This is a genomic window from Streptomyces sp. NPDC020958 (assembly GCF_055562175.1).
Genome location: NZ_JBVHFU010000009.1, coordinates 173,015 through 286,937 on the forward strand (window position 1 = coordinate 173,015; position 113,923 = coordinate 286,937).

General features: G+C 71.9%; 101 protein-coding genes, 3 tRNA genes and 2 pseudogenes (2 of these 106 cut by a window edge). 58 read left to right on the plus strand and 48 right to left on the minus strand.

Annotated features, from left to right (window positions below; translation table 11 throughout):
- The 3 genes in view from ACZ3KP_RS25350 to ACZ3KP_RS25360 are tightly spaced (at most 20 nt apart) and all read left to right on the plus strand, a layout consistent with a single transcriptional unit that may run on beyond the window.
- Positions 1-33, plus strand: partial view of a histidine triad nucleotide-binding protein gene (locus tag ACZ3KP_RS25350; protein ID WP_467501847.1) — the 3' portion only. 321 nt of this gene lie to the left of the window's left edge; the window shows 33 of its 354 coding nt (coding positions 322-354); its start codon lies beyond the left edge, outside the window; it ends in the stop codon at positions 31-33.
- Between the two features lie 6 nt (positions 34-39).
- Entirely contained in the window at positions 40-945 is a 906-nt protein-coding gene (locus ACZ3KP_RS25355) for a ribonuclease Z (protein ID WP_467501848.1), read from the plus strand.
- Positions 946-965: 20 nt separating this feature from the next.
- Positions 966-1,970 carry an adenosine deaminase gene (locus tag ACZ3KP_RS25360; RefSeq protein ID WP_467501849.1) on the plus strand — a complete coding sequence of 335 codons (1,005 nt, stop codon included), beginning with the start codon at positions 966-968 and terminating at the stop codon, positions 1,968-1,970.
- Here ACZ3KP_RS25360 and ACZ3KP_RS25365 read toward each other — a convergent pair.
- Positions 1,967-3,157: an MFS transporter gene (locus ACZ3KP_RS25365; protein WP_467501850.1), complete on the minus strand. Its 1,191-nt coding sequence runs from the start codon at positions 3,155-3,157 to the stop codon at positions 1,967-1,969. The genes ACZ3KP_RS25360 and ACZ3KP_RS25365 overlap by 4 nt on opposite strands.
- Positions 3,158-3,418: 261 nt before the next feature.
- Complete coding sequence (locus ACZ3KP_RS25370) at positions 3,419-4,195, minus strand: IclR family transcriptional regulator (protein ID WP_467501851.1); 777 nt, start codon at positions 4,193-4,195, stop codon at positions 3,419-3,421.
- A 107-nt stretch (positions 4,196-4,302) separates the two neighbouring features.
- Between ACZ3KP_RS25370 and ACZ3KP_RS25375 the strand changes: the two genes are divergently transcribed.
- From ACZ3KP_RS25375 to ACZ3KP_RS25385, 3 genes are all read left to right on the plus strand, one after another.
- Positions 4,303-5,244 carry a 5-dehydro-4-deoxyglucarate dehydratase gene (locus ACZ3KP_RS25375; protein ID WP_467501852.1) on the plus strand — a complete coding sequence of 314 codons (942 nt, stop codon included), beginning with the start codon at positions 4,303-4,305 and terminating at the stop codon, positions 5,242-5,244.
- Positions 5,241-6,530, plus strand: a complete 1,290-nt coding sequence (locus tag ACZ3KP_RS25380; protein ID WP_467501853.1) for a glucarate dehydratase family protein — start codon at positions 5,241-5,243, stop codon at positions 6,528-6,530. Before ACZ3KP_RS25375 ends, ACZ3KP_RS25380 begins: the two co-directional genes overlap by 4 nt.
- Positions 6,531-6,637: 107 nt before the next feature.
- Positions 6,638-7,813, plus strand: a complete 1,176-nt coding sequence (locus ACZ3KP_RS25385; protein WP_467501854.1) for a carbohydrate kinase family protein — start codon at positions 6,638-6,640, stop codon at positions 7,811-7,813.
- 74 nt (positions 7,814-7,887) lie between these two features.
- Here the strand turns inward: ACZ3KP_RS25385 and ACZ3KP_RS25390 are convergent, their stop codons facing one another.
- Entirely contained in the window at positions 7,888-8,577 is a 690-nt protein-coding gene (locus ACZ3KP_RS25390; protein WP_467501855.1) for an FAD binding domain-containing protein, read from the minus strand.
- A gap of 206 nt (positions 8,578-8,783) precedes the next feature.
- Between ACZ3KP_RS25390 and ACZ3KP_RS25395 the strand changes: the two genes are divergently transcribed.
- From ACZ3KP_RS25395 to ACZ3KP_RS25430, 8 genes are all read left to right on the plus strand, one after another.
- Positions 8,784-9,851, plus strand: a complete 1,068-nt coding sequence (locus ACZ3KP_RS25395) for a PhoH family protein (protein ID WP_467501856.1) — start codon at positions 8,784-8,786, stop codon at positions 9,849-9,851.
- 14 nt (positions 9,852-9,865) lie between these two features.
- Positions 9,866-10,363: an rRNA maturation RNase YbeY gene (gene ybeY, locus ACZ3KP_RS25400; protein WP_132886709.1), complete on the plus strand. Its 498-nt coding sequence runs from the start codon at positions 9,866-9,868 to the stop codon at positions 10,361-10,363.
- 22 nt (positions 10,364-10,385) lie between these two features.
- A complete protein-coding gene (locus ACZ3KP_RS25405) occupies positions 10,386-11,690 on the plus strand; it encodes a hemolysin family protein (RefSeq protein ID WP_467501857.1) in 1,305 nt (434 codons plus the stop codon).
- Positions 11,687-12,046, plus strand: a complete 360-nt coding sequence (locus ACZ3KP_RS25410) for an MmcQ/YjbR family DNA-binding protein (RefSeq protein WP_132886707.1) — start codon at positions 11,687-11,689, stop codon at positions 12,044-12,046. Before ACZ3KP_RS25405 ends, ACZ3KP_RS25410 begins: the two co-directional genes overlap by 4 nt.
- Before the next feature lie 65 nt (positions 12,047-12,111).
- The gene (locus ACZ3KP_RS25415) at positions 12,112-12,462 is read left to right on the plus strand and encodes a cytidine deaminase (protein ID WP_358972959.1); all 351 of its coding nucleotides are present in this window, start codon (positions 12,112-12,114) and stop codon (positions 12,460-12,462) included.
- Between the two features lie 353 nt (positions 12,463-12,815).
- A complete protein-coding gene (locus tag ACZ3KP_RS25420) occupies positions 12,816-13,283 on the plus strand; it encodes a hypothetical protein (RefSeq protein WP_132886705.1) in 468 nt (155 codons plus the stop codon).
- Positions 13,284-13,437: 154 nt separating this feature from the next.
- The gene (locus ACZ3KP_RS25425) at positions 13,438-14,772 is read left to right on the plus strand and encodes a beta-xylosidase (RefSeq protein WP_358972962.1); all 1,335 of its coding nucleotides are present in this window, start codon (positions 13,438-13,440) and stop codon (positions 14,770-14,772) included.
- A gap of 98 nt (positions 14,773-14,870) precedes the next feature.
- A complete protein-coding gene (locus ACZ3KP_RS25430) occupies positions 14,871-15,941 on the plus strand; it encodes a DUF7507 domain-containing protein (protein WP_467501858.1) in 1,071 nt (356 codons plus the stop codon).
- On the opposite strand, the gene ACZ3KP_RS25435 is transcribed toward ACZ3KP_RS25430, so the two are convergent.
- Together ACZ3KP_RS25435 and ACZ3KP_RS25440 are read right to left on the minus strand one after the other, a co-directional pair.
- Entirely contained in the window at positions 15,835-16,173 is a 339-nt protein-coding gene (locus ACZ3KP_RS25435; protein ID WP_046729838.1) for a P-II family nitrogen regulator, read from the minus strand. The genes ACZ3KP_RS25430 and ACZ3KP_RS25435 overlap by 107 nt on opposite strands.
- Positions 16,170-17,480, minus strand: coding sequence for an ammonium transporter (locus ACZ3KP_RS25440; protein ID WP_467502028.1), 1,311 nt, complete (start codon positions 17,478-17,480; stop codon positions 16,170-16,172). The genes ACZ3KP_RS25435 and ACZ3KP_RS25440 overlap by 4 nt, the downstream gene beginning before the upstream one ends.
- Before the next feature lie 143 nt (positions 17,481-17,623).
- On the opposite strand from ACZ3KP_RS25440, the gene era reads away from it, so the two are divergent.
- Positions 17,624-18,592, plus strand: coding sequence for a GTPase Era (gene era, locus ACZ3KP_RS25445; protein WP_358972968.1), 969 nt, complete (start codon positions 17,624-17,626; stop codon positions 18,590-18,592).
- A gap of 720 nt (positions 18,593-19,312) precedes the next feature.
- Here era and ACZ3KP_RS25450 read toward each other — a convergent pair.
- Positions 19,313-19,948: pseudogene (locus tag ACZ3KP_RS25450) on the minus strand (putative T7SS-secreted protein); the annotation flags it as partial.
- An 85-nt stretch (positions 19,949-20,033) separates the two neighbouring features.
- Positions 20,034-20,882, minus strand: a complete 849-nt coding sequence (locus ACZ3KP_RS25455) for a helix-turn-helix transcriptional regulator (protein ID WP_358972977.1) — start codon at positions 20,880-20,882, stop codon at positions 20,034-20,036.
- Between the two features lie 124 nt (positions 20,883-21,006).
- Here ACZ3KP_RS25455 and ACZ3KP_RS25460 point away from each other — a divergent pair, with 124 nt between their 5' ends.
- On the plus strand, positions 21,007-21,864 hold the full coding sequence (locus ACZ3KP_RS25460) for an NAD-dependent epimerase/dehydratase family protein (RefSeq protein WP_467501861.1): 858 nt from the start codon (positions 21,007-21,009) through the stop codon (positions 21,862-21,864).
- Positions 21,865-21,887: 23 nt separating this feature from the next.
- Here the strand turns inward: ACZ3KP_RS25460 and ACZ3KP_RS25465 are convergent, their stop codons facing one another.
- From ACZ3KP_RS25465 to ACZ3KP_RS25480, 4 genes are all read right to left on the minus strand, one after another.
- Entirely contained in the window at positions 21,888-23,153 is a 1,266-nt protein-coding gene (locus ACZ3KP_RS25465) for an MFS transporter (RefSeq protein WP_467501863.1), read from the minus strand.
- Entirely contained in the window at positions 23,150-24,484 is a 1,335-nt protein-coding gene (locus ACZ3KP_RS25470) for a GH1 family beta-glucosidase (RefSeq protein WP_467501864.1), read from the minus strand. Before ACZ3KP_RS25470 ends, ACZ3KP_RS25465 begins: the two co-directional genes overlap by 4 nt.
- A gap of 106 nt (positions 24,485-24,590) precedes the next feature.
- A complete protein-coding gene (locus ACZ3KP_RS25475; protein ID WP_467501866.1) occupies positions 24,591-24,857 on the minus strand; it encodes a protealysin inhibitor emfourin in 267 nt (88 codons plus the stop codon).
- A 21-nt stretch (positions 24,858-24,878) separates the two neighbouring features.
- A complete protein-coding gene (locus tag ACZ3KP_RS25480; protein ID WP_467501868.1) occupies positions 24,879-25,946 on the minus strand; it encodes a M4 family metallopeptidase in 1,068 nt (355 codons plus the stop codon).
- Between the two features lie 350 nt (positions 25,947-26,296).
- On the opposite strand from ACZ3KP_RS25480, the gene leuA reads away from it, so the two are divergent.
- The 14 genes from leuA to ACZ3KP_RS25550 all read left to right on the plus strand — a co-directional run bounded on the left by leuA (position 26,297) and on the right by ACZ3KP_RS25550 (position 41,160).
- The gene (gene leuA, locus ACZ3KP_RS25485; protein ID WP_132886696.1) at positions 26,297-28,018 is read left to right on the plus strand and encodes a 2-isopropylmalate synthase; all 1,722 of its coding nucleotides are present in this window, start codon (positions 26,297-26,299) and stop codon (positions 28,016-28,018) included.
- 184 nt (positions 28,019-28,202) lie between these two features.
- Entirely contained in the window at positions 28,203-28,898 is a 696-nt protein-coding gene (locus ACZ3KP_RS25490) for a TerB family tellurite resistance protein (RefSeq protein ID WP_358971156.1), read from the plus strand.
- Positions 28,899-28,988: 90 nt separating this feature from the next.
- The gene (locus tag ACZ3KP_RS25495; RefSeq protein ID WP_467501870.1) at positions 28,989-30,185 is read left to right on the plus strand and encodes a sialidase family protein; all 1,197 of its coding nucleotides are present in this window, start codon (positions 28,989-28,991) and stop codon (positions 30,183-30,185) included.
- A 276-nt stretch (positions 30,186-30,461) separates the two neighbouring features.
- Complete coding sequence (locus ACZ3KP_RS25500) at positions 30,462-30,995, plus strand: SigE family RNA polymerase sigma factor (protein WP_467501872.1); 534 nt, start codon at positions 30,462-30,464, stop codon at positions 30,993-30,995.
- The gene (locus ACZ3KP_RS25505) at positions 30,992-31,954 is read left to right on the plus strand and encodes a hypothetical protein (protein WP_467501874.1); all 963 of its coding nucleotides are present in this window, start codon (positions 30,992-30,994) and stop codon (positions 31,952-31,954) included. Before ACZ3KP_RS25500 ends, ACZ3KP_RS25505 begins: the two co-directional genes overlap by 4 nt.
- A 143-nt stretch (positions 31,955-32,097) precedes the next feature.
- Entirely contained in the window at positions 32,098-33,711 is a 1,614-nt protein-coding gene (locus ACZ3KP_RS25510; RefSeq protein ID WP_467501876.1) for an ABC transporter substrate-binding protein, read from the plus strand.
- A 4-nt stretch (positions 33,712-33,715) separates the two neighbouring features.
- Positions 33,716-34,675, plus strand: a complete 960-nt coding sequence (locus tag ACZ3KP_RS25515) for an ABC transporter permease (protein ID WP_467501878.1) — start codon at positions 33,716-33,718, stop codon at positions 34,673-34,675.
- A complete protein-coding gene (locus tag ACZ3KP_RS25520; RefSeq protein ID WP_467501880.1) occupies positions 34,672-36,645 on the plus strand; it encodes a dipeptide/oligopeptide/nickel ABC transporter permease/ATP-binding protein in 1,974 nt (657 codons plus the stop codon). Before ACZ3KP_RS25515 ends, ACZ3KP_RS25520 begins: the two co-directional genes overlap by 4 nt.
- On the plus strand, positions 36,642-37,652 hold the full coding sequence (locus ACZ3KP_RS25525) for an ABC transporter ATP-binding protein (RefSeq protein WP_358971143.1): 1,011 nt from the start codon (positions 36,642-36,644) through the stop codon (positions 37,650-37,652). Before ACZ3KP_RS25520 ends, ACZ3KP_RS25525 begins: the two co-directional genes overlap by 4 nt.
- Complete coding sequence (locus ACZ3KP_RS25530; protein ID WP_467501882.1) at positions 37,649-38,575, plus strand: dihydrodipicolinate synthase family protein; 927 nt, start codon at positions 37,649-37,651, stop codon at positions 38,573-38,575. Before ACZ3KP_RS25525 ends, ACZ3KP_RS25530 begins: the two co-directional genes overlap by 4 nt.
- A 67-nt stretch (positions 38,576-38,642) precedes the next feature.
- The gene (locus tag ACZ3KP_RS25535) at positions 38,643-38,909 is read left to right on the plus strand and encodes a hypothetical protein (RefSeq protein WP_467501884.1); all 267 of its coding nucleotides are present in this window, start codon (positions 38,643-38,645) and stop codon (positions 38,907-38,909) included.
- A gap of 49 nt (positions 38,910-38,958) precedes the next feature.
- Positions 38,959-39,708, plus strand: coding sequence for a DNA repair protein RecO (gene recO, locus ACZ3KP_RS25540; RefSeq protein ID WP_467501886.1), 750 nt, complete (start codon positions 38,959-38,961; stop codon positions 39,706-39,708).
- A 17-nt stretch (positions 39,709-39,725) separates the two neighbouring features.
- Positions 39,726-40,565 (plus strand): isoprenyl transferase, encoded by an 840-nt coding sequence (locus tag ACZ3KP_RS25545; protein WP_467501888.1) that lies wholly within the window; start codon positions 39,726-39,728, stop codon positions 40,563-40,565.
- A 52-nt stretch (positions 40,566-40,617) separates the two neighbouring features.
- A complete protein-coding gene (locus tag ACZ3KP_RS25550; protein WP_467501890.1) occupies positions 40,618-41,160 on the plus strand; it encodes a YcxB family protein in 543 nt (180 codons plus the stop codon).
- A gap of 1 nt (position 41,161) precedes the next feature.
- Here ACZ3KP_RS25550 and ACZ3KP_RS25555 read toward each other — a convergent pair whose 3' ends face one another.
- The 4 genes from ACZ3KP_RS25555 to ACZ3KP_RS25570 all read right to left on the minus strand — a co-directional run bounded on the left by ACZ3KP_RS25555 (position 41,162) and on the right by ACZ3KP_RS25570 (position 44,280).
- Entirely contained in the window at positions 41,162-41,584 is a 423-nt protein-coding gene (locus ACZ3KP_RS25555) for a Fur family transcriptional regulator (RefSeq protein WP_467501891.1), read from the minus strand.
- Between the two features lie 61 nt (positions 41,585-41,645).
- Positions 41,646-42,548 carry a metal ABC transporter permease gene (locus ACZ3KP_RS25560; RefSeq protein ID WP_467501893.1) on the minus strand — a complete coding sequence of 301 codons (903 nt, stop codon included), beginning with the start codon at positions 42,546-42,548 and terminating at the stop codon, positions 41,646-41,648.
- A complete protein-coding gene (locus ACZ3KP_RS25565) occupies positions 42,548-43,312 on the minus strand; it encodes a metal ABC transporter ATP-binding protein (RefSeq protein ID WP_467501895.1) in 765 nt (254 codons plus the stop codon). The genes ACZ3KP_RS25560 and ACZ3KP_RS25565 overlap by 1 nt, the downstream gene beginning before the upstream one ends.
- An 11-nt stretch (positions 43,313-43,323) precedes the next feature.
- Positions 43,324-44,280: a metal ABC transporter substrate-binding protein gene (locus ACZ3KP_RS25570; RefSeq protein ID WP_467501897.1), complete on the minus strand. Its 957-nt coding sequence runs from the start codon at positions 44,278-44,280 to the stop codon at positions 43,324-43,326.
- 162 nt (positions 44,281-44,442) lie between these two features.
- Between ACZ3KP_RS25570 and ACZ3KP_RS25575 the strand changes: the two genes are divergently transcribed.
- The 3 genes from ACZ3KP_RS25575 to ACZ3KP_RS25585 all read left to right on the plus strand — a co-directional run bounded on the left by ACZ3KP_RS25575 (position 44,443) and on the right by ACZ3KP_RS25585 (position 47,627).
- A complete protein-coding gene (locus tag ACZ3KP_RS25575) occupies positions 44,443-45,825 on the plus strand; it encodes a glycine--tRNA ligase (protein WP_467501899.1) in 1,383 nt (460 codons plus the stop codon).
- A 141-nt stretch (positions 45,826-45,966) separates the two neighbouring features.
- Positions 45,967-46,989: an aldo/keto reductase gene (locus ACZ3KP_RS25580; RefSeq protein ID WP_358971117.1), complete on the plus strand. Its 1,023-nt coding sequence runs from the start codon at positions 45,967-45,969 to the stop codon at positions 46,987-46,989.
- A gap of 47 nt (positions 46,990-47,036) precedes the next feature.
- Positions 47,037-47,627, plus strand: coding sequence for a TetR family transcriptional regulator (locus ACZ3KP_RS25585; RefSeq protein WP_467501902.1), 591 nt, complete (start codon positions 47,037-47,039; stop codon positions 47,625-47,627).
- On the opposite strand, the gene ACZ3KP_RS25590 is transcribed toward ACZ3KP_RS25585, so the two are convergent.
- The 3 genes from ACZ3KP_RS25590 to ACZ3KP_RS25600 all read right to left on the minus strand — a co-directional run bounded on the left by ACZ3KP_RS25590 (position 47,620) and on the right by ACZ3KP_RS25600 (position 49,635).
- A complete protein-coding gene (locus ACZ3KP_RS25590; protein WP_467501904.1) occupies positions 47,620-48,024 on the minus strand; it encodes a hypothetical protein in 405 nt (134 codons plus the stop codon). The genes ACZ3KP_RS25585 and ACZ3KP_RS25590 overlap by 8 nt on opposite strands.
- A gap of 188 nt (positions 48,025-48,212) precedes the next feature.
- On the minus strand, positions 48,213-49,361 hold the full coding sequence (locus ACZ3KP_RS25595; RefSeq protein ID WP_467501906.1) for a serine hydrolase domain-containing protein: 1,149 nt from the start codon (positions 49,359-49,361) through the stop codon (positions 48,213-48,215).
- 55 nt (positions 49,362-49,416) lie between these two features.
- Positions 49,417-49,635, minus strand: coding sequence for a hypothetical protein (locus ACZ3KP_RS25600; protein WP_467501908.1), 219 nt, complete (start codon positions 49,633-49,635; stop codon positions 49,417-49,419).
- A gap of 247 nt (positions 49,636-49,882) precedes the next feature.
- Between ACZ3KP_RS25600 and ACZ3KP_RS25605 the strand changes: the two genes are divergently transcribed.
- Both ACZ3KP_RS25605 and ACZ3KP_RS25610 read left to right on the plus strand, forming a co-directional pair.
- On the plus strand, positions 49,883-52,150 hold the full coding sequence (locus ACZ3KP_RS25605; protein ID WP_467501910.1) for a SpoIIE family protein phosphatase: 2,268 nt from the start codon (positions 49,883-49,885) through the stop codon (positions 52,148-52,150).
- Positions 52,151-52,254: 104 nt separating this feature from the next.
- Positions 52,255-52,599, plus strand: a complete 345-nt coding sequence (locus ACZ3KP_RS25610; RefSeq protein ID WP_467501912.1) for an SCO4225 family membrane protein — start codon at positions 52,255-52,257, stop codon at positions 52,597-52,599.
- Between the two features lie 51 nt (positions 52,600-52,650).
- Here the strand turns inward: ACZ3KP_RS25610 and ACZ3KP_RS25615 are convergent, their stop codons facing one another.
- Complete coding sequence (locus ACZ3KP_RS25615; RefSeq protein ID WP_467501914.1) at positions 52,651-54,102, minus strand: MFS transporter; 1,452 nt, start codon at positions 54,100-54,102, stop codon at positions 52,651-52,653.
- Positions 54,103-54,199: 97 nt separating this feature from the next.
- On the opposite strand from ACZ3KP_RS25615, the gene dusB reads away from it, so the two are divergent.
- The gene (gene dusB, locus ACZ3KP_RS25620; RefSeq protein ID WP_358971097.1) at positions 54,200-55,342 is read left to right on the plus strand and encodes a tRNA dihydrouridine synthase DusB; all 1,143 of its coding nucleotides are present in this window, start codon (positions 54,200-54,202) and stop codon (positions 55,340-55,342) included.
- A 4-nt stretch (positions 55,343-55,346) separates the two neighbouring features.
- Here dusB and ACZ3KP_RS25625 read toward each other — a convergent pair whose 3' ends face one another.
- The 3 genes from ACZ3KP_RS25625 to ACZ3KP_RS25635 form a co-directional block, all read right to left on the minus strand.
- On the minus strand, positions 55,347-57,122 hold the full coding sequence (locus tag ACZ3KP_RS25625; protein ID WP_467502029.1) for a sulfatase-like hydrolase/transferase: 1,776 nt from the start codon (positions 57,120-57,122) through the stop codon (positions 55,347-55,349).
- Positions 57,123-57,741: 619 nt separating this feature from the next.
- Positions 57,742-59,679, minus strand: a complete 1,938-nt coding sequence (locus ACZ3KP_RS25630; protein ID WP_467501917.1) for an amylo-alpha-1,6-glucosidase — start codon at positions 59,677-59,679, stop codon at positions 57,742-57,744.
- 74 nt (positions 59,680-59,753) lie between these two features.
- Positions 59,754-61,166, minus strand: a complete 1,413-nt coding sequence (locus ACZ3KP_RS25635; RefSeq protein WP_467501919.1) for an MGH1-like glycoside hydrolase domain-containing protein — start codon at positions 61,164-61,166, stop codon at positions 59,754-59,756.
- A gap of 120 nt (positions 61,167-61,286) precedes the next feature.
- Between ACZ3KP_RS25635 and ACZ3KP_RS25640 the strand changes: the two genes are divergently transcribed.
- The 3 genes from ACZ3KP_RS25640 to ACZ3KP_RS25650 all read left to right on the plus strand — a co-directional run bounded on the left by ACZ3KP_RS25640 (position 61,287) and on the right by ACZ3KP_RS25650 (position 66,392).
- Positions 61,287-62,507, plus strand: coding sequence for an ROK family transcriptional regulator (locus tag ACZ3KP_RS25640; RefSeq protein WP_467501921.1), 1,221 nt, complete (start codon positions 61,287-61,289; stop codon positions 62,505-62,507).
- 421 nt (positions 62,508-62,928) lie between these two features.
- Complete coding sequence (ppdK, locus tag ACZ3KP_RS25645) at positions 62,929-65,649, plus strand: pyruvate, phosphate dikinase (protein WP_467501923.1); 2,721 nt, start codon at positions 62,929-62,931, stop codon at positions 65,647-65,649.
- Between the two features lie 299 nt (positions 65,650-65,948).
- Complete coding sequence (locus ACZ3KP_RS25650) at positions 65,949-66,392, plus strand: transposase (RefSeq protein ID WP_467501924.1); 444 nt, start codon at positions 65,949-65,951, stop codon at positions 66,390-66,392.
- A 34-nt stretch (positions 66,393-66,426) separates the two neighbouring features.
- Here ACZ3KP_RS25650 and ACZ3KP_RS25655 read toward each other — a convergent pair whose 3' ends face one another.
- Complete coding sequence (locus ACZ3KP_RS25655; protein WP_467501926.1) at positions 66,427-67,158, minus strand: SDR family oxidoreductase; 732 nt, start codon at positions 67,156-67,158, stop codon at positions 66,427-66,429.
- 70 nt (positions 67,159-67,228) lie between these two features.
- On the opposite strand from ACZ3KP_RS25655, the gene ACZ3KP_RS25660 reads away from it, so the two are divergent.
- The gene (locus ACZ3KP_RS25660) at positions 67,229-68,086 is read left to right on the plus strand and encodes a LysR family transcriptional regulator (RefSeq protein ID WP_467501928.1); all 858 of its coding nucleotides are present in this window, start codon (positions 67,229-67,231) and stop codon (positions 68,084-68,086) included.
- Between the two features lie 261 nt (positions 68,087-68,347).
- On the opposite strand, the gene ACZ3KP_RS25665 is transcribed toward ACZ3KP_RS25660, so the two are convergent.
- From ACZ3KP_RS25665 to ACZ3KP_RS25705, 9 genes and pseudogenes are all read right to left on the minus strand, one after another.
- Positions 68,348-68,890, minus strand: a complete 543-nt coding sequence (locus tag ACZ3KP_RS25665) for a rhomboid family intramembrane serine protease (RefSeq protein ID WP_467501930.1) — start codon at positions 68,888-68,890, stop codon at positions 68,348-68,350.
- Between the two features lie 127 nt (positions 68,891-69,017).
- On the minus strand, positions 69,018-69,950 hold the full coding sequence (locus tag ACZ3KP_RS25670) for an aminoglycoside phosphotransferase family protein (protein WP_467501932.1): 933 nt from the start codon (positions 69,948-69,950) through the stop codon (positions 69,018-69,020).
- Between the two features lie 39 nt (positions 69,951-69,989).
- A pseudogene (locus ACZ3KP_RS25675) lies at positions 69,990-70,409 on the minus strand (SDR family oxidoreductase); the annotation flags it as partial.
- A 124-nt stretch (positions 70,410-70,533) separates the two neighbouring features.
- Positions 70,534-70,887 (minus strand): nitrite reductase small subunit NirD, encoded by a 354-nt coding sequence (gene nirD, locus ACZ3KP_RS25680; protein ID WP_467501934.1) that lies wholly within the window; start codon positions 70,885-70,887, stop codon positions 70,534-70,536.
- Entirely contained in the window at positions 70,884-73,490 is a 2,607-nt protein-coding gene (gene nirB / locus ACZ3KP_RS25685) for a nitrite reductase large subunit NirB (protein ID WP_467501936.1), read from the minus strand. The genes nirD and nirB overlap by 4 nt, the downstream gene beginning before the upstream one ends.
- A gap of 430 nt (positions 73,491-73,920) precedes the next feature.
- Positions 73,921-74,544, minus strand: coding sequence for a class F sortase (locus ACZ3KP_RS25690; protein WP_467501938.1), 624 nt, complete (start codon positions 74,542-74,544; stop codon positions 73,921-73,923).
- A 122-nt stretch (positions 74,545-74,666) separates the two neighbouring features.
- A complete protein-coding gene (locus ACZ3KP_RS25695) occupies positions 74,667-75,194 on the minus strand; it encodes a hypothetical protein (protein WP_467501940.1) in 528 nt (175 codons plus the stop codon).
- A gap of 420 nt (positions 75,195-75,614) precedes the next feature.
- On the minus strand, positions 75,615-76,280 hold the full coding sequence (locus ACZ3KP_RS25700) for a YceI family protein (RefSeq protein WP_467501942.1): 666 nt from the start codon (positions 76,278-76,280) through the stop codon (positions 75,615-75,617).
- Positions 76,281-76,551: 271 nt separating this feature from the next.
- Positions 76,552-78,195 (minus strand): M4 family metallopeptidase, encoded by a 1,644-nt coding sequence (locus ACZ3KP_RS25705; protein ID WP_467501944.1) that lies wholly within the window; start codon positions 78,193-78,195, stop codon positions 76,552-76,554.
- A gap of 136 nt (positions 78,196-78,331) precedes the next feature.
- Between ACZ3KP_RS25705 and ACZ3KP_RS25710 the strand changes: the two genes are divergently transcribed.
- Complete coding sequence (locus ACZ3KP_RS25710; protein WP_467501946.1) at positions 78,332-78,784, plus strand: gamma-glutamylcyclotransferase family protein; 453 nt, start codon at positions 78,332-78,334, stop codon at positions 78,782-78,784.
- A gap of 16 nt (positions 78,785-78,800) precedes the next feature.
- Here ACZ3KP_RS25710 and ACZ3KP_RS25715 read toward each other — a convergent pair whose 3' ends face one another.
- Positions 78,801-79,478: a SanA/YdcF family protein gene (locus tag ACZ3KP_RS25715; protein ID WP_467501948.1), complete on the minus strand. Its 678-nt coding sequence runs from the start codon at positions 79,476-79,478 to the stop codon at positions 78,801-78,803.
- 170 nt (positions 79,479-79,648) lie between these two features.
- On the opposite strand from ACZ3KP_RS25715, the gene ACZ3KP_RS25720 reads away from it, so the two are divergent.
- The 5 genes from ACZ3KP_RS25720 to ACZ3KP_RS25740 all read left to right on the plus strand — a co-directional run bounded on the left by ACZ3KP_RS25720 (position 79,649) and on the right by ACZ3KP_RS25740 (position 86,714).
- A complete protein-coding gene (locus ACZ3KP_RS25720) occupies positions 79,649-80,383 on the plus strand; it encodes a sirohydrochlorin chelatase (RefSeq protein ID WP_467501949.1) in 735 nt (244 codons plus the stop codon).
- Positions 80,384-80,619: 236 nt separating this feature from the next.
- Complete coding sequence (locus ACZ3KP_RS25725; protein ID WP_467501951.1) at positions 80,620-81,900, plus strand: deoxyguanosinetriphosphate triphosphohydrolase; 1,281 nt, start codon at positions 80,620-80,622, stop codon at positions 81,898-81,900.
- A gap of 159 nt (positions 81,901-82,059) precedes the next feature.
- Positions 82,060-83,322: an NAD(P)/FAD-dependent oxidoreductase gene (locus ACZ3KP_RS25730; protein ID WP_467501952.1), complete on the plus strand. Its 1,263-nt coding sequence runs from the start codon at positions 82,060-82,062 to the stop codon at positions 83,320-83,322.
- A 75-nt stretch (positions 83,323-83,397) separates the two neighbouring features.
- Positions 83,398-85,305: a DNA primase gene (gene dnaG, locus ACZ3KP_RS25735; RefSeq protein WP_467501953.1), complete on the plus strand. Its 1,908-nt coding sequence runs from the start codon at positions 83,398-83,400 to the stop codon at positions 85,303-85,305.
- Between the two features lie 104 nt (positions 85,306-85,409).
- Positions 85,410-86,714, plus strand: a complete 1,305-nt coding sequence (locus ACZ3KP_RS25740; protein ID WP_360565359.1) for an RNA polymerase sigma factor — start codon at positions 85,410-85,412, stop codon at positions 86,712-86,714.
- A 123-nt stretch (positions 86,715-86,837) separates the two neighbouring features.
- On the opposite strand, the gene ACZ3KP_RS25745 is transcribed toward ACZ3KP_RS25740, so the two are convergent.
- From ACZ3KP_RS25745 to ACZ3KP_RS25760, 4 genes are all read right to left on the minus strand, one after another.
- The gene (locus ACZ3KP_RS25745) at positions 86,838-88,766 is read right to left on the minus strand and encodes an ABC transporter ATP-binding protein (protein WP_467501955.1); all 1,929 of its coding nucleotides are present in this window, start codon (positions 88,764-88,766) and stop codon (positions 86,838-86,840) included.
- Positions 88,766-90,499 (minus strand): ABC transporter ATP-binding protein, encoded by a 1,734-nt coding sequence (locus ACZ3KP_RS25750; RefSeq protein ID WP_360565361.1) that lies wholly within the window; start codon positions 90,497-90,499, stop codon positions 88,766-88,768. Before ACZ3KP_RS25750 ends, ACZ3KP_RS25745 begins: the two co-directional genes overlap by 1 nt.
- A 165-nt stretch (positions 90,500-90,664) precedes the next feature.
- Positions 90,665-92,119, minus strand: a complete 1,455-nt coding sequence (locus ACZ3KP_RS25755; protein WP_360565363.1) for a xylulokinase — start codon at positions 92,117-92,119, stop codon at positions 90,665-90,667.
- Positions 92,120-92,270: 151 nt separating this feature from the next.
- Positions 92,271-92,573 (minus strand): YtxH domain-containing protein, encoded by a 303-nt coding sequence (locus ACZ3KP_RS25760; protein WP_358971037.1) that lies wholly within the window; start codon positions 92,571-92,573, stop codon positions 92,271-92,273.
- 132 nt (positions 92,574-92,705) lie between these two features.
- Here ACZ3KP_RS25760 and ACZ3KP_RS25765 point away from each other — a divergent pair.
- The 3 genes from ACZ3KP_RS25765 to ACZ3KP_RS25775 all read left to right on the plus strand — a co-directional run bounded on the left by ACZ3KP_RS25765 (position 92,706) and on the right by ACZ3KP_RS25775 (position 93,108).
- A tRNA-Asn gene (locus ACZ3KP_RS25765) sits at positions 92,706-92,778 on the plus strand.
- Between the two features lie 5 nt (positions 92,779-92,783).
- Positions 92,784-92,856, plus strand: a tRNA-Asn gene (locus ACZ3KP_RS25770).
- Positions 92,857-93,034: 178 nt separating this feature from the next.
- A tRNA-Ile gene (locus ACZ3KP_RS25775) sits at positions 93,035-93,108 on the plus strand.
- 571 nt (positions 93,109-93,679) lie between these two features.
- Here the strand turns inward: ACZ3KP_RS25775 and ACZ3KP_RS25780 are convergent.
- Complete coding sequence (locus ACZ3KP_RS25780; protein ID WP_467501958.1) at positions 93,680-93,931, minus strand: MmyB family transcriptional regulator; 252 nt, start codon at positions 93,929-93,931, stop codon at positions 93,680-93,682.
- 244 nt (positions 93,932-94,175) lie between these two features.
- Here ACZ3KP_RS25780 and ACZ3KP_RS25785 point away from each other — a divergent pair, with 244 nt between their 5' ends.
- Complete coding sequence (locus tag ACZ3KP_RS25785; protein WP_467502030.1) at positions 94,176-94,520, plus strand: zinc-binding dehydrogenase; 345 nt, start codon at positions 94,176-94,178, stop codon at positions 94,518-94,520.
- 4 nt (positions 94,521-94,524) lie between these two features.
- Here ACZ3KP_RS25785 and ACZ3KP_RS25790 read toward each other — a convergent pair whose 3' ends face one another.
- Positions 94,525-95,022: a MarR family winged helix-turn-helix transcriptional regulator gene (locus tag ACZ3KP_RS25790; protein WP_467501960.1), complete on the minus strand. Its 498-nt coding sequence runs from the start codon at positions 95,020-95,022 to the stop codon at positions 94,525-94,527.
- A 96-nt stretch (positions 95,023-95,118) separates the two neighbouring features.
- Here ACZ3KP_RS25790 and ACZ3KP_RS25795 point away from each other — a divergent pair, with 96 nt between their 5' ends.
- Positions 95,119-96,084: a quinone oxidoreductase family protein gene (locus ACZ3KP_RS25795; protein WP_467501962.1), complete on the plus strand. Its 966-nt coding sequence runs from the start codon at positions 95,119-95,121 to the stop codon at positions 96,082-96,084.
- 56 nt (positions 96,085-96,140) lie between these two features.
- On the plus strand, positions 96,141-96,464 hold the full coding sequence (locus ACZ3KP_RS25800) for an FAD-dependent monooxygenase (RefSeq protein ID WP_467501964.1): 324 nt from the start codon (positions 96,141-96,143) through the stop codon (positions 96,462-96,464).
- Between the two features lie 174 nt (positions 96,465-96,638).
- Here the strand turns inward: ACZ3KP_RS25800 and ACZ3KP_RS25805 are convergent, their stop codons facing one another.
- Positions 96,639-97,550, minus strand: a complete 912-nt coding sequence (locus ACZ3KP_RS25805) for a LysR family transcriptional regulator (RefSeq protein ID WP_467501966.1) — start codon at positions 97,548-97,550, stop codon at positions 96,639-96,641.
- Between the two features lie 217 nt (positions 97,551-97,767).
- Here ACZ3KP_RS25805 and ACZ3KP_RS25810 point away from each other — a divergent pair, with 217 nt between their 5' ends.
- From ACZ3KP_RS25810 to ACZ3KP_RS25820, 3 genes are all read left to right on the plus strand, one after another.
- Positions 97,768-98,502, plus strand: a complete 735-nt coding sequence (locus ACZ3KP_RS25810; protein WP_467501968.1) for an SDR family NAD(P)-dependent oxidoreductase — start codon at positions 97,768-97,770, stop codon at positions 98,500-98,502.
- A gap of 225 nt (positions 98,503-98,727) precedes the next feature.
- Positions 98,728-99,351, plus strand: a complete 624-nt coding sequence (locus ACZ3KP_RS25815; RefSeq protein ID WP_467501970.1) for an NADPH-dependent F420 reductase — start codon at positions 98,728-98,730, stop codon at positions 99,349-99,351.
- Between the two features lie 96 nt (positions 99,352-99,447).
- Positions 99,448-100,383 (plus strand): SDR family oxidoreductase, encoded by a 936-nt coding sequence (locus ACZ3KP_RS25820; protein ID WP_467501972.1) that lies wholly within the window; start codon positions 99,448-99,450, stop codon positions 100,381-100,383.
- 226 nt (positions 100,384-100,609) lie between these two features.
- Here the strand turns inward: ACZ3KP_RS25820 and ACZ3KP_RS25825 are convergent, their stop codons facing one another.
- The 3 genes from ACZ3KP_RS25825 to ACZ3KP_RS25835 form a co-directional block, all read right to left on the minus strand.
- Complete coding sequence (locus tag ACZ3KP_RS25825; RefSeq protein ID WP_467501974.1) at positions 100,610-101,902, minus strand: MFS transporter; 1,293 nt, start codon at positions 101,900-101,902, stop codon at positions 100,610-100,612.
- A 249-nt stretch (positions 101,903-102,151) separates the two neighbouring features.
- Positions 102,152-102,562 carry a (R)-mandelonitrile lyase gene (locus ACZ3KP_RS25830; RefSeq protein ID WP_358971008.1) on the minus strand — a complete coding sequence of 137 codons (411 nt, stop codon included), beginning with the start codon at positions 102,560-102,562 and terminating at the stop codon, positions 102,152-102,154.
- Positions 102,563-102,591: 29 nt separating this feature from the next.
- Entirely contained in the window at positions 102,592-103,608 is a 1,017-nt protein-coding gene (locus tag ACZ3KP_RS25835; RefSeq protein ID WP_467501977.1) for a zinc-dependent alcohol dehydrogenase family protein, read from the minus strand.
- Between the two features lie 210 nt (positions 103,609-103,818).
- Here ACZ3KP_RS25835 and ACZ3KP_RS25840 point away from each other — a divergent pair, with 210 nt between their 5' ends.
- Complete coding sequence (locus ACZ3KP_RS25840; protein ID WP_467501979.1) at positions 103,819-104,688, plus strand: helix-turn-helix transcriptional regulator; 870 nt, start codon at positions 103,819-103,821, stop codon at positions 104,686-104,688.
- Here the strand turns inward: ACZ3KP_RS25840 and ACZ3KP_RS25845 are convergent.
- On the minus strand, positions 104,601-105,743 hold the full coding sequence (locus ACZ3KP_RS25845; protein WP_467501981.1) for a DMT family transporter: 1,143 nt from the start codon (positions 105,741-105,743) through the stop codon (positions 104,601-104,603). The two genes, ACZ3KP_RS25840 and ACZ3KP_RS25845, sit on opposite strands and share 88 nt — an antisense overlap.
- 129 nt (positions 105,744-105,872) lie before the next feature.
- Between ACZ3KP_RS25845 and ACZ3KP_RS25850 the strand changes: the two genes are divergently transcribed.
- Positions 105,873-106,793 (plus strand): LysR family transcriptional regulator, encoded by a 921-nt coding sequence (locus ACZ3KP_RS25850; protein WP_467501983.1) that lies wholly within the window; start codon positions 105,873-105,875, stop codon positions 106,791-106,793.
- A 73-nt stretch (positions 106,794-106,866) separates the two neighbouring features.
- Here ACZ3KP_RS25850 and ACZ3KP_RS25855 read toward each other — a convergent pair whose 3' ends face one another.
- Positions 106,867-107,553 carry a response regulator gene (locus ACZ3KP_RS25855; protein WP_467501985.1) on the minus strand — a complete coding sequence of 229 codons (687 nt, stop codon included), beginning with the start codon at positions 107,551-107,553 and terminating at the stop codon, positions 106,867-106,869.
- Entirely contained in the window at positions 107,550-108,821 is a 1,272-nt protein-coding gene (locus ACZ3KP_RS25860) for a sensor histidine kinase (RefSeq protein ID WP_467501987.1), read from the minus strand. Before ACZ3KP_RS25860 ends, ACZ3KP_RS25855 begins: the two co-directional genes overlap by 4 nt.
- 132 nt (positions 108,822-108,953) lie before the next feature.
- Between ACZ3KP_RS25860 and ACZ3KP_RS25865 the strand changes: the two genes are divergently transcribed.
- A complete protein-coding gene (locus ACZ3KP_RS25865) occupies positions 108,954-109,520 on the plus strand; it encodes a class I SAM-dependent methyltransferase (RefSeq protein ID WP_467501989.1) in 567 nt (188 codons plus the stop codon).
- A gap of 86 nt (positions 109,521-109,606) precedes the next feature.
- Here the strand turns inward: ACZ3KP_RS25865 and ACZ3KP_RS25870 are convergent, their stop codons facing one another.
- Both ACZ3KP_RS25870 and ACZ3KP_RS25875 read right to left on the minus strand, forming a co-directional pair.
- Positions 109,607-110,275 carry a hypothetical protein gene (locus tag ACZ3KP_RS25870; protein ID WP_467501991.1) on the minus strand — a complete coding sequence of 223 codons (669 nt, stop codon included), beginning with the start codon at positions 110,273-110,275 and terminating at the stop codon, positions 109,607-109,609.
- A 31-nt stretch (positions 110,276-110,306) separates the two neighbouring features.
- Positions 110,307-113,923 carry the 3' portion of an RHS repeat domain-containing protein gene (locus tag ACZ3KP_RS25875; RefSeq protein ID WP_467501993.1) on the minus strand. Its footprint extends 2,941 nt past the window's final position, so 3,617 of the gene's 6,558 nt are visible here — the last part of the coding sequence; the start codon falls outside the window, past its right edge — the gene reads right to left on this strand; the stop codon is at positions 110,307-110,309.

Here is a 113,923-nt window from a genome sequence, read left to right on the forward strand (position 1 = left end):
GGCGGCCGCGGCCTGCAGTGGCCGCCCGGATAGGTCACCGTGTCCGTACGTGAACTGGTGGTCCTCGGAACGGCCAGTCAGGTGCCCACCCGGCACCGCAACCACAACGGCTACCTGCTGCGCTGGGACGGCGAGGGCATCCTCTTCGACCCCGGCGAGGGCACCCAGCGGCAGATGCTGCGCGCCGGGGTCGCCGCCCACGACCTGAACCGGATCTGCGTCACCCACTTCCACGGCGACCACTGCCTCGGCCTCGCCGGGGTCGTCCAGCGCATCAACCTCGACCGGGTCCCACACCCGGTCACCGCCCACTACCCGCGCTCCGGGCAGCGTTTCTTCGACCGCCTCCGCTACGCCACCGCCTACCGGGAGACCGTCGGTGTCACCGAGGTCCCGGTCGACGCGGACGGCGACCTCGCGGTCACCCGGTCGTACCGGCTCGAGGCCCGCCGGCTCTCCCACCCCGTCGAGTCCTACGGCTACCGGCTGACCGAGCCCGACGGCCTGCGGATGCTGCCCGAACGGCTCGCCGCGCACGGCGTCACCGGCCCCGACGTGGGCCGGCTCCAGCGCGAGGGCGTCCTCGGGGACGTCACGATCGACCAGGTCAGCGAGGTGCGGCGGGGCCAGCGGTTCGCGTTCGTCATGGACACCCGGCTCTGCGAGGGCGTGCACGCCCTCGCCGAGGGCTGCGACCTGCTCGTCATCGAGTCGACCTTCCTCGACGGGGACGCCGAACTCGCCGCGGAACACGGCCACCTGACGGCCGGACAGGCGGCGGCCGTCGCCCGCGACGCGGGCGTACGTCACCTGGTCCTGACCCACTTCAGTCAGCGCTACGCCGACCCCGAGGAGTTCGGACGGCAGGCACGGGCCGCCGGCTACGACGGCGAGCTGACCGTCGCCCACGACCTGCTCCGAGTGCCGGTCCCGAAGCGCAGGTGAAACCGCCGTACGATGCTTTGATGCCCCTCCCGAAAGCAGAACTGCACCTCCACATCGAAGGCACCCTGGAGCCCGAGCTGGCGTTCATGCTGGCCGCGCGCAACGGCGTCGAGCTGCCGTACCCGGACACCGAAGCGCTGCGCAAGGCGTACCAGTTCGAGGACCTGCAGTCCTTCCTGAACCTGTACTACGAGCTGATGGCCGTCCTGCGTACCGAGCAGGACTTCGACGACCTCGCCGACGCGTACCTCTCGCGGGCCGCCGCGCAGGGCGTGCGGCACGCGGAGATCTTCTTCGATCCGCAGGCGCACCTCGCGCGCGGGGTGTCCATGAACACGGTCGTGGAGGGCCTGTGGCGGGCGCTCGGCCGGAGCGTCCACAGCCACGGCATCTCCACCCGCCTCATCATGTGCTTCCTGCGCGACGACACCGCAGAGTCGGCGATGGCGACGCTGGAGGCCGCGAAGCCGTACCTGGACCGGATCACCGGGGTCGGGCTGGACTCCGCCGAGGTCGGGCACCCGCCGGTCAAGTTCCGCGAGGTGTACGAGGCGGCCGCCGAACTCGGGCTGCGGCGGGTGGCCCACGCCGGTGAGGAGGGACCGCCCGAGTACATCACCCAGGCGCTGGACCTGCTCGGCGTGGAGCGCGTCGACCACGGGCTGCGCTGCATGGAGGACCCTCGGCTGGTGGAGCGGCTGGTGCGGGAGCGGATCCCGCTGACGCTGTGCCCGCTGTCGAACGTCCGGCTGCGCGCGGTCGACCAGCTCGCCGACCATCCGCTTCCGGCCATGATCGAGTCCGGGCTGCTGTGCACGGTCAACTCCGACGACCCGGCGTACTTCGGCGGGTACGTCGCCGACAACTACCACGCCGTGCGCGACACCCTGGGCCTGTCCCGGGAGCAGATGCGGGAACTGGCCCGCAACTCCTTCCTCGCGTCCTTCCTGGACGACGACGAGGAACTGCGGGCCCGCTACCTCGCCGAGGTGGAGGCCTACGAGTTCGGTGCCGGTCCGGCCTAGGCCGCCACGTCCAGCCGTACCGTCGTCTCGTCGACGTCGGTGAGCGCCGGGCCGGTCGCGACGGTGGTGGTCCGGCGGCGCAGCGCCACCGTCGTCAGCGGTACCGCGACCGCGAGCAGGCCGACCGCCAGGACCGTCCCCATCGCCGGGAAACCCGCCCGGGCCGCCAGCAGGCTGCCGGTCATCGGGCCGACGGCCGTGCCCAGCGACGACGCCGACCCGACCAGCACCGCCCAGCGGCCCCGCGGGTCCAGGGCGGCGGCCAGGCCGATGACGTACGACAGGACGACCGGGTAGAGCAGGTTCCAGGCGATCTCGCCGGACGCGAACGTCGTCAGGTCGGTGGCGGACGCGCTGAGCGCGATACAGCCCGCGATCAGCACCGTGCCGAGCCCGATCGGCAGGGCCTGGCCGAGCCGCGGGCCGAGGGCGCCCGCGCCGACCACACCCAGCAGGCCGAAGCCGAGCGCCACGGCGAACACCGCGCCGACGGTCGCCTCGCTCAGGTGGGCCTGGGTCAGGCCGATCCGGCCGCTCACCCCCCACAGCGAGTTCTGCGCGGCGGACCAGCAGGGCATCGCGGCGGCCAGCAGCAGGCCGGAGCGCAGGTGGGGCAGGCGCGGGCCGGCGGTGACGGCGACGGCCTTGGCGGTACGGGGGGTCAGCCGTGCGGTGAGGGGCCAGACCGCGAGCGCGGTGAGCGCGATCGCGGCGAGGGGCTGCGCGTGGCCCGGGCCGAGGTGCGGGACCGTCAGGTAGACGGCGCCGGCGAGGGCGGACACGGCGAGCAGGCCGAGGGTGGTGACGCGGTGCGGGTCCTTCTGGGCGGCGATTCCGGTGGCCGCGACCGCGGTGACCGTACCGGAGCCGAAGCCGCCGACGACCGCGCCGGCCACGACCGCCGGGAGAAGGGTGGTGAGGGCCGCGCCGCCGTAGCCGAGGACGGCGAGGAGCAGGCCGACGCGGGCGAGCGTGCGGGGGCCGAAGCGGTCCACGCGGGAGGCGAGCAGGAAGCCGGCCGCCGCGGAACTCAGCAGCAGGGCGCTGCCGATGGCGCCGGCCTCGGTGGGGGTGAGGGGGAGCCCGGAGTCGAGTCTGCCGACGGTGGTCGGCAGGAGGTACGGGGCGAGGTACCCGGCCGTGAACAGGGCGACGAGGGGCCAGGGGGTGGTGCGGGGGGCGGACACGGGCGTTCCCAGGCATGCGAAAGGAGCGGTTCAGAAAGGGGGTTGGGCGCAGGCCGTCGAGGGACAGGAACGCGCGGGCAATTTGTATCAAGCGCGGGGGGATCGAAGAAGCGCGGGGGGTGTGATGTGGGTCATGTTCGGTTTCGGAGGCGGGGCGGGGGGTAGAAGCGCCGCGCGCCGTGGGGGAGCGGCGCGTTGGCGGGTGCTGCCCGGTGGTGGTCGCTCGCGCAGTTCCTCGCGCCCCTGACGGGGCGCTTTTTGCTAGCGCCAGTCGACTGTGCCGCCTGGTGTCGCCGATTCGATTCTCGTCCGGGTCTCCCGCATCACCTCGACGATGCGGGCCTCGTGTTCCGGTGTCAGGCGGGCCACCGGCACCGAGCAGCTGATGGCGTCCTGGGCCGGGGTGTCGTAGCGGAGGGCGAAGCCGAAGCCGGTGATGCCGAGGACGCCCTCCTCGCGGTCGGTCGACCAGCCGCGGGCGCGGACCTGGGCCAGGTCGGCGGCGAGGTCGGCGCGGGTCGTCCGGGTGTGGGCGGTCAGGGGCTCGTACGGCCCCTCGGGCAGCTCGCCGTCGGGGCGTTCCGCGAGGAGGGCCTTGCCCAGGGCGCCCGCGTGGGCCGGGAGGCGGCGGCCCACCCTGCTGATCGTGCGCAGGTATTCGTGGGACTCCCGGGTCGCCAGGTAGACCACGTTCGGGCCGTCCAGGCGGCCCAGGTGGATCGTCTCGCCGAGTGCGTCGGACGCCTCGTCGAGGTAGGGGCGCACGAGACGGACGCGCGGGTCGGAGTCCAGGTAGCTGGTGCCGGTCAGCAGGGTCCGGATGCCGATGCCGTAGAGGGAGCCGGTGGCGTCGGTGCGGACCCAGCCGCGGGCGATCAGGGTCTGCAGCAGGGCGTACATCGAGCTGCGCGGGACGCCGAGTTCGTCCGCGAGTTCCTGGAGGCGGGCCGGGCGGTCGGCGCGGGCCGCGAGGAGTTCCAGCAGCTCCACCGTGCGCGCCGCGGACTTCACCTCGCGGACGCCTGCTGTCTCGGACATGTGCAGATCGTACGGGGCGGGAGCCGGGGCGCCGTTGACGAGGAGTGTTCGCATACCTAGTCTTTGTCTTCATACGTAGATGACATCCAGGTGGGGAGACGGGTTCGATGGGCGGACAGCCGGAGAGCGCGGTGCGCAGGCTGCGGGACGGGATGGCGGACGGGGTGCTGTCGTTCCCGCTCACCTCCTTCCACCCCGACGGGTCACTCGACGTCGAGGGGTTCAGGACGTACGTCGCCGGTCAGCTGGCCGCCGGGCCCGGGGCCCTCTTCCCGGCCTGCGGCACCGGGGAGTTCTTCTCGCTGGCCGAGGACGAGTACCGGCAGGTCGTGACCGTGGCGGTCGAGGAGGCCGGCGGACGGGTGCCGGTGGTCGCGGGCGTGGGGTACGGCTGGGCGCAGGCCGCCCGGTTCGCGCGCGTCGCCGAGGAGGCGGGCGCCGACGCCCTGCTCGTGCTGCCGCACTACCTCGTCGCGGCCCCGCAGGACGGACTGGTCGCGCAGCTGGAGCAGCTCGCGGCCCGCACCTCGCTGCCGCTCATCGCCTACCAGCGCGGCCAGGTCACCTACACGGCCGCCTCGTTGACGCGGATCGCCCGGATCCCCGGCGTCGTCGGGCTCAAGGACGGGCACAGCGACCTCGACCGGCTGCAGCGGCTCACCCTCGCCGCCCCCGACGGCTTCCTGTTCTTCAACGGCGCCGCCACCGCCGAGATCCAGGCCCGCGCCTACGCCACCGTCGGCGTCCCCGCCTACTCCTCCGCGGTGCACGCCTTCGCCCCGGAGATCGCCGACGCGTTCTTCGCCGCCCTGCGCGGCGGCGACCACGACGCGGTCGACAAGCTGCTGCGCGACTTCTACGTGCCGCTCGTCGAACTCCGCGACCGCGTCCCCGGGTACGCCGTGTCCCTCGTCAAGGCGGCGGCCCGGCTGCGCGGCCGCCCCGTGGGACCGGTACGCGCCCCGCTCACCGACCCCTCGCCCGCCGACCTCGCCGACCTGCGGACCCTGCTCGCCGCCGGACTCGACCTCGTAGGAGCGTCCCTGTGAACCTCACGATCACCGACGTCCGCCTGACGCCGATCCTGGTCGCCGACCCGCCGCTGCTGAACACGCAGGGCGTCCACCAGCCGTACACGCCCCGCCTGATCGTGGAGGTGGAGACCGCCGACGGGATGGTCGGCGTCGGCGAGACCTACGGCGACACCAAGTACCTCGACCTGGCCCGGCCGTTCGCCGAGCGGCTGCGCGGGCGCCAGGTCAGTGACCTGAACGGGCTGTTCACCCTCGCCGACGAGGTCGCCGTGGACGCGGCCCGGATCTCCGCCCAGGTCGACGTCGGCGGGCTGCGCGGCGTGCAGACCGCCGACAAGCTGCGGCTGTCCGTGGTCTCCGGCTTCGAGGTGGCCTGCCTGGACGCCCTCGGCAAGGCGCTCGGACTGCCCGTGCACGCGCTGCTCGGCGGCAAGGTGCGCGACTCGGTCGAGTACAGCGCGTACCTGTTCTACAAGTGGGCCGCGCATCCCGAGGGGGTGCCCGCCGAGACCGACGACTGGGGCGCCGCGCTCGACCCGGCCGGGGTGGTGGCACAGGCCCGCCGCTTCACCGAGCGCCACGGCTTCACCTCCTTCAAGCTCAAGGGCGGGGTCTTCCCGCCCGACGAGGAGATCGCGGCCGTACGGGCGCTCGCCGAGGCGTTCCCCGGCCACCCGCTGCGCCTCGACCCCAACGGCGCCTGGTCGGTGGAGACCTCGCTGAAGGTCGCGAAGGAACTCGGCGACGTCCTCGAGTACCTGGAGGACCCGGCGCTCGGCACCCCGGCGATGGCCGAGGTGGCCGCGGGCACGGACATCCCGCTCGCCACCAACATGTGCGTGACCACGTTCGGTGAGATCCAGGAGGCGTTCACCAGGGGCGCCGTCCAGGTCGTCCTCTCCGACCACCACTACTGGGGCGGGCTGCGCAACACCCAGCACCTCGCCGCCGTCTGCCGGACCTTCGGCGTCGGCGTCTCCATGCACTCCAACACCCACCTCGGGATCAGCCTCGCCGCCATGACCCACGTGGCCGCGACCGTCCCCGACCTCCACCACGCCTGCGACTCCCACTACCCGTGGCAGACCGAGGACGTCCTCACCGAACGGCTCACCTTCGACGCCGGCCGGGTCACCGTCCCCGACGCGCCCGGCCTGGGCGTCGAACTCGACCACGCGGAGGTACGACGGCTGCACCGGCGCTGGCTCGACGACGACGGGGCGCTGCGCGACCGCGACGACGCGGCGGCGATGCGGGTGGCCGAACCGGGGTGGACGACACCGGCCGTGCCCCGCTGGTAGCGGCACGGGCCGCGGTGCCCGATCGGGCGGTCCTACGACGCAAGCGGCCGCCGCTCCCCCGACATGGTGCACACTGGCCGGATCCGCACCACGTCAGGGAGCGCACCGTGACCGCGTCCAACGCGTTCGCCGGAGAGGAACCGGAGTACCTCGACGACGACAGGGGAGCAACGACACCGCACTGCGCCGCGCAGGTCGACCCGCTGGCCGGGCTGCGTGCGCCGGGCGATCCGCCCTGGGACGTCTACCTCACCGGCACCGTCTTCCTCGACATCATCTTCACCGGCCTCGGCTCCGCCCCCGTCCGGGGCACCGAGTCCTGGGCCCGGGGCATGGGCTCCAGCCCCGGCGGCATCGCCAACATGGCCACCGCCCTCGCCCGCCTCGGCCTGAAGACCTCCCTCGCGGCGGCCTTCGGCGACGACCACTACGGCGAGTACTGCTGGGACACGCTCGCGCGGGGTGAGGGCATCGACCTCTCCCCGTCCCGCACCGTGCCCGGCTGGCACTCGCCGGTGACCGTCTCCATGGCGTACGAGGGGGAGCGGACCATGGTCTCGCACGGGCACGAACCGCCCGCCGACACCCTGTTCCGCCAGCAGAACGCGCCCGGCCACCCCGCACACGCGCGCGCCGCCGTGGCCTCCCTCACGCCCGGCACACGCAACCCGTGGATCGCCCGCGCCGCCGCCGAGGGCACCCTGATCTTCGGGGACGTCGGCTGGGACGACACCGGGGCCTGGGACCTGGCGAACCTCGCCGACCTGGAGTACTGCGAGGCGTTCCTGCCGAACGCGGAAGAAGCCATGCGGTACACCGGCGCCGACTGCCCGCGCGCCGCCGCGCACGCCCTCGCCGAGCACGTGCCGCTCGCGGTCGTCACCCTCGGCGGGGACGGCGCCTACGCGGTCGACGGGCGTACCGGTGAGTCCGCCGAGGTCCCCGCGATCGCCGTGGAGGCCCTCGACCCGACGGGCGCGGGCGACGTCTTCGTCGCCGGTTTCGTCACCGGCACGCTCGCGAACTGGCCCCTCGCGGACCGCCTGGCCTTCGCGGGGCTCACGGCCGCGCTGTCCGTCCAGGAGTTCGGCGGCTCCCTGTCGGCGCCGGGCTGGTCGGAGATCGGGGCGTGGTGGCGCGAGGTCCAGTCGGTGGAGGGCCAGGATCCGGCGGCGCTGCGACGCTACGCGTTCCTGGAGGGCCTGGTACCGGACGAGGACCAGGTGAGGCCCTGGCCCCTGCGCAGAGCGGTACCGACGATCGGCTTCGGCAGGACGGGGTGAGCGGGGACTGGGGGAGGAACTGCGCGAGCGACCCCCACCGGCCCGCAGCCGAGTGACGACCGCACCGCCCCCACCTACACCCCCGTCACCCTTGCAACCTGCTCCCGCACCAGTCCCCGTACCCCCTCCGACACCCCCGACAGCTCCCCGGCGAACAGTTCCTCCACCCCGCCCCCGTCGGCCCCCGCGCTCCCCCCGCTCACCGCGTACCCCTCCCGCACCGCCACCCGCAGCACACCCTCCGCGTCCACCGCCACCGCCACGATGCTCGGCACCTCACCCCCCGCCGGATCCGGCACCTTCGCGTACACCCCCGCCACCGGCTCCCGCCAGCGCAGCGCCAGCAGCACCGGCGACTTCGCCGCCACCTCCGCCGGCTCCACCTCGAACACCCCGTCCGCGGTGAGCACGTCGGCCCGCGCGTCCAGCACCATCGCCGCCGGCAGCAGGTCCCGCAGGCTGGACCCGGCGATGTTCCCGCCCACCGTCGCCGCCCGGCGCACCGCCCCCGTGCCGACACCCTTCGCCGCCAGCCGCAGCACCTCCGGCACCCGGTCGTCCACCTGGCCCAGCAGCACCGCGCCGCCCAGCACCCCGTCCCCGACCGCCGTCGCCTCCGGCACCTTCCGCAGGGACACCGCCCGGGCCGGGAAGCCGTCCCGTAGCCACGTGGCCCACACGAGGGTCGCACCGCCGACCGGTATCGCCCCCTCCGCCAGGCACTCCCGGGCCTCGGACACCGACGTGGGCAGACGCAGCTGCACGGCTCCCTGCTTTCTGAAGGACGACCGTTCGGATTCTGCCCTGGCCCGTCGGAGCGCATGCAGGGCTCACCGCGGCAACGGGGGCGCCCTTCCCGGTGAAAAGGCCTACGGCGTTGTCGGTCCCGCGTCGTAGGCTTGATACCGCGAGGCCGCCCTCAGCTACGCGGCCGTGATGAGGAGGAACCGCAGGCCTTAAGCGCCGGCCCATGACTCAGACACCCACAGCTCACACTCCCGCGCAGCAGCAGGCCCGAGCTCAGTTCGAGGTTCCCGCCCAGCACCCCATGGTCACCGTGCTGGGATCCGGCGACTCCCTGCTGCGCGTGATCGAGACGGCCTTCCCGGCGGCCGACATACACGTCCGGGGCAACGAGATCAGCGCGGTCGGCGAGGCGCACGAAGTCGCCCTCGTCCAGCGCCTGTTCGACGAGATGATGCTGGTGCTCCGCACCGGGCAGCCGATGACGGAGGACGCAGTGGAACGCTCGATCGCCATGCTGCGGGCGAGTGAGAACGGGGAGGGCGCGGAGGAGACCCCCGCCCAGGTTCTGACCCAGAACATCCTGTCCTCGCGCGGTCGCACCATCCGCCCCAAGACCCTCAACCAGAAGCGGTACGTCGACGCGATCGACAAGCACACGATCGTCTTCGGCATCGGCCCCGCCGGTACCGGCAAGACGTACCTGGCCATGGCGAAGGCGGTGCAGGCCCTGCAGTCCAAGCAGGTCAACCGCATCATCCTGACCCGGCCCGCGGTGGAGGCGGGGGAGCGGCTCGGCTTCCTGCCGGGCACGCTCTACGAGAAGATCGACCCGTACCTGCGCCCGCTGTACGACGCGCTGCACGACATGCTCGACCCGGACTCGATCCCGCGCCTGATGGCGGCCGGGACCATCGAGGTGGCGCCGCTCGCCTACATGCGCGGCCGCACCCTCAACGACGCCTTCATCATTCTCGACGAGGCCCAGAACACCTCGCCCGAGCAGATGAAGATGTTCCTGACCCGCCTCGGCTTCGACTCGAAGATCGTGATCACGGGTGACGTCACCCAGGTCGACCTGCCGAACGGCACCAAGTCGGGTCTGCGCCAGGTCCAGGACATCCTGGAGGGGCTGGACGACGTGCACTTCTCCCGCCTCACGTCCCACGATGTCGTCCGGCACAAGCTGGTGGGCCGTATCGTCGACGCGTACGAGAAGTACGACAGCAAGCACGGCACGGAGAACGGCGCGCACCCGGGCGGCCGCTCGAAGTCCGGGCACAAGGGGAAGTAGACAAGCACCGCGCCATGTCGATCGACGTCAACAACGAATCCGGAACCGAGGTCGACGAGCAGGCGATCCTCGACATCGCCCGCTACGCACTCGCACGGATGCGCATCCACCCGCTCTCCGAGCTCTCGGTGATCGTCGTGGACGCCGACGCCATGGAGCAGCTGCACATCCAGTGGATGGACCTGCCGGGTCCGACCGACGTGATGTCGTTCCCGATGGACGAGCTGCGGCCGCCGTCGAAGGACGACGACGAGCCGCCGCAGGGGTTGCTCGGCGACATCGTGCTCTGCCCGGAGGTCGCCGCCAAGCAGGGGGCCGAGGCCGAGACGCAGCACTCCATGGACGAGGAGCTGCAGCTGCTCACCGTCCACGGGGTGCTGCACCTGCTGGGCTACGACCACGAGGAGCCCGACGAGAAGGCCGAGATGTTCGGTCTGCAGGCGGCCATCGTGGACGGCTGGCGCGCGGAGCAGGGCCTGACCGGCCCGTCCCCGGCGCCGACCGTCTCCTGACCGGGGGCCGGGTCGTATCCGTATGAGTCCGCAGATCGTCCTCGGAGCGATCGCGCTGGTCGTCGTCGCGTGGCTGGCCGCCTGCGCGGAGGCCGGCATCGCCCGCGTCTCCAGCTTCCGCGCCGAGGAGGCGGTGAAGTCCGGGCGGCGCGGCAGCGCCAGGCTCGCCCAGGTCGCCGCCGACCCCACCCGCTACCTCAACGTGGCCCTGCTGGTCCGGGTCGCCTGCGAGATGGCGGCGGCGGCCCTGGTCACCTACGCCTGCCTCCAGGAGATCCCGGCCACCTGGCAGGCGCTGCTCGCCGCGATCGGCGTGATGGTCCTGGTGTCGTACGTCGCCGTCGGCGTCTCGCCACGCACCATCGGCCGCCAGCACCCGCTGAACACGGCCACGGCCGCCGCGTACGTGCTGCTGCCGCTGGCCAGGATCATGGGCCCGATCCCGTATCTCCTCATCCTCCTCGGCAACGCGCTCACCCCCGGCAAGGGGTTCCGGCGCGGCCCGTTCGCCTCCGAGGCCGAACTGCGGGCGCTGGTCGACCTCGCCGAGAAGGAGTCGCTGATCGAGGACGAGGAGCGCCGGATGGTGCACTCGGTCTTCGAACTGGGCGACACCCTGGTGCGGGAGGTCATGGTGCCGCGCACCGACCTCGTCGTCATCGAGCGGTACAAGACCATCCGGCAGGCCCTCACCCTCGCCCTCAGGTCCGGCTTCTCGCGGATCCCCGTCACCGGGGAGAGCGAGGACGACATCGTCGGGATGGTGTACCTGAAGGACCTGGTCCGCAAGACGCACATCAGCCGGGACGCCGAGTCCGACCTGGTCTCCACCGCCATGCGGCCCGCGTTCTTCGTGCCCGACACCAAGAACGCCGGCGACCTGCTGCGCGAGATGCAGAAGGAACGCAACCACGTCGCCGTCGTCATCGACGAGTACGGCGGCACGGCCGGGATCGTCACCATCGAGGACATCCTGGAGGAGATCGTCGGCGAGATCACCGACGAGTACGACCGTGAGCTCCCGCCCGTCACCGACCTCGGCGACGACCGGTACCGGGTCACCGCCCGCCTCGACATCACCGACCTCGGTGAGCTGTACGGCCTCGACGAGTACGACGACGAGGACGTGGAGACCGTCGGCGGGCTGCTCGCCAAGGCGCTCGGCCGGGTGCCCATCGCCGGTGCCTCCGCCCTGGTCGAACTCCCCGACGGACGCAAGCTGGCGCTGACCGCCGAGTCGGCCGCCGGCCGCCGGAACAAGATCGTGACGGTGCTGGTGGAGCCGGTGCCGGCGGCCGACGACCCGGAGGGGGACGCGGTCGGGTGACCCCGGACCAGCTGCGCGCCCACTGCCTGTCCTTCAACGCGGCCGAGGAGGACTTCCCCTTCAACCCGGACATCTCCGTGTTCAAGGTGCTCGGCAAGATGTTCGCGCTGAGCTGGATCGACGCGAAGCCCCTCAAGGTCAACCTCAAGTGCGACCCCGAGGACGCGGTACGGCTGCGCGCCGACCACGCGGGGCTGATCACCCCCGGCTACCACATGAACAAACGGCACTGGAACACCGTGACCGTGGACGGCGGGCTTCCCGACCGGCTGGTGAGGGAGCTGATCGAGGACTCGTACGACCTCGTCGTGGCCGGCCTGCCGAGGGCCGAGCGGCTGCGTCTCGACCGGCCGTGAGACCGGGTCCGGTCCGGGGCGGTCCGGGTTGACCGGGTCAAGCGTGGGGTTCGTATGCTCGGGGCATGACCGACAGCAACGCGCTTGACCCCGAGGACCGCAAGATCGTCACCCTGGCCCGCTCGGCCCGGGCCCGCAACGGGGTGCCCGAGGGGGCGGCGGTACGGGACTCCACGGGCCGTACGTATGTGGCGGGGACCGTGGAACTGCCCTCGCTGAAGCTGAGCGCGCTGCGGACGGCGGTGGCGATGGCGGTGGCGTCGGGGGCGGAGTCGCTGGAGGCGGCGGCGGTCGTCTCGGGGGGCGAGGAGGTCGACGCGGAGGACCTCGCGGCGGTGCGGGATCTCGGGGGGCCGGGGACGCCGGTGCTGCTGGCGGGGGCCGACGGGGAGGTTCGGCTGACTGTCCCCGCCTAGTTTCTGACTCCGTCGGGGAAGGGGCGGGGCTTCGCTGACTCGGGTGGGATCCGGGTGCGCGCTCAGCCCCCACCCACCCACCCGCGGCCGCGCCACCACCGCAACCGCCTTCCTTCGCGCGGCGCCCCGGCGCCCTTCAGTCACTCCCTGCGAAAAGGTCGGCCGGAATTCAACCTTGTCGGTCTCCGGGTCCGGGGCATCAATGGGGACCGTACGTTCCGACGGACCGTCAGATCCGGGCGGGGCGTCGGACAGGACCTCCCGCGGTGTGCCCGCATCCACCCGAATCGGGGGCGTCACCATCCCCACATGGCATTCCCATGCACCGTGCAACGGGAAGGGAGCACTGCCCCATGAAGCGAATCACCACAGGTGCGGCACTCGCGGCGGGAGCACTCGCCGCCACGGCACTGGCGTTCGCGCCCTCGGCCGCCGCCGTCACCCCGACCACCGCCACCGTAACCGCCAGCTGCGGCATCTTCGGCGGCGGCACGGCCACCCTCACCGCGACCCAGACCGGCACCGCGGCCACCCTCACGCTCACCTCCAGCGCGATCACCACCCCGCTCGCCCTGTCGGCGAACTCCATCGCCTCCACGCTCACGATGTCCAACTCCACCGGCGCCAACCGGGTCTTCAGCGGCACCGTGAACCCGGCCATGGCCGCCGGCTCCCCGGTCACCGTCGGCCCGCTGCCGGGCACCGTGGCCCCCGGTGACAGCCTGGACTTCCACGGCGGCTCGCTGAAGATGGTCATCTTCGGCATCACCGTCACCTGTACGTCGAGCGCGGCCCAGTCACCCGGGCCGTTCGTCTTCTGAGCCCGCTGACGGGTTCGTTCCGGATGCCGCAGAAGCTGATGAACCGTCAGGTTTCTGCGGCATCTCCATTGACTTCTCACGCGCCCTCCACATCAATGGCCCCCTGTCGGCGCAGAGGAGCCGCTGCGCCCGCAACCCTCAGGAGGGGGCAAAGATGGGTTCACCCCCAGGATCACGAAGATCCCGACGGTGGCGCTGGATCTCACTGTTCGGGGCGACCGCGCTCGCGGTCACCGCGGGCGGCGCGCTCGCCTGCCCGGCCGGTGCCGCCGGGACGAACGTCGACTTCGCCACGCACTGCATCCCGCCCGCCGTCGCGGGCCTCCCGCCGATCGACGGCACCACCACCGCCAACGTCTCGGTGGACAACACCGCCCCGAAGGTCGGCGACACGGTCACCGTGACCTACACCGTGGTCACGCCCGCCGCCAACAACCCCACCGCCCTCGCCCTGCCGGCCGACATCATGACGCCGACCGGGAAGGTGACCCTGGGCGGCGCGCAGACGGGTGACGTGACGGTGACCGGGCCGAAGAAGAACGACCCGGTGCCCGGCTACGGGACCTTCCCGTCGTTCTCGATGACCGGCACGTTCACCGTGACCTCGCCAGGCGCCATCACGCTCTCGCCCGGCGACTACAACATCCACACCAGCTACATCCTGGAGCTGGACACCCCCTGCACGGTCACCAACCCGCCGGCCCCGGTGTCCCAGACGGTCACGGCGACCTCCTCCACCCCGGTCAACAACCGTGCCATCAGCCTCGGTTCGGCCTCCGGGAACCCCGGTGACAGCGTGACCGTCAGCGGGCAGAACTTCACCCCGGGCGCCACCGTGACGCTCGCCGGGCGGTCCGGCGCCGGCCAGACCGCGGACAAGGCGACCGCCACCGCGGGCAGCGACGGCAGCTTCAGCGCTCCCCTCGTCGTCAACGACAAGACGACGACCGGGATCGTGGCGTACGAGGGCAGCGCGTGGAGCGACGCCCTGGGGGCCGGACCGGCCGCCTACGTCGTGAAGGACACCACCCCCGTGCCGCCCGGCAGCCAGAAACTGACCACCACCGTCAAGGCGGGGACGCTCTCCATGTCCCAGGCCGGGGACTCCGTCGCGCTGTCGGCGGTCGACTTCGGTCAGGGCGGGGCGTCCACGGGCGCGCTCCAGACCGTCACCGTCAAGGACTTCCGCGGCGGACCGGCCGGCTGGTCGCTCACCGGCAAGGTCACCGACTTCACCGGGCCCGGCGCCAAGATCGACGCGGGGAGACTCAGCTGGACGCCCGCCTGCGCGACCAAGGCGGGCAGCCCCAGCACCTGCGCGGCCGGTTCGGCGGGCACCGTCGGCAGTTCCGGAGCGACCCTCGCGTCGACCCCGGACGGCACGCTCACCGGCGGACAGTTCACGGTCGACGCCGGACTCTCCCTGGACGTACCGGCGTTCACGCCTCCGGGGTCCTACTCCGGAGTCCTCACCCTGACGCTCACCTGAGCCGACTCCACCCCGTGGTGGCCGGACGCGCACCCGGCCGGCCGCCACCCGACCGCGCACAGCCGTCGTCGACCGCTTCCGACCGGGGGTCCGCACCCATGCGTCGTCGCGCCCAGCCGTACGTCCTCCTCCTGAGCCTGCTCCTCGGCGTCCTGTGCACGGCGCCTGACGCGCGCGCCGCCGACAACGGCAGCTGGTCCGTCTACCCGGTCGCCTCCAAGATCGCCGCGCGACCCTACTTCTACCTCTCCCTCGATCCGGGGCAGACCCTCACCGACAAGGTGGCCGTCGCCAACAAGACCGGCAGGGCGCTGACCTTCCGGCTGTACGCGGCCGACGCCTACAACACCGCCCGCGACGGTGGCTTCGCCGTCCGGACGGTGACCGAGAGGATGCGGGGGGTGGGGGCCTGGGCGAAGCTCTCCAAGGCCCGGGTCACCGTGCCCCCGCACCGGACGGTGACGGTCCCCTTCACGCTGCGGGTGCCGCAGGGGGCCGAACCCGGCGACCACCCGGGGGCGATCGTGGCCCTGGACGAGCACGTCGACCCCGGCGCGGGCGCCCTGGCGCTCGGCGTGCAGCGGGCCGTCGGCGCCCGGGTCTACCTGCGGGTGAGCGGCCCGACGCTGCCCGCCGTCGCCGTCGAGAACCTGCACATCAGCCATCACCAGCCGCTCGTCCCCGGCCTCGGCGACAGCACCGCCACCATCACCTACACCCTGCACAACACCGGGAACGTCACCCTGAACCCGAAGGTCCGGCTGCGCGCGCGGGGACTGTTCGGCCGTACGCTGCTCAGCCGCACCCTCACCGGGATCCCCTCCGAACTGCTGCCGGGGGAACAGGTGCGGCTCACCGCCCACTGGCGGGACGCGCCCCAGCTCGACCGGGGCGACGTGACGCTGACGGCCAGCGCGACCGGCACCAGTGAGTCGGCGAGCGCCTCGTTCCTCGCCCTGCCGTGGCTGGTGCTGGCGCTGGTCTTCGTCGCCGGGGCGGCGGGCGGGGCGCTGTTCGCCCGGCTGCGCCGGGGCCGCGGCCTGCCGTCGCCCGCCCGGTACCTCAGAGCGCGTCGGGGCCGCGTTCGCCCGTCCGCACCCGCACGACCGTCTCCACCGGCAGCGCCCACACCTTCCCGTCCCCGATCTTCCCCGTCTGCGCGGCCCTGACGACCGCCTCGATGACCGGCTCGGCGTCGGCGTCCTCGACGACCACCTCGATACGGACCTTGGGCACCAGGTCGACCCGGTACTCGGCGCCGCGGTACACCTCGGTGTGGCCGCGCTGCCGGCCGTACCCGCTGGCCTCGGTCACGGTCAGGCCGTGCACCCCGAGCTCCTGGAGCGCGGTCTTCACCGCGTCGAGGCGGTAGGGCTTGACGATCGCGGTGATGAGCTTCATGGCTGGGTCTTGACCTTCTGGGCGGCGGGGAGGACGGAGTGCGCGACCGGGGCGCCATGGCCCAGGACCCCGTGATCGTAAGCCGTCTCGGCGTGCACCGTAAGGTCGAGGCCGGTGTGCTCCTGCTCCTCGCTGGCCCGGAAGCCCATCGCCCTGTCGAGCAGCTTGCCGATGCCGTACGTCAGGGTGAAGGCGTACGCCGCGACGGCCGCGACCGCCACCGCCTGCCTGCCGAGCTGGGCGAGGCCGCCGCCGTACAGGAGGCCCTCGGCGTCGCCGGTCATGGCCTTCTCGGCGAACAGGCCGATGAGCAGGGTGCCGATGACTCCGCCGACCAGGTGCACGCCGACCACGTCGAGCGAGTCGTCGTAGTCCAGCTTGAACTTCCAGGAGACGGCGTACGAGCAGACCACGCCCGCGGCGAGGCCGACGACGAGCGCGCCGAGCAGGGAGACCGAACCGCAGGACGGGGTGATCGCGACCAGGCCGGCGACCGCGCCGGAGGCGGCACCCAGGGTGGTGGGGTGGCCGTCGCGCTTCTGCTCGACGAAGAGCCAGCCCAGCAGGCCCGTGCAGCCGGCCGCCATGGTGTTGAGGAAGACGGCGGCGGCGAGACCGTTGGCGCCGAGCGCGCTGCCCGCGTTGAAGCCGAACCAGCCGAACCAGAGCAGACCGGCGCCCAGGATCACCATCGGCAGGTTGTGCGGGCGCATCGCGTCCTTCTTGAACCCGAGCCGCGGGCCGAGGACCAGGCACAGCGCGAGCCCGGAGGCGCCCGAGGTGATCTCGACGGGCAGCCCGCCGGCGAAGTCCAGGGCGCTCAGGCTGTGCAGGATCCAGCCGCCCGGACCCCACACCCAGTGCGCGACCGGAACGTATACGAGCACCGTCCACACCGGCACGAACACCAGCCACGCCCCGAACTTCGCCCGGTCCGCGACCGCGCCGCTGACCAGCGCGGCCGTGACGATGGCGAAGGTGAGCTGGAAGGTCGCGAAGAGCAGGGTGGGGACGGTGCCCTGGACGCTGCCCGGCCCGACACCGCTCATGCCCGCGTGCTCCAGGCCGCCGACCAGACCCGCCCAGGCGTCGTCCCCGAACGCCAGCGAGTAGCCGCCCGCCAGCCACACCACCGTGACCAGCGCGATCGACACGAAGCTCATCATCAGCATGTTGAGGACGCTCTTGGTGCGGACCATGCCGCCGTAGAACAGGGCCAGGCCCGGGGTCATCAGCAGGACCAGGGCGGTGGCGGCGAGCAGCCAGGCGGTGTCACCGGTGTCGGCATGCGCGGCGGCGAGGTACACGGGCGTCTCCAACGTCGTGGGGGCTCGTCAGAGGGTCACCGGTTCCCGTTTCTGGTCGCGTACGGCTGTGTTTCCGTGACGTTTCGTTGCGCCCGAGTTACCGAAAACTCACCGGTGCGGTGGGAGGTCGTGGATCAGGGAGAATGGGGGGCATGAGCGTTCGCAGCCAGTCAACCGAGCCGTCGGAATCGTCGGAGGCCGTCCACCGGGCGGGCTTCGCCTGTTTCGTCGGGCGCCCCAACGCGGGCAAGTCCACCCTCACGAACGCTCTGGTCGGGCAGAAGGTGGCGATCACCGCGAACCAGCCGCAGACCACGCGGCACACGGTACGGGGGATCGTGCACCGGGAGGACGCCCAGCTGATCCTCGTGGACACCCCGGGCCTGCACAAGCCGCGCACGCTGCTCGGCGAGCGGCTGAACGACGTGGTCCGCACCACCTGGGCCGAGGTCGACGTGATCGGCTTCTGCCTGCCGGCGAACGAGAAGATCGGCCCCGGTGACCGGTTCATCGCGAAGGAGCTGGCGGGGATCAGGAAGACCCCCAAGGTCGCCGTCGTCACCAAGACCGACCTGGTCGACTCCAAGACCCTCGCCGAGCAGCTGATCGCGATCGACCAGCTCGGCAGGGAGCTGGGCTTCGAGTGGGCGGAGATCGTCCCGGTGTCGGCGGTCGGCGACAAGCAGGTGGGGCTGTTGGCCGACCTGCTCGTGCCGCTGCTCCCCGAGGGGCCCGCCCTCTACCCCGAGGGCGACCTCACCGACGAACCGGAACAGGTGATGATCGCGGAGCTGATCCGCGAGGCCGCCCTCGAAGGCGTCCGCGACGAACTCCCGCACTCCATCGCCGTCGTCGTCGAGGAGATGCTCCCGCGCGAGGACCGCCCCGCCGACAAGCCCCTGCTGGACATCCACGCCAACCTGTTCATCGAGCGCCCCAGCCAGAAGGGCATCATCATCGGCCCCAAGGGCAAGCGCCTGAAGGAGGTCGGCATCAAGAGCCGCAAGCAGATCGAGGCCCTGCTCGGCACGCCGGTCTTCCTCGACCTCCACGTGAAGGTCGCCAAGGACTGGCAGCGCGACCCCAAGCAGCTGCGGCGCCTGGGGTTCTGAGGGCGGCTGCGACCGGGAGGTCCGCAGTCCGGGCGTTCACGACTCCCAGAACCGGGCGCCGACCCGGATGCGGATCTGCCGGTCACGGTCCACATGCATGGCGACGGTCCCCGCCACGCTCTCCCCGACCTCGGGGAGCGGCACGGGCGGGGCCTCCGGGTCGTTGATGGTGCCGTCGGGGTTGTACGACAGCAGGTCGCCAGGTGTCCGGCCGGCGGGACAGCCGGGTCCGCTGCCGGGAGACGACCCGGCCCAGCGCGTCGTGCCCGTACCGGTACCGGCCGGGGCGAGGTCCGTCTCGGCCGGGTACCTGTGGCCGGTGGCGACGTCGACGGGGTCACCGCACCCCTTGACCTTGCTCTTCGGCCGGTTGAAGGCGCCCTGGGCACCGTCCTCCAGCATGCCCCGGGCGTTCTTCCCGAGCCCGCGGACGGCGAGGCTCATGGCCTTCATGCCGCCGGGTATGCAGTCCATGGCCGCGAACGCCACGTCCCACAGGGACGCCTGGCCCTTTGAGTATTTGTAGAGCGTGTCCGCGAGCACCACGAGCGCGGCGACGAGGACGATGGCGCCGAGGGTGGGCCCGCCGATGATCATCGCGATGATCCCGACGACCGCCACGACCACCTTGCAGACGGTGACGATGGTGTCCCAGTTGTCCTCGAACCAGTGCCCGACGTCCTGCCACCAGTGCCGGTTCGGGATCCCCGCGTCGGACGCCTCGTCGATCTTCCGCTTCGCCTCACCCGCCGCGTCGTCCCGCATCTTCCGCGCGTCCTCGGCCATCTTCTTCGCGGCGTCGAGGGCACTCTGCGCGGAGGTGACGTCCGACTGGGTTTTGCCGTGCGCCGACTTGGCGCTCCGCACGTCCCGGATCGCGGCCCGTACCTTGCCCTCGTCGGGCTTGTCGGCGTCCGACGTGCTGCCGGTGGGGTCGTCCTTGTACTTGTCCGCTTCCTTCGTCGCCCGGCTGACCCACGAATCGACGCAGGACAGACGGGACTTGGCGGAGGACAGGTCCGACTGCGCCTCCTTCGCCTTGGCGAGAGCCTTGTCCGCCAGGGCCTGCGCCCGCTCCAGCTTCGGCCAGTAGTCCGCGAGCGCGTCCCCGCACAGCTCATAGGACTTCTTCAGGTTCTTCAGGTTCTTCGGAACGTCCTTGAACTGCTCCTTGAACACCTCCGCCGACCTCCCGGCCCACTGCAAGAGGGTTTCCTCGCCAGCCGTGCCCTTGACCAGGCGCAGGGCGTCGGAGACGTCGTCCGCGAAGGTGTGCAGCTGCTGGGCGAGGGTACGCACACGCTGCGGATCACCCGGGGTGGGGTCCCTGCCGAGGTCGAGCGGATGCCAGTCCACCGGGCGGTACCCCGCCGTGATCCCGCAACCCCCGTCGCCGTACTTCGCTCACCGTTTCTGTGCTCGGGCAAAGGTACCCGGCGGGTCAGGTGTGGCTCGGGGTCATGTCCTGTAGGCCCAGCACGCGGAGCAGTTGCAGGCGTTCGTGCGACTCGGTGCCCGGGCGGGCCGTGTGGATGACGAGTTGCTGGTGGGTGTCGGCGTTGAGGAGGACCTCGCAGTCCAGTTCCAGGAGGCCGACGGTGGGGTGCAGGAAGCGTTTCGTGGCCGCGCGGCGTACCGCCACCTCGTGTGCGGCCCAGAGCCGGGCGAACTCTTCGCTGCCGGCGCGGAGTTCGGCGACCAGGGCGGCGGGGGCCGGGTCGGTGGGGCGGGCCGCGGCCACCGCGCGGAGGTTCGCCACCTGTTCGCGGGCCCGGGCCGGGCGGTCCTCCGGCGGGAAGAGGTCGCGGGCGGCCGGGTCCAGGAAGTAGCGGCGGAGCAGGTTGCGTTCACGTGGCGGCCGGGCCAGGACGTCGCCGCTCAGCGCTCGCGACAGCGCGTTCTGGGCCAGGACCTCGCCGCAGTCGGTCGCCACCAGCGCCGGGGTGTCGTGCAGCCGGTCCAGGACCAGGAGGAGGCCGGGGCCGACGTGGGTGCTCGCCGCCGTCCGGCGCGGGGGCTCCTCGCCGGCCAGGTGGAACAGGTGGTCCCGTTCGTCCTCGGTCAGGCGCAGCGCGCGGGCCAGCGCCGTCAGCATCTGGCGGGACGGCCGCGGGCCCCGGGACTGTTCGAGGCGGGCGTAGTAGTCGGCCGACATACCGGCCAGCGAGGCCACCTCCTCGCGGCGCAGCCCGGGGGTGCGCCGCCGGGCGCCGGGTGCGAGGCCCACGTCGGAGGGGTCCAGGCGGGTGCGGGCGCGGCGCAGGAAGTCGGCGAGTTCGGGGCGGTTCACCCCTCCAGGGTGGCCCGGGGCGTCCGGGTTATCCAGGGACCGTCGATCCCCTGATCGGGAGGTCTCTCCCGGTCGTCGCCGGCGCGGCGCAGGGTGGTGGCACCCCAGAACGAAGGAGAAGGCCATGATCACTCTCGTCACCGGTGCCACCGGACAGGTCGGGCGGCGGCTCGTGCCCCGGTTGCTGGGACAGCGGCAGCCGGGCGAGCAGGTGCGGGTGCTCGTCCGGGACGCGGCCCGCGGGGAGCCGTTCGCGCGGCTGGGCGCCGAGGTCGCCGCCGGGGACCTGCGGGACGCGGAGGCGCTGGGGAAGGCGGTGGCCGGGGCCGATGCCGTCGTGAACGTGGCGGCCGCCTTCCGGGGCGTTCCGGACGAGGAGGCCTGGGCGGTCAACCGGGACGCGGCCGTGGCGCTCGGACGGGCCGCCCTGGCCGCCGGGGTACGGCGGTTCGTGCAGGTCAGCACCGGGAACGTGTACGGGACCGGGCGCGGCCGCCCGCTGACCGAGGACGACGAGAGCCGGCCCGGCGGTGAGATGTGGGGCGCCTATGCCGAGTCCAAGATCAGCGCCGAGCGGGAACTGCTCGCGCTCGACGGGGAGATGGAGGTACGCGTCGGACGGCTGCCCTTCGTCTACGGCGAAGGCGATCCCCACCTCGCGAACGTCATGCACTGGGCCGCGCGCTGGGCCCCCGCGCAGCGGCTTCAGATGGCTCACCACGCGGATGTCGCGCAGGGCCTGCTGCGGCTGCTGTACGCGCCCGCGGTGAACGGCCCGGTGTACAACATCGCCGACGACGCCCCGGTCACGACCGTGGAACTGCACCGGCTCAACGGCGTCGAGGTGCCCGCAGGCCTGTACGGCCGCACCGACCCCGACCCCTGGTTCGGGATCATGTCGAACCAGCGGATCCGCCGGGACCTCGGCTTCCGGCCGATCTATCCCAGTGTCTGGACCGCCCGGGACGCCGGGGCCCTGTAGGACCCGCGACCTCGAAGATCAAGCTAGTCCACTCCCCGTATCCGCCCCACCAGCGCCGCTCCCGCCAGGCCGATCGCCGCCGACACCAGGTACAGCATCCGGTAGCCGCCCAGGTACGTCACGATCGGTGCGGCGAGGACGGGTGCCGCCACCTGGGGCAGGGCGTTGGCGACGTTGATGACGCCGAGGTCCTTGCCCCGGTCCAGGGCCTTCGGCAGGACGTCCGTCATCAGCGCGAAGTCCACCGAGGTGAACACCCCGAAGCCGACGCCGAGCAGGGCCGCCGCGACGATCGCGCCCGGCCAGGTCTCCCACACCGCCAGCAGCGCGGTCGCCGCCGCCATCAGCATCCCGGACCAGACGACGAACGGCTTGCGCCGCCCCACCCGGTCCGACCAGACCCCGCCGACCACCACCGTCGCCATCAGCGTCAGCCCGTTCACCGCCGTCAGGACCAGCACGCCCTGCTCGGGGTCGTGGTACCGGAGCCGGTCCCGCAGGTAGTACAGGAGGTACAGCAGCACCAGCGCGTTGCTCAGGTTGATCAGGAACCGGGTCAGCCACGCCCACCCCAGGTCCGGATGGCGGCGCGGACTGAGCCAGAACCCCGCCAGGAAGCCCCGCCAGGACCAGGGCGGCCGGTCCGCGGGCCGCAGCCGCAGATCCGGGTGGCGCAGCACGTACGGCAGGATGCCCACCGCCGTGAACACCGCGCACGCCGCATAGCCCGCCCCGACGCCCCCGGCGGCCGTCGCGAGCCCGGTGCCGCCGACCACGCCGAGGATCTGCGCGGCCCCCAGCCAGCCGCCCACCGAGCCCCGCTGGAGCCGCGGCACCCGGTCCGGCACCGCGGCCGTCACCGCCGCGAACGACGCGTTCAGCGTCAGCTGGACCAGGCACCAGCCCAGCGTCATCGTCGCCATGCCGCCGGCGCCCGCGAGGAGCAGCAGGGACAGCGCCCCGCCCGCCGTACCGGCGACGATCCACGGCGTACGGCGGCCCCACCGGGACGTCGTACGGTCCGACAGCGCCCCGAACAAGGGGTTCGCCAGCAGGGAGACCAGGGCGCCGGCGCCCGTCACCCACGCCAGCATCGTCTCCTTGGACATCCCGGAGCCGGGCGCGAAGTCCTTCGCCTGGGAGGCCAGCAGGATCTGCAGGGGGCCGTACCAGCCCACCCAGATCGCCCCGTTGGCGAGGCACAGCGCCCAGATCCAGCCCCGGCCGACCCGGCCGGACGGCTCCGCCAGGGCGGCGGATTCCCCGGCCGGGTCGTGGGTCGTCGTCATCTCTGCGCCCGCAGTGCGTCCCGGAACCAGCCGTACGACGCCTTCGGTGTCCGCTTCTGGGTCGTGTAGTCGACGTGGACCAGGCCGAAGCGGCGCTCGTACCCCTCCGCCCACTCGAAGTTGTCGAGCAGCGACCAGACGAAGTAGCCGCGCACGTCCACCCCGGCCTCGACGGCCCGGTGCAGTGCGCGGATGTGCCCGTCGAGGTAGGCGATGCGGTCGCGGTCGTCGAGGCCCTCGTACGAGCAGCCGTTCTCGGTGATGACGACCGGCGGGAGCCGGTCGCCGTAGCGGTCGCGGAAGCCGGTGAGGAGTTCGGTGAGGCCCTCCGGGACCACCGGCCAGCCGAAGTCCGTCACCGGTACGCCCTCGATGTCCTGCACGGAGAAGGGGAGTTCGGCGGGGAGGGTGAGACCGCCGAACTCGGTCTCGGTGCCCTGCGGGGCGCCCACCTTCGTGGGGGCGTAGTAGTTGACGCCGTACCAGTCGAGCGGTTCGGCGATCACCTTCAGGTCGGCCGCGACGTCGCCGGGCATCAGGTCGCCCATGCCGTCGGGGTACTCGCCGAGCAGGACCGGCTCGGCGAACAGGCGGTTGAGGAGGAGGTCGTAGAAGGCGGCCGCCTCCAGGTCCGGCTGTTCCTGCGAGGCCGGCCAGGTCGGGCCGTGCGAGTTGGCGATGCCGATGTCGCCCGCGCCGGCCGCGCGCAGCGCCCGCACGGCCAGGCCGTGGGCGAGGAGCTGGTGGTGGGCGGCCGGGAGCGCGTCGAACATCAGCTGTTTGCCGGGGGCGTGGGCGCCGAGCGCGTGGCCGAACAGGGTGTGCTCGGCGGGTTCGTTGAGGGTGATCCACTTGTGCACCCGGTCACCCAGCCGGTCCGCGACCGTCGCGACGTGGTCGGCGAAGCGGGCGGCGGTGTCCCGTTCCAGCCAGCCGCCCTTCTCCTGGAGAGCGGTCGGCAGGTCCCAGTGGAAGAGGGTGGGGACCGGCCGTACGCCCGCCGCGCACAGTGCGTCGACGAGCCGGTCGTAGAAGTCGAGTCCGCCCGTCGAGCGCGCCCTAGGCCAGGAGACCGAGAAGCGGTACGCGTCCACCCCGAGGCCGGCCAGCAGTGCCACGTCCTCGGGGTACCGGTGCAGGTGGTCGCAGGCCACCGCCGCCGTCGAGCCGTCCTTGACGCGGCCCGGTTCCGCCTCGAAGACGTCCCACACGGACTGCTCGCGTTCGTCGGCCGCGCCCTCGATCTGGTGGGCCGAGGTCGACACACCCCAGAGGAAGCCGTCGGGGAAACGGGGGAGAGGGGGGTGCGGACGGGCCGCTTCATTCGCCATGGCGGGGATCATCCTTACCCCCGGTAACATAAGTCAACGCCCTGGCGGGAACCGGCCGCACCGGACCGGCGGCACCAGGGCGTGACCTACCCGTCGGTGGACCTGCTCACGCGCCTTCCTTCAACACCCTTGAGATCAGTTCGCGTTGCCCGTCCGTCAGCGTCGGGTCGGCCGCGAACACGGTCCGTCCGTCCACCGTGATCTCGTACGAGAACCCGTCCGGCACCCCCGGCGGCGGCGTGCCCCGGCCGGCCGCGAGCGCCTGCTCGGCCAGGGCCTGCCACTCCTGGGCGTCGGGCCGGCCGGAGGTCTCCACCTCGGCCCGGCGCTCGATACCCGCGAACCCACCCGTACGCCTCACCTGAATACGCATGGGTCCCTGTGTAGTACGGATTCAGGCGGTCGGCACCCCCACCTGTGCCCAGGCGCCGAGCACCGCCTTGGTCTCCGCGCCCTCCTGGTAGCGGGCCTTGGCGGCGGCCACGGTGAGTTTCGCGAAGTCCGCGAAGTCGGCGTCCGCGGCGAGCGCGCCACCGGTGAGGACGTCGTACCAGATCTGCCCGGCCTTCTCCCACGCGTTGCCGCCGAGGGCGGTGGCGAGCAGGTAGAAGGCGTGGTTGGGGATGCCCGAGTTGATGTGCACGCCGCCGTTGTCCCGGCTGGTGCGCACGTAGTGCTGCATGGTCGCCGGCTGCGGGTCCTTGCCGAGGCGCGGGTCGTCGTACGCGGTGCCCGGGGCCTTCATCGAGCGCAGCGCCACCCCGTGCACGCCGGGCGCGAGCAGGCCCTCGCCGATCAGCCAGTCCGCCTGGTCGGCGGTCTGGCCGAGGGAGTACTGCTTGATGAGCGAGCCGAAGACGTCGGAGACCGACTCGTTGAGCGCGCCGGACTGGCCGTAGTACTCCAGGTTGGCGGTGTACTGGGTGACGCCGTGCGTGAGCTCGTGGCCGATGACGTCGACCGAGCTGGTGAAGTCGGTGAAGATCTGGCCGTCGCCGTCGCCGAACACCATCTGCTCGCCGTTCCAGAAGGCGTTGTCGTAGTCGACGTCGTAGTGGACGCTCGCGTTCAGCGGTAGGCCGTCGCCGTCGATGGAGTTGCGCTCGTACGCCTTCAGGTACAGCTCGAAGGTGGCGCCGAGGCCCGCGTAGGCGCGGTTGACGGTGGCGTCCTGGCCGGGGTCGGAGCCCTCCGCGCGGACCTCGGTGCCGGGCAGGTCGGTGCGGTGCCCGGCGTCGTAGATCGTGCGGTGGGGCTGCGCCGTCGCGGGCGCCGGGGTGAGCGCGACCGCGGTGGTGCGGACGGCGGTCACGCGGCGGCGGGTGCGCTGGGCGGAGTCGTGCTGCAGGGTGCGCAGCGCGGGGTCGGCGAGCGCCGGGTCCTCGTGGGTGGCGAGGTGGTCGAGGATGTGCGGCGGCACGATCGTGCAGAAGACGGGCCTGTAGCCCCCGTTGGTCGTCATGCTCGGCACGATGGCACCGCGTTAGCTCTGTGTCACTAGGTGCAACCATGATTGGTGAAATATGCGGATGGTTTCGCCGTGGGGTGGTTGCGCTGTGTTATGTGCCGCAGGTCGCGGGTGGCTGGTCGCGCAGTTCCCCGCGCCCCTTTCAGGGGCGCTGCAGTCCCGCATGCTGATACGGAACCGCTTCGTCATGAGGGCTCGGTTAGAGTGGTCCGCATCATGCGTTTCGGGCTGCTTCTTCTTAGCTGCCGCGGCGAGGGCCTGTAGTCCAGGTCGACTCCCTCCCCGCGGAGCTTCGTGTTGCGTCGTCGGCCGTCCATCCGGACACCCACCAGGAGCCCCGCATCATGGCGAACCGCCAGCAGCCCACCACCATGCCGATCCACAAGTACGGCCGTTATGAGCAGGTCGACATCCCGGACCGCACCTGGCCCCAGCAGCGGATCACCGAAGCCCCCCGCTGGCTCTCCACGGACCTGCGCGACGGCAACCAGGCCCTGATCGACCCCATGTCGCCCGAGCGCAAGCGCCGGATGTTCGACCAGCTGGTCAAGATGGGCTACAAGGAGATCGAGGTCGGTTTCCCCGCCTCCGGTCAGACCGACTTCGACTTCGTGCGCTCGATCATCGAGGAAGAGGGCGCGATCCCGGACGACGTCACCATCTCCGTCCTGACCCAGGCCCGTGAGGACCTGATCGAGCGGACCGTGGAGTCGCTGAAGGGCGCCAAGCGGGCCACCGTGCACCTGTACAACGCCACCGCGCCGGTCTTCCGCCGGGTGGTGTTCCGCGGCTCCAGGGACGACATCAAGCAGATCGCGGTCGACGGCACCCGCCTGGTGATGGAGTACGCCGAGAAGCTGCTGGGCCCGGAGACCGAGTTCGGCTACCAGTACAGCCCGGAGATCTTCACCGACACCGAGCTGGACTTCGCGCTGGAGGTCTGCGAGGCCGTCATGGACGTCTGGCAGCCCGGCCCGGGCCGCGAGATCATCCTGAACCTGCCGGCCACCGTGGAGCGCTCGACGCCGTCCACGCACGCCGACCGCTTCGAGTGGATGGGCCGCAACCTGTCCCGCCGCGAGCACGTCTGCCTGTCGATCCACCCGCACAACGACCGCGGTACGGCCGTCGCCGCCGCCGAGCTGGCGCTGATGGCCGGCGCCGACCGTGTCGAGGGCTGCCTGTTCGGGCAGGGCGAGCGCACCGGCAACGTCGACCTGGTCACCCTGGGCATGAACCTGTTCTCGCAGGGCGTCGACCCGCAGATCGACTTCTCCGACATCGACGAGATCCGTCGCGTGTGGGAGTACTGCAACCAGATGGAGGTCCACCCGCGCCACCCGTACGTGGGCGACCTGGTCTACACGTCCTTCTCCGGCTCCCACCAGGACGCCATCAAGAAGGGCTTCGACGCGATGGAGGCCGAGGCGGCCGCCAAGGGCGTCACCGTCGACGACATCGAGTGGGCGGTGCCCTACCTGCCGATCGACCCGAAGGACGTCGGCCGTTCCTACGAGGCGGTCATCCGGGTCAACTCGCAGTCCGGCAAGGGCGGTATCGCGTACGTCCTGAAGAACGACCACAAGCTGGACCTGCCGCGCCGGATGCAGATCGAGTTCTCGAAGATCATCCAGGCCAAGACGGACGCCGAGGGCGGCGAGGTCACCGGCTCCGACATCTGGGCGGTCTTCCAGGACGAGTACCTGCCCAACCCGGAGAACCCCTGGGGCCGCATCCAGGTGAGGACGGGCCAGTCGACCACCGACACGGACGGGGTGGACACCCTGACCGTGGAGGCCACCGTCGACGGCGAGGACACCGTCCTGACCGGCTCCGGCAACGGGCCGATCTCCGCGTTCTTCGACGCGCTGCAGAGCCTGGGCATCGACGTACGCCTGCTGGACTACCAGGAGCACACGATGAGCGAGGGAGCCTCCGCGCAGGCCGCCTCCTACATCGAATGCGCGATCGACGGCAAGATCCTGTGGGGAATCGGCATCGACGCGAACACGACGCGTGCGTCGCTGAAGGCGGTCGTGTCCGCCGTCAACCGCGCGACGCGATAACCCCTCTGACCGGCGGTTTACGGGTCCTGATCACCGCATACGGTGATCAGGACCCGCTGTTTCTCGGCCATCCGGCCATGAAGATCACGGAAAGGTCTCGTACGCGGTACTGACTCCGGCTCCTCCCTGTGGCTAACATCACGCCAGCGGTGGCGATGTTGCCACGGCGTTACGGAGGTGCGACGTGCTGCCAGTACGGGGACGAGACGGCCGGGACGTCAGGCCTGCCCGCATCCTGGGCACCCGCACCGCGTGGACACCCGTCGGCGACGGCGAGTTCTTCTGCCCGGGCTGCGGAGGCGACCGCAACTACCAGCGGCTCACCGGGCGCCGCCGCTTCACCCTGCTCGGCGTGCCCGTGCTGCCCCGCGGCACCGCCGGGCCGGTCGTGGAGTGCGCCGCCTGCCGCCACCACTACGGCACCGACGTCCTCGACCACCCCACCACCTGCCGCTTCTCGGCGATGCTGCGCGACGCCGTGCACACCGTCGCGCTCGCCGTCCTCGCCGCGGGCGGCACCTGCTCCCGTACGTCCCTGGAGGCAGCGGCGGTCGCGGTGCGCGCGGCCGGGTTCGAGGACGCCACCGAGGACCAGCTCGGCGCCCTGGTGGACGCCCTCGCGGCCGACACCGGCCGGGTCTTCGAGCAGCCGGGCGGTGCGGGCCTCGCCATAGAGCTGCACGAGGCCCTCGACCCGCTCGCCCCCCACCTCGCCCCGGCGGGACGGGAGTCCCTGCTTCTGCAGGGCGCCCGGATCGCCCTCGCCGACGGCCCCTACACCCACCGCGAGCGCGAGGTCCTCGGCACGGTCGGCGCGGCCCTGACCATCTGCGCCGACGACGTGACCCGGCTGCTGGCCGCCGCCCGCACCCCCTCCTGAACCGGGCGGGGAACTGACGGGGTACCAAACCGGGTGACCCTTTTGGCCGTTGTGGGGTGCGGTGTCGGCATACGGGGGGAACATGTAAGGGTGACCCAAGAGTCTCCTGTGCTCCGCGTCAGCCGCATCGTCCTGGCCGGCTCCCTGCTCCTCGGGGCGTTCACGGTCGAGCCCAGGGCCTGGGCGGCCACCTGCGAGTCCTCCGTGCCCTACGTCTCCGGCAAGGGCGGCTACGCCCAGTACCGCATTCCGGCCGTCGTCCGCACCTGGCACGGCACCCTGCTCGCCTTCGCCGAGGGCCGGCACTCCACCACCGGCGACAGCGGTGACATCGATGTCGTCCTCAGACGCTCCACCGACGGCGGCTGCACCTGGGACCCGCTGCGGGTGGTGGCCGACGGCAAGGGGAACACCCGCGGCAACCCCGCACCCGTCGTCGACCCGGCGAGCGGCGACGTGGTCCTGGTGACCTCGTACAACGACGGCTCGGTGAGCGAGGACCAGATCATGCGCGGCCAGGTCGGCAAGGAGCAGAGCCGCCGGGTGTTCGTGCAGCGCAGCCGCGACGACGGCCGTCACTTCACCAGGCCGCACGAGATCACCGCCCAGGTGAAACCGGCCGGCTGGCGCTGGTACGCGACCGGTCCCGGCCATGCCGTCGCCATCGCCCGGGGACCGCACCGGGGCCGCCTGGTCGTCGCCGCCGACCACTCCGCCGCCCCGCGCGCCGGCTCCCCGGACACCGGCCGGGAGTCCAAGTACTACGGCGGCCACGCGATCTACAGCGACGACCACGGCCGCAGCTGGCGCCTGGGCTTCGTCGACGACTCCTACACCGGCCACGACAACGCCAACGAGACCACCGCCGCCGAACTGCCCGACGGCCGCCTCTACTTCAACGCCCGCGACCAGAACGGCTCCAGCCCCGGCAACCGGCTCGACGCCTGGTCCAGCGACGGGGCCGAGACCCTGGACGCCCGGTTCACGGTGCAGCCCACCCTCCGGGAGGTCCCCGTGGTCGAGGGTTCGGTCCTGCAACTGCCGGGCGCCGAAGCGCCGTTGCTCTTCTCGGCGCCGTCGGTCCCGACGGCCCGCAAGGCCATGGCCCTGTGGGCCAGCACGGACGAGGGCATCACCTTCGAGAGACTCACCACCCTCTCCGGCCTGAAGGCGGCCTACTCGGACCTGGTGCAGGTGGCCAAGGGCACGGTGGGGGTGCTGTACGAGACGGGCACGAGAACGGCGTACGACACCATCGAGTTCCGCCGGCTCAAGAGCCCCGGGTAGCCCCGGCGGCCGGTGCCGCCCGTCCGGCGCCGACCGCCCAGGCGGCTCGGGCGGCGGAACGGCCGGACAGCGCCCGGCCCGGTGCCGGCACGCCGCTCGTCGGCCTGCTCGCCGCCGACGGCGGCGGCCGGGTCACTCCGGGCGGTCCGCGACATCGACACGCTCCGCCCGCGAAAACGCCCCCGCACCCGGCTGATCCCGCCCGGACCGCCCCGCCCCGCCCGCCGGGCAACCGAACGGGGGCGTCCGGTGGTCTGGAGGGCGAGGGGGTGGCCGATGCAGGCCGAACTAGAGGCCCAGTTCCAGGAATTCGTCAGAGCGAGATGGACCCATCTGGTCCGGACCGCCTATCTGCTCACCGGCGATCCGCACCACGCGGAGGACCTCACGCAGACCGCGCTGGCGAAGGCGTACCGGTCGTGGCGCCGCGTCTCGGGGACCGACCGCCCGGAGGCGTACGTCCGCCGCATGCTGGTCAGCTGCAACAGCGACAGGTTCCGCAAGCGCCGGGTCACCGAGTCGCTGACCGCCGCGCCACCGGAGCGCGTGCAGTACGACGACGCCGTGGCCCGCGCCGACGAACGCGGCACACTGCTCGCCGCGCTGGCCCAACTGCCGCCCAAGCAGCGGGCCGTGGTCGTGCTGCGGTACTGGGAGGATCTGTCCGAGGCGGAGGTCGCCGACGTGCTCGGCTGCTCCCCGGGCACCGTCAAGAGCCAGGCGTCCAAGGGCCTGGCCAAGTTGCGTACGATTCCGGGGCTCGCGCAGGCCATGAGCCACGCGGCGCCCGCGCAGGGAGGCACCAGGTGAGCGAACAGACGCAGGGCGGGGGAACGGAGCCGGACTTCGAGGAGCGGCTCCGGGCGCTGCTGGCGGGGGACGCGGCGCAGGTGCGGCCGTCGCCGGTGCCGTACCCGGAGATCCGCCGGCGGGGTCTGGTGGAGCGGCGCCGCCGCATGGGCGTGACCGGGGCGGCGCTGGCGGCGCTGGCGGCGGTCCCGGTCGGCGCCTACGCGCTGGGCGGCGGCTCCACCGTGACGAGCCCGGCCGGTCCCGGTCCCACCGCCCTCGCCAGCGCCCACCCCGCCCCGACCGGCCCGGCCACCCCGACGCCCTCGGCGCCGACGGCCACCCCGACGGCCCCGGGCCGCCCGGCGTCCGCGGCGCACCAGCTGCTGGACGGGATCACCTTCGAGCAGGCGGCCGCCGACCTCGGCAAGTGCCTCGACTACGACAAGGCGCACCGCACGCCCAAGAACCCGACCTACACCGACCTCGGCAGGCCCGCCGACTACCGGATCATCCTGGCGATGCGCGCCACCGGCGACTCCAACACCCCCGGCGACGGCTACTTCGTGGTCGCGGTGCGTCAGAAGCCGGTGCCGGCCCGGCTCATCTGCACCGTCAAGGACGGCGCGGCCTCCGGCCTGAACACCAGCATCGGCGACCCCTTCGGCGACGCGAAGACGCCCGTGGTCCCGGACATCAACAGCGGCAAGCTGTACCAGCAGTCGGTCATCGACAAGGGCAACTGGAAACTGCCCTTCCGCTGGGGGATCATCGGCGGCCTCCGCGCCCCGGTGACCCGGATGACCGTCTCCTACGGCGACGCCGCGGGCCAGGTGGTCCTCGACCACGGCTGGTTCGTCGCCACCGGCACCCTGCACCAGCAGGTCACCAGGGCTCCGCACCTCAAGGGCTACGACGCCGCCGGCAAGCTCGTCTACGACTCCGACCAGGACGCCTCCTACGAGAAGACGCTGCCCTAGGGGAGCCCTACGGGGCGCCATTGGTCCCACCTCTGATGGTTTACGCCATTCGCGCGCCTTGCCTTGACCGCCCCTGAACCCCCTCTTATGGTCGCGCTAACCCAGGACGTCCGACGTCTCCTTCCCCCCACGCCGGAGGCACCGTGCGCGATCAGGCGACCCACGCCCGCAGGACGTTCCTTCGACACGCGGGCGCCCTGGGCGCCGCCGCCTCGCTGACCTCCCTGACCTCACTGACGGCCTGCGGGCCCGAGTCCACCATCGACCTCGGCGGCGCCGGCTCCGACCGCACCCTGACCGCCGTGATCGGCTACGGCAACGACGGCAGCTGGGACCCCACCCAGACCGCGTCCGCGTTCGCGATGGCCGCCAACAACCACCTCTACGAGGGCCTCGCCGACACCGACCCGATCACCCGCGCCCCCTACCCGGCGCTGGCGACCCGGCTGCCGACCGACCCGGACGCCACCACCTGGCGGTTCACCCTGCGCCGGGGGGCCACCTTCCACGACGGGAGACCGGTCACCGCCGACGACGTCGTCTTCGTCTTCGACCGGATCCTCGACCCGGGCACCCCGACCCTCGTGCACGGCTTCTTCGCGAGCTGGCTGCAAGAGGCCCGCAGGGTCGACACCCGCACCGTCGACCTGGTGCTCCGCTTCCCCTTCCCGGACGGCGTCGCCCGCCTCACCCTCGCCAAGATCATGCCGAAGCACGTGTTCGCCCGGCCCGGCGCCTGGGACGACGCGATCAGGGGACTGGCGGTGGGCTCGGGACCGTACCGGCAGACCGGCCACCACCCGAAGTCGAACACCACCTTCGCCGCGTACGACCGCTACAACGGCCCCCGCAGGCCCGCCTTCCGGCGCATGAACTGGCTGACGATCGTCGATGCCGCCTCCCGCGTCGCCAGGATCTCCGGGGTGGACGCGGGCGCCCAGATCTCCGACAACATCCCCTACGCCAACATCCCCCGCCTCGAACAGGGCGGCCTCGCGGTCGGCGGCGCCGCCGGCATGAACAACCTGTTCCTGATGTTCAACACCCGGCACCCGCCCTTCGACGACGTCCGGGTCCGCCAGGCCCTGCACTACGCCATCGACAAGCGGGAGATCGTCGAGGTCGCCCTCAAGGGCCGCGGAAAACCCGCGAGTTCCTTCCTGAACGAGGCCAACCCCACCTACCGCAGGGCGCGGACGGTCTACGACCACGACCCCGGGAAGGCGAAGGCGCTCCTCGGGGCCGCCGGAGTCAGCGGGCTGCGCGTCGACCTCCTCGCCGTCAACGTGAGCTGGATCGTCGACTGCCTGCCCACCATCAAGTCGTCCTGGGACGCGATCGGCGTCGCCACGACCCTGTCCCCGCAGGAGACCACGGCCGTGTTCACCAAACTGGACCAGAAACAGGACTACCAGGTCGTCGCCGCCGTCTCGAACCCCAACCAGTTCGGCCTCGACGCCGACCTGATCATGCACTACAACTACGGCCCCGGGAACCTCTGGACGGGCTACGCCCGCTGGGCCGGGCACCCGGTCGCGAAGCGGCTCTTCAAGGACATGGACGCGGCCACCCGCGAGGCGGACCCCGGGAAGAAGAAGGCGATGATCCAGGACTACCTCGACGTCGTCGCCGAACAGGCCGTCATCTACCCGGTCGTCCACAACGAGCTGATCACCGCCTGGGACCCGCACCGGCTCACCGGCATAAGGGCCCAGCCCTACCCCGGCATCAACGTCCTCACCGCCGCGTGGGCCTGACGGCATGAGTGCCGTCCTGCGCATCCTGCTGCGCCGCGTCGCCCTGCTGGTGCCGCTGCTGCTCGGCATCGCCCTGTTCGTGTTCCTGGTGATGCGCTTCTCCGACGTCGACCCGGCGTCCGCGTTCTTCCAGGGCGCCAACCCCACCCCGCGGCAACTCCACGACTTCCGGGAGCGAAACGGCCTGCTCGATCCGCTCCCGCTGCGCTACGCCCACTTCGTCCGCGACCTGCTCCACGGCGACCTCGGCACCAGCGCCCTGACCCGCACCCCGGTCCTCGACCAGGTCCTCACCGCGCTCCCGCTCACCCTCCAGCTGACCTTCCTGGGCCTGTCCATCGCCGTCGTCCTGGCCCTGGCCGGCGGGATCACCGCGGCCGTCTTCCGCGACCGCCCGCCGGACCAGGTCATCCGGGTGCTCTCCCTGATCGGTGTCGCCGCCCCCGCCTTCTGGCTGGCCCTGCTGATGATCCAGTACCTCGCCGTCGACCACGGCTGGTTCCCGACCGGCGGCTACATCAACCCCGAGGACTCCGTGACCGGCTGGCTGCGGACCATGGCCCTGCCCGCCCTCGCGCTCTCCCTGCCGGTCGCCGCCCAGCTCACCCGGATCGTCCGCACCTCGGTCGTCGAGGAACTCGACAAGGACTACGTCCGCACCGCCGTCGGCAATGGCCTGCCGCCCCATGTCGTCGTCGGCCGCAACGTGCTGCGCAACGCCCTGGTCAACCCGCTGACCGTGCTCGGCCTGCGGGTCGGCTACCTGCTCGGCGGCGCGGTCGTCATCGAGACCGTCTTCGCGTTGCCCGGCATGGGCAAGCTGCTGATCGACGCCGTCCAGAACGGCGACCCCGCCGTCGTCCAGGGCGTCGTCCTCACCACCGCCACCGGCTTCGTCGTCGTCAACCTCGTCATCGACATCCTCTACCTCCTGGTCAACCCGCGCCTGAGGGAGACGACATGACGACGTTCACCCGCGCGGGCCGCACCACCGCCCTCGCCCGCCCCGGCGCACGGCTGCGCGGACTGCCGCGGCCGTCGAAGGCGGCCCTCGCCTTCCTCGCGGTGATCGTCCTGGTGGCGCTGTGCGCCCCCCTGCTCGCCCCCGACGACCCCCTCGCCCAGCAGGCCCCCGTGGACGGCACCGGGCACCCCTCCGCCGGCCACTGGATGGGCCAGGACAGTCTCGGCCGGGACATCCTCAGCCGGCTGATGTACGGCGCCCGCTGGTCCCTCGCCATCGGCCTCGGCGCGACCGGCCTCGCGCTGCTCGCCGGGGCGCTCCTCGGGGCCCTGGCCGCCACCTCCCGCAAGGCCGTCGACGAGACGCTGATGCGCTGCCTGGACGTGGTGATGGCCTTCCCGGGCATCGCCCTCGCCGCGGTCCTGGTCGCCGTCTTCGGCGGTGGCAGCACCGTCCTGATCTGCGCGATCGCCTTCCTCTTCACCCCGCCGGTGGCCCGCGTCGTACGGGCGAACGTCCTCGACCAGTACGGCGAGGACTACGTCACCGCGGAACGGGTGATCGGCGCCCGCACCCCGCACATCGTCGTCCGCCACGTGGCGGTCAACTGCCTCGCCCCCGTCCTCGTCTTCTGCACGGTCCAGGTCGCCGAGGCCATCGTCTTCGAGGCGTCCCTGTCCTTCGTCGGCGCGGGCGTACGGCCCCCCGACCCGTCCTGGGGCAGCGTCATCGCGGACGGCAAGAACATGGTCCTGACCGGCGGCTGGTGGGCGACCCTCTTCCCCGGCCTGCTGATCCTCCTCACGGTCCTCTCCCTGAACGTCCTCTCCGAGGGCGTCTCGGACGCCTGGGCGTCCCCGGCGGGCCGAGAGGTGGAGCCGACGGAGCCTGTGGAGGTACTCGAGCCGGGGGAGGCCCCGGAACTGCCCTCCCTGACCGAGGCGGCCGACCGGCTACGACGGCGTGCCCGGCCCCTGCCCTCCCGGGAGGGACCGCCGGTCCTGTCCGTGGAGAACCTCACGATCGCCTTCCCGGACCGCCACCGGGGCACGAACATCGTGAACGGCATCAGCTTCGACGTCCACCCGGGCGAAGTCCTCGGCCTGGTGGGCGAATCGGGCTGCGGCAAGTCCCTGACAGCTCTGACCGTCATGGGCCTGCAACCGAAGACGGCACGGATCAGCGGACAGATCCGGTTCGCCCCTTCAGGGCCCCCCGGGAACCCGCACCCGCCCGTCGACCTCACCACCCCCCGCCCCCGCCTCCTCGGCCACGAACTGGCGATGGTCCACCAGGACGCCCTCTCCGCCCTGAACCCCTCCATGACCGTCAACGCCCAGCTCAGGCAACTCACCCGGCGCGGCGGCCACCGCACCCCCACCGAACTCCTCACCCTCGTCGGCCTCGACCCCACCCGCACCCTCCGCAGCCGCCCCCACGAACTCTCCGGCGGCCAGCGCCAGCGCGTCCTCATCGCCATGGCCCTGTCCCGCGACCCCCGCCTGATCATCGCCGACGAACCGACCACCGCCCTCGACGTCACCGTCCAGGCCCAGGTGATGGAACTCCTCCTGCGCCTGCGCGAGGAACTCGGCTTCGCGCTGATCCTGGTCTCCCACGACCTCGCCCTCGTCGCGGACGTCACCGACCGTGTGGTGGTGATGTACGGCGGCCAGATCGTGGAGACCGGCGTCACGGCGGAACTCGTGGGCTCCCCGGCCCACCACTACACCCGCGGCCTGCTCGGCAGCGTCCTCTCCCTGGAGTCCGGCGCCGACCGGCTCAGCCAGATCAGGGGCGTGGTCCCGGCGCCCGCCGACTTCCCGGCGGGCTGCCGCTTCAGCGACCGCTGCCCCGCGGCGGACGAGCGCTGCCGCACGACACCCCCGGCGCCGGCCGGCACCCCCGCCCACACCGCGGCCTGCCACCACCCGGCCGTCGACCCGGCAGGCACGGAGGTGGCGACATGAGCGCGGTGGAGCTGTCCGGTGTCCACGTGGTGCACCGGGCCCGCGGCGGCGGCCTGTTCGGCCGCGACCGGGTGTACGCGCTGACCGGCGCCGACCTCAGCGTGGCGGCGGGCGAGACGGTCGGGGTGGTCGGCGAGTCGGGGTGCGGGAAGTCGACCCTGGCGAAGGTGCTGGTGGGCATCCAGCGGCCGACCGCCGGCACGGTCACCTTCCAGGGCCGCGACCTGTGGTCGATGCCGGCGGCCGAACGTCGGACGACCGTCGGCGCGGGCACCGGCCTGGTCCTCCAGGACCCCTCGACCGCCCTGAACCGCCGGCTGTCCGTCGGCCGTGTCCTGCGTGACCCGCTGGACGTGCACCGGCGTGGCACCAGGGCCGAACGGGAGGACCGGGTACGGGAGCTGATGAGCCTGGTCGGGTTGCCGGGGGCCCTCGCCGACGCGCTGCCCGGCCAGCTCTCCGGCGGTCAGCGCCAGCGCGTCGCGATCGCCCGCGCGCTCGCCCTCGACCCGGCGCTGGTGGTGGCGGACGAGCCGACCAGCGCCCTGGACGTCTCGGTCCGCGCGCAGATCCTCAACCTCCTCCTCGACCTGCGCGAACGCCTCGGGCTCGCGCTGGTCCTCGTCTCCCACGACATCCAGACGGTACGGCGGATGAGTGACCGGGTGATCACCATGTACCTGGGCCGGATCGTCGAGGAGACCCCGGCCGCCGACGTCACCGGGGGCGCCCGCCACCCGTACACCCGGGCCCTGTTCTCGGCCGCCCCCGGCCTGCTCGACCCCGTCGACCCGATCCCGCTCACCGGCCCGGTGCCCTCGGCGACCCGGCCGCCGTCCGGGTGCCCGTTCCGTACCCGCTGCTGGCGGGCGGACGACGCGTGTGCCGTCCGCATGCCTGATTTCGCGGCCGCGTCACGGCCCGGTCACCGCTACCGCTGTCATCACCCTGTCCATCCTGGGGAGGAGGACCAGCCGAGCCGCCGTCTGCCCAGGGAGCCCCGATGACCCTGCCCACCCCGCTCACCGGAGTCGTACCGCCCCTCTGCACGCCCCTGACCCCGGACCGCGAGGTGGACGTCCGCTCCCTGGACCGGCTCGTCGACCGGCTGACGCAGGCCGGCGTGGACGGCCTGTTCGTCCTCGGCTCGACCTCCGAGGCGGCCTACCTGACGGACCGGCAGCGCAGGCTGGTCACGGAGACGGTGGTCTCCCGGGCGGGCGGGCGGCTGCCGGTGCTGGCGGGCGTGATCGACATGACGACGCCCCGGGTGCTGGACCACGTGGCGTCCGTCACCTCCGCCGGTGCGGACGCGGTCGTCGTCACCGCCCCCTTCTACACCCGCACCCACCCTGCCGAGATCGCACGCCACCTCCGCCTGGTCGCCGAGCGCTCACCCGTCCCCGTGATCGCCTACGACATCCCGTCCGCCGTCCACACCAAGCTCCCCGCCGACCTCGTCCTCGAACTGGCCGCCGAGGGGGTGCTGGCCGGTCTGAAGGACTCCAGCGGGGACCTGGCGGGCCTGCGCGAGGTCGTCGTCGGCAGCCGCGGCCTGCCCGGTTTCGGCGCGCTGACGGGCTCCGAGGTGACCGTCGACTCGGCGCTCGCCCTGGGTGCCGACGGGGTGGTGCCGGGGCTCGGCAACGTCGACCCCGACGGGTACGTCCGGCTGTACCGGCTGTGCCGGGCGGGTGACTGGGAGCGGGCCCGGGCGGAGCAGGAGCGGCTGTGCGGCCTCTACCGGATGACCGGCGTCGGCGACCCGGGCCGGATGGGCGCGAGCTCGGCCGCGCTGGGGGCGTTCAAGGCGGCGCTGCACCTGCGCGGGGTGATCGACTGCCCGGCCACGGCGGAACCCCAGGTGCCGCTGTCGGAGGCGGAGACGGAGTGCGTGGCGAAGTTCCTCGCGGGGGCGGGGCTGCTGTAGGCCGCCCGGGGACCGGCCGCGGGGGACAGACTCCTGCCGAGTCTAGGCACGCAGCGCCACCTCGGTGATGCGAAGCGTGAAATCGGCAGGGGCGGGGGAGCCAGGTGAGGTGAACGCGAAGAACCTCCCCATCGGCTCCTGCGCCGTCGACACCCGTACCGGACGGCTGGGCATCGTCATGGGGCACGAGGGCCCCTACGTGCAGTTGCGGCCGTACGGGGGAGGACGTGAGTGGGACGCCCGCCCGGACGCCGTGCGCCTCGCCACCCAGACGGAACGGCTCAGCGCGGCCACCGCCCACGCCAACGCCCGCAGCCGCGGGGAAGTCCCTTGAAGGTCCCGCCGCGCACCGGCCGCCCGCCGCGGCAGGGCAGAATGGGCCCATGAGCCTGTTCCGCGACGACGGCATCGTGCTGCGCACCCAGAAGCTGGGTGAGGCGGACCGGATCATCACCTTGCTCACCCGTGGGCACGGGCGGGTGCGGGCCGTCGCCCGCGGGGTGCGGCGGACCAAGTCCAAGTTCGGGGCCCGGCTGGAGCCGTTCTCCCATGTCGACGTGCAGTTCTTCGCCCGGGGGAGCGAGCTGGTCGGCCGCGGACTGCCGCTGTGCACGCAGAGCGAGACCATCGCGCCGTACGGCGGCGGGATCGTCACCGACTACGCGCGGTACACCGCCGGGACGGCCATGCTGGAGACCGCCGAGCGGTTCACCGACCACGAGGGCGAGCCGGCCGTGCAGCAGTACCTGCTGCTGGTGGGGGCGCTCAGGACCCTCGCCCGCGGCGAGCACGCCCCCCACCTCGTCCTCGACGCCTTCCTGCTGCGCTCCCTCGCCGTCAACGGCTACGCGCCCAGCTTCGAGGCCTGTGCCAGGTGCGGCATGCCCGGCCCCAACCGGTTCTTCTCGGTCGCCTCCGGCGGCAGCGTCTGCGTGGACTGCCGGGTGCCCGGCAGCGTCGTACCCTCGCCGGGGACCCTGGTGCTCCTCGGGGCGCTCCTTACGGGAGACTGGGAGACGGCGGACGCGGCCGAGGCACGGTACGTCCGGGAGGGCAGCGGCCTCGTGTCCGCGTATCTGCACTGGCATCTGGAGCGCGGGCTGCGCTCGCTCAGGTATGTAGAGAAGAGCTAGAGGGAGACGAGAAGCACATGGTCGTACGCGGGATCCTGGGAAGCCGGCGCCGCGAGTACAGCGCGCCGGAGCCGCACCCCTCCGGTGCCCGCCCGCCGAAGCTCCCGGGCGAGCTGGTCCCGGGCCATGTGGCCATCGTCATGGACGGCAACGGCCGCTGGGCGAAGGAGCGCGGGCTGCCGCGCACCGAGGGCCACAAGGTCGGCGCCGAGCAGGTCCTCGACGTGCTCCAGGGCGCGATCGAGATCGGCGTGCGCAACATCTCCCTGTACGCCTTCTCCACCGAGAACTGGAAGCGTTCGCCCGACGAGGTCCGCTTCCTGATGAACTTCAACCGCGACTTCATCCGCAAGTCCCGTGACCAGCTCGACGCACTGGGCGTCCGGGTGCGCTGGGCGGGCCGGATGCCCCGGCTGTGGAAGTCGGTCGCCAAGGAGTTGCAGGTCGCCCAGGAGCAGACCAAGGACAACGACCTGCTCACCCTGTACTTCTGCATGAACTACGGCGGCCGTGCCGAGATCACCGACGCGGTGCAGTCGATCGCCGAGGAGGTGAAGGCGGGCCGCCTCGACCCGGCGAAGATCACCGAGAAGACCCTGCAGAAACACATGTACTACGGGGACATGCCCGACGTGGACATGTTCCTGCGGCCCAGCGGCGAGCAGCGCACCTCCAACTACCTGATCTGGCAGAGCGCCTACGCCGAGATGGTCTTCCAGGACGTCCTGTGGCCCGACTTCGACCGCCGCGACCTGTGGCGGGCGTGCGTCGAGTACGCCTCCCGCGACCGGCGGTTCGGCGGCGCGATCCCCAACGAGGAACTGCTGGCCATGAAGGGCGACCAGCAGGCCGACTGACGGCCGTCAGCAGTTCACGCACAGCACGACCTGCGCAGGTACGATCCGCCCCATGGTCATGGACATGGGGCGGGACGCCGAACAGGGCGTGGTGGAGCTGGTCTACCAACCGGCGACGGAGGACTTCACGGGGGCGCTGCGGGAACGCGAGCGGCTGCGGGGGCGGCGCTGGGCGCGACCGCGGCGCTGGGGCTTCGTCGTCGTGGCGCTCGCCTTTGTGCTGAACGCCTCGCTCTCCCTGGCGGGGCGCGACAAGCCCAACTGGTTCCTGCTGGTCCTGATGCCCTTGGCCGCGATCCTGGTGTTCTTCACACCCCGGCTGCAGGCCCGCGCGTTCCAGAAGCTCGGCGCCCGCAACGGCACGTTTCGCGCGACCGTGACGGACGCCGGCCTGACGCTGGCCAACGACAACAGCACGACGTCGCTCAACTGGTCGGCGCAGCCCCGCTACCGGGAGACCAAGGACGCCTTCTTCACCTACAGCGACGACAAGAACGTCTCCTGCTTCACCGTGCTGCCCAAGCGCGGTCTCCAGGACCCCGCCGACGCCGACCGGCTGCGCGCGATCTTCGACCGGCACCTCACGCGCGTGTAGCTCAGCAGCTCTCCGCGGCCCCCGCGCAGTCCGCGCAGGTGCCGAAGATCTCCACGGTGTGGGCCACGTTCACGTACCCGTGTTCTGCGGCGACCGCCTCCGCCCACTTCTCGACGGCCGGCCCCTCCACCTCCACCGCCTTGCCGCAGGCTCTGCACACGAGGTGGTGGTGGTGCTCGCCGGTGGAGCAGCGCCGGTACACCGACTCGCCCTCGGACGTGCGCAGCACGTCCACCTCACCGGCGTCGGCGAGGGACTGCAGCGTGCGGTACACCGTGGTGAGGCCCACCGAGTCGCCCTTGTGCTTGAGCATGTCGTGCAGTTCCTGCGCGCTGCGGAACTCCTCGACCTCGTTCAGGGCCGCCGCCACGGCTGCCCGCTGACGGGTCGAGCGGCCCTTCACGGGCTGTCCAGCGGTCGTCACCGGTTGCCTCCTCGCCTCTTCGCCTCTGCCGGGCCATTGTGCCAGCCCGGCCCGGGGCCGTTCAGACGCCGACCTCGTCGGCGGCCTCCCGTCCGGCCGGGATCGCGCACTCCGCCGGGTCCCCGGCGGGGTGGCGCGCGGCGGCCGCGCGGGCGCGTCGGCGGGCCAGCGGGGCGGCCAGCACGCTCAGCGCGAAGAACGCGGCGATGGTCAGCAGCACGATCGTCGCGCCCGGCGGGACGTACTGGTAGTACGAGGTGATCGTGCCCCCGACCGACACCGTCACACCGATCGCCACGGCGATCGCGAAGGTGGCCGCGAAGCTCCGGCTCACCTGCTGGGCGGCGGCCACCGGTACGACCATCAGCGCCGACACCAGCAGCAGCCCCACCACGCGCATCGCGACCGTCACCGTGACCGCCGCCGTGATCGCCGTCAGCAGGTTCAGCGCCCGCACCGGCAGGCCGGTGACCCGCGCGAACTCCTCGTCCTGACTGACCGCGAACAGCTGCCTGCGCAGGCCGAGGGTGACGGCCAGGACGAACGCGGCCAGCAGGCAGATCGCGGTCACGTCCGACTGCGACACCGTGGACAGCGAGCCGAAGAGGTACGACATCAGGTTGGCGTTGGAGCCGCCCGGTGCGAGGTTGATCAGCATGACACCGCCGGCCATGCCGCCGTAGAAGAGCATCGCGAGGGCGATGTCACCGCGGGTGCGGCCGTACCAGCGGATCAGTTCCATCAGGACCGCGCCGAGGACGGAGACGGCCGTCGCCATCCACACGGGGGAGGTGGAGAGCAGGAAGCCGAGGCCGACGCCGGTCATCGCGACATGGCCGATGCCGTCGCCCATCAGGGCCTGGCGGCGCTGGACGAGGTAGATGCCGACGGCGGGGGCGGTGACGCCGACCAGGACGGCGGCGAGCAGGGCCCGCTGCATGAAGGCGTAGTTCAGGAAGTCCATCAGCTCAGCAGTCCTGTGCGCAGGGGTGTGTGCTCGTCGTGGGGGTGGACGTGGTCGTGGCCCGGGAGCGCGTGCTGGCCGACGGCGCGCGGGGGCGGCCCGTCGTGCAGGACGCAGCCGTCGCGGAGCACCACCGCGCGGTCGATCAGCGGCTCCAGCGGGCCCAGTTCGTGCAGGACGAGGAGGACCGTGGCGCCCTGCTCGACCTGTGCGCGCAGGGTCCGCGCGAGGATCTCCTGGCTGGCCAGGTCGACGCCCGCCATCGGCTCGTCCATGATCAGCAGTTCGGGTTCGGCGACCAGCGCGCGGGCGATCAGCACCCGCTGGTGCTGGCCGCCGGAGAGCGCCTCGACGTTGTCCTTGGCCCGGTCGGCCATCCCGACCAGGGCGAGGGCGTCCCGTACGGCCTCCTGGTCGGCCCTGCGGAAGAGGCCGAAGCGGGTGCGGGAGAGCCGGCCGGCGGAGACCACCTCGGTGACGGTGGCGGGGACGCCGCCCGCCGCGGTGGTGCGCTGCGGGACGTACCCCACCCGCGACCACTGGCGGAAGGTACGGCGGGGGGTGCCGAACAGCTCGATGTCGCCGCCGGTCACCGGCACCTGGCCGATGACGGTGCGGATCGCCGTCGACTTGCCGGAGCCGTTCGCGCCGAGCAGCGCGACCACCTCGCCGCGGTGCACGGTGAGGTCGATGCCGCGCAGCACGGGGCGTGAACCCAGCTCGGCGGTCACCCCGCGCAGGGATATGACGGGCTCGCCGGTCATCTCGTCTCCCGTCACTTGGTGCCCAGCGCCTGCTGGAGCGCCTTGAGGTTGGCTTCCTGGACGGCGAAGTAGTCCTTGCCGCGGGACTTGCCGGTGATGCCCTCGATCGGGTCGAGGACGTCCGTCTTCAGTCCGGCGTCGGAGGCGATGGTCTTCGCGGTCTTGTCGCTGACGAGCGTCTCGTAGAACACGGTGGTGACGCCGTCGGCCTTGGCCATGGTCTCCAGGTCCTTGACCCGGGCGGCGCTCGGCTCGGACTCGGGGTCGAGGCCGTTGACGGCCTCCTCGGTCAGGCCGTAGCGCTCGGCGAGGTAGCCGAAGGCCGCGTGGGTGGTGACGAAGACCTTGGACCTCGTGTGCGCGAGGCCCTTCTCGAACTGGGTGTTCAGGTCGTCCAGCTGCTTGACCAGGGCCGCGGTGTTCTTCCGGTAGTCGGCCGCGTGGTCCGGGTCGGCCTTCTCGAAGGCCTTGCCGACGCCCTCGGCGACCTGGGCGTAGCGCACCGGGTCCAGCCAGATGTGCGGGTCGAGGCCGGCCGGCTCCTCGTTCTTCGAGGTGTCGTGCGAGGCTGCGTGCCCGCCGACCTCGTTGCCGTGCTTCTCCAGGGTGGTCAGGGAGGCGGCGTCGATCTTCGTCTTGACGGACGACTGGGCGACGGCGCTGTCGACGGAGGGCTGGAGGTTCTTGAGGTAGAGGACCGCGTCGGACTTCTCGATCCCGACGATCTGCTTGGCGCTGATCTCCAGGTCGTGGGGTTCCTGGCCGGGCGTGGTGAGGCTGGTGACGTGGACGTGGCTGCCGCCGATCCGGTCGGCGAGGAAGGCCATCGGATAGAACGACGCGACGACGTCGAACTTGCCGGTCCCGGCCGCCGTGGCGGCGCCGCCGCACGCGGTGAGGGTGGCCAGGCCGAGTGCGGTGACGGTGGTCGCGGCGGCCGTGGGTATGAGGCCTCGTCGTACGTTCATGAGAGTCATTTTCAACAAACATGGAAACCGTTGTCAACAAGCCTCGGTGAGAGGCCGGTAAGGGGATCCGATTTGGTTGAGGGGGAGCCCCCGCCGGTACGCTGAAGCATTCGCTGTGAAGCGTCTCGCTTCGTCGCCCGTCGTCGTAATGAAGAGAGCACCGTGGCCGCCGACAAGATCGACACCATCGTCAGCCTGAGCAAGCGCCGAGGCTTCGTATTCCCGTGCAGTGAGATCTACGGCGGTCAGCGCGCCGCCTGGGACTACGGGCCGCTGGGTGTCGAGCTCAAGGAGAACCTGAAGCGCCAGTGGTGGCGCTACATGGTGACGTCCCGCGAGGACGTGGTCGGCATTGACTCGTCCGTCATCCTGGCCCCCGAGGTCTGGGTCGCCTCCGGTCACGTCGCCACCTTCACGGACCCGCTGACCGAGTGCACCGCGTGCCACAAGCGGTTCCGCGCGGACCACCTGGAGGAGGCCTACGAGGCCAAGCACGGCCGCCTGCCGGAGAACGGCCTGGCGGACGTGAACTGCCCGAACTGCGGCAACAAGGGCCAGTTCACCGAGCCCAAGCAGTTCTCGGGTCTGCTCTCCACCCACCTCGGCCCGACCCAGGACAGCGGCTCCGTCGCCTACCTGCGCCCCGAGACCGCGCAGGGCATCTTCACCAACTTCGCCCAGGTGCAGACCACTTCGCGCCGCAAGCCGCCGTTCGGCATCGCGCAGATGGGCAAGTCCTTCCGCAACGAGATCACGCCCGGCAACTTCATCTTCCGGACCCGCGAGTTCGAGCAGATGGAGATGGAGTTCTTCGTCAAGCCGGGCGAGGACGAGAAGTGGCAGGAGTACTGGATGGAGCAGCGCTGGAACTGGTACACCGGCCTGGGCCTGCGCGAGGAGAACATGCGGTGGTACGAGCACCCGAAGGAGAAGCTCTCCCACTACTCCAAGCGCACCGCTGACATCGAGTACCGCTTCCAGTTCGGCGGCAACGAGTGGGGCGAGCTGGAGGGTGTCGCCAACCGCACCGACTACGACCTCGGCGCCCACTCCAAGGCCTCCGGCCAGGACCTCTCCTACTTCGACCAGGAGGCCGGCGAGCGCTGGACGCCGTACGTCATCGAGCCCGCGGCCGGTGTCGGCCGCGCGATGCTGGCGTTCCTGCTCGACGCGTACGTCGAGGACGAGGCGCCGAACGCCAAGGGCAAGCTGGAGAAGCGCACGGTGCTGCGCCTGGACCACCGCCTGGCTCCGGTGAAGGTCGCCGTCCTCCCGCTGTCCCGCAACCCGGAGCTCTCGCCCAAGGCCAAGGGGCTCGCCCAGGCGCTGCGGCAGAACTGGAACATCGAGTTCGACGACGCGGGTGCCATCGGCCGCCGCTACCGCCGCCAGGACGAGATCGGCACGCCGTACTGCGTCACCGTCGACTTCGACACGCTCGAGGACAACGCGGTGACCGTGCGCGAGCGCGACACGATGAAGCAGGAGCGGGTGTCCCTGGACCGGATCGAGGGCTACCTCGCGGGTCGCCTCGTCGGCTGCTAGGCGCCTGACCGGCTGATCGCGCGGTTCCCCGCACCCCTTCCGGGGTGCGGGGAACCGCTTTTTTGCGGGCTCGGGGACTCCACGCGGACCTATGGAATGACAGATATTGAAATCTGTCAGCTGTCATGCCAGAGTGGAGCCATGACGACGCACACCCGCACCCTCGGAACCACCGGCCCGCAGGTCTCCGCCCTCGGCCTCGGCTGCATGGGCATGTCCGCGCTGTACGGCGAGGCCGACCGGGCCGAGTCCATCGCGACCGTCCACGCCGCCCTCGAAGCCGGCGTGACCCTGCTCGACACCGGCGACTTCTACGCCATGGGCCACAACGAGATGCTCATCGGCGAGGCCCTGCGCACCGCCCCCGCCGCCCGCCGCGAACAGGCTCTGCTCAGCGTGAAGTTCGGCGCGCTGCGCGGCCCGGAGGGCAGCTGGCTCGGATACGACGGCCGGCCGGCCGCGGTCAAGAACTTCGCCGCCTACTCCCTCCAGCGCCTCGGCGTCGACCACATCGACGTCTACCGGATCGCCCGCGTCGACCCGAACGTCCCCATCGAGGAGACCGTCGGCGCGATCAGCGAACTGGTCGACGCCGGGTACGTCCGGCACATCGGCCTCAGCGAGGCCAGCGCCGAGAACATCCGGCGGGCCGCCGCCACCGCGCCGATCTCCGACCTCCAGGTCGAGTACGCGATCATCACCCGGGACATCGAGCGGGAGATCCTGCCGACCACCCGGGAACTGGGCATCGGCATCACCGCGTACGGCGTGCTCTCCCGGGGTCTGATCTCCGGCCACTTCACCCGCGACCGGCAGCTCGGCGCCCAGGACTTCCGGGCCCACTCGCCCCGCTTCCAGGGCGACAACCTCCGGCACAACCTCGACCTGGTCGAGGCGCTGCGCAAGATCGCCGACCAGAAGGGGGTGACCGTGGCCCAGATCGCCATCGCCTGGGTGCTCTCCCGGGGCGCCGGGCACGGCGACGACATCGTGCCCCTCGTCGGCGCCCGCACCCGCGAGCGGCTCTCCGAGTCGCTGGGCGCGCTCGACGTCACCCTGGACGCGGCCGACCTGGCGGCGATCGAGGAGGCCGTACCGGCGGACGCGGCGGCCGGCACCCGCTACCCGGCCGTGCAGATGGCCACCCTCGGCACCGAGCAGTGATCACGGCCCCCAACAGCCGGTACGACCGTCCGGGTACCGTCTAGGTCATGGCAGCCACGTCCCCGCCCCCGGTCCTCACCGCCGAACGCATCCTCGAGGCGACCGAGGAGGTGCTGCGCCGGCACGGCCCGGCCAAGGCCACCGTGGTCGACGTGGCCCGCGCGCTCGGCGTCAGCCACGGGAGCGTCTACCGGCACTTCCGGACCAAGGCGGCGCTGCGCGCGGCGGTGACCAAGCGGTGGCTGGACCGCACCTCGGCGGCGCTGTCCGGCATCCTGGCCGAGGACCGGGCCCCCGAGGACCGGCTGCGCGCCTGGCTGCGGGCGCTGTTCGAGGCCAAGCGGCGCAAGGCGAGCGACGACCCCGAGCTGTTCGCCACCTACATGGTGCTGGTCGAGGAGAGCGGCCCGGCGGTCGCCGAGCACATCGCCGACCTGACCGGCCAGCTGACCCGGATCATCGCGGACGGGACCGGGTCGGGCACCTTCACGGTGCCCGACCCGGCCGCCGCGGCCCGCGCGGTCTTCCAGGCCACCGGCCGCTTCCACGACCCGGGCTACGCCCGCGAGTGGGAGCGGCCGGAGGCCGACGGGGACTTCGCGGCGCTGGTGGAGCTGCTGGTGCGCGGCCTCAGGTGACGTTGACCGTCACGGTGGGGGAGTACACCTTCTTGCCGACCGCGGCGACCCGCAGGTGCTGGGTCCCCTTCGTCTTGAACGACGTGGTCAGCGAGTAGGAACTGCCGTTCTTGATCTTCGTGTTCACCTTGAGCGGGACCCACTTGCCGCTCTTCTCGTGCTGGAGCACCAGCGGCGCGCCCACCTTCAGACCTGACGTACGGCCGGTGAAGGTGACGGACTCACCCGTGGCGACCGAGGACTTGGTGGCCTTGATCGAGATCGAGGCCATCGTGGACGGCGAAGGGCTCGCCTTGGTCTCCGCGGCGAGGGCGCCGGCGCCGCCGGCCGACAGCAGGGCCAGCGAGAGGGCGCCCGCGGCGAGGGCACGGGTCATCTGACGCTGAGTGGTGTGCATGGAGTGCTCCTGTCGAGTGACGAGGGGACGCCTCCAGGCTCGGCCGGGTCGCCCGCGACGGCGACCCGAGCGCCTCCGCGAAGCAGCGCGGGCAAGGGTCGCGGTTCGGTAAAGGCCACAGGTGAAAGGGGTCCTCCCGGCCGTCCGACGCGTGCGCCCCGTGTCACCCGAATGCCGTAACGGCGGCCCTATGCCGTGACCCTCCAGAAGTCCCGCATCAGCGGGGTCGGCGTCGGGCTCGTCATGGCCGTCTGCGTCATCAGGACCGTGACCGTACCGGTGGCCGGGACGACGTGCGCGGTGGTGCCGGTGCCGCCGACCCAGCCGTAGCGGCCCGGCACCGACCAGGGATCCGCCGGGGTGACGTCGACCTGGCCGCCGTACCCCCAGCCCTGGCCCTCCAGGAAGAGGGCGGCGGCGTCGCGCTGGGCCGCCGTGAGGTGGTCGGTGGTCATCCGGCTGACCGAGGTGGGGGAGAGCAGCGAGCGGCCGTCGGCGGTGGCGCCCGCGTTCAGCAGCAGCCGCCCGAAGGCCAGCCAGTCGTCCGCCGTGGAGACCAGGCCGCCGCCGCCCGACAGGAACCGCGGGAGACCGTCGAAGCGGCCGTCCGGGGTGTCCACGAGGCGCAGGGCACCGTCCTCGGCGCGGTGGTAGGCCCAGGTGAAGCGGTGCCGCTTCGACGCCGGCACCTCGAACGCGGTGTCCCGCATGCCCAGCGGTTCGAAGAGCCGTTCCGCCAGGAAGTCGGCGAGCGACCGGCCCGACGCCCGGGCGACCAGGACGCCCTGGAGGTCGGACGAGGTGCCGTACAGCCAGGCCTCGCCCGGCTGGTGCAGCATCGGCACCTCGGCGAGCGCCCGCAGCCAGGTGTCCGGGTCCGGCCACCGTCCGAAGGGGAGGTCGTAGCGCTGCACCGCGGTCAGGGGCCGGACGGCGGGCAGCGAGAAGTCGTCGGGCATGCCCCAGCCGGTCCGGAAGCTCAGCAGGTCCTCGACGGTGATCGCGCGGGCGGCCGGCACCACGTCGTCGACGGGCCCGGCGGGCGTCCGCACCACCACCGGCTTCGCCAGTTCGGGCAGCCACCGCTCCACCGGGTCGCCGAGTCCGACCAGGCCCTTGTCCACCAGCATCAGCACCGCCGCGGCGGTGATCGGCTTGGTGATCGACGCGATGCGGAAGATCGCGTCCCGTTCCATCGGGGCGGAGCCCTCGGCGTCCATGGACCCGACGGCCACCGCCTCGACGTCGTCGCCGCGGGCGACGAGCCCTACGGCTCCGGTGACGGTCCCGTCGGCGGCGTGGCGGCGCAGGGTGGTGTGCAGCGGGGTCGGGGTCATCGGTCGTCCTTCCGGTGGGCGCGGTCACGGGTACGACTGCGGCACCGGCGAGAACTCATCGGGAGGGCTCGGCCCCCGCCGGGTCCACGGTGGCCTGGTGGGCCTCGGCCAGGTGCTCCTCGGCCTTCAGCCAGGGCAGGAACTGCGCGCGCCGGCGCCAGCCGCAGGTGCCGCACTGGATCGTGCGCTGCACACCCGTGCGCCGCACCCGGACCACGTGCTCGCGGCCGTGCTGGTCCCAGCGTCTGACCTTGCTCTCGTCGATCGGCGACATGACGCGAGTGTGCAGCAGGACCAACATCAACGGGGGAATCTGCACCGGGTTTTACCGGGGACACCGGGGGTGTTCACGTGAACTGGGCGGGCGTACGGTGGGTGTTCCCGGGGTCACCCTCCGGTCGTGCCCCCAACCACCGGATCACGCGCTGGACTTGGTGTACCGGCGGAAACCCTGGACACGGCATTGACCCTGGCTCAAGATGAAAGCGACCTTGTGAAGCGGCCACCGGCACGGAGAGGCGATGCTGCCGGATCCTCAACGTTTCCTGGCCGTTGCCGGCCGCCGGATCGCGCGCGCCGAGGGCGCCGCCCAGGCCGTCCGTGAGCTGTGCCGGTCGGTCGTCCCCGACCTGGCGGACGGCGCGTTCGTCTACCTGGAGGACGGCCCGCAGGACCGGTCCGAGCCGCTGCGGCTGCTGCTGGACCAGGCGCCCGCCGAACTCGCGGGCGTCATGGGCGGGGTGCCCCCGGACACCGCGTCGGTGGCGTCCGACGGAGTGCTGGCCGGAATGCTGCGCTGCGGCCGGGCGCGCGCCGGCGACCCGGCCGTCGGCGACACCGCCGACGCGCTGCGCGAGCTGCTGGGGACGGCACCCCGGCTGCCGCAGGGCAACCGGGTCCTGCTCGCCCCGCTGCGCGCACCCGACGCCGTGGTGGGCGTGGCGGTGCTCCTACGGCGCCCGGACCGGGAGGACTTCGTGGAGGACGACATCGCCCTGGCCGACGCGCTGGCGGCGCAGACCGCGCTCGGGGTGCGGGAGGCCACCGTGATCCCGCAGGTGCGGCCCACCACCGCGCTGAAGGCGCCGGACGAGGACCGCCTCCGCTACGTCGGCGCGGCCACCCGGCGGATCGCCCGCGGCTTCGACACCGACGAGATCGTGCTCGGCCTGTGCCGGGCCGCCGTACCCACGTACTCCGACGCGGCCCTCGTCTACCTGCGCGACCCGCTCCCGGTCGGCGACGAACGCCCCGCCGGCCCCGCCGTGCTCCGGCTGCGCCGCACCGACCGGATCAAGGGCCCCGGCGCCGAGGGCCTGGTCTGGCCGGTCGAGACCGTGGGCGACGAGCAGGACGACCTGGACGCCTCCGACTGGAGCGAGGTGGTGCCCGGCGGTGCCCTCGCCGAAGTGCTGCGCGGAGTCCGGCCGGTGTTCGCCGACAACGCGCCGACCCGTGCCGCGCTCAGCGAACTCGTCGGTGAGGACAGCGCGTTGAACGGCTGGGTCGGTTCGCACGCGATCCTCGCCCCGCTGCGCGGCCGCCGCCGGGTCACCGGCGCCGTGGTCTTCCTGCGCCGCCCGGAACGCCCGGCGTTCGAACCCGCCGACCTGCTGGTCGCCGCCCAGCTGGCCACCCACACCGCGCTCGGCGTCGACAAGGCCGTGCTGTACAGCCGGGAGGCGTTCATCGCCGACCGGCTGCAGCGCGCCATGCTCCCGCACAGCCTGCCCCGGCCCACCGGCGTCCGGCTCGCGGTCCGCTACCTCCCCGCCGCCGAGACCGCACGCGTCGGCGGCGACTGGTACGACGCGATCCCGCTGCCCGGCAGCCGGGTGGCGCTGGTCGTCGGCGACGTCATGGGGCACTCGATGACCTCGGCCGCCGTCATGGGCCAGCTGCGCACCACCGCGCTCACCCTGGCGGGGCTCGACCTGCCCCCGCAGGAGGTCCTGCACCACCTCGACGAACAGGCCCAGCGCCTCGGCACCGACCGCATGGCGACCTGCCTCTACGTCGTCTACGACCCGGTCTCGCACCGCATGACGGTCGCCAACGCCGGCCACCCGCCGCCCATCCTGCTGCACCCCGGCGGCAAGACCGAGGTCCTCGCGGTGCCGCCGGGCGCCCCGATCGGCGTCGGCGGCATCGACTTCGAGGCGGTCGAGCTGGAGGCGCCCGCCGGCGCCACCCTGCTCCTGTACACCGACGGTCTGGTGGAGTCCCGGCTGCGCGACGTGTGGACCGGCATCGAGCAGCTGCGCGAGAAGCTGGCCGCCACCGCCCAGCTGACCGGCCCGGACCGGCCGCCGCCCCTGGAGGCGCTCTGCGACGAGGTGCTCGACATGCTCGGCCCGGGCGACCGGGACGACGACATCGCCCTGCTCGCCGCCCGCTTCGACGGCATCGCGCCCAGCGACGTGGCCTACTGGACCCTGGACCCGGAGAACTCGGCCCCCGGCCGGGCCCGCCGGCTCACCCGGCAGGCGCTGGCCGCGTGGGACCTGGAGGAGCTCAGCGACACCGCCGAGCTGCTGGTCAGTGAGATCGTCACCAACGCCGTACGACACGCCACCCGGCCGATCGGCCTGCGGCTGCTGCGCACCGAGGTGCTGCGCTGCGAGGTCGGCGACGACGTGCCGCAGCTGCCCCGGCTGCGCCGGGCCACGCCCGACGAGGAGCACGGACGCGGCCTGTACCTGGTGAACCGGCTGGCCAGACGCTGGGGCACGACCCGGCTGGGCACCGGCAAGAACGTGTGGTTCGAACTGGGCGGACCCGCGAACTGACCACAGGGCCCCCCGGTTGAGTACGGGTACTCAGGACAGGGCACAGCCGTTCGAACCACCATGCAGACAGGGGACGGAACACCACGACCACAGGGGGACGACCGATGGGACCTGGCCTTGTCCGCACGCTCGTACGGCTGACGCTCGGCAACCGGGTGTCGGTGGCCTACCTGGCCCTGGTCGCGTTCGTCATCGCCAAGGCCGCGCTGGACCCCGTGGCCGCCCAGGACACGGACCCCGCCTCGGCCTGGCTCTGGCCGCCCCTGGTCACCTTCCCCGCGTTCCTGCTCGTCGGGGCGCTGGGCCGGGCCGCCTGGGACCCGGCGGAGATGCCGGACTGGTTCTTCGTCGCCATGGTCGTGGTGTCCGCCCTGCTCCAGGCCCTGGCCCTGGGCGCCCTCCACCAGCTGGTCCGGACCCGCCACCAGCGCATGACCAGCTCCTGCTGACGGTCGTGCCACGCCCACGAGGGCGCGGCCGGCACAGGACAGGGGCTGGGGCTAGACCCGGTCCCCGGCGCCCACGACCTGGCGGATCTCCGCCGACTCCAGGCGCTGCGCGGTGCGCTCGGCCGTGCCGCGGGCCCAGCGGCCGTTGGTCAGCGCCCCCAGGGCCAGGACCGCGACGCCGCAGGCGGCGAGGATCCACCAGCCCGGCCGGGCGGCGGTCACGAAGGACCGGTGGTACGACGCCGAGCCGATCCCCGACGCCAGCACCGCGCCGACGACCGCCACGCCCAGGGTCTGGCCCAGCTGCCTGCTGGTGGAGGCGATCGCCGCCGCCACCCCCGCCTGCGACCTCGGCATCCCGGAGACCGCGGTGTTGGTGATCGGGGCGTTCACGAAGCCGAAGCCGATGCCGAACAGGACATAGCCGACGAAGAGGGTGGTGTTCGAGGTCTCCGCCTCGAAGGCCGCGAACAGCACCGCGCTCGCCGTCATCGCCACCCCGGCGATCACCAGCGGCAGACGCGGCCCGCGGCTGCCCACCAGGCGTCCCGCCAGCGGCGCGCACAGGAACATCGGCACCGCCATCGGCAGCATCCACAGGCCCGCGTGCAGGGCGTCGAGACCGCGCACGTTCTGCAGGTACAGCGTGGACAGGAACAGGAAGCCGCCGAGCGAGGCGAACGCGCTGATCGCGATCACCGTGGCGCCGCTGAACGGCACCGAACGGAAGAAGCGCAGGTCGATGAGGGGCTGGTCACGCCTCGGCTCGTACCAGAGCAGTCCGAGCAGGGCGGCCAGGGCCACCACGGCGAACGGGACCACCGTGGCCGCGCTCGCCGTCGGCGCCTCGATGATCGAGTACGTCAGCGAACCGAACAGCGCGATGACCAGCACCTGGCCGACCGGGTCGGGACGACGGGCCTTCGGCGCCCGGGACTCCGGTACGAAGCGCAGGGTCAGCAGCAGCGCCGCCAGGCCCACCGGGAGGTTGACCCAGAAGATCGCCCGCCAGCCGACCGACTCCACCAGCAGGCCGCCGACCAGCGGTCCCGCGGCCATGGATATGCCGACCACCGCACCCCACACGCCGATCGCCCGGGCCCGTTCACGCGGGTCGGTGAAGGTGTTGGTGATGATCGACATGGCGACCGGGTTCAGCATCGAGCCACCCACCGCCTGCACCATGCGGAACGCGATCAGCGACTCCAGGTTCGGCGCGAGCGAGCACAGCAGCGAGCCGAGGGAGAAGACCACGAGTCCGGTCATGAAGACCTTCTTGCGGCCGACCCGGTCGCCGGTGGAACCGGCGAGCATCAGCAGCGAGGCCAGTACCAGGGTGTACGCGTCGATCGTCCACTGAAGTCCGGCCGTGGAGGCGTGCAGCTCGCGCTGCATGGACGGCAGGCCGACGTTGAGAGCGGTGGTGTCGAGACTCACGATCAGCAGGCTCATGCAGCAGATCGCGAGCACGAGCATCCGGCGGCGGGGGCTCAGCTCGGGCATGACGTCATCCTACGCCGGTTTCGATAGTGCGTCTAACTAATGACCGCTACATGATCGTGGCGTCCGGGCACCGTGCGCCGTGCGCGACAATGGGGGAATGCCCGAGCCCACGTCGCCCCTGCAGATCGGCCCCCACACGGTTCAGCCGCCGGTCGTCCTGGCCCCCATGGCCGGGATCACCAACGCCCCCTTCCGCACCCTGTGCCGAGAGTTCAGCGGGGGCAAGGGGCTGTTCGTCAGCGAGATGATCACGACCCGGGCCCTGGTCGAGCGCAACGAGAAGACCATGCAGCTGATCCGCTTCGACGCGACCGAGAAGCCGCGCTCGATCCAGCTGTACGGCGTCGACCCGGCCACCGTCGGCAAGGCCGTCCGCATGATCGCGGAGGAGGACCTGGCCGACCACATCGACCTGAACTTCGGCTGCCCGGTCCCGAAGGTGACGCGCAAGGGCGGCGGCTCGGCCCTGCCCTACAAGCGCAACCTGCTCCGCGCGATCCTCCGCGAGGCGGTGAGCGGCGCCGGGGACCTCCCCGTCACGATGAAGATGCGCAAGGGCATCGACGACGACCACATCACCTACCTCGACGCCGGCCGGATCGCCGTCGAGGAGGGCGTCACCTCGATCGCCCTGCACGGCCGCACCGCCGCCCAGCACTACGGCGGCACCGCCGACTGGGAGGCCATCGCCCGCCTCAAGGAGCACGTCCCGGAGATCCCGGTGCTCGGCAACGGCGACATCTGGTCGGCCGGGGACGCCCTGCGGATGGTGCGGGAGACCGGCTGCGACGGGGTCGTGGTCGGGCGCGGGTGCCTGGGCAGGCCGTGGCTGTTCGCGGACCTGGTGGCGGCGTTCGAGGGGCGGCACGAGGACATCGCCCGGCCGTCCCTGCGGCAGGTCGCCGACGTCATGGTCCGGCACGCCCGGCTGCTCGGCGAGTGGCTCGGCGACGAGTCCAAGGGCGTGGTCGACTTCCGCAAGCACGTCGCCTGGTACCTGAAGGGCTTCGCGGTCGGCAGCGAGATGCGCAGGCGTCTCGCCGTCACCTCGTCCCTGGCGGAACTCCGCGCGGGCCTCGACGAACTGGACCTGGACCAGCCCTGGCCCGCGGGCGCCGACGGTCCCCGCGGCCGTACGTCCGGCAACAACCGGGTGGTGCTGCCGGACGGCTGGCTGAAGGACCCCTACGACTGCGCGGGCATCACCGAGGACGCGGAACTGGACACCTCGGGAGGCTGAGCGCTCAGTTCGTCTTCGGGTGCGGAGTGGAGCCGAACGCGGTCAGGAACCTGTCGCGGAACGCGCTCATCTTCCACACCGGGGCGTCGTGCGCCGGGCGCAGACCGTCGGTCCAGTTCCAGGAGCCGATCGCGTCGAGGACCTTCGGGTCCTTGGCGACGATGGAGATCGGCACGTCACGGCTGGCGTGGTTGCCGCTGACCCGGGCGATCGGCTGGTGGTCGCCGAGGAAGACCAGGACCGTGTCGTCGTTGCCGTAGCGCTGCAGCCACTGGGTGAGCGCGGTCACCGAGTACTGGACCGACTTGCCGTACTCCTGGCGGGACCTGGTGGTGTCGGCGATGACGTCGGACGCCTTGTTGCCGGCCTTCTGGATGGCGTCGAAGACCGAGCCGTCGCCCAGCTCGTCCCACGGCACCATCTTCGGGATCGGTGCCCACGGCTGGTGGCTGGAGGTCAGGATCAGCAGCGACATCCGGGACTTGCCGTCGGCCGGCTTCCTGCTGTGCACCCGGTCCTGGAACTGCTGGAGCGCGTACTGGTCGGGCATCGTCGACCAGCTGAACTTCGGCCCCTTGTAGCCGAGCTGGAAGGCGTTGTAGACCTTGTCGAGGCCGTAGAAGCTCTGCTCCGGCCAGCCCTTCTGGATACCCGGCATCACACCGACGGTGTCGAAGTCACCGGTCTTCTTGAACGCCTTGGTCAGGCTCAGGTGGTCGCTGGCCATGACGGTCCGGTACCGCTGCTGGTTGCTGACCCACAGCCCCGACATGGTGGTGGAGTGTCCCAGCCAGCTGCTGCCGCCGTACGTCGCCGACGTCAGCCAGCCGCTCTTCGCGGCGTAACCGGCCTTCTTCAGCATCGCCGTCTGCGCGTCCAGCGTCCTGTCGACACCGGGTGCCTCGATCGGGTCCTCGATGGCGCTGCGCCCGTAGCTCTCGATGAACGTGAAGACCACGTCCTTGCCGCGCAGCGCCGGCACGAGCTGGTCGCCCGGGGTGTTCCCGAAGGCGTCCACCTTGGCGACCTTGCGGAACTCGGCCTCGTCCTTCAACGTCAGCTGCACGGTGCGCACCTGCGTCTTCAGCACCGCGGTCGCCTTCTGCGCGGCGAGCGGCGCGCCGGCGACCGACAGGCCGAGCGCGTTGCAGGTGATCCACACCGTGCCGACGATCAGGGTTCCCCGGGTGGCCTTCGTCCGGACCCGGGCGAGCTGGTCGGAGACCCGTACGGTGGCCAGCGCGACGATCCCGATCAGCAGGAAGACCAGCAGCACCGCGCCGACGGTGATCGCCAGCTCGACGGTGCCGCCGAGGGTGTCCTGCAGGTAGCCACGGGCGTCGGGCAGCAGTGACCAGTCCAGGATGATGTTGAAGGGACGGCCCAGGTAGTCGACGAACCCCATGTTGAAGAAGTCCACGATGGTCAGCGCGCCGACCACCGCCCCGGCGACCGAGGCGAGCACCCGCCGGTAGCGCCGCGGCAGAGCCAGCAGCACCACCGCGCCCATGACCGCCTCGGCCGGGATCCGCACGAACGTGACCGGCTTCAGGCCGCTGAGCGTGTTGGGCATCAGCAGGCAGACGTAGACGAGGAGGGCGGAGAGCACGGTGAGGGTGACGGAGAGCACCCGTGCGGCGGAGGGATGCTCCGTGCGCCACCGCTGCCACAACCGAGGCCGCCGAACCGGGGCACCGACCCCGCCCCCGCCTTCGGCACGCGCCTCGGCGGCGGCTTGCGCAGCGCCCTCGGCCGAGGCTTCGGCAGCGGCCCCGGCCACGTCACCGGTTTCAGAGGCGGAATCGGGGGCGAGCTCGGGGGCCTCCTTGGGCCCGGCGGCGGTGCCCTTGGAGGCTTCGAGCGTCGGCTCGGCAACGACTTCGTCACGTACCCCGGGGGCGTGCTCGGGTGCGGCCCCGCCGTCGGCCTCGGGGGCGGGCTCGGCAGTGGTCTCGGGCCTGGCCCCCCTTCCGGCTTCGGGCTCGGCTTCGCCGTTGGTGCCGGGGGCGGGAGTCGCGTGGTCCGTGGGCGCGTCCTCGCCCACGGACTCGAGCTCGCCCGTGGTCGCCGCTTCGTGCGCGGCCTCCGTGTCCCCGGTGCTCGTGGTGCGCCCGGAGGCGGTGGTGCCGGTGGCCTTCGGGGTCTCCTCGGCCTGCTCGGCCTGCTCGGCCTCGACCTCAGCCCCGGGCTCCCCGGCCGTACTTGATGACTGGCGTGTGCTCGTGTGCTGAGGCAACCCGGAGGTCCTTCCGTGTGCGACCCGTGAGACGGAGAGGGCGGGTCGACGCCGGGGAGGCCTGGACCCGCCGACTTTCCGTACGGCTCGCGGAAGACCCCGGTTCAGGACCTTCGGCAAACACCGGGCAAACGCATACCGACCAACGCCCGCACGGGGCGTCCTACGCACCCCCCACCGCGGTCAACAGCGCCAGCGGAGCCGCCGCCGACCGCGACTCCCGCGCGCACGCGTGCGGATAGGGCACCGGCTCCGGATGCGTCTGACGCCCGTACCCGGCCAGCACCTCCGGCAGCCGGTGCCCGCCCGCGGTCGCCGCGTCCACCAGCCCGTGCGCCACGGTACGGGCCTCGTCGTGCAGCCCGTACCGCGCCAGCCCCAGCGCGATCAGGGCGTTGTCGTGCGGCCACACCGACCCCCGGTGGTACGACAACGGGTGGTAGGCCGGCTGCCCCGCGGCCAGCGTCCGCACCCCCCACCCGGAGAAGAAGTCCGGCTCCAGCAACCGCCGCCCGACCTGCTCCCCGTACTCCTTGTCGAGCAGCCCCGACCACAGCAGATGCCCCGCGTCCGAGGCGAGCGCGTCGACCTGCCGCCCCTCCCCGTCCAGCGCGAGCGCGGGAAACCCGGCCTCCCGCATCCAGAAGTCCCGCTGGAACCGGTCCCGCAGGTCACCGGCCGCCTGTTCGAGGAGCGCCGCGTACGTCTCGTCGGCCCACACGGTCCGCGCCACCCACGCCGTCCGCCGCAACGCGTCGTACGCGTACCCCTGCGCGCCCGCCGCCATCACGGTCCCCACCGGCCGGCTGCCGTCGGCGGAGCAGATCGCGCCGGGGGAGTCCTTCCAGTTCTGGTTGGCGAGCCCGCCCTTGTCCGCGCGGTAGACGAGGTAGCCGCGCGAGGTCAGCCCGCCGTGGTCGAGCATCCAGCCGACGGCCGCGCGCGCGTGGCGCTCCAGCCGCCGGGCGGTCGCGAGGTCCCCGGTGCGCTCCACGTACGCGCCGAGCAGGATCAGGAAGAGCGGGGTCGCGTCGACGGACCCGTAGTACCGCCCGTACGGCACCTGCCCGAAGTGGGCCAGCTCCCCGTGCCGTACCTCGTGGACGATCTTCCCGGGCTGGGCCACGGAGTGCGCGCCGGTCTCGGTCGCCTGGGTGGCGGCGAGCGCCGGGAGGGTGGCGGCGGCCAGCTGCGGGCGGTAGGGGAGGGCGAAGAGGGAGGTGAGCAGGGCGTCGCGGCCGAGCAGGGTGAGGAACCAGGGGGCGCCCGCGGCGGGGACCCGGAGCTGCTCCCCGTCCGGCCCGGTGGCCGGCACCTGGAGCGTGGCGAGGTCGGCGAGGCCGCGGGCACAGGCCGCCGCCAACTCCGGCCAGCCGGTCGGGAAGGCCACGCCCTCCACGAACTCACCCTCTTCGGCGAGGAGTTGCTCGTTGAGCGCGGCCGGGTCACGCGGTACGCGCAGCGCCCGCCGGTCGCCGTGCGGGCGCCCGATCACCCGGACGACCAGCTCGGTCGTGCCGTACGGCGCCAGCTCCAGCGTCCACACCATCCGCCGGGCTCCGGTGCCGGTCTCCTCCACGGCGTCCGGCGCCGGGTCGGCCGTGATCGTCGTACAGGACCGCCATTCGCCCCGCCGGTAGCCGAACTCCAGTCCGTCCTCGAGGATCTGACGGGAGCGCACCGCACCGGACTTGGTGTAGGTGCGGTGGTCGGCGCGGAGTTCGAACTGGTCGGTGAAGTCGGCGTCGGCGGTGATCGCGAGCCGGATCGTGGTGGGCACGGCGCGGTTGCTGGTGACCCGCAGCGACTCGACGAACGCGCCGTCCCCGACCGCCTGTTCCCGGAACAGCGTGTGCGCGGGCGGTTCCTGGCGGCCGCCGCGCGGCACCAGCACACAGTGCGCGCCGTCCCCGTCGGCGACCGGGGTGAGCACCTCGGGCAGCGCCCCGTCGGCCGTCAGCTGCCAGCGGCTGAGGTGCCGGGCGTCCCGTACGAACAACCCGTCCGGGGAGCCGCCGCCCCGGACGCCGCTGATGTCGCCGTGGTCGTCCACGGCGGCGAAGGTCTCGCCGTGCACGAGCAGGTGATGCCGGTCCGTCATCCCCGGTCCCCTCCTTTGTCACCCAGGTCGAACGTGCCACCCACGACGAAGACACGTCGTTTTGTCAGGTCTTGTCAATTTTTAGAAGGTGTTGACTGTTTCAGGTGTTTCGAGTGTTTCGTGCTGTGGTGCAGGTCGAGGGCGAGCGCCGCCGTCCAGCTGAAGCCGGTCGCGCCGCACGCCTCGCCGGTGCCCGGGTCGACGTACTCGGCGAACCCGCTCGCGCCGGCGGTCCCCACGAGTGCCTCGGCGAGCGCGTCCGCCCGCTCCCGCTCGCCGTGTTCGCGCAGCCCCCGCTCCAGTAGCCAGCCGGTGTTGAACCAGGCGGGCCCGCGCCAGTAGCGGTGCGGGTCGAAGGCCTCGCCGAGCAGGTCGTAACTGGGCACCAGGTGGGTGGCGGTGCCGAAGTGCGGGCCGGTCAGGGTCCGCACCAGCGCGGCGGCGATCTCGGCCGGCAGTTCGGGCAGGAGCAGCGGGACCAGCCCGGAGACCGAGCGCTCGGGGATCAGGCCGCCGTCGCCCCGCAGGTCCCGGCAGAGGAAGATCTCCCGCTCCGGGTCCCACAGCCGGTCCACCAGGGCCGCCGTCAGCCGCTCCGCCCGCGCGTGCCGTGCCGTGCCGGTCGCCCCCAGCTCCCGCGCGATCCGGGCGAGGGCGTGCTCGGAGGCGACGAGCAGCGCGTTGAACGCGGGGTCCTCGACGGCGAACTCCCGCCCGTGGTCCGCGTACCCGGCGTCCCGGTAGTCGGCCGCGAGCCGCACGTACCGCCCGTAGTCCAGGTCCGTCGGCCGGTCCTCGGGGGCGCCGTGGTCCAGGTCGGCCCGGCGGAAGGAGCGCGCCGGGGCCGGGGCGACGCGGGCGAGGGGGGCGTCCCAGCAGGGGCTGTTGTCCATCCCCTGCTCCCAGGGGTGGACGACCGAGGCCAGCCCGCCGCCGCCCAGGTCCCGCCGGTGCAGCAGATAGCGGTGCCAGGCGGCGAGCCGCGGGTAGACGCCGGCCAGGAAGCCGCGCGCCCGGGACAGGCCCGGGTCGGCCAGGTGCACCAGCCAGGCGGCCAGCGCGTGCACCGGTGGCTGCACGATCCCGGAGGTCTGTACGGTGCGCGGGGCGCCCGCGGCGCGGCCCGCGGACGAGGAGCGCCAGAAGTCGGGGCTCGGGAAGTACGCGTCGAGGGGTACGGAGGGGTTGAACACGATGTGTGGGATCCGCCCGTCGGCCCACTGGGCGGCCAGCAGCGTCTCCAGCTCGGTCTGCGCGCGCAGCGGCGACAGGTGCCGCAGCCCGATCGCGACGAACGCCGAGTCCCATGACCACTGGTGCGGATACAGCCGCCGGGAGGGCACGGTCGAGGTGCCGGTCCAGTTCGCGTCGAGCACGCGCGCGGCCGTGACGTGCAGGGACGTCGGGCCGTTCGGCAGCGTGGACGGTGGATCGTATGCGATCTCGTGATCAGGCGCATGGGCGGTGAGCTGGGCAGTGCGATCCACTCGGGACTCCCCGAAGACGTCCGGCCGACCGGGTTTGGCTGTGGCTACCGTAGGGTTACGTCTATTTAACACGCAAAACTCAATATGTAATGCAAGCTTGAGAAACACAAGGGGGTGCGCATGACCGGACGTCCGGGGAGAACCGGCAGGGGCGGCGGGCAGGCGAACGCGGGCGAACTGCTCGAACTGGTGCGCAGTGGACGGGCCGTGACGCGCGGTGCGCTCCAGCAGGCGACCGGACTCTCCCGTGCGACCGTCGGCCAGCGCCTGGACCGGCTGTTCCGCGCGGGCTGGCTGCGCGAGGGCGCCGGCGGCCCGGTGGACTCGCCGCTCGGCGGACGCCCCTCCATCACCCTCGAGTTCGACGACTCCCACGCGGTGGTGCTCGCCGCCGACCTGGAGACCCGCCACGCCCGGGCCGCCGTGCTGTCGCTGAGCGGCGAGCTCCTCGCGGAGCACTCCGGCACCCTGGTCATCCAGGAGGGGCCGGAGGCGGTGCTGCCCGAACTCGGCCGCTGGTTCGCCGAGTTGCTGACGAAGACCGGCCACCGCGCCGAGGAGGTCTGCGGGATCGGCCTCGCGGTACCGGGCCCCGTCGACATGGACACCGGCCGGGTCGTGCAGCCCCCGATCATGCCGGGCTGGGACGGCTACGACATACGGGGACGGCTGGCCAGGGCGTTCACGGAGCACACCGGGGCGCCCGCGGTCCCGGTCGTGGTGGACAACGACGCGAACCTGATGGCCTACGGCGAGCAGCGCACCGGACACCCCGACTGCTCGGCGTTCGTCCTGGTGAAGGTCTCGACCGGCATCGGCGCCGGGGTCGTGGTCGACGGCGCCGTCTTCCGGGGCGTCGACGGCGGCGCCGGGGACATCGGCCACATCCGGGTGGGCACCGAGGCGCAGTGCCGCTGCGGTTCGTACGGCTGCCTCGCCGCCGTCGCCAGTGGCGGCGCGGTGGCCCGGCGGCTGGCGGAGGCGGGGGTGCCGGCGGCCTCGGGCTCGGACGTGCGCGATCTGCTCGCGGCGGGCCATCCGCAGGCGGCGGCGCTGGCGCGGGAGGCCGGCCGCCAGGTCGGGGACGTGCTGGCGACGGTCGTCACCCTGCTCAACCCCGGGGTGCTGATGATCGCCGGGGACCTGGCGGGCACCCCCTTCCTCACCGGTGTGCGAGAGCTGCTGTACCAGCGGGCGCTGCCCCGCTCCACCGCCCACCTGGACGTCGTCACCTCGCGACTGGAGGAGCGGGCGGCGCTGGTCGGCGCCGGGCTGATGGTCGTGGCACAGCTGTACGCGCCGGAACGGGTGGAGGAACGGCTGCTGGCGCTGGGCGTGTGACCGGTGCGTGTGACCGGTGCGTTTCCGTCCCGTGCCGATGTCCGCATGGTGAACCCGGGCGGCTTGTGGCAGCGTGATTCTCGCCACCCTTGATAAGGGCTGCGCTCAGATGAGCGGATCATGGGCGACTGCACTTCTCCAAAGGGTGGCACTGGGTGCCACCCTTTGATCGTTCATCGATCGAAATCAGACGTGCGGGATGGCCGCTCAGATGAGCGAAATAGTGCGGCGATGAGGGATGATGTGTTCAAGAAGTGAAAACACGATCGGACTACGGCTTGCCAAGCTTTGACTTTCAATCCACTGGCGGACGACCGGTTACGGGCGCATGACACGCAAGTAGACGTACCCAGACGCCTTCGATCTGGGTATGTTCCTCGCCGTCAGGGCAGCCACCGCGTCCTCGAGGGAGTCGAGACCCGTGTCGGAAAACAAAGAACCCCACGTAGCGAAGTTCGTCTACGACTTCACCGAGGGAAACAAGGACCTCAAGGACCTCCTCGGTGGCAAGGGCGCGAACCTCGCCGAGATGACGAATCTGGGACTCCCCGTTCCCCCCGGCTTCACCATCACGACGGAGGCCTGCAAGGTCTACCTCGAGAGCGGCGCGGAGCCCGCGGCACTGCGTGACGAGGTGAGTGCGCACCTCGATGCCCTCGAAGGCCGGATGGGCAAGAAGCTCGGCCAGGCCGACAACCCCCTGCTGGTCTCGGTCCGCTCCGGCGCCAAGTTCTCCATGCCCGGCATGATGGACACGGTCCTGAACATCGGCCTCTCCGACAAGTCGGTCCAGGGTCTGGCCAAGCAGGCCGGCGACGACCGCTTCGCCTGGGACTCCTACCGCCGCCTCATCCAGATGTTCGGCAAGACGGTCCTCGGCGTCGACGGCGAGCTGTTCGAGGAAGCCCTCGACGAGGCCAAGGACGCCAAGAAGGTCACCGTCGACACGGACCTGGAGGCGGCCGACCTCAAGAAGCTGGTCACCCGGTTCAAGAAGATCGTCAAGGCCGAGGCCGGCCGGGACTTCCCGCAGGACCCGCGCGAGCAGATGGACCTCGCCATCAAGGCGGTCTTCGAGTCCTGGAACACCGACCGTGCCAAGCTCTACCGCCGCCAGGAACGCATCCCCGGCGACCTCGGCACCGCCGTCAACGTCTGCTCGATGGTCTTCGGCAACCTGGGCCCCGACTCCGGCACCGGCGTCGCCTTCACCCGCGACCCCGCCTCGGGGCACCAGGGCGTCTACGGCGACTACCTCCAGAACGCCCAGGGTGAGGACGTCGTCGCGGGCATCCGCAACACGGTCCCGCTCGCGGAGCTGGAGCAGATCGACAAGAAGTCGTACGACCAGCTGATGCAGATCATGGAGACGCTGGAGAACCACTACAAGGACCTCTGCGACATCGAGTTCACCATCGAGCGCGGTCAGCTGTGGATGCTCCAGACCCGGGTCGGCAAGCGCACCGCGGGCGCGGCCTTCCGGATCGCCACCCAGTTGGTCGACCAGGGCCTGATCGACGAGACCGAGGCCCTCCAGCGCGTCACCGGCGCCCAGCTCGCCCAGCTGATGTTCCCGCGCTTCGACGAGCAGGCGAAGGCCCAGCAGGTCGGCCGGGGCATCGCCGCCTCGCCGGGCGCGGCGGTCGGCAAGGCGGTCTTCGACTCGTACACCGCGGTGAAGTGGTCCCGCTCGGGCGAGAAGGTCATCCTGGTCCGCCGCGAGACCAACCCCGACGACCTCGACGGCATGATCGCGGCGGAGGGCATCCTCACCTCCCGGGGCGGCAAGACCTCCCACGCGGCCGTGGTCGCCCGCGGCATGGGCAAGACCTGTGTGTGCGGCGCGGAGGACCTCGAGGTCGACACCAAGCGCCGCCGGATGACGGTCCCGGGCGGCCAGGTGGTCGAGGAGGGCGACGTCATCTCCATCGACGGCTCCTCCGGCAAGGTCTACCTGGGCGAGGTGCCCGTCGTGCCCTCCCCGGTCGTCGAGTACTTCGAGGGCCGGATGCACGCGGGCGCCCAGGACGCCGACGAACTCGTCGAGGCCGTCCACCGCATCATGGCCTTCGCCGACCGCAAGCGCCGGCTGCGGGTGCGTGCCAACGCCGACAACGCCGAGGACGCGCTGCGCGCCCGCCGCTTCGGCGCCCAGGGCATCGGCCTGTGCCGCACCGAGCACATGTTCCTCGGCGACCGCCGTGAGCTCGTGGAACGCCTGATCCTGGCGGACACCCAGGAGGACCGCGAGGAGGCGTTGAACGCCCTCCTGCCGCTCCAGAAGAAGGACTTCGTCGAACTCTTCTCGGCGATGGACGGCCTCCCGGTGACGGTCCGCCTTCTCGACCCGCCGCTGCACGAGTTCCTCCCCGACATCACGGAACTCTCGGTCCGCGTGGCCCTCGCGGAGTCCCGCCAGGAACCCCACGAGAACGAACTGCGCCTCCTCCAGGCCGTCCACCGCCTGCACGAGCAGAACCCGATGCTGGGCCTGCGCGGCGTCCGCCTCGGCCTGGTCATCCCCGGCCTGTTCACCATGCAGGTCCGCGCCATCGCCGAGGCCGCCGCCGAACGCAAGAACGCCAAGGGCGACCCCCGTGCGGAGATCATGATCCCGCTGGTCGGCACGGTCCAGGAACTGGAGATCGTCCGCGAGGAGGCCGACCAGGTCATCGCGGAGGTCGAGGCGGCGACCGGCACCAGCCTGAAGCTGTCCATCGGCACGATGATCGAGCTGCCGCGGGCGGCCCTGACGGCCGGTCAGATCGCCGAGGCGGCGCAGTTCTTCTCCTTCGGCACCAACGACCTGACGCAGACGGTCTGGGGCTTCAGCCGCGACGACGTGGAGGCCTCCTTCTTCACCGCGTACCTGGAGAAGGGCATCTTCGGGGTGTCCCCCTTCGAGACGATCGACCGGGACGGCGTGGGCTCCCTGGTCGCGGCGGCGGCCAAGGCCGGCCGCGCCACCCGCCCCGACCTCAAGCTGGGCGTCTGCGGCGAGCACGGCGGCGACCCGGAGTCCGTCCACTTCTTCCACGAGGTGGGCCTCGACTACGTCTCCTGCTCCCCGTTCCGCATCCCGGTGGCCCGCCTGGAGGCGGGCCGGGCGGCGACCCAGTCGGAGGGCAGCGACCACCGCTGAGGCCGCCCGGCCTCCCAGGACCCCGGGTCCGCCGTCCGTCCCCGACCCTCAAGACCGATGGACGGCGGCCCCGGCACACAAAAGAGGGGCGGCACCCTGTGCGGGGGTGCCGCCCCTCGGTGCATCATCTGCTCTGGGCGGGGGCGGCTTGGAGGCCAGGACAACGGGCGGGTGGCCTGGCCCGGATCCTTGGGTCGGGTAACTGATCTTCCGTTCGTTGCGTGGCAGGCTGCTTCCACGTTGTGATGGTGGGGGTGGTCGTGGGACGTCGTCCGGGGGTGTTCGTCCGGCCGGTATGCATGCAAGATGTACTACCGCATCCGGCCCCGCAGACGTGGTGCGCGTTCCTGTCCCTGCTCAAGTCCCTGCGCATCCGCCGGCCCGGCGAGAAGCTCCACGTCGTCCTGGACGACTTCTCCGCTCACAAGCACCCGAACGTCCGCGCGTGGGCCGCGGCGAACGACAGCGAGCCGGTCTTCCTGCCGACCTACGGATCGTGGCTGAACTGGATCGAGTCCGAGTTCGCCGCCTTGTGCTACTTCGCCCTCAACGGCACCGACCACCGCAGACCAGCTTCGCCCCCGACTCACGGTCCGCACCTGGACCGAGTACCCGGCCAAGGTTGCCTGCCGGTCCGCTACCCTTCCGTCGGCTGTCGCCGGGGCGGTCCGGCGGGTAACCCGGGCGCTGCGGCCCGTCGGGCGCCGGCGCGGTCTCCGGCTCGCCCATCCCGTCCGGGCTGACCCCGCCCCGTCCCTCGGTTCCCTGACAGGCAGCTCACCAGGGGACCGGGCCGTGCTCGTCGAAGAAGCCGCCGGTCGGCCCGTCATCGGGCAGCGTGGCGAGCCGGACGATCACGGCCGCGCCGTCGGCCGCGGTGCGGGTGAGGCCGGGGAATGCGGTGGTGAGGTCGGTCGCACACGGCCCCGGATCGGCGGCGTTGACCAGGATGTTGCGGCTGCGCAGTTCCTTGGCGTACTGCACGGTCAGCGAGTTGAGTGCGGTCTTGGACGGGACGTACGCGGCCAACGGGGGCCGGGTTGTGAAGTAGTCCTCGGGATCGGTCATCCGGGCGATGGAGCCCAGTCCACTGCTGACATTGACGATCCGGGCGGCGGGGGAGCGCGCGAGCAGCGGCAGCATCGTGGTGGTCACGGTGATCACGCCGAACACGTTGGTCTCGAACACCTCGCGTACAACGGGCAGTTCGACACTGCCAGGGCTCTGGGCGGCGAGGTCGCCGGCGATGCCGGCGTTGTTGACCAGGATGTCCAGCCGGCCGAAGCGCTCCTCGATCCAGCGGGCGGCGGACAGGACGCCGGCGCGGTCCGTGACGTCCAGGGTGACCGGGTACACCCGCGGACCCAGGGCGGCTGCGGCTGCCGCACCGCGGCGCGGGTCGCGCGAGGCCAGCAGGACGTTCGCGCCGAGCGAGGCGAGCCGGGCTGCGACCTCGCGCCCGATGCCCTTGTTGGCACCGGTGACCAGGGCAGTCGTGGTTTCTGTCATGCGTTCAGCCCACCACGGGGGCGGCCGGGAGTTCCAACACCGATCAGGTGCGCAGCGATACCGTGCGGGTATGGAAAGACTGGAGGTCCGCGAGCTCGTCTACTTCACCGCTGTCGCCGAGGAACTGCACTTCGGCCGGGCGGCCGCCCGGCTGGGGATGACCCAACCGCCGCTCTCCCGCGCCATTCAGCAGCTCGAACGACGGCTGGGCGTGGCCCTGTTGGAACGTGGCAGTCGCCGGGTCGCACTGACCGAGGCGGGGGCCGTCCTGCTCCGCGAGAGCCGTACGGTGCTCGACGCCGCGTCGGCCGCGGCGTGCCGTACCCGGCGGGCCGGCCGAGCGGAACCGCGTCTGGTCCTGGTCATCAAGCCGGGCGGCGACGGTGGCCTGCTGCCCGCGATCCTCGACGCCTATCAGACTGAGCCGGGTGCGCTGCCGGTCGAGCTGGTGTGCAGCTTCGGCGAGCGTGAGATCCTCCTGCGGGAGGGCCGTGCCGACGCCGCCCTGCTTCACCGCCCCCACCACGACCTCACCGGCCTGGACACCCAGGACCTCCTGACCGAGACTCAACTTCTCGTGATGCCGAGTTCGCATCGCCTCGCGGGCCGTACCCGGGTCTGCCTGAACGACCTCGCCGGGGAGCCCCTGCCGCGCTGGCCGGGCGCATCTGAGGGTGACTCACCCGGACCCGAGATCCACGACCTTGCGCAGCTTCTCCACCTCATCGCCTTGCGCCGCATGGTCGCCGTCCTCCCCTCCTCCATCCGCGACCAGCTCCGCGACGACCTGGTCGCTGTCCCAGTCGACGATGCCGAGCCCACCACGCTCGCCCTCGCCTGGCCCGAGCACGCCACCTCCCCAGCCCTGGCCGCCTTCGTCCGCACGGCCGCCGCAGTGGCGGGCAAGGCGACGGGCCACGGCGGGTAGAGCGGAGAGACACGGGGGTGGGAGGTGCCCCGCCCATGCTCGCAGGCCTGCGAACACTCCAGGACGCCCTCACGGCCACCGTCGGGATCACACCTGGAGGCAGAATGACGGGTACCGGACGGCGAACCCATTACTCGGTCGACAATCCGAGCCAAGCCACTGGACCGTGTGATGGGCCGGACATGCGGAAAGGCCATTGGCATCCAGGCCAGCAGGTCGAGGGTGATCGGCATTGCCCGGGGGGCCACCCGAAGTCCTTCCTCAGACGTGCACTGTCCCCAGTAGTGCACGGGTCTCGGCGACCACCCGCGCGTTGAACGCCGGGTCGTGCACCTGTGCGGAACCCCGCGTGTCGATGAGGTGCCGGTCGAAGAGTCCGCGGACGACGACGTAGCCGAAGTACCCGAAGATCAGACCGCTGGCACCGACCGTCGCCACGTCGCCCCGCTCGAAGAACCACACCACGGCGCCGCTGCTGACGGCGATCAGCAGGGTCAGCCCGAGGAACCGCAGCACGCCCCGGTAGGCGGCGAGGAAGCCGAAGACGAACAACGGGCCGGAGTTGCTCTCGATGTGCGCCCAGCTCCAGTGCAGCAGTGGCGCGACCAGGATGTCGGGCAGCGTGCCGAGGTCGCCGGAGACCACCGCGTAGTCCCTGGAGAGGGCGTAGTGGTCGGCGAAGTTGGCCAGTTGCACCAGCCAGACGACCACGAGCAGCCCGAACATCACGAAGAACGCCTTCCGCGCCTCCGCGACCATCTGCTCGGGACTGTCCGACGCCCCCACGGCATCCACCGCACTCACGGCAGGCCCCCCTCCGACGGATTCCACGTCCCCACCACGGCGCACTCTACGACAGGCCGCCACACCGTCACCCCGGCCCGCGCTCCTCCGCCCACGGCTCCGCGGGCACCACCGGGCGGGCGGGGGCTCAGTCGGTCAGGGACGTGGCCAGTTCGTCGGTGAAGCGGGTGATGTGGGTCAGGTGTGGGCCGTCGCGGGCGATGCGGAAGCCGTGGCGGCGGGCCCAGAAGGCGGCCTGTACGGCGTGCACCTGGGCCCAGCGGCGGACCCGTTCGCGGTCGAGTTCGGCTGCTTCGGCGAAGACGTCGAGCAGGCGGTGGGCGGCCTTGCGCAGGTCGTCGGTCCGCATGAGGTTCAGGGCGCGGGACTTCAGGAGTGTGCCGGCGTCGTACGCGGGGTCTCCGGCCCAGCCCTTCGGGTCGACCGCCAGCCAGGGTTCGCGGTCCCCCCGCAGGATGTTGCGTGCGTGCAGGTCGCCGTGGACGAGGGTGTCCGGCTGGGCGCGGCCCAGTTCGCGGGTCGTGGCGACGGCCGCGTCCAGCACCCGCGGCGGCAGCGCGTGCGCCAGCTCGGCGGCGTCCCGCCGCAACTCCGTCTCCCAGTCCCCGGCCCGGTCCCGCAGACGGGGCAGCCCCGCCGGTGCCGGGACGGCCAGGCGGTGGTTGAGACGGCCCGCGATCGCCACCACCGTCTCGTCGTCGGACTCCAGCGCCGCCAGCGTCGTCATGTGGGCCCGCTCCAGCAGGAGGGCGAAGCGGGCGTCGTCCCGTCCGTGCAGGAGGACCGCTCCCCGCCCCCGCCAGGCCTCGAAGGCGTCCGGTTCGTGGACGTTGCCGGGATGCGGGAACGACACCTTCAGGACGCACGGCCTGCCGGCCGTCCGCTGCCGGACCGGGACGACCACCCCGACGCCCCCGTGCGTCACCTCGCCGTCCGGCGCGCAGTCCCAGCGCTCCAGCAGGTCGGCGACGATCGAGGGGAGCTCCGCGATCCACGCCGCCCCGCGATCGCCCTCGCGGCCGACCGTGTCACGTACCAGCCCCTCCGGAACACCGATCATCCCCGCACCCTACGCGCCGCCCGCCCGGCCCGTACGGCCCTACAGCGAGGCGCCGCTGTCCACCACCAGGTCCGTCCCCACCATGGACGCGGCGTCGTCCGAGGCCAGGTACAGCACGGCCGCCGCGATCTCCGCCGTCGCCGAGACCCGGCCCGGCGGGAGGGTCGCCCCTGCCCGCTCGGCGCGGTCCGCGTCCGTCTCGCCCGCACGCAGCGACATGGAGGTGGCCGTCGCCCCGGGGCTGACGACGTTGACACGGACCCCGTCCTTGATGTGGTCCAGCGCCGCACCCCGGCTCAGTGCCGTCACCGCCGCCTTCGTCGCCGCGTACGCGGCGGCCCCGGCGGACGTGGTGTGGACGCCGAAGTTGGAGGAGACGGTGACGATCGCACCGCCCGTCGGCTGGGTCCGCATCCGGCGGATCTCCGCCTGCAACGCCAGGTGCACCCCTGTCACGTGGGTCCTGGCGCCAGAGCCCAGGTTCATCGAGAACGATCGGTCAACAAAGCGATCGCTGAGGTCGGGTCGCTCAGGGCCTGGCCCCACCGGCTGTGGTGGCACCCGGCCGTGCCCGCACCGGCTCCTACCCGGCGGCCCGCACCTCGTACGCCGTCACCCGGACCGCCTCGTCGTCCAGGCACTCGCCGGTCGCCAGGTCGAAGCGCTGCTTCAGCAGCGGTGAGGCGACGAACGGGCGGCCCTGGTGGGTGCCGGTCAGGCCGCGGGAGAGGACCGCCGCGCCACCGAAGGGGTCGCGGTTGTCGATGGCGTACAGGCGGTCCGTGCGGTCGCGGAAGACGGCGACCTGGCGGCCGTCCGGCAGCAGCGCGGCCACCCCCCGGCCGGGGGTCAGCAGGCTCAGGTCGCAGACCGTGAACCAGCTGTCGGCCAGCTGGAGCTGCACCTTCAGATCGGTGGTCTCGGGGGCCAGGGTCATCGCTGGGCGCTTCCTTCCAGTACGTCTGCGGCGGGGCGCATGCCGATGGACAGCAGCGGCAGGTCGGGCTTGATCTGGTCGCGCTCGGGCACGAAGCCCACGACCGGGTCGGGGGTGTCGGGGGCGTTGACGAAGGACACGAAACGGGCGAGCTTCTCGGGGTCGTCGATGGTCGCCGCCCACTCGTCGGCGTAGTGGGCGACATGTGCCGCCATCAGGGACTCCAGCTCCGCGCAGATGCCGAGGGAGTCCTCGACGACGACGTCACGGACGTGGTCCAGGCCGCCCGGGATCCGCTCCAGCCAGGTCGACGTGCGCTCCAGCCGGTCCGCCGTGCGGATGTAGAACATCAGGAACCGGTCGATCAGGCGGACCAGTTCGGCGTCGGACAGGTCCTGTGCGAGCAGGTCCGCGTGGCGCGGCGTGGCACCGCCGTTGCCGCCGACGTAGAGGTTCCAGCCGCTCGCGGTGGCGATGACGCCGAAGTCCTTCGACTGGGCCTCCGCGCACTCCCGGGCGCAGCCGGACACCGCCGACTTGAGCTTGTGCGGGGACCGGAGCCCGCGGTAGCGCAGCTCCAGGTCGATCGCCATCCGGACCGAGTCCTGGACGCCGTACCGGCACCAGGTCGAGCCCACGCAGGACTTCACCGTGCGCAGCGCCTTGCCGTAGGCGTGGCCGGACTCGAAACCGGCGTCCACCAGCCGCATCCAGATCAGCGGGAGCTGCTCGACGCGCGCCCCGAACATGTCGATGCGCTGACCACCGGTGATCTTCGTGTACAGGCCGAAGTCGCGGGCGATCTCACCGATCGTGATCAGGCCCTCGGGAGTGATCTCACCGCCGGGGATGCGCGGTACGACCGAGTACGAGCCGTTCTTCTGGAGGTTGGCGAGGAAGTGGTCGTTGCTGTCCTGGAGGGCCGCCTGTTCGCCGTCCAGGACGTACCCGCTCGCGCCGATCGTCGGGGCGAGGGACGCGATGATCGAGCCGACGGCGGGCTTGCAGGTCTCGCAGCCGTCGCCGCCCCGGGCCGCCTCGCGGCCGTAGCGGTCGAGCAGGTCCTGGTAGCTGGTGACGCGCAACGCGAGGACGATCTCGTACAGCTCCTCGCGGGTCTGCGCGAAGCAGCCGCACAGGCCCTTGTCGACCTCGACGCCGGACGCCTCCAGCTCCGCGGTCACCAGCTGTCCGAGGACCTTGACGCAACTGCCGCACGTCGTACCGGCCTTGGTGCACTTCTTCACCTCGGGCACGGTGGTGCAGCTGTGCTCGGTGACGGCCTCGCGGACGGTGCCCTTGCGGACGTTGTTGCAGGAGCAGATGATCGCCTCGTCCGGCAGCGCGGCCGGGCCGAGCGGGACGGCCTCCCCGGCACCGGCCGGCAGCACCAGCGACTCGGGCGCGACCGGCGGCACCGAACCGGTGAACGCCTTCAGCGTCCCGTACGCCTCCGCGTCGCCGACCAGGATGCCGCCGAGGAGGGTGCCGTCCCGGCCGATGACCAGCTTCTTGTACAGGCCCGCACGGGCGTCGGAGTAGACGACGTCGAGGCAGTCGTCGCCGGTGCCGTGCGCGTCGCCGAAGGAGGCCACGTCCACGCCGAGCAGCTTCAGCTTGGTCGACAGGTCGGCGCCGGTGAAGGCGGCCTCGTCGGAGGCGATGGTCGCCGCGGCCGTCTCGGCCTGCTCGTACCCCGGCGCCACCAGGCCGTACACCCGGCCGTCCGCCGCCAGGGCGCACTCGCCGATCGCGAACACGTGCGGGTCCGTGACCGTACGGCACTGCTCGTCGACCGTGATGCCGCCGCGCTCGCCGACCGACAGGCCGCAGTCCCGGGCGAGTTGGTCGCGGGGGCGGACGCCGGCGCTGAACACCACGAGGTCGGTGGCGAGTTCGGAGCCGTCGGACAGCTTCATGCCGGTCACGGCGCCCGCGTCGTCGACGACGATCTCCTGCGTGCCCACGCCGGTGTGGACGGTCAGGCCCATCTCCTCGATGGTGCGCAGCAGCGCCGCACCACCGCCCTCGTCCACCTGCACGGGCATCAGCCGCGGTGCGAACTCCACGATGTGGGAGGTGAGTCCGAGCCCCTTGAGCGCGCCCGCGGCCTCCAGCCCGAGCAGACCGCCGCCGACCACGGCGCCCGTCGAGGCGTTCTTCGCGTACTCCTCGATCGCGAGCAGGTCCTCGATCGTGCGGTACACGAAGCAGCCGGTCGCCTCCTGGTGCGGGACCGGCGGCACGAACGGGTACGAGCCGGTGGCCAGGACGAGCGTGTCGTACCCGAACACCGCGCCGGACCTGGCCGTCACCGTCCGCGCCGCGCGGTCGACGTGCTGCGCCGGGTCGCCGACGTACAGCTCGATGCCGTGGTCGGCGATGAACCCCATGTCCGTCAGGGAGAGGTCGTCGGGGCTCCGGCCCGAGAAGTACGAGGTGAGGGCGACGCGGTCGTAGGCGGGACGCGGCTCCTCGCAGAGCACGACCACGCGGTGCGTGGCGGTCAGACCGCGCGCCGCCAGCGCTTCGAGGAAGCGCTGGCCGACCATGCCGTGGCCGACGAGCACGATCGTGGGGGTGGCCCCGGGGGCGGTGGTCATCAGGAGCCTCCATCGTGGGTGAGCAGGTGGAGCGGGGGGACGCCACCGGCGAAGGGCGCGGCGGACGTCACGGACCTGGCGAACGTCACGGGGCCGGTGGATGTCATGGGTCCGGTGGACGTCCCGGGCGCCGTGGGTGTCTCCGGTGGCGCCGGCATCGGCGGCACGGGCCTCGCCGGTCGCACCGGTGGCACCGATGTCACCGGTGGCACCGGCGTGCCGGACTCCCCGAGTCGCCGGACGGGGCGGACGCCCGCGAGGCCGACGCCGGTCACCACCACACGCGTATTCGGGGTCATGTCCAGGAGCGTGCGCGGCGGACGTTACCCGGCCGCATCACCCCTGTTTCCCGCGCGGAACGCTGCCCTCTTCCCGGCCGGGGGAGGGGTGTGAGGGGTCCGGGGAGCGGGCGCGGCGGGCGGCCCGGTGGTCAGCGGGTTGCGGTGAGGTGGGCGAAGACGACGACGTTGCCCTGGTAGCCGGTCGTGCGCGAGTAACCGCCGCCGCAGGTGATCACCCGCAGCTCGGGGCGTTTCGCGGCTCCGTACACCTTCTCGTCGGGGAAGTCCCGGGCCTGGTAGACCTCGACCGCGTCCACCGTGAAGACGGCGACCGACCTGTCCCGCCGGTCCACCTCGATGACCGCGCCGCGCTTGAGGGCGCCGAGGTCGTAGAAGACGGCGGGCCCCTCGGTGTTGTCCACGTGCCCGGCGACGATCGCGGTGCCGGTCTCGCCGGGCGTGGTGCCCGCCTCGTACCAGCCGGCGAGGTTCTTGTCGGCGGCGGGCGGCACGTCGAGGCTGCCCGCGGAGGTGAGGGCGAGGCCCATGAGCGGGGCGTTCACGCCGATGGCGGGGATGCGGATCCGGGTGGGCGGCGAGGGCGGCAGCGCGGGGGACGTGAGGCGCTCCTCCCCGGGGTCGGGGCGGCCCTCCGCGGCGGACGGCTGGGGCGGGGCGTCACGCGGGCCCGATCCGGGGCCGAGCAGCCAGGCGCCCGAGCCGAGGGCCACCAGGGTCACGGCGGCTATCGCGGTGTCCCCGATCCTGCGCATGAGCACCCCTCTTTCGAAGGCGGCCGAACGTGTGACCCCCTACCCCCTCCGGGCCGCGAGGGGCGTCGGACCCGGAGGGGGTGGGATGGCGGTACCGGCGGACGGACAGCGGAGGGTGTCCGTCAGAACGCATCGCCTCTCGCCCGGCGATGCAGGAGCCAGGTACCGCCCGCGGCGGCGACGGCCAGAGCCGCCACGCCCGCCGCGGTCCCTACGGGGTCGGTGCCAAGGGCACCACCGACCCCCGTCTTCACACTGCCGTGGGGCTGCAGTTGCGGCCCCGCGGCCGGCGCCGGCGCCACCGTCAGGTCACCGGTGGCCCGGCGGGTCCCGTCGGCGCACGTCGCGACGATCTCGTACGTCCCGGGTTGCGCGCTCGGCGGCACCCGGAACTCGCCGATCGCCTCGCCCTCGTGGGCGCTGGGCGCGAGCGTGAACGTCCCGGCGCCGACCGGACCGGCGTCGCCGACGGCCGACCCCTTCTCCCCGCAGACCGCGGTGTTCACCGTGACCTGAGCGCCGGGCGCCGCGGTCGAGGGGTACACGTCCAGGCCGCCGGAGCCGCTGCTGCCGTAGGCCGGTGCGCCGGCGGCACCGGCCGCGGCCACCGCGAGCGCGGCTCCGGTCAGCAGACGGACGGTGCGTCGCATGGTGCTCCCTCGCTCCTCGTCGGGCTCTCGTCCACTCCCTTGCTCTTCCGAGGTAAAGGCAGGCGGGCCGGACCCGCTCCCCGAGATTCCGTCAGCTGTGGGATGAACGGGTGTCACAGAACGGGTCCGCCAGGGGTTTTGCGAGCCCGTTCTGGCAGGTCAAAGGGGCTACAGAAAGAAAGCGGAGGGAAATGTATGAAAAGCACACGGACGGCGGGTCGGAGGGAGTGAACGGGTGACCCGCCGGAGCCGCGGGCGAGCCGCCGGTCCGTGCCCAGGGCCCAGGCCCTGTCGTCAAATTCCCGCCTGCCCCGCGACACCATGCACGCTCCCCCAGCCTTCGGCCGGGGGGACCCCGGAGCACGCACCTGACGCCGCAGGGCCGCCCTCCGGGCGACGACGGGAATGCGACGACAGGGCCTAGAGGGCGCCCTCCGGCACCATCCGGATCGCGGCGATGTCGAACTGCAGGCGCACCGTCTCGCTCACCATCGCGCCGCCCTCGGCCAGCCGGGAGTTGTACGACAGGCCCCAGTCCATGCGGTTGATCGTGGTCGTGCCGTCGAAGCCGACGCGCTGGTAGCCGAAGGGGTCGGTGACGTGGCCGATGTAGGTCAGCTCCAGGTCGACCGGGCGCGTCCGGTTCTTGATGGTGAGGTCGCCGGTCATGACGTAGACGTCGGGGGACTTGAGGCGAACCGCCGTGCTCTGGAAGCGCATCCGCGGGTAGGCGGCGGCGTCCAGGAAGTCGCGGCCCATCAGGTGGGCGTCCCGCTGTTCCACGCCGGTGTCCACACTGCCCGTGGACAGGATGATCTCCGCCTGGGAGCGGGACGGGTCACGGCCGTCGAAGTAGAGCCGGCTCTTGTACTCGGTGAAGGCCCCGCGCACCGTCGTCACCATCGCGTGCCGGACCGAGAAGCCGATTCTGCTGTGCGCCGGGTCGATGATCCACTCGCCGGTGAGGGCGGCGAGCGCGGGGTCCAGCAGAGCGGGCGCGGAGCCCTGGGGGGAGGATGCCTGCGCGGAGCGGGGCGGGGCCGTGGGGGTGCGCCGGGCGGTGTGGGGGCGGCTGAACAAGTTCATGTTTTATCTAGTTAGTGCACGAGGGAATGTGCCGCAAGGGCTTGTCATGACAACGGAGTTGCGAAATTCGGTGGCCGTCACGGAATTCACACACATCCGCCATCGGATCCGCTCAGCGGCAGTGTGAATGCCCCGGCTGTTCCTTGAATTCCGAGTATTCAACCTGTTCGCCGCTGTTTGCCATGGAGTACGAGGTACGGGGTACGGGATACGGCCGCCCCGGTCCGGTGCGCGGACCGGGGCGGCCGACGTCATGCCTCCCGCGCTCCGCTCAGTTGACGTTCACCGCGCTCCAGGCCGCCGCCACCGCGTTGTACTCGGTGCTGCCGGCGCCGTAGAGGTCCCTCGCGGCGTTCAGGGTCGCCGTCCGCGCGCCCGCGTAGTTCGTCGAGGACGTCATGTAGACCGTCAGCGCGCGATACCAGATCGCACCCAGTTTGTCCCGGCCGATCCCGGTGACCGTCGAGCCTTTGTAGGTCGGCGAGTTGTAGCTCACGCCGTTGATCGTCTTCGCGCCGCTGCCCTCCGCGAGGAGATACGCGAAGTGGTTCGCGACGCCGGACGAGTAGTGCACGTCCAGGTTCCCGACCGAGGAACTCCAGTAGTCCGCCGAACTCCCGTCCTTGGACGGCTGGTCCATGTACCGCAGCGCCGTCTTGCCGAAGCCGGAGCGGACGATCTTCTCGCCGATCAGGTAGTCGCCCGGGTCGGAGGAGTTGTTCGCGTACCACTCCACCAGCGTGCCGAGGATGTCCGAGGTGGCCTCGTTCAGGCCGCCGGACTCGCCCGTGTACGTCAGCGCCGCCGTCTTGGAGGTGACCCCGTGGGTCATCTCGTGGCCCGCCACGTCGAGGGCCACCAGCGGCCCGAAGGTGGTCCCGTCACCGTCGCCGTACGTCATGCAGAAGCAGCTGTCGTCCCAGAAGGCGTTGTTGTAGTTGCTGCCGTAGTGGACGCGGTTGTACGAGCCCTTGCCGTCACCGGCGATGCCGTTGCGGCCGTGGACGTTCTTGTAGTAGTCCCAGGTCTCGTTGGTGCCGTACTGGGCGTCGACGGCCGCCGACGAGCGGTCCGACGTGGCGCCCGTGCCCCAGTGGTTGTCGGCGTCCGTGAACACCGTGTTGGGCGCCCGGCTGATGCAGATGCCGAAGATGCACAGGTCGGTCTTGTTGGCCGCGTCCCCGGTGAAGGTGTTGCCGCGGGTGGGGTCGGTGAGGTTGTACGACGACCCGGACTGCGTCGTCTCCAGCGGGACCGTGCCGCTGTACAGGGACTTGCCGTCGCCGGTCGCCGTCTCGATGCTGTCCCAGGCGTCGATCTGGGCGCCGGTGCGGGCGTCCGTCAGTACGGTGCGGGCGACCGGGTTGCCGAGCGAGTCCTTGCCGACGGCGTTGGTGCGCCAGGCCAGCTTCGGGGTGCCGTGCAGGGCGTCGACGACCAGCTGCGGCTTTGCCTGGACCTGCCGCAGCGCACCGCCGAGGTTCGCCGCCCGCAGCGCGTTCACCGCGAGGTCGGCGGCCTTCGGGGCGGATATCTCCGGCACGACCGAGGCGAGGGATATCGTGCTCCGGGTCGCCCGGTCGGCGCCGCGGTACGCGCCGTCCGCCTTGAGGTGGACCACGAAGTCGCCGCCCAGCACCGGGAGCTTGCGGTACGTGCGGTCGTAACGGACGTGCTGGGCGCCGTTCTTGTCGACGATCACGTCCCGGACCGAGGTGCCCTCGGCGGCGGTGAGTCCGAGTCCGGCGGCGTGCTGGACGAGCGCCTCGGCCGCGTTGGCGATCGCGGTGGCCCGGGTGGGTCTGGCGTCGGCGTGGGCGGCGGGGGAGAGGGCGGCGGCCAGCAGGGTCGCGGTGGTGGCGGCGACGCCGGCGGTGGCGAGACGGGAAACGCGGGTGTTCCGGGTCCGGCTCATCAGTCTCCTCGGAGAGTGCCTCGAAGGCGTGGGGTGGCGCTGATGACGAGACAGATTTAAGGGGCCATGACATGTCATGTCCATAGCGCCTCAGTGGAGATGTGTGAGGGGACGGCGGGGGTGGAGAATCCTTTCTGTGACCGCCCGGAACCCCCACCACCTCCCGTTCTTCGTCTACGGCACCCTCCGGCCGGGCGAGCCCAACCACGACGCGTTCCTGCGCGGCCGCACGGAGACGGAGGAACCGGGCCACCTTGCCGGCGCGGTGCTCTACGACGGCCCCGGCTACCCGTACGCCGTCGCGGAACCCGGCGGCACCGGCCTGGTCAGCGGCGAACTCGTCACCGCGCGGCCCGAGTCGTACGACCGGCTCCTCCAGGAGCTGGACGCGCTGGAGGAGTACGTACCGGGCGATCCCGCGAGCCTCTACGTGCGCGTCGAACGGGAGGCCGTACGACTGCGGGACGGGGCCGCCCTCCGGGCCTGGGTGTACGTCGCCGGACCGGCCGTCGCCGAACGGCTGCGCGTCCGGGGCCGGCGTATCGACGGCGGCGACTGGCTCGGGCACCGGAGGCCGGCGGGGCGGTGACCTCCCGCCGCACGCCTCAGCGGCCGTCGGCCAGCGCGCGGGCCACCCCGGTCTCCTTCCGCCCGAGGAACTGGGGGTTCGGCTCGAACACCACGTCCAGTGCCGCCTTCGCCGCCGCGAAGACCTCCCGTGTGCCGCCGTAGTACCAGGTCACGTCGTGCTTGGCGTCCACCCCGACCCCGTACGACGTCACCCCCGCCGCCTCGCACAGCGCCACCGCACGCCGGATGTGGAACCCCTGGCTGATCAGCACGGCCCGGTCCACGCCGAAGATCTTCCGCGCGCGGACGCAGGAGTCCCAGGTGTCGAAGCCCGCGTAGTCGGTGACGACGCGCTTGCCCGGGACGCCGTGCCGGGTGAGGTAGGCGCGCATGGCGTCCGGCTCGTCGTAGTCCTTGCGGCTGTTGTCGCCGGTGACGAGGACCACCCTGATGCGGCCCTGCCGGTACAGCCGCGCCGCCGCGTCCAGACGGTGCGCGAGGTACGGCGACGGCTCGCCGTCCCACAGGCCCGCGCCGAAGACCACGGCCACGTCGGTGCGCGGCACGTCCGCCACCGTCCGCAGCCGGTCCGCCGTCGACACGTACAACCAGGTGGCCGGCAGCAGCGCCAGCACGCAACCCGCCACCACACCCTGCACCAGCCGCCGCCGGCCGGTACGGGTGCGCGGCAGCCGCGGTCGGCGGATCTTCATACGGCTGTCCCCCCTGTCGGCCTGTCGGCCCTGTCGGCTTCGACCATGGAGGACGCCGCCCGGGGCGTTCCGGTTCGCTCACACCGTCCGGGTCCGTACCGTGAAGCGCCGGAAAACAGCCGTGACGGTCAGGCAACGGCCGTGCAATCTCCTCAGGTGAGGATCCTTCCATGACGGTGACCGACCTTTCCCCGCGCCCCGGCCCGCCCGCCCTGGTCCTGGTGGCCCACGGCAGCCGCGACCCGCGCGCGCTCAGCACCGTACGGGCGCTCCAGGACCGGGTGCGCGCCCTGCGCCCCGGCCTGCCCGTGCACCTCGGTCACATCGAACTGAACGAACCGCTGCTCCCCGACACCCTCGCCGCCCTCGGCGACGCCCGGGCCGTCCTGGTCCCGTTGCTCCTCGGCCGCGGCCACCACGTCAAGCGGGACATCCCGCGGACGGCGGCCGCGGCCCGGGCCCGCACCCGCGTCGCCGCCCCGCTGGGCCCGCACCCCCTGCTGGCCGACACCCTGGGCACCCGGCTGCTGGAGGCGGGCTGGCGGCCCCGCCCCGGGAGTGCGGTGATCCTCGCGGCGGCGGGTTCCCGGGACCCGGAGTCCAGGGTCGACACGGACCGCATGGCCGGCCTCCTCGCCGCCCGCCTGGGCGTCCCGGTGCTCCCCGCCTACGCCTCGGCGGCGGCCCCGACGGTCCCGGAAGCGGTCGCCGCCCTGCGTGCGAAGGGGCGCCGGCACATCGCCGTCGCCTCCTACTTCACGGCCCCGGGCCGCTTCGCGACCCAGTGCGCGGCAGCTGCGCCGGGCGTGGTGGCGGCCCCTCTGGGAGCCCACGCCGCGATGGCCGAGCTGGTCATCCATCGCTACGAGCAGGCACTGCTGACACCGGTGACCGTGGCCGCCTAGGGCTGCGTGGATCGCCGCGGGTGTGTTGTGGCTGGTCGCGCAGTTCCCCGCGCCCCCAAGAAGGTGGGTCCACTGGGCGGACCTGAAAGGGGCGCGGGGCTGTGTTTGATGTGCGGCCACCGCCGCGTGAGCGCGACCAGCCCCCACGCACCGGCACCCGCGAACGCACCCCGACCCGGCAGACGAGCAGGCGCACCACACACCCATTTGTCACCACCGCCCCGTACTGTCGACCCATGGCAGTCCCCGCACCCGTACCCTCCGCGGCCTACGACCCCGCGTCAGCCGACCGCTGGGCCCCCGAACCCGACAAACGCCCCGGCCGCACCGCCTTCCAGCGCGACCGCGCCCGTGTCCTGCACTCCGCCGCCCTCAGAAGGCTCGCCGGCAAGACCCAGGTCGTCACCCCCGGCACCCCCGCCCAGGCCTGGGACGCCAGCCCCCGCACCCGCCTCACCCACTCCCTCGAATGCGCCCAGGTCGGCCGCGAACTGGGCGCGGCCCTCGGCTGCGACCCGGACCTGGTGGAGGCCGCCTGCCTGTCCCACGACCTCGGCCACCCCCCGTTCGGCCACAACGGCGAACAGGCGCTGAACGAGTTCGCCGACGACTGCGGCGGCTTCGAGGGCAACGCCCAGTCGCTGCGGCTGCTCACCCGCATCGAGCCCAAGCGGTTCACCCCCGAGGGCTCCGTCGGCCTCAACCTCACCCGCGCCGCCCTCGACGCCGCCACCAAGTACCCCTGGCCGCGCGGCGCGCACCCCACCGACCCGGCCTCCCCGAAGTTCGGTGTCTACGAGGACGACCGGCCGGTCTTCGACTGGGTCCGCAAGGAGGCCCCCGGCACCCGCACCTGCTTCGAGGCCCAGGTCATGGACTGGTCGGACGACGTCGCCTACTCGGTGCACGACGTCGAGGACGGCCTGCACGCCGGCCACATCGACCCCGACCGCCTGCGCGCCGAGTCCGAACGGCAGGAGGTCTTCGCCGTCGCCGTCGGCAGGTACGTGCCCGCCGGCACCGACCCCGCCGAACTCGCCGCCGCCCTCGACCGGCTCCGGGGCGAGGAGTGGTGGCCGCACGGCTACGACGGCAGCGCGGTCGCCCAGGCCCGCCTCAAGGACGCCACCAGCCAGCTGATCGGCCGGTTCTGCCTGGCCGCGGAGAGCGCCACCCGCGAGCGGTACGGCACCGGCCGGCTCACCCGCTACGGCGCCGAACTCGTCGTACCGCGCGAGGCCCGGCTGGAATGCGCGGTACTGAAGTCCATCGCGCACCGGTACGTCATGCAGCGCGCCGAGCAGGAGCGGATCCGCGCCGAGCAGCGGATCGTCGTGGCCGAACTCGCCGAGGCGCTCACCGCCCGCGCGCCGGAGGGCCTCGACCCGCAGTTCCGGGCGCTGTTCGCCACGGCCGGTGACGACCACGCCCGCAAGCGTGTGATCGTCGATCAGATCGCCTCGCTCACCGACGCCTCCGCGCGGTGGTTGCATGCGAGGCTGACGGGGCGTATGTGAACCATGGGTGACCCTGCGTGTCCGGATCCGTCCCCGAACGGGTCAAGATCGGGGCACCGAATGTCACTCCCCCTTCCCGCATCACGCTGCGTGCGGGAGGCTCACAGTGCGGCGCATGTGGGCGGCATATGTGGCGACACCCTCACGAGGAGGCTTCAAGTGGTCGACGCGGACCAGACATTCATCATCGTCGGTGGTGGACTCGCCGGAGCGAAGGCGGCCGAGACCCTCCGGGCCGAGGGTTTCACCGGCCGGGTGATACTGATCTGCGACGAGCGCGACCACCCCTACGAGCGGCCGCCGCTCTCCAAGGGCTACCTGCTCGGCAAGGACGAGCGCGACAGCGTGTTCGTCCACGAGCCCGCCTGGTACGCGCAGAACGACGTCGAACTGCACCTCGGCCAGACCGTCGACCGCGTCGACCGCGCCGCCAAGACCGTCCGCTTCGGCGACGACGGCACCCTCGTGCGCTACGACAAGCTGCTGCTCGCCACCGGCGCGGAGCCCCGCCGCCTGGACATCCCGGGCACCGACCTGGCCGGCGTCCACCACCTGCGCCGCCTCGCGCACGCCGAGCGCCTCAAGGGGGTCCTCGGCGCGCTCGGCCGGGACAACGGGCACCTCGTGATCGCGGGCGCCGGCTGGATCGGCCTGGAGGTCGCGGCGGCCGCGCGGACGTACGGCGCCGAGGTCACCGTCATCGAGCACGGACCGACGCCGCTGCACGGCGTGCTCGGGCCCGAGCTGGGCAACGTCTTCGCCGAGCTGCACCGCGAGCACGGGGTCCGGTTCCGTTTCGGGGTGCGGCTCACCGAGATCGTCGGGCAGGACGGCATGGTCCTCGCCGCCCGCACCGACGACGGCGAGGAGCATCCGGCGCACGACGTCCTCGCGGCGATCGGCGCGGCCCCGCGGGTCGGCCTCGCCGAGGCGGCGGGCCTGGAGATCGCCGACCGGGCGCACGGCGGGGGCGTCGTCGTCGACGCCCGGCTGCGCACGTCCGACCCGGACATCTACGCGGCCGGCGACGTGGCCTCCTTCCCGCACGGGCTGTTCGGCACGCGCCTGCGCGTGGAGCACTGGGCCAACGCACTCAACGGCGGCCCGGCGGCGGCGCGGTCGATGCTCGGGCAGGACGTGCCGTACGACCGGGTGCCCTACTTCTTCACCGACCAGTACGACCTCGGCATGGAGTACAGCGGATGGGCGCCGCCCGGCTCGTACGACCAGGTGGTCATCCGGGGGGACGCGGGGAAGCGGGAGTTCATCGCGTTCTGGGTGCGTCAGGGGCGGGTGCTGGCCGGGATGAACGTGAACGTGTGGGATGTCACAGCGCCGATCCAGAGGCTGATCTCCTCGCGGGCCGCGGTGGACACCGAGGCCCTGGCGGACCCCCACGTGCCGTTGGAGTCGCTCGCCTAGGCAACCGGCTCCGCGTCCCCCGACGGGCGGCTCCGGCGCGCCGGAGCTGTCACAGCACCCCCGTAGAATTCACCCGTGGCCGGACGGATCAATGACGAGGATGTGAAGGCGGTACGGGACGCGGTCCCGATCGACGCCGTCGTGTCCGAGTACCTCCAGCTGCGCAACGCGGGCGGCGGGAACCTGAAGGGCCTGTGCCCGTTCCACGACGAGAAGTCGCCGTCCTTCCAGGTCAGCCCGAGCAAGGGACTCTTCCACTGCTTCGGCTGCCAGGAGGGCGGCGACACCATCACCTTCGTGATGAAGGTGGACCACCTCTCCTTCTCGGAGGCGGTCGAGCGGCTGGCCGGCCTGGCCGGGATCACCCTGCGCTACGAGGAGGGCGGGTACAACCCGTCCCACCAGCGCGGCGAGCGGATCCGGCTGGTCGAGGCGCACAAGATCGCCGCCGTCTGGTACGCGGAGCAGCTCGCCACCAGCCCCGAGGCCGAGACCGGCCGGGTCTTCCTCGCCGAGCGCGGCTTCGACCAGGCCGCCGCCGTGCACTTCGGCGTCGGCTACAGCCCCCAGGGCTGGGACCACCTCACCCGCTACCTGCGCGGCCAGGGCTTCACGGACAAGGAGCTGCTGCTGTCCGGGCTGTCCCAGGAGGGGCGGCGCGGGCCCATCGACCGGTTCCGCGGCCGCCTCATGTGGCCGATCCGGGACATCGGCGGCGAGGTCGTCGGCTTCGGCGCCCGCAAGCTCTACGAGGCCGACAACGGGCCCAAGTACCTCAACACGCCCGACACCGCGATCTACAAGAAGTCCCAGGTCCTGTACGGCATCGACCTCGCCAAGCAGCACATCGCGAAGGCCAGCCGCGCGGTCGTGGTCGAGGGCTACACCGACGTCATGGCCTGCCACCTGGCCGGGGTGACGACGGCCATCGCCACCTGCGGCACCGCCTTCGGCGGCGAGCACATCAAGATCCTGCGCCGGCTGCTGATGGACAACGGCAGCGCCCGCGTGATCTTCACCTTCGACGGCGACGCCGCCGGCCAGAAGGCGGCCCTGCGCGCCTTCGAGGACGACCAGAAGTTCGCCGCCGAGACGTACATCGCGATCGCCCCCGACGGCATGGACCCCTGCGAACTGCGGCTCGCCAAGGGCGACGAGGCGGTCGCCGACCTGGTCGAACCCCGCACCCCGCTCTTCGAGTTCGCGCTCCGCCAGGTGGTGAGCCGGTACGACCTGGACACCCCCGCGGGCCGGGCCGCGGCCCTCGACGAGGCCGCCCCGATCGTCGCCCGCATCAAGAACAGCGGCGCCCAGCACGAGGTCGCCGTCGAACTCGCCGGCATGCTCGGCATCCTCGACACCCAGTTCGTGGTGAAGCGGGTGGCGCAGCTGGCGCGCTGGGCCCGGGAGAAGGGCGGCCGAGGAGGCTCCGCCCCGGCCCGCGGGCCCCAGCAGCCGTCGTACGACACCGCCGCGCGCCCCGCGGTCTCCGGCCCGGCCCTCAACCTCCGCAACCCCGTCTACGCCACCGAACGCGAGCTGCTGAAGCTCGCCCTGCAACGCCCGGAGCTGGTCTCCCCGGCGTTCGACGCGTACGGCGTCGACGAGTTCACCGCCGCCCCCTACGCGGCCGTACGGCAGGCCATCACGGAGGCGGGCGGCGCCGAGAACGGCGTCCACGACCCCCAGGAGTACCTGGTCCGCGTCCGTGAGGCCGCACCCGACGACGCCGTCCGCGCCATGGTCACCGAACTCGCCGTCGAGGCGATCATGCGCCGCACGGTCGACGAGAACTACGCGGGCGAGCAGCTCGTGACCGTCCGCCGCCGGGCCGTCGACCGTCGCATCCACGAGATCCAGATCACCCTCACCCGTCTCGGCACCGGCGGTGACCCCGCACAACTCGCCGCCGTACAGAACGAGTTGTGGGTGCTCCAGCAGTACGGGCAGGCGCTGCGCGAACACGGCCCGGCCGCTCTGTGAGCCGAGGCGCCCCGGCGGGGTGACCACGGGGTCACGGACCGGACGCAAAAAGTCACCGCACGCCCCTCGTGGCGGCGATGTGTCGTACCCCACACTGGGGGGCGGTGCCTGAGTCCTCGGAGCGCGGCCGGCCCGTCCCGGACGGGTCCGACACCCCCGCCGTTCCACTCGTCGCGTACGGGACGGACCGCGGCGAGGCCGTCGTCTCCGCCCCCGAAGTACCGCTGCCGCACCCCCTGGCAGCGATCATCCTGGAGGTCGCCCCCGTGCAGACCCAGACCCTGACCCAGACGGACGGCGGCACGCGCCCGGACGAACCGGCAGCCGACCCCGACGTCCCGCCGGGCGTACCGCCCCAGAGCCGCGTCGCGCTGCACCCCGAGACGGAGCCGGAGGACCCGTCCCCGGACGAGCTCACGGCCGACGCCGGCGAGGAGGAGGCCGACCCCGAGCCGTCCGCCGCCCAGGCGCGCGCCGCCGCCCGCGCCGACACCGGCGGGCCCTCCTCCGACCTGTTCCGCCAGTACCTGCGGGAGATCGGCCGGATCCCGCTGCTCACCGCCGCCGAGGAGGTCGAACTCGCCCGCCGCGTCGAGGCCGGCCTGTTCGCCGAGGAGAAGCTCAGCGGTGCGCCCGACCTCGACAGCGAGCTGGCGCTGGACCTGGACCGGCTGGTCGTCATGGGCCGGATGGCCAAGCGCCGCCTCATCGAGGCGAACCTGCGGCTGGTCGTGTCGGTGGCCAAGCGGTACGTCGGCCGGGGCCTCACCATGCTGGACCTGGTCCAGGAGGGGAACCTCGGGCTGATCCGCGCCGTCGAGAAGTTCGACTACGCCCGCGGCTACAAGTTCTCGACGTACGCCACCTGGTGGATCCGGCAGGCGATGTCGCGTGCGCTGGCCGACCAGGCCCGCACGATCCGCGTCCCGGTGCACGTGGTGGAACTCATCAACCGGGTGGTGCGCGTCCAGCGCCGGATGCTCCAGGAGCGGGGGTACGAGCCGACGCCCGAGGAGGTCGCCGCGCATCTGGAGCTGGCGCCCGAGCGGGTGGGGGAGGTGCTGCGGCTGGCGCAGGAGCCGGTGTCGCTGCACGCGCCGGTGGGCGAGGAGGACGACGTCGCCCTCGGGGACCTCATCGAGGACGGGGACGCGGCCAGTCCGGTGGAGTCGGCGGCGTTCCTGCTGCTGCGCGAGCACCTGGAGGCGGTGCTGTCGACGCTGGGGGAGCGGGAGCGGAAGGTCGTGCAGTTGCGCTACGGCCTCGCCGACGGGCGGCCGCGGACGCTGGAGGAGATCGGGCGGATCTTCGGGGTGACGCGGGAGCGGATCCGCCAGATCGAGTCGAAGACCCTGAACAAGCTACGGGACCATGCGTTCGCGGATCAGCTGAGGGGCTATCTGGACTGACGCCGTCCGCAGGCCGGTGGGGGCTGGTCGCGCAGTTCCTCCCCCAGCCTTCGGCCGGTGGCACCCCGCAGGCGCGGGCGAGTGGAACCCCCCCCCGCCCGCGCCTGCGGCACCGTGCACTGTTCAGTCGACCTCCGCCACCGCCTGCGCGAACTGCGCCTTGTACAGGCGGGCGTACGCCCCGTCCGCCGCCAGCAGGTCGGTGTGCGCGCCCTGTTCGACGATCGAACCGTTCTCCATCACCAGGATGGTGTCGGCGTCCCGGATCGTCGACAGCCGGTGGGCGATCACGAACGACGTCCGCCCGTGCGCCAGTTTGGCCATCGCCTTCTGGATGAGCACCTCGGTGCGGGTGTCGACCGACGACGTCGCCTCGTCGAGGACGAGGATCGTGGGGTCGGAAAGGAACGCCCGCGCGATGGTGATCAGCTGCTTCTCACCGGCGCTGACACCGGTGCCCTCGTCGTCGATCACCGTGTCGTAGCCGTCGGGGAGGGTGCGCACGAACCGGTCCGCGTGGGCCGCCCGCGCCGCCTCCTCGATCTCCCCGCGGGTGACCTCGCGCGTGGCGCCGTACGCGATGTTCTCCGCGATCGTGCCGCCGAACAGCCAGGTGTCCTGGAGCACCATGCCGATCCCGGCCCGCAGTTCGTCACGGGACATGCGGGTGATGTCGACGCCGTCGAGGGTGATCCGGCCGCCGGAGACGTCGTAGAACCGCATCAGCAGGTTCACCAGCGTGGTCTTGCCGGCGCCGGTCGGGCCGACGATGGCGACCGTGTGCCCGGGTTCCACCGTCAGGGAGAGGTCCTCGATGAGCGGCTTCTCGGGGTCGTAGCGGAAGGAGACGTGCTCCAGCGCCACCCGCCCGCGCAGCTCCGCGGGACGCTCGCCCGGCACCGGGTCCGCCTCCTGCTCCTCCGCGTCGAGGAGTTCGAAGATCCGCTCGGCCGACGCGACCCCGGACTGCACCAGGTTGGCCATGGAGGCGACCTGGGTCAGCGGCATCGAGAACTGCCGGGAGTACTGGATGAACGCCTGGACGTCACCGATGGACAGCGCGCCCGACGCGACCCGCAGGCCGCCGACGACCGCCACCAGCACGTAGTTCAGGTTCGACACGAACATCATCAGCGGCTGCATCACACCGCTGTTGAACTGCGCCTTGAACCCGGCCTCGTACAGCGCCTCGTTCTGCTCGGCGAACTGCTGCGCGGACTCGTCCTGACGGCCGAAGACCTTCACCAGGGTGTGCCCGGTGTACATCTCCTCGACGTGCGCGTTCAGTTTGCCGGTGGAGCGCCACTGCTGCACGAAGTGCGGCTGGGAGCGCTTGCCGATGCGGGTGGCGACCAGGAAGGACAGCGGCACGGTCGCCAGCGCCACCAGGGCCAGCAGCCAGGACACCCAGAACATCACCGCGAGGACGCCGACGATGGTGAGCACCGAGTTGATGAGCTGGCCCATCGACTGCTGGAGGGTCTGGCCGATGTTGTCGATGTCGTTGGTCGCCCGGGAGAGCACCTCGCCGCGCTGACGCCGGTCGAAGTACGACAGCGGCAGCCGGGACAGCTTCCCCTGGACGTCCTCGCGCAGCCGGTACATCGTGCGGTTGACGGACCGGTTGACGAGCCGGGTCGCCACCGCCATCAGCAGACCGGCGACGACGTACGTACAGAGCGCGAAGAGCAGGACGTCGCCGACCTGACCGAAGTCGATGCCCTTGCCCGGCGTGAAGTCCGTGCTCTTCAGCATGTCGGCGACGGTGCCCTGGCCCCGTTCGCGCATGCCCGCCAGGACCTGGTCCTTGGTGACCCCGGCCGGCATCTGCTTGCCGATGACCCCGGCGAACACCAGGTCGGTGGCCTTGCCGAGGATCTTGGGGCCGATCACGTTGAGGGCGACGCTCGCGACCACGCAGACCAGCAGCACGTAGATCGTGAGCCGTTCGGGTCGGAACCGGGCGACCAGCCGTTTGCCCGAGTTCTTGAAGTCCATCGACCGCGAGTCGGGGCCGCCCCCGGCCATCATGCGTCCCATGGGCCCGGCCATCAGGCGGCCTCCGCTTCCGTCAGCTGGGAGAGCACGATCTCCCGGTAGGTCTCGTTGCCGGCCATGAGTTCGTGGTGGCGGCCGGTGCCGACGACGCGGCCCTCGTCGAGGACGACGATCCGGTCGGCGTCCCTGATGGTGGCCACCCGCTGGGCGACGATGACGACGGTCGCCTCGGCCGTCTCCCGGGCGAGCGCGGCGCGCAGGGCGGCGTCGGTCGCGTAGTCGAGGGCGGAGAAGGAGTCGTCGAAGAGGTAGATCTCCGGGCGCTGCACGAGCGTCCGGGCGATGGCGAGCCGCTGCCGCTGGCCGCCGGAGACGTTCGTACCGCCCTGGGCGATGGGCGCGTTCAGCCCGCCCTCCAGCTTCTCGACGAAGCCCTTGGCCTGGGCGACCTCCAGGGCGTGCCAGAGCTCCTCGTCGGTGGCGTCCGGGTTGCCGTAGCGCAGGTTGGTGGCCACGGTGCCCGCGAACAGGTAGGGCTTCTGCGGAACCAGGCCGACCGTCTTCGCGAGCAGCCTCGGGTCGAGTTCCGAGACGCTCTCCCCGTCCACCAGGACGGAGCCGTCCGTGGCGTCGAAGAGGCGGGAGACGAGACCGAGCAGGGTGGACTTGCCGCTGCCGGTGGAACCGATCACGGCGGTCACCTCGCCGGGCCTGGCCACCAGGTCGACGGCCTTGAGGACCGGCTCCTCGGCACCCGGATAGCAGAAGCCCGCGCCCCGGATCTCCAGATGGCCGTGCCGACGCAGCTCGGTGACCGGCGCGAGCGGCGGGACGACGCTGGACTCGGTGTCCAGGACCTCCTCGATGCGCTCGGCGCAGACCTCCGCGCGCGGCACCATCATGAACATGAAGGTGGCCATCATCACGGACATCACGATCTGCATCAGGTAGGCGAGGAACGCGGTCAGGTCACCGATCGCCATCTGACCGCTGTCGATCCGGTGCGCACCGAACCACACCACCGCGATCGACGAGACGTTCACCGTCGTCATGACGATCGGGAACATCAACGCCAGCATGTTGCCGGTGGCCAGCTGCATCTCGGTCAGGTCCGTGTTGGCCTTCCCGAACCGGCCCTGCTCGTACTCGTCGCGGACGAACGCGCGGATCACCCGGTTGCCGGTGATCTGCTCGCGCAGCACCCGGTTCACCGTGTCGAGCCGTACCTGCATGGCCCGGAACAGCGGCCGCAGCCGGCGCACGATCAGGGTCACCGAGATGCCGAGCACGGGTACGACCGCCACCAGTACCCCGGACAGCGGAACGTCCAGGCCGAGGGCGAGCACGATCCCGCCGACGCACATGATGGGCGCCGACACCATCAACGTGAACGTCATCAGGACCAGCATCTGGACCTGCTGTACGTCGTTGGTCGTACGGGTGATGAGCGAGGGTGCCCCGAAGTGACCCACCTCACGCGCGGAGAAGGACTGCACCCGGTCGAAGACGGCGGCCCGCACGTCCCGGCCGAGCGCCGACGCGGTCCTGGCGCCGTAGTAGACGGCACCGATGTTGCACACCACCTGGGCCAGCGAGATACCGATCATCAGCGCGCCGAAGGACAGGATGTAGTCCGTGTCGCCCTTCACGACGCCGTTGTCGATGATGTGCGCGTTGAGCGTGGGCAGGTAGAGAGTGGCGCAGGTCTGCAGGAACTGCAGCAGCACCAGGATGGAGATGGGTTTCCTGTAGGGCCTGAGATAGGTCCGCAGAAGTCGTATGAGCACGCTACGTCTCTCGGAGTCGGCGGTGGAGGCGGGGTCGCGCCCGCCCGGACGGGCGGGATCGCTTGCCCTAGGCCCCTATCGTCCGACACTCCACCCGCGTTACCTCAACCGATTAATCCGGCACCTCGACCGATCGACCCGACGGCGTGTCCGCCCTCCGCCCGGTCACGACCGGAACGCCCCGGGATGGGTCTGCTCCCGCACGGACACGTACTGCTGCCGCACCGCCTGTCCCACCGCCAGTTCGTCACCCGGCTCCAGCACCTGGGCGGTGGCGCCCTGCCACACCGGCGGGGTCCGCGGGTCCAGGGCACCCTGCGACACCCCCAGCGCCCAGGCCGCCTGCCGAGCCGCCCCGATCGCCGCGTAGTCCGCCGGCTGCGGTACGACGACCTGCGCACCGAACAGCATCGGCGCCGCCGCCTGCACGGCGGGCAGTTCGGCGGCCGGCCCCAGCAGGAAGACCCGCCGCACCTCCACCCCGCGCCCGCGCAGCACGTCGAGCGCGTCGGCGAGCCCGCACAGCATCCCCTCGAAGGAGGCCCGCGCGAGATGCTCGGCCTTCATCGACTCCCGGCGCAGCCCGGCCAGCGTCCCCGCGGTGTGCGGCAGGTTCGGCGTCCGCTCACCCTCCAGGTACGGCAGCATGACCAGCCCGTGCGCGCCGGGCGTCGACTTCATCGCCAGGTCGGAGAGGCTCTCCAGGTCGGGCAGCCCGAGCAGTTCGGCGGTCCCGCGCAGGGTCCGCACGGCGTTCAGCGTGGTCACCACCGGCAGGTGCATGCCGGTGGCGTCGGCGAGCGACGTGATCATCCCGGAGGGGTCGGCGAGCGCCTCCGGATGCACGGCCATGACCGACCCCGAGGCCCCCAGCGACACGACGGCGTCCCCGAAACCGAGCCCGAGGCCGAACGCGGCGGCCATGGTCTCACCGGTCCCCGCGGAGATCAGCAGCCCCTCCGGGGTCGTACCGGCCGCGTCGGAAGGACCGATCACCTCGGGCAGCATGGCCTGATGCCCGAGGGCGAGTTCGACCAGGTCGGGCCGGTATCCGCCGGTGGCCGCCGACCAGTAACCGGTCCCGGAGGCGCCCCCGCGGTCGGTGGTCCGCCTGACCGGCCGCCCCAGCAACTGCCAGACCAGCCAGTCGTGCGCCTGGAGCAGTACGGCGGTGCGCCGGGCGTTCTCCGGTTCGGTCTTGGCCAGCCAGCGCAGCTTGGTCACCGGCTGGGCCGCCTGCGGCACACAGCCCACGGCCTGCGCCCAGGCCTCCCGCCCGCCGAGCGCGTCGATGAGATCGGCTGCGGCCACCTGGGCCCGCCTGTCGCCGCCGACCATCGCGGGGCGGACGGTGTTGCCCTGGGCGTCGAGCGGGACCAGCGCGTTCTGCTGCGCGGACACGCCGATGGCCTGCACGCCCTCCAGGAGACCGCCGCCGGCCGCCTCCCCGAGGGACAGCAGCCAGGCCTGCGGGTCGACGTCACTGGGGCGCGCCGCGCCGTCCGGCGTGTCGACGGGGTGCGGTGCGTATCCCTGCCGGAGCACCGCACCGGTGTCCGTGTCACAGACCACGATGCGAGTGAAATCGGGTGAGCTGTCCAACCCGGCGACTATCCCCATGCCCGAAATTCTGCCGCACGCGCCACTGTGGTTCGGCCGACGGGCGCCTTTCGGGTGGCGGGCGCCTTTCGGGCGGCGGCCGCGCGCCGTGGCCACGCAGCGGCAGGGCCGCCCACCCCGCGGGGTGGGCGGCCCTGCCGCAGAACGGGCCCTACGGGGTGCTGGAGCCCCAGTCGTCCCCGCCGTCGCCGTGGCTGCGCTCGCGCAGCGAGCGGACGCGGGCGGTCACCGAGTCGGGCACCCGGTCGCCGACCTTCTCGCTCACCGTGTGCAGGGCCTTGCCGGCGTAGACGCGGCCCTGCTGGGCGGCGGTCTCGGCGGTGTTGCGGACGGCCGGGTTCTGGGCGACCCGACGGGCGGACTTCTTCAGCTGTTCGTAGCGCTCGCGTCCGGCACGCGTGCCGAGCACGTAACCCAGGGCGAGCCCGACGACGAACGTGAGCTTGTAGCGCATGACGGCGACCCTTCCGGTGTGGGGGAGTACCGATTGGCGGAGCACCCCCCTGCTTGCGCTAATGTATGTGTCGCAGCGAGCGCCCGCCCCCTGGCGACTACCCAGGGAGTCACGTTCGATGCAACGAGGCATTCCTCCGTAGCTCAATTGGCAGAGCAGCCGGCTGTTAACCGGCAGGTTACTGGTTCGAGTCCAGTCGGGGGAGCTCGGTCCTCCGTAGCTCAATTGGCAGAGCAGCCGGCTGTTAACCGGCAGGTTACTGGTTCGAGTCCAGTCGGGGGAGCATGCTGAACGAGGACCCCTGGTGGGGTCCTTTTTCATGTTCCCGGGAACCGCCGGGCCTGCGCCGATGTCCTCAAGGTCATGAACGTCGCAGTTCGCCGACCAGCCGAAGCAGGAGATCGTATGAGCGGCTATGCTGCGGCAGACGGCGCGCACACTTGTACGCGACACGCCGCTATGGGGCGGTAGCTCAGCCGGTTAGAGCAGCGGACTCATAATCCGTCGGCCGTGGGTTCGAGTCCCACCCGCCCCACCTGAGCAGGTCCCTGACCTGTGGAAACATTCATTTTGGGCTGTTGGTTCGTCAACTTCGCCTGAACGGACTGAATCCGCTGCTCGTGGGTTTGGAGTCGTGCGACGCTGGAGGGTGTTCGAACCTCTCTGACCTGCGGCGGAGTAGCTGATCCGGGTTGTCGCTCGCCGTTCGGGCAACTGACCTGAGGCTCGATTCCAGGATCGAGGGGCCGGACAGGGGCCGGGACGACGGGGTCATGTCCAGGCTGAAGGGCAAGGAAGCAGCGATCACGCAGCCCTCTTGCGTAGTTCCTTACGGCTCGGTTGGCCAGACGGCGAGCGGTCGGCGGTGTCCGATCATCAGTGGCGAGGACTTCGGTCGGAGTGGGCAACAACCCGTTCCAGGGCTGCCCGCCGCTTCCGCCTCACCATCCGCCGCCGACACGTATCGGCCGCTTGACGCGACCCGATCCTGGTGTGAGGACGGGAGCATCTCCCAGGCCATCGTGTCCTCCGCCGCCCGGGGTGCCGGCACATCGCGCGGCGACCCTGCCGCACGGTCTGGGTGCCGCGGCGATGGACACAATTGGTCAGTACGGCGCTGTCAGGGTGCTGGGCCGATCTGTGAGGCGTCGGAGTCGTTCGGCGTCGGGGCTGCCGTCGGCGGCGGTGCAGACCATGAGCGCAGGGTCGGGGTCGTCCGGTATCGGGTAGGCGTCCCAGTCGAGGGGCAGCTCGCCGACCTGGGGGTGGTTGAGGAGCATCTGGCCGCGGGTCGGTTCCGCCACGTCGTGGAGGGCCCACAGGGCCGGGAACTCGTCGCTGCGGGCAAGTGCACCCACCAGTTCCACGGCGCGCGGGTGGCCGGGATCGGCGGCGACCAGTGTCCGTAGCCGATGAGGAACTCCGCATGGCGGTCGCGGCCCAGCGCGGTCACATGGCTGCCCATGGCGTGCGCTGACTGCACGGCGGCCGTGCCGACGCCTCCGGCCGCGCCCCGCACGAGCACCCGTTCCCCGCTCGTGAGACGCACGCGACCTCGGCGCCGAGGAGGTCCTGGACCACCGCTCCACCACCTCGGACCTGATCGGCCCGTTCGACGTCATCGTCGACACTGTCGGCTCGGAACTGCACTGCTACCGGAGCCGGTTGGCCGAGGGTGGCCGGATGGTCGCCGTCGGACCGTCCGCTTCGGCTCTGGCCGCGATCGCCGCGTCGAGCGGGCATGGCTCGCGCCTTGTCCGCACCTTCAGCGCCAACCCCGACAAGGCCGTGCTGCGCCATGTGGCCGGCCATGTCACGTCGGGTGCGCGGCGCCCGGTGATCGACAGGGTGTACCCGCTCGCGGACATCGCCGCGGCGCACCGGGCGTTCGAGCGCGGCGGTGCCGTGGGCAAGCACGTGGTGACGGTGCCGCGTGGGCCCGTCTGACGGGTCAGTGCGGGGTGTGGTGCAGGTCGATGCCGCGGGCCTGGGCGTCCGCGGTCACGATCCGGGTCGCCAGCTGTGACAGCCGCTTCCTGTCGGTTTCGGGCAGTGGCTCGACACACCTCTCGATCTGTCCGGCGAACTGCGTGGCGACCTGTTCGACGAGCTGACGGCCGGCGTCGGTGATCGACACCTGGTACGAGCGCCGGTCGACGGCGCTGACGGCGCGGGTGACCAGGCCCCGGCGCTGCGCACGGTCGACCAGGCCCGTGATGGAGGACTTGTCGAGGCCGAGGTGGCGGCCGAGCTGGTTCATCGTCGGCTCCCGGTCCCGAAGTATCCCGAGCAGCCGTGTCTGGGTGATCGACAGGTCGTACTGCCCCGCGATCTCGGCCAGGCCGTTCTGTACCAGGAACGACAGTTGGGCCAGGGCGTCGACCAGTCCGAAGTCCTCGTCCGCGGATGACGGCCCGGGCGGGGGCGGCATGTCGGGGGATGAGCTCATGTCCCGATCCTACTTGCAAAGGTACGCGGCACCTACTAATTTAATTTGTGTCACGTATTAAAACCTTTGTGTCGCGTACCAAATCTGGAGGTTCCCGTGGACATCCATGCCGCCGTCGTCAGTTCGTTCGACGACCCGCCCCGCTACGAGCCCTTCGACCTGCCCGCCCCGACCGGCGAGGACCAGGTGCTCGTCGACGTCCTTGCGGTGGGCCTGCACCCCCGCGTACGTACCGGTGCGTCGGGCAGCCACTACACCAGCACCGGGAAGCTGCCGATGGTGCCCGGTGTCGACGGGGTCGGCCGGCGCGAGGACGGCCGGTTGGTGTACTTCGTCGCCGATGACGACCTCGTCGGCCCGATGGCCACCCGGACCGTCATCGACAGTCGCCGCAGCATCCCGCTGCCCGACGGCGCCGACGTGGTGAAGATCGCCGCGGCGATGAACCCGGCCATGTCGTCCTGGGTGGCGCTGCGCCGCCGTGTCCCGATCGAGGCCGGGCAGTCGGTGCTGATCCTCGGCGCCACCGGCAACGCCGGCCAGATGGCCGTACAGGTCGCGAAGCGCCTCGGCGCCGGCCGGGTCGTCGGCGCCGGCCGTGACCAGGCCCGCCTGGCGGCCCTGCCCGGGCTCGGCGCCGATGCGACCGTCACGCTCACCGGCGACGCCGACGCCACCGCCGCGGCCCTGGCCGGGGAGGCCGCCGAGGTCGACCTGGTCATCGACTACCTGTGGGGCAAGCCTGCCGGTGACGCGATCATGGCACTGCTGCGGGCCCGCGCCGACCGCGGCCGTGCCCTGAACTGGATCCAGATCGGTGCCATGGCCGGCCCCACCGTCGAACTCCCGTCGGTCGCGCTGCGCTCCGCGAACTTCCGCCTCCAGGGCAACGGCCAGGGTGCCGTGTCGACCAGGACCTACCTGGAGGAACTGCCCTCCCTCGTCGACGAGATCGAGGCCGGAGGCCTCACGGTCACCGCCAAGGCCGTACCCCTCGCCGACATCGAAACCGCGTGGAGTGCACCCGAGGTCCCGGGCACGCGCACCGTCCTGGTGCCCTGAACCCGACGGGACCGTCGTGCAGCCCGTACTGGACTTACCGAAGGAGGCACAGTGCTATGTCACACACCACCGACACGGATGTGATCATCTGCGGGACGGGCGCGGCAGGGTTGACCCTGGCCCTCGACCTCGCCCGCCGGAACATCGCCTTTCTGCTGATCGACAAGGCGCCCCATCCGTTCGTCGGCTCCCGCGGCAAGGGCATCCAACCCCGCAGTCAGGAGGTCTTCGAGGACCTTGGCGTGATCGACCGGATCGTCGCCTCCGGCGGCGAATACCCCGTCCAGCGCATCTACACGGTCATCAGGCGCCGCACGACTGGGGGGTCTGACGCCTCGGCGGCCGGCCGCCGTTCCGCCTCGGCGATTACGGCACCGTAGAAAGCGAGCTGACGCAAAAGGGCAGCCACGGTCTGCCGCTCGTCGATCGGCAGAGTCTGGTGCTTCAGCCAGGCCCGACCGCGTACCAGGTGCGCCGACGGGGGCCGCAGCATCCTGATCCGCTCGCCCGGCGGCCAGGTATCCGCCAGGTGCTGTTGTTGTCAGTCGGACCGCTCAACCGTGCTGTGAAACGGCATCGCTGCCGAGCTGCCACATTTCGTGGTTCCCACATTCTGCCGTGATCTCGGCCGTCTCCTGAGCGGCGGTGATGAAGTCATCGACCACTGGCGAGGTATGCGATGCCGCCACCGCGAGGCACACCTGGTCGGGCGCGAGATCCGGGATGGGCACATAGACGACGTTCGGATGTGAGTAGAACACGGACGCCGAACGGGCCAGGAACGAGATGCCCCGGCCGGCCGCGACATGTTCGAGCGTCTCGTCCACCCCGCGCACCAGGTACCCGGCGTTGGGGTGCGGGCGGCTGGTGGGCTGCGTGCTCGGGTCGGCATGCCAGAGCAGCGGTTCGCCGGCCAGGTCGGCCTCGGTGACCTCCGCCTTGCCGGCCAACCGGTGGCCGGCGGGCAGCACAGTCATCCACGGCTCGGTGTACAGCGGGGTGACACGCAGGCCGGCCTCGTCGATGGGCAGCCGCACATAGCCGACGTCGATGCGGCCGTCGAGCAGCATCGGGGCCTGGTCGTCCCCTTCGATCCGCTGCACGTCCACGACCACGTCCGGGTGCCGGGCCCCGAACGCCCGTGCCGCCGGGCTGACCGGGATGCCGGCCCGGAAACCGACCGTCAGCCGCCGACTGCCACGGGCGGCCACGGACACCCGGCGGCGAACCGCGCGCGCGGAGGCGAGCAGCGGACCGGCGTCGGCCAACAGTTGTCGGCCCGCGTCGGTCAGCGCCACGCCGTGACGGTCTCTGGTGAACAGCGAGGCGCCGAGATCCTGCTCGAGCGCACGGATCTGCCGGCTGAGCACCGGCTGCGCGATATGCAGCTCATCGGCGGCCCGGCCGAAGTGCAACTGGTCGGCCACGGCGGCGAAGTAACGCAATTTCCGTAGGTCCAGATCCATGAAGTCTCCCGGTCCGGTGATGCCTTCAGGGTATCACCACCGCTAAAAGAGGTCTTGGACACCCGCTCAGGCCGATGGGAACCTGAATAGGCACCCATTAGGGCCGAAGGGAACTCGGGGCAAGAATTCGGCATCTGGGCTTGATGGCAGGGCCCAGACCCGGAATGTGCGCGGTGTTTCAGAAATCCATTAGTTCAGCTAATTCAGCGGAGTGGTCGTGGGAAAGCTCGATGGCAAGGTAGCGGTGATCACCGGCGGCTCCACCGGTATGGCACTGGCCGGAGCCAAACTGTTTGTCGAGGAAGGAGCGCACGTCTTCATCCAGGCCCGGCGGCAGGAAGCACTGGATGACGCCGTCAAGCTGATCGGCCGCAACGTCACCGCCGTCCAGGGTGACGCGGCCGAACTGGACGACCTGGACCGCCTGTACGACACCGTCAAGCGGGAAAAGGGCTCGATCGACGTGCTGTGGGCCAGTGCCGGGACCGGTGAACCCGCCGTCCTCGGCGAGATCACCGAGGAACAGTTCCACCGCGCCTTCTGGCTCAACGCGCGCGGGACCCTGTTCACCGTGCAGAAGGCACTGCCGCTGATCAACGACAACGGCTCAATTCTTATGACCGGATCCAACGCCTCACTCGGCGCCTTCCCCGGCTGGAGCCTCTACGCGGGAAGCAAAGCCGTCCAGCAGGCCTGGGCCCGCGTCTGGCTCAACGAACTGCGCGATCGCAAGATCCGGGTCAACGTCCTGACCCCCGGTCAGGTCGCCACCGCCAAACAGGAAGAACTGTTCGACGAGGCGACCAAGGCCGCATTCGAGTCCCTCATCCCGCGCGGAAAGATGGGCCGCCCCGGTGAAATCGCGACCGTCGCCCTGTTCCTCGCCTCCGACGACTCCAGCTACGTCAACGGCCTGGAGCTGGTCGCCGACGGCGGTACCACCGCCATCTGATCCACACACCGGAAATACCGCGGGCAGACCCCGCAACAACCCGGTCGCCACAACGAACTGATCTCGAACGCGGACATCCGCCACGCGCCGAATTCGCGTCGGCGAGCCGGAGGTGCCGGGAAAGGCACGGCAGTCGGCTCGTGAACCTCGCGACCGATGCCCTGCGCCTGACCCTGCACGAGCGAGACAGAACGACACCTTGAGAACAGGAAGAGAGCTCACCTCATGAGCAGCATCACCCTCATCGGTACGGGGAACATGGCCCGCACCATCGGCACGCTCGCCGTGGCGGGCGACAACACCGTCGAGGTAATGGGACGCGATCGGTCCAAGGCCGATGACCTGGCCAAGGCTCTGGGCGGCGGTGCTACGACGGGCCAGTGGGGCGCCGTCCCGACCGGGGACATCGTCATCACGGCCCTGCTGTACGACGGTGTCGTTCCGGTCGTCGCCGAGTACGCAGACGCCCTCGCCGGCAAGGTCATCGTCGACATCAGCAACCCGTTCAACGCCACGTTCGACGGACTGGCCCACAACGAGGAGACCTCGATCGCGCAGGAAGTCGCCAAGGTCGCCCCGGCCGACGCCACCGTGGTGAAGGCGTTCAACACCATCTTCCGCAGTGTCCTGGAGAAGGGCCGGCCCCATGTCTTCATCGCCGGCGACAATGCGCAGGCCAAGGCGGGCGTGGCGGCATTCGTCAAGAGCCTCGGTCTGCGCCCGCTGGATGTCGGCGGTCTGAAAATGGCGCACTGGCTGGAAGGAATGGGCTTGGTCACGGTGGGCCTCGCCGGTAACGGGGTTGGCCACAGGGACTTCGCCCTCGGCGTCGACGAATTCACCGGCTGAGCGCACGCACCACCGTTTCCCACGCCGCACCACGCCAGTGGATCTGCGGCACGCGGAGAAGCAGCCCCTCCACCCACTCTCACCAGGAACAGTCACATGCGCGTTTTCGTCACTGGCGGGACCGGCCATTCCGGTTCGTACATCATCCCCGAGCTCATTGCCGCCGGACATGAGGTCACCGGCCTGGCCCGGTCGGACACGGCCGCGGCGGCTGTGTCCGCGCTCGGCGCGAAGGTGCGTCGCGGCGACCTCGAGGACCTCGACGGGCTCAAGGAGGCGGCCGCGGACTCCGACGGCGTCATCCATGTCGCGCACCGGCAGGACCTGCTTCCGTCCGGCGGGATCGACGCCGTGGCCGCCGCGGAGCTCCCGATCATGCTCGCGTACGGCGAGGCACTGGCGGGAACCGGAAAGCCGCTGGTCGCGGCAGGGAGCATAGGCTCGCCAGGGAATCTGGGCCGGCCCGCCACCGAGGAGGACCCGGCCCTTCCCGGCGGCGATGAGTACAAGGGCACCCTGCGGGTCCGTAACGTCGTGGAGGCCGCCGTCATCGGCCTCGCCGAGCAGGGAGTGCGGTCTTCGGTCGTGCGGATCGCCAACATCGCGCACAGCACGACCGATCGGACCGGCTTCCTCCCCACACTGATCGCGCTCGCGAAGGAGAAGGGTTTCGTCGGATACCCCGGAGACGGCGCGAACCTGTGGAACGCCGTGCACGTCCGCGATGTCGCCTCCTTGTTCCGCTTGGCGCTGGAGAAGGGGCCGGCCGGCAATTACTGGCACGCAGTTGGGGACGGAGGCATTCCGTTCCGCGAGATCGCCGAGGCCATTGGCAGCCGGCTGGGCCTGCCCACCGTAAGCGTTCCCGCGGACGTACTGATGGTGCCGGGATACTTCGGGTTCCTCGCGCACATAGTCACGCAGAGCTACCCGGCGTCCAACCTCGTCACCCGCCGGACCCTCGGCTGGGAACCCGCTCAGCCGGGCCTGCTCGCCGATTTGGACAACGGCCATTACTTCGCCGCCGGCTGACGGCAGGGACCCGAATCGCAACGGGCCCGCGGTACCCTCGCGCGGCTCGCCGTCGAGGCGGGGCACCAGGTCGTGGGCGGCGACCCGGGTGCCGCCCTGTACGTGGCGGCTCGTCGGCGTCGGCGGCGCCGAATGGCTGCCGGGGCGCTGGCGACAGGCGCAGCCGTCGGAGGTGGGGTTCGTGTCGTCGTCCTCCCCTGGGGACACGGGCGGAGGCTGGTGTGCGTCAGTGGCCGGCGGACGGTGTCGCCTTGTCGTGGTCGTGGTCGTGGTCGTGGTCGTGGTCGTCGTCGTGGTCGTGGGTACGGGCCGGGCCGTCGTGACGGGCGACGATCCGGGCCTGTCGGCGGCTGCCGGTGCAGGCGAGGGCGACGAGCGGCAGGAGGGTGAGGGCGGTGAAGACGGCGCCGACCAGGGCCGGTCCGGTCAGCCCGAGCGAGGTGTCGAGCGCGGCTCCGGCGAGCGCGGAGCCGGCGGCGATGCCGGTGTTGTAGGCGGAGGTGCTCAGCGCCGAGGCCAGGGTGGGGGCGTCGTCGGCGAAGCGGACGGCGAGCGAGGTGATGACGGGGTTGACGGTGAACCCGGCCAGGGCCATGAGGAAGATCAGGGCGACGGCGGTGACGGGGCCGGTCGACAGCGGGACCAGCAGGAACAGGGCCAGCGCGGTGACCGCGGCGGCGGTGATGGTGGTGGTCATGGGGTGGCGGTCACCGAGCCGGCCGCCGATGGCGGTGCCGCCCAGGGCGCCGAGCCCGAAGACGATCAGAACCAGGGGGACCGCTGCGCCGGGGATGCCGGCGCGGTCGGTCAGCAGCGGGGTGATGTAGGTGTAGGTGGCCAGGACGCCGCCCATGATCAGGACGGCGGCGGACAGTGCCAGCCACAGCCGCCCCTGGCGCAGGACGCGCACCTCGGCCCGTACCGACACCTCGGTTCGCCGCCGTGTGGCGGGGACGAACCGGCCGACGAACACGGCTGCGAGCGCCGCGAGGGCCCCCAGGGCCCAGAAGGGGCCGCGCCAGCCGGTGTAGTGGCCGACGAAGGAGCCGATCGGCACGCCGACGACGTTGGCCAGGGTCAGGCCGCCCATCATGACGCCGACGGCACGGGTGGCCCGCGCGGGGCCCGCGGCAGCGGTGACGATGACGAAGCCCACGGCCCAGAACGTGCCGGTGGCCAGCGCGGTCACCACCCGGGCGGCCAGGACGACGATGAAGGAGGAGCTGAGCGCGGCGGCGACGTGCCCGAGAGCGAAGACGGCCAGGGCGGTGGCGAGGGTCACCCGGCGGGGCAGGCGCAGGGTGGCCAGGGCCATGGCCGGACCGCCGACGATCATGCCGAGGGCGAAGGCGGTGATCAGCAGGCCGGCGTGGGAGACGCTGGTGCCGAGGTCGTCGGCGATCCCCGGGAGGAGTCCGGCGATGACGAACTCGGTGGTGCCCATCAGGAACGTGCCGGCGGCGAGCACCCACACGATGACGGGCAGCTTGCCCTTTCGGGTGGCGGCTGCGGAGGCCATACAGGTACTTCTCTCTTCTCTCACTCGGACATGCGGGTCTCACTCGGGCATGCGGGCAGGTGCCCGGGACAGGGGGGCAGGAGACGGGGCTCTGCGCAGTGCGCGCGTCGGGGCCGGGGTGCGCGGCGTCCGGGCGGGCTCGCGCCGGGGACGATCCGCTGGGCGACGTGGCTGTCCTCCGGCGCGAGGGTGCCGCGGAGCGTCCCCGCTCAGGCGACCTCCGCGGCGAGCGCGGGGTTCCTTCCTCGGTCAGGCGGTGGCCGGGGTGGCGTGGTACTCCTCGTCGGTGACGGGGGCCAGCCAGTGCACGACGGCGTGGTCGTGGTCGCCCTCGTTGATGGCCACGTGGACCATCAGCCGGTTCGGGGCGGCGCCGTGCCAGTGCTCCTCGTCGGCCTCGAACAGGACGCGGTCACCGGGCCGGATCACCTCCACCGGGCCGCCCCGGCGCTGGCACAGGCCGACCCCCTCGGTGACGAAGACGGTCTGGCCGAGCGGGTGGCGGTGCCAGTGGGTGCGGGCGCCGGGCATGAAGTGGACCAGGGAGGCGGTGACCCGGGACGGGGCGGGGGCCGCGGCGACAGGGTCGATCCAGACGTCGCCGGTGAACCAGTCGGCCGGGCCCCTGACGGTGTCGATCGAACTGCGGGTGATCTGCACGGGTGTTCCTTCAGGCGGGCGGGGGCGGGTCAGGGCTTGAGGAGGGTCTTGACGGCGCGGCGCTCGTCCATCGCCCGGTAGCCCTCGGCGACCTGCTCCAGGGGCAGGGTGAGGTCGAAGACCTGGCCCGGGTCGATCCGGCGGGTGAGGACGCGGTCGATCAGGTCGGGGAGGTAGCGGCGTACGGGGGCGGGGCCGCCGCGCAGGCCGACGTGGGAGAAGAACAGCTCCTGCCCGTCGATGGCGACCTCGTGGGGGACGCCGACGAAGCCCACGTTGCCGCCGGGCCGCGCGGAGTGCAGGGCCTGCCGCATGGCCTCGGCGGTGCCCACGCACTCCAGCACGCTGTCCGCGCCGATCCCACCGGTCAGTTCCTTGATCCGGGCGACACCCTCGTCGCCGCGCTCGGTGACGATGTCGGTGGCGCCGAACGCACGGGCGAGTCGCTGCCGGGGTTCGTGCCGGGACATGACGACGATCCGCTCCGCGCCCATCTCCTTCGCGGCGATCACTCCGCACAGTCCGACCGCGCCGTCACCCACGACCACGGCCGTCGAACCGGGCTTCACCTCGGCGGCGTCGGCGGCCCACCAGCCGGTGCCCATCACGTCGGACACGGCCAGCAGACCGGGCCACAGCTCCTCGTCCGGCACCTCGTCGGTGGCGACCAGGGTGCCCTGGGCATGGGGGATGCGCACGTAGTCGGCCTGGCAGGTCGACATGAACTCGCGGTGCAGGCAGTTCGACTGGAAGCCGTTGCGGCAGTTCGCGCAGGTGTTGTCGGAGGTCGCGAAGGAGCCGACGACGAACTGGCCCGGCTTCACCGAGGTGACCTCGGTGCCGACCTCCTCCACGAAGCCGACGTACTCGTGGCCCATCGGGTGCGGGTCGCCGATCGGCTCGGCACCGCGGTAGGGCCACAGGTCCGAGCCGCACACACAGGTCACGGCCGTCCTGATGACGGCGTCGGTGGGGTGGAGGATCTTCGGGTCGTCCAGGGTCTCGAAGCGGATGTCACCGGGGGCGTGGATCACTGTGCCGCGCATGGTGGGGTTCCTTTTCGTGCCGGGGCGGGCGGCACCGGATGTCCGGGGCCGTCGCCGGGTGCAGGGCCGGGTGCGCGCCCGTCGTGACGGCGGGGCGGAGAGCACCACGCCATCCAGGTAACCCGGATCTCGCGCCCGTATCGAGGCACAGATGATGGGTGTACTGCCAGTACATCCCTGGGGACGCGGGCAGCACGTACCGTCGAAGGCATGGACAACCAGGCAGAGGTCCGCGAGTTCCTGACCTCGCGGCGCGCGAAGATCAGCCCCGAGCAGGCCGGCCTGCCCGCCGGCAGCCGACGGCGTGTGCCCGGCCTGCGCAGGAGTGAGGTCGCCGCCCTGGCCGACATGAGCGTGGAGTACTACTCCAAGCTGGAGCGCGGCAACCTCGCCGGTGCCTCCCCCGCCGTTCTCGAAGCCGTCGCCCGTGCCCTCCGGCTCGACGACGCCGAACGCGCCCACCTCATGAACCTGGCGCAGGCCGCCGACGGTTCCGACGCCCTCACCCGGCCCCGCCGCCGCACCACGCGGACCTGGACCGCCCACCGAAGCCTGCAATGGGTACTGGACGCCGTCACCGCAGGACCGGCCTTCGTGCGCAACGGCCGCATGGACATCGTCGCCGTCAACCAGCTCGCCCGCGCCTTCTACGACGACGTCTACGCCACCCCCGGCAACCAGGCCAACCTGGCCCGCTTCCAGTTCCTCGACCCCGCCTCGCGCCGCTTCTACCCCGACTGGGACCAGGCCGCCGACACCGTCGTCGCCATCCTGCGCACCGAAGCCGGCCGCAACCCCCACGACAAGGACCTGCACGACCTGGTGGGTGAACTGTCCACCCGCAGCGACGAGTTCCGCACCCGCTGGGGTGCCCACAACGTCCGCCACCACGGCACCGGCACCAAACGCTTCCACCACCACGCCGTCGGCGACCTCACCCTCGCCTACGAGGGCCTGGAGATGACCGCCGAACCCGGCCTCACCCTCACCGTCTACACCGCCGAACCCGCCTCGCCCTCCGACGAGGCCCTGCACCTGCTCGCCTCCTGGGCCGCCACGCCCCGAGGCCAGGTCCGCTGAGCGCGGCGAGCGCACGCACTTCCGCTACGGCCTCCCCACCGGGTGCGGCGGACATCCAGCCCGCGCGTGTCGGCCGGGCCGAGGTCCGGGGCGAGCCCGGGGCCGACGGGTTCCCCGGTGGCCGGCACGGCCTCTGTGACCGCCGCGGCTTCCGCGGGCGCCGTGGGCGCCCCCTTGCTTCGGGTCATCCCCACGCCCACCAGTACCACCGCCATCCCCAGCACCACCCTGACGCTCAGGTCCTCACCCAGTACGACGGCCCCCAGCAGCACGGACACCACCGGCAGCAGGTAGCCGACCACGGCGGCGTTGGTCGCGCCCTCGTCGTTGATGATCCGGTAGGTGAGGTGGAAGGTGGCCGCGGTGCAGAACACGCCGAGGACGACGGCCGCGACGAGGACCGCCGGACCCGGGGCGATCGCGTCCAGGCCGCCGATCGGCACCGCGAGGGCGGTCAGCCCGCTCGCGGCGACCAGCTGGGCGGCGGAGAGCGAGATCGTGGGAGTGCCCCTGCGGACCAGGGTGCGGCCCATGTACGTGAACGCGACGGCGTAGCTGGCGGCGGCGCCCAGGATCGCGAGGGCGCCCCAGCCGGTGGCGCCGGTCGTCCGCCAGGGGGCGAAGATGACGATCGTGCCGGCGAAGCCGAGCAGCAGCCCCGCCAGCCGTACGGGCCGCAGGCCACGCTCCGAGCCCAGGGCGAGACCGAGGACGATCGACCAGAGCGGGGTCGTGGCGTTCAGGACGCCCGCCAGCCCGGAGTCGACGGTCTGCTGGCCCACGCTGAACAACGCGAACGGCATGGCATTGCAGAAGAAGGCCGCGACGACGATGTGCCGCCAGACGGTGACGCCCCTCGGCAGCCGGTGCCCCGTCGCCCAGCAGGCGACGACGAGGACGACCGCGCCGAGGGCGCACCGCGCGAACGTGACCTGGAGCGGGGAGAGCCCGCGCAGCGCCAGTTCGATCCAGAGGAAGGTCGAGCCCCACAGCAGGGCGAGCACGGCCACCCGCACACCGCCCAGCAGGGCCCGCGTGCCGCTGTTGTCGGTCATTGGCGTTTCCCCATCCCCGTCGTCCCGTCCGGTGGTCGTTCCGGCCTTCGCCGCGACTCCTACGACGGTGCCGCAACCGAACTGTGAGGACAAGCAAACGTTTCTGCCCATACTGTTAAGCTGTGCTACATGCTTGATGTGAGGCGACTGCAGGTCCTGCGCGCGGTGGTCACCAGTGGCACGGTCACCGCGGCCGCGGCCCACCTCGGCTACACCCCGTCCGCTGTCAGCCAGCAGGTGGCGGCGCTGGAGAAACAGGCCGGTACGGCGCTGCTGGAGCGGGTCGGGCGCGGGGTGCGCCCCACGGCGGCCGGGCTGCTGCTCACCGAGCACGCGGCGCTGATCGGCGCGGCGGTCGCCCAGGCGGAGACGGCGCTCGCCGACCTCCGCGCCGGGCGCACCGGCCGGCTGTCGGTCCGCTACTTCGCCACGGCCGGCTCGACGCTGGTGGCGCCGGCCCTGGCCAGACTCCGCGCCGAGCACCCCGGTGTCCGCGTCGACCTCGAACTCACCGACCCGCAGGACCCGTTCCAGGAGGTGGCGGGAGGCCGGGCCGACCTGGCGGTGGTGGTCGGGGCGCGGGATCGCACGGGCAGCGGCTTCCGGCTCGTCCACCTCCTCGACGACCCGTACGCGGCCGTACTGCCCCTCGGCCACCCGCTCGCCGACCGGAAGACGATCGACCTGCACGAGTTGTCAGGTGAGCAGTGGGTGGGCAGCGAGCCCCCCGGTCCCTGCCTCGAACCCGTCATCGACTCCTGCGCGGCGGCCGGCTTCAGCCCCGACTTCGTCGTCCAGAGCGAGGACTACGCCACCGCGCAGGGCTTCGTCGCGGCCGGCCTCGGCGTCGGCCTGATGCCGCGGCTCGGGCTGCGCAACCAGCACCCCGGTGTCGTCGTACGCCCGGTCCGCAACCCTGAGCCGGTCCGGGGGATCTCGGCCGCCGTCCGGGAGACCGCCCTCGAACAGCCCGCCCTGCGTGGCCTGTTGGACGCGCTGCGGGACGCGGCCGCCACCGCCGGCCCGGGCGATGAGCCTCGGTCACCATGACCACGGCAGGCGCCCCGACACACCGTGCCGGAGCCGGAACCGGTTCCCTTCGGCTGCCCGCCGTGGGTGGCGCTCAGTCCCCGGCCCGTATCAGTCCGCTCTCGTAGGCGAAGATCACGGCGTGGACGCGGTCGCGGAGGCCGAGTTTGGTCAGGATGCGCCCGAGGTGGGTCTTGACGGTCGTCTCCCCTACGAAGAGGCGCTCGGCGATCTCGCCGTTGCCGAGCCCCCGGGCGACCAGGGCGAGGACTTCCCGTTCCCGCTCGGTGAGCGCGGCCAGGAGGCCGCGCTGGGCGGGCACGGACGTGGGGGGTTGCCGGACGAAGCGTTCGACCAGGCGCCGGGTGAGGGAGGGCGCCACCATGACCTCGCCCCGCAGCACCGCCCGGACGGTCACCAGGATCTCCTCGGCGGGCGCGTCCTTGACGAGGAAGCCGTTCGCGCCGGCGCGCAGGGCGCCGTAGGCGTACTCGTCGAGGTCGAAGGTGGTGACGACGAGGATGCGGGGCCCGTGGGGCTGCGCGCAGAGGTGCTCGGTCGCGGCGAGCCCGTCCAGGCCGGGCATGCGGACGTCCATCAGGACGAGGTCCGGCCGCAGGGCGGCCACCCCCGCGATCGCCGCGTCGCCGTCGGCGGCCTCGCCCACCACGGTGAGGTCGGGCTGGCTGTCGACGACCATGCGCAGTCCCATCCGGATCAGTTCCTGGTCGTCGCAGATCAGCACCCGCGACGGGGACGGGGTGGGAGCCGGGCCGGTCACGGGGGCGTCGCCGTGGTGGGCTCGGGTCCGGTGGGCCGCAGGGAGGCGGTGACCCGGTAGCCCCCGTCGGGTGTGGGTCCGGCGTCGACGCTCCCGCCGTACAGGGCGGTGCGTTCGCGCATGCCGGTGAGACCGTGACCGCGGGGGAGGGGTCGGTCGGGGTGTTCCGGGACGGCTTCCCCGCCGGCCCCGGCCGAGTTCTCCACTCGCACCCGCACCAGCCGTCCGGGCCCCTCGGTGCCGGTGTCGACCCGGACGCGGATCGTGGCGTCCGACGGCGCGTGCTTGACGACGTTGGTGAGCGCCTCCTGCACGATGCGGTACGTCTGCGCGGTGAGGTCCGGAGGCAGGCCACCGGGCTCTCCGCACAGGTCCAGGCGGGCGCGCGTGCCGGTCGTGTCGAGGCGCCCGACCAGCCGCCGCAGATCGGCCGCGAGGGACTCGCCGGCCCCACCGGGACCGGGGCCGGGGGCGTCGGCCGATGCGTCCGCGTCGGGGGTGCGCAGCACCTCCAGCAGCCGGCGCAGTTCGTCCAGGGCGTCGCGGCCGGTCGCGCTGATGACGCCGAGGGTGCGGTCGACGACCGTGGGGTCGGTGTGCCGCATCAGCCTGCCGCCCTCGGCGTTCAGCACCATCACGCTCACGCTGTGGGCGAGGACGTCGTGGATCTCGCGGGCGATGCGAGCCCGCTCCTCGGCGACGGCGACCCGGGCCAGGGCGAGGCGCTCCGACTCGGCGAGCGCGGCCCGCCGCTCGAACTCGGCGACGTAGGCGCGCCGGGCCCGGACGTACTCGCCGAACACCCAGGCCCCGGCCAGCAGGAGCCCCACGGCGAGCGGGGTGAGCCAGGCACCGCGGGCGCCCTGGCTCCCGTGGTCCCGCTGCCAGGCGGGAATCCACAGCACGACGCAGCCGGCGGCGCAGAGCACCGTCGCCGCCGCGGCCCGGCGCAGGCCGCGCACGGTGAGGGTGGCGAGGACCGCGGCCAGGGCGACGGCGCCGCGTCCCGGTTCCTGTCCCCACACCTGTCCGAGGTACTGCGCCCAGAACGCGGCCGCCACCAGGGCCGCGACGAGCACCGGCCGGCGGCGGCGCCACAGCAGCGGCAGCACCAGGGCGGCGTACACGACCGCCTGCACCCAGACCGGCCGCCAGCCCGGCTGCGGGCGGATCACCGGGGGCACGGCGACCAGCGCCACCAGCAGGACGTCCGTCAGCCACGGGTGTGCGCGCCGCAGGCGGGGCAGGGTCTCGATGAGCCGGTGCACCGCCTCACGCTACGGCCGGGGCCCGCTGTCCGGCATCGTCCTGGCGGGCGTCACGGGGTCCTCCCGCAGTCGTACGGACACCGGCCGCGGATACGACGTGCGGCCACCCGGGGCGCTCCCAGCATGGCCGCCATGTCGATCACCACCGAGTTCCTCAGACGGCCCCTCATGACCGGTGCCGTGGCGCCCAGTTCTCGACGGCTCGCGTCTGCGATGACCGAGGGCGTCGGCCTGGAGCAGGCGCGGGTGGTCGCCGAACTCGGTCCGGGGACCGGGGTGTTCACCGACGCGATCCTCGCCCGGCTCGCCCGCGACGCCCGGCTCGTCGCCGTCGAGCTCAACCCGACGCTCGCCGCCCGGCTGGCGGCCACCCGGCGCGACCCACGGCTGACCGTGGTCCGGGGCACGGCCGCCGACCTGGCCGCCGCGGTCGGCGAACCGGTCGACGCGGTGGTCTCCGGACTGCCGTGGACGGTCATGCCGCAGGACCGGCGCGGGCAGATCCTGGACGCCGTGGCCGACGTGCTCGCGCCCGGTGGCCGGTTCACCACCTTCGCCTACCTGCACGCCGCCTGGACCCCGCCCGCCCGTCACCTCACCGCCGAACTGGCCCGCCGTTTCGACCGGCTGGAACGTTCGAGGACGGTGTGGGCGAACCTGCCGCCCGCTTTCGTGCACCGGGCCGTCCGGCGGCCTTGACGCGAGCGGACCCCCGAGTACGGCCACTGCCCTCAGCACCGTCGGGAACGGGGCCGGAGGCAGCGCCCGCACGCGGGGGCGGCGGTCTACCGGAGTGCGACGCTGGAGGCCAGGAAGTGCTGGACCAGGCGCAGTGCGCGTTCGGTGTCCCACAGCCGGGGGGCGGCCAGCGGGCCGCTCTCGGCGCGCAGTTCGTCCGGTGGGAGATCCGCTGCGGTGGGCAGGGCGCGCAGGACGTCGTTCAGGAACGCGCCGAAGTGCTCGCCGACCGGTTCGGCGGACGCCCGGCGCAGTTGTTCCAGCGCCGCCTCCACCGCGGCCAGCCGTGCGAGTACGACGGCGTCGTCGACCGGTTCACCGGCCGGGGGAGCGAAGTCCATGCACCGCAGGATTTCTTCGGCCGTCACCGCGTCGGCCGGTGCGGCCCGCCACCCGTGGGCGTCCCCGGCCGCGAAGGCGCGCTCCACGATCTCGGCCACCGCACGGGCGACCGGCCGGGGGCGCAGCGCGAGCGGGCGGCCCGGCCAGTCGCCCGCGTACTCGGCGAACGAGGGATCGCCCTCGATGTCGCTGTCGACCACGATGTAGTCGATGTCGATCCGCTCGCGAGCCTCGGAGTGCTCCCACAGCAGCTCCACCGGGTGGTGATCGTGGTCCTCCAGGAACTTCCACCACGCTGCTCGGGGGGCCGGGGCGTCGAGCAGTTCGAGCTGGATCCTGCACCGGTGACACACCACGTCAACGAAGTCCGACATGTCTTCCTCCATCACCTGTACCGACGTGCGATCAGAAACCCTCTCGCTCCATCGCCCTCTCCTTGTTCAGCATCCCCTGGTGCATCGCGTCCTCGTACCCGGAGTCGTCGCCGCCTCCGCCGCCTCCGCCCTTGCCCACGTCGTGGAGGCCGGAATCCCCGAGGTCGTAGGTGCCGAGTTCCTCGCCGGTGTCGTCCACGATGCGGACGGTGTACCCGCGCCACTTGGAGATGTCGCGGCCCGGCTGCTTCTGCCAGTCCCCCAGCCATTTGTAGGCGTCCGAGCCCTTGGGCACCTGGAAGAAGATCTCGTTGATCTTCGTCTTCTTGGCCCTGAGCTGACGGGTGGCCTTGGACAGCTGCCTCATGAAGGCGTTCTGATTGGGGTTCTCGATCGTCTTGACCTCGCGGTAGCCGACGACGTTCCCCTGACGGTCCAGGAGTTTGATGTCAGGGTTCGGCTCGCCCTGGTCGTTCTTGCTGTTCGCCTCCGGGTTGACCTCGGCCGTGGTGTCGTCGGGGCCGCCCTCCAACGACTTGTACGAGTTCTCCTCGGTCAGCAACTCCTGCTTCTTCGAGCCCAGGTGTTCCTTGCGGAGTTTCTCGGCGCCCGCGTCCTGGGCGCTCGACGCGCTCTCGGACGTGGAATCGCCCCCGCCACCCCCGCCGTCCCCGTTCTGCACCGCGTACGCGATGTTCGGCGCTGCCACCGCCCCGACGACGGTCGCGGAGCCGGCGACGGCCAGGCCTGTGCCCGCGACGTCGAGGGCCGCGCCGAGCGGAGCGCCGATGACCGTGGCCATGAGGGCCGTACCGCCCGCGTCGGCGGCCGCGCCCAGGAGCAGCTCGCCGACTCCGAGGGCCGCCTGGGCCCAGTTGGTGCGCTGCATGACCTGGTTGGCGGTCTGGGCGAAGCCGGAGACGGCGTTGCTGAGGGAGCTGAACCAGCTGGCGCCGGTGGGGTCGCTGCCGGTGACCGGGTCGTTGCCGCTGTAGTCGTAACCGGAGATCTGTGAGGGGTCGGAGGACTCCAGGAGGGGGTCGAGGGAGACGAAGCGGCCCGTCTGCGCGTCGTACTCGCGGGCGCCGAGGTCCTCCAGACCCGTGCCGGAGTCCGCGATGCCGCCGACGTATCCCTTGTCACCGGGCCAGGAACTGGGCGCGGTGCCGCGGACCTTGCCGAAGGGGAGGTACTGGCGTCGGGTGACGGCCTGGGACTGGTAGTCGACGGCGAGGGTGTCCGTGCCCTGGCGGTCGGGGATCAGGTACTGGATGTCACCGCTGCTGCTGCGTTCGGCGACGGTGGTGCCGCCGAGGGCGTAGTAGCGGGTGCCGCTGAGGGTGTGGCTGCCGGTGTTCTCGACGATCTCCTCGTCGTCGAGGTAGAGGGTGGCCTTGCCCGGCGCGGTACGCAGCACCAGGTTGCCGTCGGCGTCGTACAGGTAGTCCGTCGTCCCGGCGGACGTCGTGTCGGTCGCCAGCTTGTCCTGGTCGTTCCAGGTCAGGGTCTGGTCGCCGAGGGCGCCGCCGCTCACGGCCGTCGTGTCGCCGGCGTTGTCGTAGGTGTAGGAGGCGGTGTTCGCCGTGGCGCCGGGGCCGGTGGCGGTGGTGGAGGTGAGGGTGTGCGGCTGGTCCGTGGCCGATCCCGCGCCGGGGTAGTGATACGTGGTGGTCGTGTCGTTCGCGGTGTTGCCGTCGGTGGCGTGGTCGGTCTGGGTGTCCCGTTCGCCGTCGGCGCGGTAGGTCCAGCTCTCCCAGTAGGGGTTGGGGCCGCCGACCGTGGCGCTGCTGCCCGCTGCCGGGGCGGTCGCGCACTGGTCGGTCGCGGTCCAGGCGGCGGTCAGCCGTACGGCCCAGTCGTAGGCGTAGCACTGGGTGTCGGTGGTGGCGCCGCCGTTCTGCGCGTCGGTCACCGAGGCGAGCAGTCCCGCGCCCTTGGAGATGTTTTTGTCGGACCAGGAGTACGAGGTGTCGTCGACGACCGTGGAGCTGCTGGAGTCGGTCGTCTTGGCGTCGACGGGCTGGCCGGTCTGGGGGTCGTACTTCAGGGTGAGGTCGACCCAGCTGGTGGACGGGCCCATGGAGTACTGCAGCGGGTGGCCGAACTCGTCGTAACCGAGGGCGTTCACGTAGGTCCAGGCCGTGGTGCCCGAGCTCGCGAGACTGGTCGGGTCGCCGTACTGGTCGTACCCGGTGGCGATGGTCTCGGAGGGCAGTCCGCCGGCCGCCGCGTCCTGCTGGGTGGATGGTGTGCCGGTGGTCTTGTAGGTGTACGAGGTGGTGTAGCCGCCGGACGGTGCCAGCGCCGCCTCGTCGGCCGGCAGGTCGCCGAGCGTGATGCGGGAGGCGGCCACCTCGCCGAGCGAGGTGTAGCCGAGCGTGGTGTTGGTCACCGAGGGGCTCGACGTGCCCATTTGGTAGGAGGTCGAGGAGGTGGGCAGACCCTTCTTGAGGGTGTCGTACGTCCACGACGCGATCTGGTTGCTCGCGGAGGCGGTCGCCCCGCCGGTGGTGTCGTACGCGGCCGTCTTCCGTCCGGCCGAGTCGTACGTGTAACTCGTCGTCTTGGAACGGGAGTCGGTGGTCGTGAGGACCTGACCCGCGTTGTCGTAGGTGGCGTAGGAGGTGCCGGCGTCGGGGTCGCTCGCGGAGGTCTGGTCGCCGAGCAGGTTGTAGTGCCAGGACCAGGTGTTGCCTGCCGGGTCCGTCTCGCCGGACTTCGAGCCGTCCGGGTTGTACGTGTAGTGGGTGTCGGAGTAGTCGCTGCTCGGATCGTTGACCGGGTCGGCGGGGACGCCCGAGTGGTACTGGTACAGGTCGGTGGTGTTGCCGCGCGCGTCGGTGAGCTTCGACTCGGCCACACCGCCGGCCGGCGGGACGGTGGTGGTGAAGTTCCCGCCGAACACCGTGGTGGTGTGCCAGGTCTCGGTGCCCAGCGCGTACGCGGTGGCCACGGTCTTGCGGCCCGCGCCGTCGTAGGCGAAGCCGGTCTCGGACGGGATCTTGCCGTCCTGGGCCTGGACCAGCGTGCCGTTCGGAGCGCCCGTGGAGTAGTAGGGGTTGGTGGTCTTGGCGACCCAGCCGTCGGTGTTGTAGACGGTGTCGGTGATGGTCCGGCCGCCGTCGACGGTGCCGGTCTGGGTCTCGCGCAGGCGCAGGAAGGAGTCGTAGAGCGACTCGCTGACGGCGTAGCTGCCGTCGTCGTTCAGTGTCTGCGTGCTGACCACGCTGGGGGCGTTCTGCTCGACGTCGTAGGTGTACTTCGTGCTCGCCGAGCTGACGCCGGGTTTGAAGACCGCGGTGGTGCGGCCCAGGGCGTCGTACTGCGCCTTGGTGACGTAGCCGGCCGCGTCGGTCTGGCTCAGTTCCACTCCGCGCAGCGGGTCGAGGGTCTCGGTGACGGTGTGGGTGAGCGGGTCGGTGGTGGTGACCGAGGTGGGCGCCGCGCCCGTCGTCGGGGTGTAGGCGATGTGGACGGTGCGCTGGTCGGGGTCGGTGCTGGTCAGCGTGCGGCCGTACTCGTCGACGGTGAGCGCCGACATGGTCGACCAGGTCGGGGTCGCGCCGGTGTAGGAGGTCACCTGCTGGGTCGTGGTCGGGTCGCCGACGGTCGGCGCCGAGCCGAAGGTGGTGGAACCGTCGTAGTACA

Bases quoted from the DNA above. Each gene is read 5' to 3' on its own strand.
- ACZ3KP_RS25360 (WP_467501849.1), top strand. From the start codon at position 966: ATGCCCCTCCCGAAAGCAGAACTGCACCTCCACATCGAAGGCACCCTG.
- ACZ3KP_RS25370 (WP_467501851.1), bottom strand. From the start codon at position 4,195: ATGTCCGAGACAGCAGGCGTCCGCGAGGTGAAGTCCGCGGCGCGCACG.
- ACZ3KP_RS25375 (WP_467501852.1), top strand. From the start codon at position 4,303: ATGGGCGGACAGCCGGAGAGCGCGGTGCGCAGGCTGCGGGACGGGATG.
- ACZ3KP_RS25395 (WP_467501856.1), top strand. From the start codon at position 8,784: ATGACTCAGACACCCACAGCTCACACTCCCGCGCAGCAGCAGGCCCGA.
- ybeY (WP_132886709.1), top strand. From the start codon at position 9,866: ATGTCGATCGACGTCAACAACGAATCCGGAACCGAGGTCGACGAGCAG.
- ACZ3KP_RS25405 (WP_467501857.1), top strand. From the start codon at position 10,386: ATGAGTCCGCAGATCGTCCTCGGAGCGATCGCGCTGGTCGTCGTCGCG.
- ACZ3KP_RS25415 (WP_358972959.1), top strand. From the start codon at position 12,112: ATGACCGACAGCAACGCGCTTGACCCCGAGGACCGCAAGATCGTCACC.
- ACZ3KP_RS25420 (WP_132886705.1), top strand. From the start codon at position 12,816: ATGAAGCGAATCACCACAGGTGCGGCACTCGCGGCGGGAGCACTCGCC.
- ACZ3KP_RS25425 (WP_358972962.1), top strand. From the start codon at position 13,438: ATGGGTTCACCCCCAGGATCACGAAGATCCCGACGGTGGCGCTGGATC.
- ACZ3KP_RS25430 (WP_467501858.1), top strand. From the start codon at position 14,871: ATGCGTCGTCGCGCCCAGCCGTACGTCCTCCTCCTGAGCCTGCTCCTC.
- ACZ3KP_RS25435 (WP_046729838.1), bottom strand. From the start codon at position 16,173: ATGAAGCTCATCACCGCGATCGTCAAGCCCTACCGCCTCGACGCGGTG.
- era (WP_358972968.1), top strand. From the start codon at position 17,624: ATGGGGGGCATGAGCGTTCGCAGCCAGTCAACCGAGCCGTCGGAATCG.
- ACZ3KP_RS25460 (WP_467501861.1), top strand. From the start codon at position 21,007: ATGATCACTCTCGTCACCGGTGCCACCGGACAGGTCGGGCGGCGGCTC.
- ACZ3KP_RS25465 (WP_467501863.1), bottom strand. From the start codon at position 23,153: ATGACGACGACCCACGACCCGGCCGGGGAATCCGCCGCCCTGGCGGAG.
- ACZ3KP_RS25470 (WP_467501864.1), bottom strand. From the start codon at position 24,484: ATGGCGAATGAAGCGGCCCGTCCGCACCCCCCTCTCCCCCGTTTCCCC.
- ACZ3KP_RS25475 (WP_467501866.1), bottom strand. From the start codon at position 24,857: ATGCGTATTCAGGTGAGGCGTACGGGTGGGTTCGCGGGTATCGAGCGC.
- ACZ3KP_RS25480 (WP_467501868.1), bottom strand. From the start codon at position 25,946: ATGACGACCAACGGGGGCTACAGGCCCGTCTTCTGCACGATCGTGCCG.
- leuA (WP_132886696.1), top strand. From the start codon at position 26,297: ATGGCGAACCGCCAGCAGCCCACCACCATGCCGATCCACAAGTACGGC.
- ACZ3KP_RS25500 (WP_467501872.1), top strand. From the start codon at position 30,462: ATGCAGGCCGAACTAGAGGCCCAGTTCCAGGAATTCGTCAGAGCGAGA.
- ACZ3KP_RS25515 (WP_467501878.1), top strand. From the start codon at position 33,716: ATGAGTGCCGTCCTGCGCATCCTGCTGCGCCGCGTCGCCCTGCTGGTG.
- ACZ3KP_RS25520 (WP_467501880.1), top strand. From the start codon at position 34,672: ATGACGACGTTCACCCGCGCGGGCCGCACCACCGCCCTCGCCCGCCCC.
- ACZ3KP_RS25525 (WP_358971143.1), top strand. From the start codon at position 36,642: ATGAGCGCGGTGGAGCTGTCCGGTGTCCACGTGGTGCACCGGGCCCGC.
- ACZ3KP_RS25530 (WP_467501882.1), top strand. From the start codon at position 37,649: ATGACCCTGCCCACCCCGCTCACCGGAGTCGTACCGCCCCTCTGCACG.
- ACZ3KP_RS25535 (WP_467501884.1), top strand. From the start codon at position 38,643: ATGCGAAGCGTGAAATCGGCAGGGGCGGGGGAGCCAGGTGAGGTGAAC.
- recO (WP_467501886.1), top strand. From the start codon at position 38,959: ATGAGCCTGTTCCGCGACGACGGCATCGTGCTGCGCACCCAGAAGCTG.
- ACZ3KP_RS25545 (WP_467501888.1), top strand. From the start codon at position 39,726: ATGGTCGTACGCGGGATCCTGGGAAGCCGGCGCCGCGAGTACAGCGCG.
- ACZ3KP_RS25550 (WP_467501890.1), top strand. From the start codon at position 40,618: ATGGTCATGGACATGGGGCGGGACGCCGAACAGGGCGTGGTGGAGCTG.
- ACZ3KP_RS25560 (WP_467501893.1), bottom strand. From the start codon at position 42,548: ATGGACTTCCTGAACTACGCCTTCATGCAGCGGGCCCTGCTCGCCGCC.
- ACZ3KP_RS25565 (WP_467501895.1), bottom strand. From the start codon at position 43,312: ATGACCGGCGAGCCCGTCATATCCCTGCGCGGGGTGACCGCCGAGCTG.
- ACZ3KP_RS25570 (WP_467501897.1), bottom strand. From the start codon at position 44,280: ATGAACGTACGACGAGGCCTCATACCCACGGCCGCCGCGACCACCGTC.
- ACZ3KP_RS25580 (WP_358971117.1), top strand. From the start codon at position 45,967: ATGACGACGCACACCCGCACCCTCGGAACCACCGGCCCGCAGGTCTCC.
- ACZ3KP_RS25585 (WP_467501902.1), top strand. From the start codon at position 47,037: ATGGCAGCCACGTCCCCGCCCCCGGTCCTCACCGCCGAACGCATCCTC.
- ACZ3KP_RS25590 (WP_467501904.1), bottom strand. From the start codon at position 48,024: ATGCACACCACTCAGCGTCAGATGACCCGTGCCCTCGCCGCGGGCGCC.
- ACZ3KP_RS25595 (WP_467501906.1), bottom strand. From the start codon at position 49,361: ATGACCCCGACCCCGCTGCACACCACCCTGCGCCGCCACGCCGCCGAC.
- ACZ3KP_RS25600 (WP_467501908.1), bottom strand. From the start codon at position 49,635: ATGTCGCCGATCGACGAGAGCAAGGTCAGACGCTGGGACCAGCACGGC.
- ACZ3KP_RS25605 (WP_467501910.1), top strand. From the start codon at position 49,883: ATGCTGCCGGATCCTCAACGTTTCCTGGCCGTTGCCGGCCGCCGGATC.
- ACZ3KP_RS25610 (WP_467501912.1), top strand. From the start codon at position 52,255: ATGGGACCTGGCCTTGTCCGCACGCTCGTACGGCTGACGCTCGGCAAC.
- ACZ3KP_RS25615 (WP_467501914.1), bottom strand. From the start codon at position 54,102: ATGCCCGAGCTGAGCCCCCGCCGCCGGATGCTCGTGCTCGCGATCTGC.
- dusB (WP_358971097.1), top strand. From the start codon at position 54,200: ATGCCCGAGCCCACGTCGCCCCTGCAGATCGGCCCCCACACGGTTCAG.
- ACZ3KP_RS25630 (WP_467501917.1), bottom strand. From the start codon at position 59,679: ATGACGGACCGGCATCACCTGCTCGTGCACGGCGAGACCTTCGCCGCC.
- ACZ3KP_RS25640 (WP_467501921.1), top strand. From the start codon at position 61,287: ATGACCGGACGTCCGGGGAGAACCGGCAGGGGCGGCGGGCAGGCGAAC.
- ACZ3KP_RS25650 (WP_467501924.1), top strand. From the start codon at position 65,949: ATGCAAGATGTACTACCGCATCCGGCCCCGCAGACGTGGTGCGCGTTC.
- ACZ3KP_RS25655 (WP_467501926.1), bottom strand. From the start codon at position 67,158: ATGACAGAAACCACGACTGCCCTGGTCACCGGTGCCAACAAGGGCATC.
- ACZ3KP_RS25660 (WP_467501928.1), top strand. From the start codon at position 67,229: ATGGAAAGACTGGAGGTCCGCGAGCTCGTCTACTTCACCGCTGTCGCC.
- ACZ3KP_RS25670 (WP_467501932.1), bottom strand. From the start codon at position 69,950: ATGATCGGTGTTCCGGAGGGGCTGGTACGTGACACGGTCGGCCGCGAG.
- nirD (WP_467501934.1), bottom strand. From the start codon at position 70,887: ATGACCCTGGCCCCCGAGACCACCGATCTGAAGGTGCAGCTCCAGCTG.
- nirB (WP_467501936.1), bottom strand. From the start codon at position 73,490: ATGACCACCGCCCCCGGGGCCACCCCCACGATCGTGCTCGTCGGCCAC.
- ACZ3KP_RS25690 (WP_467501938.1), bottom strand. From the start codon at position 74,544: ATGCGCAGGATCGGGGACACCGCGATAGCCGCCGTGACCCTGGTGGCC.
- ACZ3KP_RS25695 (WP_467501940.1), bottom strand. From the start codon at position 75,194: ATGCGACGCACCGTCCGTCTGCTGACCGGAGCCGCGCTCGCGGTGGCC.
- ACZ3KP_RS25700 (WP_467501942.1), bottom strand. From the start codon at position 76,280: ATGAACTTGTTCAGCCGCCCCCACACCGCCCGGCGCACCCCCACGGCC.
- ACZ3KP_RS25705 (WP_467501944.1), bottom strand. From the start codon at position 78,195: ATGAGCCGGACCCGGAACACCCGCGTTTCCCGTCTCGCCACCGCCGGC.
- ACZ3KP_RS25715 (WP_467501948.1), bottom strand. From the start codon at position 79,478: ATGAAGATCCGCCGACCGCGGCTGCCGCGCACCCGTACCGGCCGGCGG.
- ACZ3KP_RS25720 (WP_467501949.1), top strand. From the start codon at position 79,649: ATGACGGTGACCGACCTTTCCCCGCGCCCCGGCCCGCCCGCCCTGGTC.
- ACZ3KP_RS25725 (WP_467501951.1), top strand. From the start codon at position 80,620: ATGGCAGTCCCCGCACCCGTACCCTCCGCGGCCTACGACCCCGCGTCA.
- ACZ3KP_RS25745 (WP_467501955.1), bottom strand. From the start codon at position 88,766: ATGGCCGGGCCCATGGGACGCATGATGGCCGGGGGCGGCCCCGACTCG.
- ACZ3KP_RS25755 (WP_360565363.1), bottom strand. From the start codon at position 92,119: ATGGGGATAGTCGCCGGGTTGGACAGCTCACCCGATTTCACTCGCATC.
- ACZ3KP_RS25760 (WP_358971037.1), bottom strand. From the start codon at position 92,573: ATGCGCTACAAGCTCACGTTCGTCGTCGGGCTCGCCCTGGGTTACGTG.
- ACZ3KP_RS25790 (WP_467501960.1), bottom strand. From the start codon at position 95,022: ATGAGCTCATCCCCCGACATGCCGCCCCCGCCCGGGCCGTCATCCGCG.
- ACZ3KP_RS25800 (WP_467501964.1), top strand. From the start codon at position 96,141: ATGTCACACACCACCGACACGGATGTGATCATCTGCGGGACGGGCGCG.
- ACZ3KP_RS25805 (WP_467501966.1), bottom strand. From the start codon at position 97,550: ATGGATCTGGACCTACGGAAATTGCGTTACTTCGCCGCCGTGGCCGAC.
- ACZ3KP_RS25815 (WP_467501970.1), top strand. From the start codon at position 98,728: ATGAGCAGCATCACCCTCATCGGTACGGGGAACATGGCCCGCACCATC.
- ACZ3KP_RS25820 (WP_467501972.1), top strand. From the start codon at position 99,448: ATGCGCGTTTTCGTCACTGGCGGGACCGGCCATTCCGGTTCGTACATC.
- ACZ3KP_RS25825 (WP_467501974.1), bottom strand. From the start codon at position 101,902: ATGGCCTCCGCAGCCGCCACCCGAAAGGGCAAGCTGCCCGTCATCGTG.
- ACZ3KP_RS25835 (WP_467501977.1), bottom strand. From the start codon at position 103,608: ATGCGCGGCACAGTGATCCACGCCCCCGGTGACATCCGCTTCGAGACC.
- ACZ3KP_RS25840 (WP_467501979.1), top strand. From the start codon at position 103,819: ATGGACAACCAGGCAGAGGTCCGCGAGTTCCTGACCTCGCGGCGCGCG.
- ACZ3KP_RS25845 (WP_467501981.1), bottom strand. From the start codon at position 105,743: ATGACCGACAACAGCGGCACGCGGGCCCTGCTGGGCGGTGTGCGGGTG.
- ACZ3KP_RS25850 (WP_467501983.1), top strand. From the start codon at position 105,873: ATGCTTGATGTGAGGCGACTGCAGGTCCTGCGCGCGGTGGTCACCAGT.
- ACZ3KP_RS25865 (WP_467501989.1), top strand. From the start codon at position 108,954: ATGTCGATCACCACCGAGTTCCTCAGACGGCCCCTCATGACCGGTGCC.
- ACZ3KP_RS25870 (WP_467501991.1), bottom strand. From the start codon at position 110,275: ATGTCGGACTTCGTTGACGTGGTGTGTCACCGGTGCAGGATCCAGCTC.